The organism is Streptomyces sp. T028 (assembly GCF_048159505.1).
Lineage (GTDB): Bacteria > Actinomycetota > Actinomycetes > Streptomycetales > Streptomycetaceae > Streptomyces.
The window spans coordinates 1-97,614 of the sequence record NZ_JBLRVZ010000035.1; the positions used below are offsets into that span (position 1 = coordinate 1).

Genomic DNA, 97,614 nt, shown 5'->3' on the forward strand with positions numbered 1-97,614 from the left:
AGGCCGTGGAGGGTGAGGATCACCCGAAGGGTGCGACGCGAGACCGTGACCGCTCTGGGATCGGTGGGGATGTACAGGGAGTACTCCCAGGAGTCGGGAGCGGGGGCGGTTTCGGGCATGGGGCAGCTCCGTTCGGCTGAAGGGGTGAGGGGGCGGTGGCAGTGCCGCAGCCGTCATGGCAGGACGGGGCGGTGCGCTTCCGTTGCGTGATGCTCGCATCACCGACAGTAGGGCCATATTTTGGGACCACGCAAGTCGCTCCCGTAGTCTGCTACCCGAACGAGTTCAAGGAGGGAAGTCGTGGCCCGCAGAAAGCAGGTGACTGCACGTCAGCAACGCTTGGGCGCTGAGCTGCGAAAACTGCGTGAAGCCGCTGGGCTCAAAGGGCGCGAGGCCGCCGCGCTGCTTGGCACGGACTCGGCACAGATGAGCCAGATCGAGTTCGGCACGGCAGGCGTCAGCGAGACGCGCGTACGACAGCTCGCGGCCCATTACTCGTGCACGGACACCGAGTTGGTCGAGGCTCTGGTGGCCATGGCGACCGATCGCACCCGGGGCTGGTGGGAGGAGTACCAGGGCCTGTTGCCTGCGTCGTTCCTGGACCTTGCAGAGTTGGAACACCACGGCACATACCGGCTCGATGTCGAGTTCCTGCATGTCCCTGGGCTTTTCCAGACGGAGGACTACGCCCGGGCCGTCTTCTCGTACCGTGTGCCCAAACTGCCGCATGCCGACCTGGAGTTGCGGGTCCGGCACCGGATGGCACGCAAGGCGATCATCACGGGCTCGGCGCCCGCCCCCTACACAGCTGTGATCCACGAGGCCGCCCTGCGCATCCGGGTCGGCGACCGGGCCGCCATGCGGGCTCAGCTCGGCCGCATCCTCGAGTTCTCCGCGGAGGAGCACATCACCGTGCGCGTCGTCCCCTTCGACCTGGACGAATTCGGTGGCGCCACGAACGCGATGATGTACGTGGGTGGAGTGGTACCGAAGCTGGACACGGCTCTACGTGACGGACCTCAGGGAGCGGGGTTCATTGACTCCGAGGCACAACTCGGCGCCTTTCGAACGCTCTTCCATATGGTGGAGTCCGCATCACTCGACCCCGACCAATCGCGTGACTTCATCCACAGGTTGGCGAAGGAACTGTGAGAGGCGCCGCCATGACGACCCCCGGCAACTGGCAGAAGTCCTCCTTCTCCGGCAGCGGTGACGGCAACAATTGCCTCGAACTCGCCGGCACCCCCACCACCCTCCACCTCCGCGAAAGCGACACCCCCGCAACGATCCTCACCACCACCCCCGCCGCCCTCCACCACCTCCTGGCCGGTATACGCGCGAGCATCAACCGCCCCTGAAAGGCACCCATGGCCGACCACTTCTCTACGCCAGCCAGCAGTACAGACGGTGGCCCCGACGGCCGATGTCGTGAGCCAGCCGGGCCAGGTCCCTCAGGAGTTGCGCGACGATCTCGTTGTCCAATACCTCTCCGTCTGCGGCCCGCGTCTGGACCCACAGCCGGCAGACGTCGATGAGCCGGGATGGGCCGGCCACGGCAAGGGCGTTCTGAAGGGGGCGAGAAACGACCAGGACCACCGGCCCTCCCCCGCCAGGATCGGCGACGGCTTCGTGTTCGCCCGCGGCGACGAGCTCGTCGTGGCTTCGACCGGTGAAGATGGTCTCCCACTCGATCAGCGCCTCCTCGACGTCGAAGTTGCCGGACGACAGTGACGCGAAGACCCCGCAGGGGCCGCCGTTCACGACGGCAGCCGCGGCTTCATGACTTGGTGCCACGAAGAACTCGATGATGACGCTCATCGAGGCAGCCGCGGTCGCCTTCTCGGACTCCTTCAGACAGGCGATCGGCCGGTTCAGGAAGCGGCAGGCGCGGGCGGCACCCGGTCCTCGATGATGCGGATCTGCTGCTCCACGGCTTCCCGGCAGCGTTCGCTGTTCTCCTCGTCCCAGAGTGTCACCCGACCGGTGAGGTGCGACATCAGGACGGCCTCGTAACAGGAGGAAAGGATCTCGAGCGTGTCGTCGGCGGTCACAGCTTCGGGAAGAGCTTCGAACAACCGCACCAGCCCGGTGAGGAACGGACCGACCGCCGGCCTGACGGGCACCTGGGGGAGTGCGTCGTACTGCGCGCGAAACCCCTCCGCGAAGTCGCCGTCGCGCCACCAGTCCGCCGAAGAGCTCCGGCGGACGTCGATGGCGGACTGGATCAACGTGGCGTGTTCCTCCGGAAAGAACTCGCTGAACGGCGGATCGAACAACGGGAGGGTCGCCTCGACCACGTCCAGTGCGAGATCGCATAGTACGGCACCCTGTGCCGCCTCCAGACGATCGGCATACGGTTCGACCTTCTGATCCCACAGCTTCATGGCACTTCCCTCTCGGCCGACGCGATACCACGACTCCCTTTCCGTCTCCCACAGTTGGATGCCCGGGCAGTCGTTCGCCCTGGCCTCACAGTTGGAACAGGGCGTAGAACTCGCCGTGATCAAGGAACCCCTCGGCCACGCCCACGTCGGCGTCACTGTCCGTGCTGCAGTCCCGCCTTGACGTCCTTGATCGCCTTGACGGAGCCGTCAGCCATCAGAACCCTGGTGTCCGGCGTGAATCTGTTACAGCTGCCACCGCCGTCCGAGTGCAACCCGAGCCAGACGGAAGCGCGATGGGCCTCGCCCGGCATGTGCCGCGCGAGGCCCATCATTCACCTGGGCTAACGAACTTGCCATTCGCTTTGCGGGACGGGACCTTCCGAAACGTCTCCGCAGCGATCGGCCCATTCACTCGAAACGAAAACCGGGCGGCTCAGCACCACATCATCCACGCGCTGGGCCCGCACAATAACACCCACCGCAGCGGAGGAGAAATCGCCGTGCTGATTATAGGTCACCATCCGGTCGCGTGCTTCCAGATAGTCAATGAACTGGTCTTCCAGTTCGGACGGCACACGCCCAGCCAACCGAATCCCGTCCAGAATTACCTGCGGCCCATTGCGTGCATCGATCGCGACACAGGCCAACACATCGGATAGGTCGTAATACGTCGATACCACCGAGGACGGAACCATAGGTGCCGCATCCGGGACGTCAAACACGAGCCCACCGCTCGATCCAGTGGTACCGCCTGTCCCGAAAGCCCTCACTGCGACCCCTCGCAGAGCCTCTTCCACCTCGTCACGGGTCATCCCGAAGCGAAGAGGACCTATTGCCCCGAACGGACTCACAGACCATTGAGCCCGGTCAGCCTCGCTGAGCGCTCCACATCGAACCGCCACGGTGATCATTTTCCCTTCTCCGATGTGGGCGCCATCCTATCGCGCGGACAGTTCGGACCGAGCGGTCATTTATGGGCTTCTTCTGGGGGCCCTGCCGTGAATCAGCCCGGTATTCTGCAAGACTCCTTGCAGGTCTCGGTACCAGACGTTCACCGACCGTCCACTTTCGAGAATATGCGGAAGGACATTCACGCAGCCCTACCCTCCCGCACCACCGCACACGTAGGAGTTGTTGATGACGATATTCGCGAAGCTGACGTCATTGTCATTCATCCAGAGGGCGACCTTCGGCTCGGCGTGTGCCGCGGCGTCCCACTGGGCCCTACGGCCGGTGGCCCGCTGAAGCATGCCGTTGGCGCGACGCTGAGCCGCGTCATTGCCGCTCCTGAACTCCGGACCGATCACAGAGCCGTTGGCATCGGTCGGCACGGCGCTGGTGACGTGGTCGCTGAGGCCGTCCATGGCCTTCGAGATGTTGTCCTCGAGACAGTTGTGTACGAGGACGGGCGTAGCCCCCGCGAGCACGTAGTACGTGTGCAGCATGCTGACGCTGCGACACGAGTGGAGCGCGGCTCCCGTTCCTCGTGAACGGGAGCCGCGCTCCCGCGGTTTCAGTGCCGGGACCGCGACCGCGCGGCGGTGAGGGAGACGAGCAGGGCCAGGGCCGCCGCGCCGAGCGGGATCGTGAAGCCCGTCGCGGGGGAGGCGTGTTCGGCTGCCCAGCCGCCCGTCGCGCTGCCGCATGCGATCCCGCCCAGGAGGCCGGTCACAGCGAGGGTCATGCCCTCGTTGAGGCGGGCCACGGGGGTGCGTTCCTGGATCAGGGCCATGGTGGTGACCATCGTGGGGGCGGTCGCCGTTCCCGAGAGGAGCAGCGCCGCGGCCAGCAGCGGGAGCGAGCCGGGCCCGGTCGCCGCGAGCAGTGGGAAAGTGAGGAGCGCGGCCATCGCGGCCACGCACCAGGGGTGCCGCCGGGAGGCGGGACCGGACGGGCGTATCGCCCCGTACACCAGACCGGCCGCGCAGGAGCCGGCTGCCTGGAGAGCGAGGACGATCCCCGCCGCCGTACGGTGTCCGCGCTCGTCGGCGAACGCGATCGTCACCACCTCCGTCGCCCCGAACACCGATCCGAGGGCGAGGCAGACGGCGAGCAGTGGCAGGAGGCCTGGCGTGCGCAGGGGCGATCCGGCCTTCGGGCGAGGGTGCGGGGGCGGTTCCGTCGCGCGCTGGGCGGCGAACGTCAGGATGCCCGTCACCAGCAGCACCACGCCGACCAGGGTGCCCGCCTCCGGGAAGAAGGTGCCGCACAGGAAGGTCGCGGCCACCGGGCCCAGCAGGAAGCACAGCTCGTCGACGGCCTGTTCGAAGGAGTTCGCGGTGTGCAGGGCGGCCGGGTCGCCGTCGAGGAGGTGGTTCCAGCGGGCGCGGGACATCCCGCCGGTGTTGGGGGTCGTCGCGGTGGCGGCGTACGCGGCGAACAGGGTCCAGTCCGGGGCGTCGTAGCGGACGCAGAGCAGCAGCGCGAGGCTCCCGAGTGCCGCGAACAGCGTCGCCGGGACCGCGACCCGGGCCTGTCCGTGCCGGTCGACCAGCCGGGCGATCCAGGGTGCGAGGAGCGCGGTGGCCGCGAGGCCGGTCGCGGTGACGGCCCCGGCGAGGGCGTACGAGCCGTGCGCCCCGGCGATCATCACGACCGCGCTCACACTGAACATGCCCATGGGCAGCCGGGCGAGGAGGTTCCCGGCGGTGAAGGCGCGGGCGCCGGGGAGGGAGAGGAGACGGCGGTAGGGGTGGTCGTGCTTGTGGTCGCGGGGCTCGGCGCGGCGAGGGGCGAGGTCGGCGATCACGACGCGGGGCTCGGCGCGGCGAGGGGCGAGGTCGGCGATCACGACGGTGTCGGCGGTGACCGTGAAGAGGCGTTGCGGGCTGTCCGGCATGGAGGAAACCGTCTCCCGTCGGCGATCAGGGGGTCCAACACCTTCTCGGTGCCGATTCACGCACTCCCGTTGTAGGTTCGCCGGATGCCCGCACCTGGCCAGACCCACATCGAGCCCCGTCTCCTGCGCGCCTTCCTCGCCGTCGCGGAGGAGTTGCACTTCACCCGCGCCGCCGCCCGGCTGTACGTCGCCCAGCAGGCGCTCAGCCGGGACGTACGGCGGCTGGAGCGCGAGCTCGGGGCCGAGCTGTTCGTCCGGACCACCCGGCAGGTGACGTTGACGGCGGACGGGGAGCGGCTGGTGCCGTTCGCGCGCCGGGTGCTGCAGGCGCAGGACGACCTGGTCGCCGCGTTCGGGCGGGCCCGTCCGCTGCTGGTCGACCTGAACTCGCCGAACCTGGACACCGGGCGGCGCGTGCTGCACAGGGCCCGTGAACTCGCCCCCGAGCTGGAGCTGATGGCCCGTTACGAGAGCGGGCTCACGGGCGCGGCGGCCGAGATCGTCGCGGGGCGGCTCGACGCGTCGTTCGGGCGGTACGCCGGGCTGGACCCGGTGCTGCGGGGCCAGTTGGAGCAGCGGCTCGTGCGGTACGAGCCGATGGCGGTCGTGCTGCCGGAGGGGCACCGGCTGGCGGGGCTGGCCGAGGTGCCGCTGGACGCGCTCGCCGGGGAGACGGTGTACGCCGGGGCCGGCAATCCCCGTACGCCCGAGTGGACCGATCTCGCGGAGCGGCTGTTCGAGGGGCGCGGGATTCGTCTCGCGCCGCCCGCGCCGCTCGCCGTGGGGGAGGAGGAGTTCCGGCGGATCACCACAAAGGTGGGTAATCCCGTCCTTGCTGTGGTGGGTTTTCAGGCCATGACGGGCACCGTCTCGCGGCCCTTGATCGACCCGGTCCCTTTGTCGCCCGTGTCACTGGTGTGGCGAAAGGGGCTGGTCCATCCCGGGCTCGACGCGCTTCGACGGTCCGCGACCGAGATCGCCGGGGTGGAAGGGTGGCTTCAGCGGCCCTCCGGTGGATGGATTCCAGCCATCGACATGAACATGGCGTCTGTGCACAAATCGCACATCGCGAACACGGGTCCCGCACCTGCGCTAGATTCTTCGACCTGAGCGCAGTGGGGTAAAAGGGGCGCGAATTCCGGGTGGGGGCCCGGTCTCGTCGACGTGCGCTCGGGATCGTCGGCGCACCCTGAACAGGTCCATTGGGGGAAGTGCGCACGTGAAGAAATGGCGAGAAGGCGCCCAACCGGAGTCTTCGGAGTGGCCGGAAGCAGCCCCTCCGGCTCGGGATGTGCCGACTGCCGCCGGTAATCGGTCGTTATCGGGTGTTCTGGAGGAAAGCGGGCGGGAGTCGTCCTCGAACGCCCTTTCCGAAAACGAACGGTCGAGCGATCCCCCCGGTGACTCCGGTGACTCCGGTGACTCCGGTGAGGGCAACGACCCCGACGAGGTGACCGTCCAGCTCGACACCCCGCACGCGGCCAAGGGGGCCCGGTCATCGGCCTCCGACGCCCCCGTGTTCGTCGACGAGTCGGGCCGCCGCAGCCGTACCTTCCGCCGGATCGGCATCCTCGTGGCCCTCGCCTGCGGGGCCTACGCCGTCGTCATCGTCGCCACCCTGCTGTCCGGCAACGCCGGCGCGCCCTGGCTGCCCGTGCCGGGCCCGGACGACGATCCGCCGGCGAGCCGGGTCGAGTCCACCCGCGCGCCGAGCGCCTCCGCCGACGCGACCTCCGGCGTCCCGGGCTTCGCGGCGCCCCGCGGCCCCGGCGTCTCCGCCTCGGCCGGCGCACCGTCCCGAACGGGCGCGAGCGGCGGCCCCAGCGCCTCGGGCAGCGCCGCCGCACCGACCGGCTCGGCGGCGGCCCGCCCCTCGGCGAGCGGCAGCCCCCGCACCAGTACGTCACCCAGCGGCTCCCCCTCCGACCCGGGCCCCAGCAGCCCGGTCGTGGGCGGTGGCTCCTCCGGCCCCCAGCCCTCGGAGTCCTCCCCGGCCGCAAGCCCCTCACCCGAGTCCTCCCCGTCCCCGGCGGCCCCGGGGGCGTGAGCGAGGGCCCCTGGACACGGCAGATTCCAGGTGCCTGCCGCCGTCACCGCGGGACCGGGAGTGTGACCGGCCGCGGGCCGACCCGTTGGTTTCCCGCGCTCGGCGTTCCTCTGTCCGCCTCCCGTCGCCCCTCCGCCTCTTGTCCTCCCTTCGCCTCCGTCCTCCCTCCGCCTCCCTCCCGTCGTCCCTTTCCCGTCCCCGGAGAACGACCTCTCATGTCCTTACGCACCCACCATCGTTTCCCCCGACGCGTCGTCGGGCTGTCCCGTGGCCGGGTGGCCCGCGGAGCGCCCGACGGACCACCCGGCCACGGGACAGCCCCTTCCGCCCCCGCCCCCGCCGCCGCGCGTCGGCGGCTGATGCCTCCGCTGCGGATGCGCCGACTGCTCCCGCTCGCCATCCTGCTGGCGATGATGGCGATGCTGATGCTGCGCGGCTATGTGCACAGCGAGATCCTCGCCGACCACCGGATCCGCCCCGAGGCCCCCGCCGACCAGGTGCCGCAGAAGATCCTCGACGGCGGGCCGGTCGTGGACACCCGGGGCGACCGGGGCGGCCCGGCCGACCGGGTGAAGAGCCTGGACGTGCCGGACCACCGGATCGTCCTCACCTTCGACGACGGCCCCGACCCGAAGTGGACCCCCGAGGTCCTCGACGTCCTGAAGAAGCACCGGGCGCACGCCGTCTTCTTCATCACCGGCACCATGGCCTCCCGCTACCCGGACCTCGTGAAGCGGATGGTGGACGAGGGCCACGAGATCGGCCTGCACACCTTCAACCACCCCGACCTCTCCTACCAGTCGAAGAAACGCATCGACTGGGAACTCACCCAGAACCAGCTCGCCCTGGAGGGCGCGGCCGGTATCCGCACCTCGCTGTTCCGGCCGCCGTACTCCTCCTCCGCTGACGCCCTCGACAACGCGTCCTGGCCGGTCACCCGGTACGTCGGCTCGCGCGGCTACCTCACCGTCCTCACGACCGCCGACAGCGAGGACTGGCGCAGGCCGGGCGTGGGCCGGATCATCCGCAACGCCACCCCGAAGGCCGGCGAGGGCGCGATCGTCCTGATGCACGACTCCGGCGGCGACCGCGGCCAGACCGTCCGGGCCCTCGACACCTACCTCCCCGACCTGCAGAAGAAGGGGTACCGCTTCCAGAACCTCACCGAGGCCCTCCAGGCGCCCAGCGCGCACACCCCCGTCACCGGCCTGGACCTGTGGAAGGGCAGGGCCTGGGTGTTCCTGGTGACGGCGGCCGACGACCTCACCGGCGTCCTCGTCGTCGGCCTCGCCGTCATCGGCTTCCTCGTCCTCGCCCGCTTCGGCCTGATGCTGCTGCTGTCCGCGATCCACACCCGCCGTACCCGCCGTCAGGGGTTTCGCTGGGGTCCGGACGCGCCGGTCACCGAACCGGTGTCGGTGCTGGTGCCCGCGTACAACGAGGCCAAGTGCATCGAGAACACGGTCCGTTCGCTGATGAGGAGCGAGCACCCGATCGAGGTCGTCGTCGTCGACGACGGCTCGAGCGACGGCACCGCCCGCATCGTCGAGAACCTCGCCCTGCCCGGCGTACGCGTCGTACGGCAGCTCAACGCGGGCAAGCCCGCCGCCCTCAACCGGGGTATCGCCAACGCCAGGCACGACCTGATCGTGATGATGGACGGCGACACCGTCTTCGAGCCGGCCACCGTCCGCGAACTCGTCCAGCCCTTCGCCGACCCGACCGTCGGCGCCGTCGCCGGCAACGCCAAGGTCGGCAACAAGGACACCCTCATCGGCGCCTGGCAGCACATCGAGTACGTGATGGGCTTCAACCTCGACCGCCGGATGTACGACGTCCTGCGCTGCATGCCCACCATCCCGGGCGCCGTCGGGGCGTTCCGCCGCAGCGCCCTCAACCGGGTCGGCGGCATGAGCGACGACACCCTCGCCGAGGACACCGACATCACCATGGCCATCCACCGCGACGGCTGGAAGGTCGTCTACGCCGAGAAGGCCCGCGCCTGGACCGAGGCCCCCGAGTCCGTGCAGCAGCTGTGGTCCCAGCGCTACCGCTGGTGCTACGGCACCATGCAGGCCATCTGGAAACACCGCCGGGCCGTCGTCGAGCGGGGGCCCTCCGGGCGGTTCGGCCGCGTCGGACTTCCGCTCGTCTCCCTCTTCATGGTGCTCGCCCCGCTCCTCGCCCCCCTCATCGACCTGTTCCTCGTCTACGGGCTGCTGTTCGGGCCGACGGCCGGGACCATCGCGGCCTGGTTCGGGGTCCTCGCCGTGCAGGCGGGCTGTGCGGCGTACGCCTTCGTCCTCGACCGCGAGAAACTCACCCCGCTCATCTCCCTCCCGCTCCAGCAGATCCTCTACCGCCAGCTGATGTACGTCGTCCTGCTGCAGTCCTGGATCACCGCCCTCACCGGCGGCCGGCTGCGCTGGCAGAAGCTGCGCCGCAAGGGACAGGTGGCGGCGCCTCCCGGCGAGACCGCGGTGGGGGAGAGGAGCGCGGCATGACCACCACCCAGGCGGCCGACGTCACCGCCCCGGCGCCCGCGCCCAGCGGCGGCCGCGACCGCTACTTCGACCTGCTGCGTGCGATCGCCCTCTTCCGGGTCGTCCTCTACCACCTGATGGGCTGGGCCTGGCTGCCCGTCGTCTTCCCCTCCATGGGCGTGATGTTCGCCCTCGCCGGCGACCTCATGGCCCGCTCCCTCGCCAAACGGCCCGCCCTGGAGGTCGTCCGGGGCCGGATGCGCCGGCTGCTGCCCCCGCTGTGGCTGCTCGGCGCGGTCGGCGTGAGCGGCATGCTGCTGGCCGGCTGGGGCCCGGACGACGAGGGGCACCCCGGCTGGTGGTGGACCCACCTCACGTTCTGGATCCTCCCGCTCAGCGACCCGCCGTACGGCGAGAACCTCCCCGGCGTCCACGGGCTGATCACCGACGGCTGGGCCGTCGACCTGGCCGTGCCCCTCTGGTACATCCGCGCCTACCTCTGGTTCGTCCTCCTCTCCCCGCTGCTGCTGCGCGTCCTGCGGGCCGCGCCCTGGCCGACGGTCCTCTCGCCGCTCGTACTGTCCGCCGCCCTGGAGTTCGGCGCGCTGTCGGTGCCCAGCTGGCGGCTGGACTCCAACCTCAGCGACTTCGGTGCCTTCGGTGCGTGCTGGCTGCTGGGCATGGCCCACCAGGAGGGCGTCCTGCGCCGCCTGCCCCGCTATGTCGTGCCGTCACTGGCGCCCGCGGTGGCCGGATTCGGCCTCTGGTACGCCCTCGGCCACGGCTTCGAGACGGGCCACGACCTGGACGACATGCCGTTCGCCCAGTCCCTGTGGTCCTTCGCGGCGGTCCTCCTGCTGCTGCACCTGAGCCCCTCCTGGACCGAGTGGCCGCGCCCGCTGCGCCACTGGGACCGGCTGGTCACCCTCCTCAACTCCCGCGCCGTGACGATCTATCTCTGGCACAACGTGTGCATCGACGTGGTCGAGGGCCTGTGGGACCGGCTGTGGGGCCTCGGACCGCTGGAGAAGCACGCGTCCTGGCTGCTGGAGAGCCCCTGGCCGCAGCTCCCCGCCGTCTGGCTGCTGACCGCGCTGTGCGTGGTCTGCTTCGGCTGGGCCGAGGACCTGGCGGCCGGCCGCAGGCCCCGGCTGTGGCCCGACGGTTCCCGAAGCCCTGCCCAGAACCTCTCACCCGCCCGTCGGCGGAGGTGAGAGCAACGTTCCCTTCCGGTCACCGACAGCCACAGGACCGGAAACGCGCCCTTCCTACCTTCGGGACTCATCACCGCTCATCCCCCGCACCACCCGAGCCCGGAGCCCGTGGAGGCGTCATGACAGCCGCTGGTACAGCCCCCGCACCCCCGTCCCCCCCGTCGTCCCCCACGAAGAAGGGGAGCCGCTGGATCGAGGAGTGGGACCCCGAGAACGAGACGTTCTGGAACGAGAAGGGCGAGAAGATCGCCCGCCGGAACCTCCTGTTCTCCGTCCTCTCCGAGCACATCGGCTTCTCGATCTGGACGATGTGGTCGGTACTCGTGCTGTTCATGGGCCCCGAGTACGGCCTCACCCCGGCCGACAAGTTCTTCCTGGTGTCGATGGCGACGCTGGTCGGCTCCGTCGTACGCGTGCCGTACACCTTCGCGGTCGCTCTCTTCGGCGGCCGGAACTGGACGATCGTCTCGGCCAGCCTGTTGCTCGTCCCGACCGTCGCCGCGTTCCTCGTGATGGAGCCGGGCACCTCGTACACCACCTTCCTGGTGTGCGCCATGCTGGCCGGCGTCGGCGGCGGCAACTTCGCCTCCTCCATGACCAACATCAACGCCTTCTTCCCGCTCAGGAAGAAGGGCTGGGCCCTCGGCCTCAACGCGGGCGGCGGCAACATCGGCGTGCCCGTCGCGCAGCTGGTCGGCCTCGCGGTCATCGGGGCGAGCGGCGGTCCGCGCGTGCTGCTCGGGATCTACATCCCGTTCATCGTCGTCGCCGCCGTCCTCGGCGCGCTGTACATGGACAACCTCGCGACCATGAAGAACGACACGGGTGCCGCCAAGGACGCCGTCCGGGAGGGCCACACCTGGATCATGTCCTTCCTCTACATCGGCACCTTCGGCTCCTTCATCGGCTACAGCTTCGCCTTCGGCCTCGTCCTGCAGACCCAGTTCGGCCGTACGCCGCTGCAGGCCGCGTACGTCACCTTCATCGGCCCGCTGCTCGGCTCGCTGATCCGTCCCGTGGGCGGCTGGCTCGCCGACCGCTACGGCGGCGCGAAGATCACGCTGTGGAACTACGTCGCCATGTCCGCGGCCACCGCCGTCATCATCGCCGCCAGCATGAACGAGTCGCTGCCGCTGTTCACCGTCGCCTTCATCGCCCTGTTCGTCCTCACCGGGCTCGGCAACGGCTCGACGTACAAGATGATCCCCGGCATCTTCCAGGCCAAGGCCCTCGCCAAGGGCCTCACCGGTGAGGAGGCCGCCGCGTACGGCCGTCGTCTCTCGGGTGCCTCCATGGGACTCATCGGTGCCGTGGGCGCGCTCGGCGGACTCGGCATCAACCTCGCCTTCCGCCAGTCCTTCCTCACCGCGGGCTCCGGAACCGGCGCGTTCGTCGCCTTCCTCGCCTTCTACGCGGTCTGCTTCGTGGTCACCTGGGCCGTATACCTTCGTCGCCCGGCGGGGAGGATCACCGCCGCGAGCTCCGCCTCCGAGGCGAAGCCGCAGCTCAGTTACGCCGAGGTGTGACGTAACACTGGCGACATGAGGCCGAACCGAGCCTGTCACGCACCGTTGACAGGCTCGTCGGCATGTAGGTGCAGGGCGACTCGAGTGCGGGACGAGAGTGATGTACGTGGAACAGCAGCGACCGGACGCCCCGACCCCGGGATCCGTGGAACACGGCCCCCTCGCGGGTTTCACCGTGGGCGTGACGGCCGCGCGCCGGGCCGAGGAACTCGGCGCGCTGCTCCAGCGGCGCGGCGCGTCGGTGCTGCACGCGCCCGCCCTGCGGATCGTGCCGCTCGCCGACGACGGTGAACTGCTCGCCGCCACCAAGGACCTCATCGACCAGGCCCCGGACGTGGTCGTCGCGACGACCGCGATCGGCTTCCGGGGCTGGGTCGAGGCCGCCGAGGGGTGGGGGCTCGGCGAGCCGCTGCTCACCCGGCTCGGCCAGGTCGAACTGCTCGCCCGCGGCCCCAAGGTGAAGGGCGCGATCCGCGCCGCCGGGCTCACCGAGGAGTGGTCGCCGTCGTCGGAGTCCATGGCCGAGGTGCTCGACCGGCTCCTGGAGGAGGGCGTCGACGGCCGCCGGATCGCCGTCCAGCTGCACGGCGAGCCGCTGCCCGGGTTCGTGGAGGCGCTGCGGGCCGGGGGAGCGGAGGTCGTGGGCGTCCCGGTGTACCGGTGGATGCCGCCCGAGGACATCGCCCCCCTCGACCGGCTCCTCGACGCGGCCGTCTCGCGCGGCCTCGACGCGATCACCTTCACCAGCGCGCCGGCTGCCGCGTCCCTGTTCTCCCGCGCCGAGGAGCGGGGCCTGATGCCCGAGCTGCTCGCCGCGCTCCACCACGACGTGCTGCCGGCCTGCGTCGGACCGGTCACCGCGCTGCCGCTGCAGGCACGCGGCCTGGACACCGTCCAGCCGGAACGCTTCCGGCTCGGCCCGTTGGTGCAGTTGCTCTGCAAGGAGCTGCCGGGGCGGGCACGGGCGCTGCCGATCGCCGGGCACCGGGTGGAGATCCGCGGACACGCGGTGCTGGTGGACGACTGTCTCAAGCCGGTGCCCCCGGCCGGGATGTCGCTGCTGCGGGCGCTGTCGCGGCGGCCCGGCTGGGTCGTCCCCCGTGCCGATCTCCTGCGCGCGCTGCCCGGCGCCGGCCGCGACGAGCACGCCGTCGAGACGGCGATGGCCCGCCTGCGCACCGCCCTGGGCACCCCCAAGCTGATCCAGACGGTGGTCAAACGCGGCTACCGCCTGGCCCTGGACCCCGCCGCAGACGCGAAGTACGCGGACGCGTAGCCGCGGGCCGTCGTGCGGCTGCGGCCCGGTGGGGGCTGATCGCGCAGTTCCCCGCGCCCCTGGGGGGTTGCAGCTGCGTTGCCCGAAAACGTGCCGCCGCTGCCGCCCCTGGGGTGCCGCCACTGCGGGCAGCGCCACAGCCAAGCACCGAGCCGGCTGAGGCACAGGGGGTTTCGGCCGCGCCGCAAGACCGGGCACTGTGAGAGGAGCGGTTTCCTCAGCAACGCTCCGACGCAGGCGGTGGCGCATGACACTGGGCACGGCCACGGACCCCTACGAGCTGCGGTTCGACGCCGGACGCAGTTGTCTCGACCTCCTCGCGACCAGCCATCCCCGCGAACACCTCGACGACGTAGGCCCGTTGTGCGCCTGGATCCGCGGCGCCGGACTCGTCCCGCCGGGCACCCCGCTCAGCCACGCCGACGCCACCTGGCCGCCGGCGTTCCGTGAACTGCGCTCCGGCGTCGACCGGTTGGTGCGGTACTGGCTGGCCCGCGCCCACCCCGGTCCGTACGACGTCGACCTCGGCCGCCTCAACGAAGCCGCCCGTCCCGCACCGCCCGTCCCCCGCGCCGTACGCGACGAGGACGGCACCCTCGTACGGGAGTTGGACGGGCCGCCGGAGTGCGCCGCGCTGCTCGCCGCCGTCGCACGGGACGCCGTCGAACTGCTCACGGATCCCGTGGCGCGGGCCGGTCTGCGCGAGTGCGAGGGCGACAACTGTCCGATCGTCTACGTCGACACCTCCCGTGGCAGGCGCAGGCGTTGGTGTTCGAGCGAGGTCTGCGGCAACCGGGAACGGGTCGCACGGCATCGACGGCGCGCCGCCTTGGCCCGCGCCCAACTGCCCGGTATACGCCTTCTCTGACGAGCTGACAGCCTTTGCGCAGCGTCCCGCGCCAGCCTGACCGCAGAATTGTCGAAGTGATTTCGACAACATCATGTTTGCCCACGCCTGGGTAAGGGCAGCTCGCGCAATCGCGCTCATGTGGCGAAAATGTGAAGAAGAAGCGGTGGGAATGTGCCGCCATGTCCCCCTCGTCATGACAGCCCGAAGAAAACTGTCGCCGGGGTTTGAACACTCCACACGTGTCATCCGTACCTGTCACCGAGCGACCGACTGGGGGAACCCCCGGACACCGGAGGTGGGCGTGCGCAAGGATGCGGCCGTGGCCAATGAACATGGATCGAGGGCCCGACATCGCATGTCCCAGCCCTCGGAACCCGACGAGGAGCTGATGCGTGCTCTGTATCGGGAGCACGCCGGACCCCTGCTTGCGTATGTCCTGCGCCTGGTTGCCGGAGACCGCCAGCGTGCCGAGGACGTGGTGCAGGAAACACTCATCCGTGCCTGGAAGAACGCCGGCCAGCTCAATCGAGCGACCGGATCGGTACGCCCCTGGCTGGTGACGGTCGCTCGCCGCATCGTCATCGACGGCCACCGAAGCCGGCAGGCCCGGCCGCAGGAGGTCGACCCGTCGCCGCTGGAGGTCATCCCCGCGGAGGACGAGATCGACAAGGCGCTGTGGCTGATGACTCTGTCGGACGCGCTCGACGACCTGACCCCGGCCCACCGGGAGGTGCTCGTCGAGACGTACTTCAAGGGGCGTACCGTCAATGAGGCGGCCGAGACGCTGGGCATTCCCAGTGGCACCGTCCGCTCTCGGGTGTTCTACGCCCTGCGGTCGATGAAGCTGGCTCTGGAGGAGCGGGGGGTGACGGCGTGATGAGCATTTACGGGGGATTCGGATCAGGTGGTGCGGGTATGTCTGGCCCCATGCAGGGATCAGTGGGATCTCCGAGCCCGAGCGAACACGAGACCGTGGGCGCCTACGCACTCGGCATCCTCGACGACGCCGAGGCGACCGCCTTCGAAGCGCATCTCGCCGGGTGCGAGTGGTGCGCGCAGCAGCTCGACGAGCTCGCCGGGATGGAACCGATGCTGGCCGCGCTCGCGGACCTGCCCGGCTCCGGCACACCGGCGATCGGTGACTCTCTGTCCGCCCGGCCCAGCCCACGCCTCGTGGAGAAGCTGGTCGACGAGGTGTCCGAACGGCGCGCCCAGAAGCGCCGCCGCTCCTTCTACCTCGTGGCGGCCGCGGCGGCGCTGATCATCGGCGGCCCGGTCGGCGTCATGGCCACGACCGGCGGTGACGACGGCGGCGGCGGCAAGGCGACGGTGGCGACCAGTACCACCAACCCCGCCAAGTCGACCTTCGAGACGCTCTCCGACAAGGTCTCCGCGACCGACTCCTCCACCAAGGTGACGGCCACCGTCGCCATGGGCGAGAAGGCCTGGGGCACCGAGGTCGGCGTCGAGCTGACGAACGTCTCGGGCCCGGAGAAGTGCTCGCTCATCGCCGTGGGCAAGGACGGCAAGCGCGAGACCGTCTCCTCCTGGTCCGTCCCGGAATGGGGCTACGGCCTCCCGAACGCCACCACCGAGCAGGCCAAGAACCCGCTCTACGTCGTGGGCGGCGCGGCCTTCAAGCCCAACGAGATCGACCACTTCGAGGTCATGACCTTCGACGGCAAGAAGCTCGTCCAGGTCGACGCCTAGCGGCATTCGGCAGTACTCAGCGGTATTCGGCAGTATTCGGCGGGCCCGCCTTCGGGCGGGCTCTCGCCTCCACCGGTCCCCTTCGCGTACGGTTGACGGCTGCCCAGCACGTCAGAAGGGGGCCCGGTGGCCGCACAGGCTCAGCAGGAAACCGCGGTCAGCGCCGCACCGGACACGGTCCGGGACCGCGAGATCGGCGTCGAACAGGAACACCTCGACCGGGTGTACCGGCGCCTCGAGGAGAAGATCCACGAGGCGGAGTTCCTCATGAACGACGCGGCCAAGCGCGGCCAGGTCGGAACCCCAGGCGCCCTCGCCGAGCGCGACGCCCAGGTCTTCCGGGCCGGTATCCATCTCAACCGGCTCAACAACGAGTTCGAGGACTTCCTCTTCGGCCGGATCGACCTCCTCCTCGGCAAGGACGGCAAGAAGGGCCCCGACGGCGCCTACACCGCCGTGGAACCCGCCGAAGGCGCCGTCCGCGACGACAACACCGCGGACATCGCCGAGACCCTCCACATCGGCCGCATCGGAGTCCTGGACTCCGAGTACGCGCCTCTCGTCATCGACTGGCGCGCACCCGCCGCCGCCCCCTTCTACCGCTCCACCCCCGTGGACCCCGGCCGGGTCGTCCGCCGCCGGGTCATCCGCTCCAAGGGGCGGCGCGTTCTCGGCGTCGAGGACGACCTGATGCGCCCCGAGCTGACGGCCTTCCTCGACGGCGGCGAACTGCCCGTCATCGGCGACGGCGCCCTGATGGCGGCGCTCGGCCAGGCCCGCAGCCACACCATGCGGGACATCGTCGCCTCCATCCAGGCCGAGCAGGACCTGGTCATCCGCGCCCCCGCCGCCTCCGTGACCTACGTCGAGGGCGGCCCCGGCACCGGCAAGACCGCCGTCGCCCTGCACCGCGCCGCCTACCTCCTCTACCAGGACCGCCGCAGATACTCCGGCGGCATCCTCATCGTCTCGCCCACACCGCTGCTGGTGGCCTACACCGAGGGCGTCCTGCCCTCCCTCGGCGAGGAGGGCCAGGTCGCCATCCGCGCCATCGGCTCCCTCGTCGACGGCGCCGAGGCCACCCTGTACGACGCCCCGTCCGTGGCCCGCGCCAAGGGCTCGTCCCGCATGCTGCGCGTGCTGCGGAAGGCGGCCCGGGGGGCACTGGAACTGGGCCCGGACGGCACGGGCCCGGACGGGGCCCGGGAGCACGGCGGTTCGGGTGCGGGCGGTGGCCGGGAGTACGGCGGTTCGGGTGCGGGCGGTGGCCGGGAGCACGGCGGTTCGGGTTCGGGCGGTGGCCGGGAGTACCGCGGTCGGGACGCGGGCGGGGCCTGGGAGAACGGCGGTCCGGGCACGGGCGGTGGTCGGCAGAGCGACGGTGGGGGCGAGGGCGGGGGCCGGGAGCGCAGCGGGCCAGGCACGGGCGCTGCCCGGCGTGCCGGCGGCATGCGCCGCGGCGCGCCGGAGGGGCAGCTCGCCTTCGGCGACAGCTCCTCGGAGACGCCGGGTGCGCCGGGTGTCGCGGGTGTGCCGGGTGCACCGGGTACGCCGGGCATCTCGGGTACGGCGGGTGCCGCGGGTACACCGGATGCCGCGGGTACGCCAGATGCCGCGGGCATGCCGGGCGTGCCAGGTGCGCCGGGTACGCCGGGTATCTCGCGTACGCCGGGTGCACCCGACGCCGTGGGTGCGACCCCCACCCGCCTCCGGGTCGTCGTCTTCGGGCGGCGGCTGGAGTTGGAGGGCGCCGAGCTGGAGCGGATCCGGCAGAGCGCGCTCGGCGGCACCGCGCCCGTCAACCTTCTGCGCCCCCGTGCCCGCAAGCTGCTGCTGGACGCCCTGTGGGAGCGTTCCGGTGCCGCCGGCCGGCACACCGACCCCGAGCTGGCCGCCGAACTGCGCTCCTCCTTCGACGAGGACGTGACCACCGAGGACTCGTTCCTCGCGTTCCTCGACGCCTGGTGGCCCGAGCTGACCCCCGCCGCCGTCCTCGCGGCGATGGCCGACGAACGCCGGCTCGGCCGCTGGGCCCGCCGGATCCTCAACCCCGGCGAGGTCCGCAGGGTCGCCCGCTCGCTGAAGCGGGACGGCCACTCGGTGCACGACATCGCCATGCTCGACGAGCTCCAGGCGATCCTCGGCACCCCGGTCCGCCCCCGCAAGAAGCGCGAGCTCGACCCGCTGGACCAGCTCACCGGCCTGGAGGAGCTGATGCCGGTGCGCGAGGAGTCGCAGCGCGAGCGCGCCGAGCGGCTCGCCGCCGAACGCGTCGAGTACGCGCACGTCATCGTCGACGAGGCCCAGGACCTCACCCCGATGCAGTGGCGCATGGTCGGCCGCCGCGGCCGGCACGCCACCTGGACGGTCGTCGGCGACCCCGCCCAGTCCTCCTGGTCCGACCCCGACGAGGCCGCCGAGGCCCGCGACGAGGCCCTCGGCACCCGGCCCCGCCGCCGCTTCCAGCTCACCGTCAACTACCGCAACCCGGCCGAGATCGCCGAACTCGCGGCGAAGGTGCTGGCCCTCGCCATGCCCGGCGCCGAGTCCCCCTCGGCGGTCCGCTCCACCGGGGTCGTCCCCCGTTTCGTGGGAACGAACAAACGACGCAGCACCGCCGTACAGGACACCCTCGCCGCCACCGTCCGCGCCGAGGCCGAGCGGCTCCTGGCACAGGTCGACGGCACCGTCGGCGTCGTCGTCGCGATGCAGCGCCGCGAGGAGGCCCGCCGCTGGCTCGCCGGGCTCGGCGACCGGGTCGTCGCCCTCGGCAGCCTGGAGGCCAAGGGCCTGGAGTACGACGCGACGATCGTCGTGTCCCCCGCCGAGATCGCCGACGAGTCCCCGGCCGGCCTGCGCGTGCTGTACGTCGCCCTCACCCGGGCCACCCAGCAGCTCACGGTGGTGTCGGGGGACCGGGACGAACCGGACGCGCGGGGGGTGCCCGACCTGCTCAGGGACTGACCCTCCCCGGGCCCGGACGAGCGTTTCCTGTGAACCGCCCCGTACGGGAATGGTGTTCGGGGATCCGTTTGTTAGCCTGGGTGTGACACCGGCTCGATCCAAGCCCCCGGGCCCAACCTTCGTCGCTACGAGCGACCACTTGCCGCGAGGCGAGCATGGCGGGTCGGTGTCATGAACGGACGAAGAGGCCCACATCCGATGTGATGTGGGTCTCTTCGCATGGAGCCCCCACGCGAACAAAACGACCGCAACCTGAGGCGACTTTCCCGTACTCATCAGTAGGTGCGACGATCGGACCGCAATCCCGCGACCCACCCAGCAGTGCAGAGGAAGTCGGCCATGGCAACGGCGCCCAGCGTCTCCTACTCGATGACGGTCAGGCTGGAGGTGCCCGCGAGCGGAACCGCGGTCTCCCAGCTCACCACGGCCGTCGAGTCCCACGGAGGCTCGGTCACCGGCCTCGACGTCACCGCCTCCGGGCACGAGAAGCTCCGTATCGACGTCACCATCGCGGCCACCTCGACCGCGCACGCCGACGAAATCGTCGAGCAGCTCCGCCACATCGACGGCGTCACGCTCGGCAAGGTCTCCGACCGTACGTTCCTGATGCACCTCGGCGGCAAGATCGAGATGGCGTCCAAGCACCCCATCCGCAACCGTGACGACCTCTCCATGGTCTACACGCCCGGTGTGGCCCGCGTGTGCATGGCGATCGCCGAGAACCCCGAGGACGCCCGCCGCCTCACCATCAAGCGCAACTCCGTTGCGGTCGTGACGGACGGCTCCGCCGTGCTGGGCCTCGGCAACATCGGCCCCAAGGCCGCGCTTCCCGTCATGGAGGGCAAGGCCGCCCTGTTCAAGCGGTTCGCCGGCATCGACGCCTGGCCGCTCTGCCTGGACACCCAGGACACCGACGCGATCGTCGAGATCGTCAAGGCCATCGCCCCCGGGTTCGCCGGCATCAACCTCGAGGACATCTCCGCCCCGCGCTGCTTCGAGATCGAGGCCCGCCTGCGCGAGGCCCTCGACATCCCCGTCTTCCACGACGACCAGCACGGCACCGCGATCGTCGTCCTCGCCGCGCTGACGAACGCCCTGCGTGTGGCGGCCAAGAGCATCGAGTCCATCCGCGTCGTGATGTCCGGAGCCGGCGCCGCCGGCACCGCCATCCTCAAGCTGCTGATCGCGGCCGGCGTGAAGAACGCGGTCGTCGCCGACATCCACGGCGTGGTGCACGCCGGCCGCGCGGACCTCGTCGACGCCGCCCCCGGCTCGGCGCTGCGCTGGATCGCCGACAACACCAACCCCGAGGGCCTCACCGGCACCCTCAAGGAGGCCGTGCGCGGCGCCGACGTGTTCATCGGCGTCTCCGCCCCGAACGTCCTCGACGGCGACGACGTGGCCGCCATGGCCGAGGGCGCGATCGTGTTCGCGCTCGCGAACCCGGACCCCGAGGTCGACCCGGCGGTCGCCCGCCAGACGGCCGCCGTCGTGGCCACCGGCCGCTCCGACTTCCCGAACCAGATCAACAACGTGCTGGTCTTCCCGGGTGTCTTCCGCGGCCTGCTGGACGCCCAGTCCCGCACCGTCAACACCGAGATGATGCTCGCGGCCGCGAAGGCCCTCGCGGACGTCGTCAGCGACGACGAGCTGAACGCGAACTACATCATCCCGAGCGTCTTCAACGACAAGGTCGCGGGAGCGGTCGCGGGCGCCGTCAGGGACGCCGCGAAGGCGGCCGGCGCGTCGGCCTCGTAGCCCTGCCCGTCTGGCGGGGACTGTGAGGATCACCACGGTCCCCGCGCCCGGCGCGTCGCGAAACGCCTTCCGATGGGGTGTGTCTATCGTGGCCAGAGCCACAGGCGCGCTTCGGGTGACTCCCAAGGGTGTTCTCCCGACTCCTGCGGGTGCCGGATTGGCTTTCCCGCCGCAGGTAGGGGCAGGATGCGTCCCTGGGCGCGAGCACATCGCACTTCGCTGTGCCCACTATGCGGCTCCGCCGCGTGGCACGCCGCAACGGCAAGAAGAACACGGGAGTAACAACATGAACCGCAGTGAGCTGGTGGCCGCGCTGGCCGACCGCGCCGAGGTGACCCGCAAGGACGCCGACGCCGTGCTGGCCGCGTTCGCCGAGGTCGTCGGCGACATCGTCTCCAAGGGCGACGAGAAGGTCACCATCCCCGGCTTCCTGACCTTCGAGCGCACCCACCGTGCCGCTCGCACCGCGCGCAACCCGCAGACCGGCGACCCGATCCAGATCCCGGCCGGCTACAGCGTGAAGGTCTCCGCGGGCTCGAAGCTCAAGGAAGCGGCCAAGGGCAAGTAAGCGCTCCGCTTTGAGCGCAGGGAACTGAGCGCCGTGGGTGTCTGAGCGTCATTGGTGTCCGCGGGACCGTTGTGGCTGGTCGCGCAGTTCCCCGCGCCCCGTTGGGGCGCGCCGCAGCTAACGTCGATGGGGCGGTCACCCGAACTCGGGTGACCGCCCCATCGACGTGTACAGGCTCGTGTCAGCCGAGAGCCTTGCCCGGCAGCTCGACCTTCGCGCCGAGCTCCACGAGCTTCTCCATGAAGTTCTCGTAGCCGCGGTTGATCAGGTCGATGCCGTGGACTCGGGAGGTGCCCTGGGCCGCGAGGGCGGCGATCAGGTAGGAGAAGCCGCCGCGCAGGTCGGGGATGACCAGGTCGGCGCCCTGCAGCTTGGTGGGGCCGGAGACGACCGCGGAGTGCAGGAAGTTGCGCTGGCCGAAGCGGCAGTCGGAGCCGCCCAGGCACTCGCGGTAGAGCTGGATGTGGGCGCCCATCTGGTTCAGCGCCGAGGTGAAGCCCAGCCGGGACTCGTAGACCGTCTCGTGGACGATCGACAGCCCCGTGGCCTGGGTCAGGGCGACCACCAGGGGCTGCTGCCAGTCGGTCTGGAAGCCGGGGTGCACGTCCGTCTCCAGCGCGATGGACTTCAGCTGCCCGCCGGGGTGCCAGAAGCGGATGCCCTCGTCGTCGATCCGGAAGGCGCCGCCCACCTTCCGGTAGGTGTTCAGGAACGTCATCATCGAGCGCTGCTGGGCGCCGCGGACGTAGATGTCGCCCTCGGTCGCCAGCGCCGCGGACGCCCACGAGGCGGCCTCCAGCCGGTCCGCCAGGGCCCGGTGGTCGTAGCCGCCGAGCTTGTCCACACCGGTGATGCGGATCGTGCGGTCGGTGTCGATCGCGATGATCGCGCCCATCTTCTGCAGAACGCAGATCAGGTCCTCGATCTCCGGCTCCACCGCCGCGTTGGACAGCTCGGTGACGCCCTCCGCGAGGACGGCCGTCAGCAGCACCTGCTCGGTCGCGCCCACCGACGGGTACGGCAGCCGGATCTTCGTGCCGCGCAGCCGCTGCGGCGCCTCCAGGTACTGGCCGTCCGCCCGCTTCTCGATCTTCGCGCCGAACTGCCGCAGCACGTCGAAGTGGAAGTCGATCGGCCGGCCGCCGATGTCACAGCCGCCCAGACCGGGGATGAACGCGTGCCCGAGACGGTGCAGCAGCGGACCGCAGAACAGGATCGGGATACGGCTCGACCCCGCGTGGGCATCGATGTCGGCGACGTTCGCGCTCTCCACGTACGTCGGGTCGAGCACCAGCTCGCCCGGCTCCTCACCCGGACGGACCGTCACCCCGTGCAGTTGCAGCAGACCGCGTACGACCCGCACGTCACGGATGTCCGGAACGTTGCGCAGTCGACTCGGCTCACTGCCCAGCAGGGCGGCGACCATGGCCTTCGGTACGAGGTTCTTCGCACCGCGGACACGGATCTCGCCCTCGAGCGGGGTTCCGCCGTGGACAAGCAGTACGTCGTCAGAGCCGTTGACGGTCATGTATCTCGCGTTCCATGGGTGGTGGACTGGGGCAGGGGGCCGATGGATCGGGGCAAGGGCCAGAGGAGACAGGGTAATCGCCACGGGGGCCCCTCAAGTAAGCCCGAGGACGGCCCAGGAAGGTCATAGCTGTGTCACAACACGGGCCGTTCCACAGCGGACACATGGGGTCACGATGAAGGCCTGCGGTTGTTCGTGCACCCGCACCGCATCCGTGCGCCCGACCTGCCCCTCGCCCGTGTGCCCGCGTTGCCTCCCCACTTCTCGCGAAGATGCGGGATCATGTCTGGCATGACCGAGGTGTCCTCGCTCACAGGGCGGCTGCTCGTGGCCACGCCCGCCCTGGCGGACCCGAACTTCGACCGTGCGGTGGTGCTCCTTCTCGACCACGACGAGGAGGGCTCCCTCGGTGTCGTCCTCAACCGTCCGACGCCGGTCGGCGTGGGCGACATCCTGGAGGGCTGGGCCGACCTCACCGGGGAGCCGGGCGTGGTCTTCCAGGGCGGCCCGGTGTCCCTCGACTCCGCGCTGGGCGTCGCCGTGATCCCCGGCGACTCCTCGGGCGACCGCGGCCCGCTCGGCTGGCGCCGGGTGCACGGCGCGATCGGCCTCGTCGACCTGGAGGCCCCGCCGGAACTCCTCGCCTCGGCCCTCGGCTCCCTGCGGATCTTCGCCGGCTACGCCGGCTGGGGCCCCGGCCAGCTCGAGGACGAACTGGTCGAGGGCGCCTGGTACGTCGTCGAGTCCGAACCCGGCGACGTCTCCTCCCCGTCCCCGGAAAGACTCTGGCGCGAGGTCCTGCGCCGCCAGCGCAACGAACTCGCGATGGTGGCGACGTACCCGGACGACCCTTCGCTCAACTGATCGCCGCGACCTTCAGTACCCTGGGCGCATGAGCACTCTTGAGCCCGAGCGCGGTACTGGTACGGGGACCCTCGTAGAGCCGACGCCGCAGGTGTCGCACGGTGACGGCGACCACGAGCGCTTCGCGCACTACGTCCAGAAGGACAAGATCATGGCGAGCGCCCTCGACGGGACGCCCGTCGTGGCGCTGTGCGGCAAGGTGTGGGTGCCCGGCCGCGACCCGAAGAAGTACCCCGTGTGCCCGATGTGCAAGGAGATCTTCGAGTCGATGGGCGCGGGCGGCGGCGACGACAAGGGTGGCAAGGGCGGCAAGTAGCCCACAGGACTTCCAGGGCCCCCGAGGCGCGGTTTGGCGCGCCTTGGGGGCCTTTGGCGTGTTCTGGCGTTGCACGGAGTGCGTCCGCCGGTCACAGGGTGGTTTGAGACCTCTTGTGGTCGTGTTCATGAAGTTCCTAGCCTCCCGAGTGTTGTGCACGTGGTGGGGAGCCGACCGTTTTTCTGGGGTTCGGGAACTACGCCGATCTCTTCTCGGACCCGCGGTTCTGGTCGGTGCTGCTGGCCACCGTCGTCTTCGCCGCCGCCTGTGTCGTGGCCACCCTCTCCGTCGGCTGTGCGCTCGCCGTGCTGCTCACACGGGTGCGGGCCGTGCCGCGGCTGGCGTTGACGCTGGCCGCGCTGGGGGCGTGGGCGACGCCGGCGGTCACCGGGTCGACGGTGTGGCTGTTCCTGTTCGATCCCGACTTCAGGCCCGGGAACCGGGTGCTGGGGATCGGCGACCACTCGTGGACGTACGGCCGCTACAGCGCCTTCCCCCTCGTGCTGCTGGAAGTGGTGTGGTGCTCGTTCCCGTTCGTGACGGTCACCGTCTACGCCGGGATCCGCGCCGTACCCGCCGAGGTGCTGGGGGCGGCAGCGCTGGACAGAACCTCGTGCTCAACGTGTACGCGTATCAGGAGGCGTTCGCGTCCTCCCAGTACGGGCTCGGCTCGGCGATCGGCGTCGTGATGCTGCTGATCCTGCTGGCCATAACCCTCGTCCAGCTGAGGCTGCGGCGGCGGGGGGAGGAGGAGTGGTGAGGTTCTTCCGGCGGTGGCCGGCCGACGCGGTGGCGCTGCTCGTCGCCGCGGTGGTCGCCTTCCCGCTCTACTGGATGGTGCTCGGGGCGTTCAGACCGGCCGGTGAAGTCGAGTCGGCCGAGCCCCGTCCGTGGACGCTGTCCCCTTCCGTGGATTCCTTCCGGCGGGTGTTCGGGCAGCAGGAATTCGGCCGTTACTTCCTCAACAGCCTTGTCGTCGCGGGCACGGTGGTGATCGTCTCCGGACTGATCGCGTTTCTCGCCGCGACCGCCGTGACCCGATTCCGGTTCCGCTTCCGGACCACCTTGCTGATCATGTTCCTGGTGGCTCAGATGGTGCCCGTGGAGGCGCTGACGATCCCCTTGTTCTTCCTCATGCGGGACTTCGGACAGCTGAACACCCTGGGGGCCCTGATCCTGCCCCACATCGCCTTCTCGCTGCCCTTCGCGATCTGGATGCTGAGGGGGTTCGTGAAAGGGGTCCCCGAGGCCCTGGAGGAGGCCGCCTACCTCGACGGGGCGAGCCGTACGCGCTTTCTGTGGCAGATTCTTTTCCCGCTCGTCCTGCCGGGTCTCGTGGCCACCAGCGTGTTTTCCTTCATCTCGGCCTGGAACGACTTTCTCTTCGCCAAGTCGTTCATCATCAGTGACACCTCGCGGTCGACCCTGCCGATGGCCCTGCTGGTCTTCTTCAAGCCGGACGATCCGGACTGGGGCGCGGTCATGGCGGGCTCCACGGTGATGACGATTCCGGTGCTGGTGTTCTTCGTACTCGTACAACGACGACTTGTCTCCGGCCTCGGCGGAGCGGTGAAGGACTGACGTGACCGAACTTGTTCCGATGCCCCGCCAGGTCCTCGCCGACTCCGGCGAGGTACGGCTGACGGCGCGCTCCCAGCTCTACGCCTGCACTGGGGCGGAGGGTGTCGGCCGCTGGCTGCAAGCCGTCCTCCGGCAGGCCACCGGCCTGCCGCTGTGCGACGGACGGGAGCTCGACGACACCGAGAGGGACGGGATCGGGCTCCGGCTCGACCCCGCGCTCGGCCCCGAGGAGTACCGCCTCGTCAGCGACTGGGGCGGCGTCATGATCGACGGCGGCAGCGCGGCCGGTGTCTTCTGGGGCGCCCAGACCCTGCGTCAGCTCCTCGGCGCCGACGCCTACCGCAGGGCACCGCTCGGCCGCGACCGGGCCTGGGTCGTGCCGTACGTCACGATCGAGGACAGCCCCCGCTTTCGCTGGCGCGGTCTCATGCTCGACGTCGCCCGGCACTTCATGCCCAAGGAAGGCGTCCTGCGCTACCTGGACCTGATGGCCGCGCACAAACTGAACGTCTTCCACTTCCATCTGACGGACGACCAGGGCTGGCGGATCGAGATCAAGAGGCACCCCCGGCTGACCGAGGTCGGCTCCTGGCGGGCCCGCACGAAATTCGGCCATCGTGCCTCACCCCTGTGGGAAGAGAAGCCGCACGGTGGCTTCTACACCCAGGACGACATCAGGGAGATCGTGGCGTACGCCGCCGAGCGGCATATCGCCGTCGTCCCCGAAATCGACGTACCGGGCCACTCGCAGGCCGCGATCGCCGCGTATCCGGAACTCGGCAACACCGACGTCATCACTGCATCCATCGAGGGGGGCACCCGCCTCTCCGTCTGGGACACCTGGGGCATCAACCCGAACGTACTCGCCCCCACTGACAACACCCTGCGCTTCTACGAAGGGGTGTTCGAGGAAGTACTGGAGCTGTTCCCGGCCGACGCCACGCGGTTCTCGGCGTTCATTCACGTCGGCGGTGACGAATGTCCCAAGGACCAGTGGCGGCAGTCCCCCGCCGCGCAGGCCCGCATGAAGGAACTCGGGCTCGTCGACGAGGACGCCCTGCAGTCCTGGTTCGTACGGCACTTCGACAGCTGGCTGTCCGCGCGCGGGCGCCGGCTGATCGGCTGGGACGAGATCCTGGAGGGCGGCCTGGCCCCCGGCGCGGCCGTGTCGTCCTGGCGCGGCTACGCGGGCGGGACCGCCGCCGCGCGCGCGGGGCACGACGTCGTCATGTGCCCCGAACAGCAGGTCTACCTCGACCACCGGCAGGACGCCGGCCCGGACGAGCCAGTGCCCATCGGGTACGTCCGCACCCTGGAGGACGTCTACCGGTTCGAACCCGTTCCCGAGGAGTTCACACCCGAGGAGACGGCACGTGTGCTCGGCACGCAGGCCAACCTGTGGACCGAGGTGATGGAGGACCACACGCGCGTGGACTACCAGGCGTTCCCCCGGCTCGCCGCGTTCGCCGAGGTCGCCTGGAGCGCCCTGCCCGCCCCCGGGGAACGGGACTTCGCCGACTTCGAGCGGCGGATGGAGGCCCACTACGGCCGGCTGGACGCCCTCGGGGTCGGCTACCGCCCGCCTGAGGGGCCGCGGCCGTGGCAGCGGCGTCCTGGCGTCCTCGGCCGCCCGATCGACGGCCCGCCGCCGAACCGGTAGCCGGGAGGGTCCCCTGCCGTGTCCCGGCCCCGTGTTCGAGCGTCACGGAAGAACCCCGGCAGGGTCACCGAAGAGTGGCAATTCACGCGTACCGGTGATGCCGTACGAAAACGGGCGATCTCCCAGGTGAGGTGGGCGAATGCCTCCTAGCGGACCCCCGTCTTCGGGTGTTGCGAACATGTGCCAGAGTTGCCACGTCCGCCCTGTCAGCACGTACCGTACGGCGCACAGGTGGGACCACGTGGGGCAGCGGGAAGGGGCAGCCGGTTTTGAGCACGCACGCACCGCAGGCGGCGCAGGCCGTCACGCTGCCGACGACGCTGGACGAGGCGGTGGCGGCCCTCGCGGCCATGCCCGCCGCCGTGCCCGTGGCCGGCGGCACCGACCTGATGGCCGCCGTCAACTCGGGACAGCTCCGGCCCACCGGGCTGGTCGGTCTCGGCCGGATCAGCGAGATCCGCGGCTGGCAGTACCAGGACGGCCACGCGCTGCTCGGCGCCGGGCTCACGCACGCGCGCATGGGCCGACCCGACTTCGCCGCCCTGATCCCGGCGCTCGCCGCCGCCGCGCGCGCCGCGGGCCCGCCGCAGATCCGCAACGCGGGCACGCTGGGCGGCAACATCGCCACCGCGGCCCCCACCGGCGACGCGCTGCCCGTGCTCGCCGCGCTGGAGGCGACCCTGATCATCGCGGGCCAGAGCGGAGCCCGCCGGGAGATCCCGGTGTCGCACCTGCTGGCCGGCGTGGACATGCTGCGCGGCGGCGAACTGATCGGGTACGTGCGCGTGCCGCTGCTGCACGCCCCGCAGGTCTTCCTGAAGGCGACCGGCCGCACCGGCCCCGGCCGCGCGGTCGCCTCGGTCGCCGTGGTCCTCGACCCCGCCCGGCGCGGAGTCCGGTGCGCCGTCGGCGCCATAGCGCCGATGCCGCTGCGGCCCCTCGACGCCGAGCAGTGGGTCGCCCGGCTCATCGACTGGGACAACAACCGTACGATCGTCCCCGAGGCGCTGAACGCGTTCGGCGAGTACGTGGCCGCCGCCTGCATCCCGGACCCGACGCCGGGCGTGGACGGCTCCGTACCGGAGCTTCCGCCCGCCGTACTGCACCTGCGGCGCACCGTCGCCGCGCTGGCCCGACGAGCACTGGGGAGGGCGCTGTCGTGACCGACGACCAGCAAGGAGAGGGCAGGCAGCCCCAGAGCGGCGGCCGCTGGGACCCGCTGCCCCAGGGCGACTACGACGACGGCGCCACCGCCTTCGTCAAGCTCCCCGAGGGCGGCATCGACGCGCTCCTGGCCGCCGACAGTCCGCTCGCCGCGCCCGGCCACGGGTACGTGCCGCCGCAGATACAGGCCGCGCCCCCCGCGACGGACGCCGCCTGGGCGGCCCCGGCCGGCGGCACCGAGTGGCCCGCTCCGCAGCTGCCGCCGGAGACCTCCGGCGGCGACCGGTTCACGTACAACCCGGGCTCGACCGGCGAGTGGAGCTTCACCGACAACGCGGCCGACACCGCAGGCCCGGCCGCGCCCGCCCCGGGCCACGACGTGACCGGCCAGTGGTCGATCCCGGTGGCCGGCGGCGACCTGCCCGACGAGTCCGGCGAGTTCACCACGTCCGCCCTGGTCGAGCAGTGGGGCGGCACCCCGCCGGCCACCCTGCCGGGCGGCGCGCCCGCGCCCTGGGCGACCGGCTCCACGAACGGCGCGGGCGAGAACTGGGCCCAGCAGGCGCAGCAGCCCGGTGTGGCCGAGGCGACGCACACCGGCCTCCAGGAGACCGGCCGTCCGGCACCGGAATCCCCTGCGTACGGGCACACGGCGGAGCGGGACGCGGTGTACGACACCGCTCACGGGACAGCGCACGAGACCGCGTACGGGCTGCCGGCGGAGACGCCGCACGACAGCGGCCACACGCCCGCCTACGGCACCGTCCACACGCCCGACCACGGCGCCCACCACACGCCCCCGCACGGCGTCGGGCACACGCCCCCGCACGGCGTGGACCACGCCTCGGCGCACAACCCCGGCCACGCGCCCGCCGACTCGGCACCCCCGGCCGCCGCCCCCCGTCCCGGAGCCCTGCCCGGCCCGCCCGCGCCCTCCGAGCACCGGCCGGGAGCACCGGCCGCCGGGGCCGACGAGAAGGCCGTAGCGGCCCTGGAGGACGCCTCCGAGGCCGACGGGGCCGCCGGGGCCCCCGGGGACACCCGGGAGGCTCACGAGCCCGCAGAGGCCGCTCAGCGCCCCGCCGAGCCTGCCACCGAGCCCCCCGCCGGACACGACCCGGAAGCCGGGCCACCCGGTTCCGCCGACCCGGCCGGGCACACGCGCGTGGAGGCCGCGGAGGCCGCCGACGACAGCGCCGAGGCGCCCGAGGACATCCCCCCGCCCCCGGCGGAGGAACACCCCCTCGCCTCCTACGTCCTGCGCGTCAACGGCTCCGACCGGCCCGTCACCGACGCCTGGATCGGTGAGTCGCTGCTCTACGTGCTCCGCGAGCGCCTCGGCCTCGCGGGCGCCAAGGACGGCTGCTCGCAGGGCGAGTGCGGGGCCTGCAACGTCCAGGTCGACGGACGGCTCGTCGCCTCCTGCCTGGTCCCGGCCGTCACCACCGCGGGCAGCGAGGTCCGTACCGTCGAGGGCCTCGCCGTCGACGGACAGCCCTCGGACGTGCAGCGGGCGCTCGCCCGGTGCGGGGCCGTGCAGTGCGGATTCTGCGTACCCGGCATGGCGATGACCGTGCACGACCTGCTGGAGGGCAACCCCGCCCCCACCGAGCTGGAGGCCCGCCAGGCCCTGTGCGGCAACCTGTGCCGCTGCTCCGGCTACAAGGGCGTCCTGCGGGCCGTGAAGGACGTCGTCGCCGAACGTGAGGCACAGGCCGAGGCCGAGGTCGAGGCGGACGGCGACGGGGCACGTATCCCGCACCAGGCGGGCCCGGGCGCCGGCGGTGTCCACCCGTCGGCGTTCGAGAACCCGGCACAGCCCCACCCGCACGACCCGGTGTACGGACAGGGCCAGGACGGAGGCCAGGCGTGACCAACGAAGCAGCCACCGCGACGACCACCGCGGAGGCCGCCCCGGCCCCCGAACCGATCCCGCACGGCCTCGGCGCGTCCCTGCAGCCCGCGGACGCGCGCGCCAAGACGGAGGGCACCTTCCCGTACGCGGCCGACCTGTGGGCCGAGGGCCTGCTGTGGGCGGCCGTGCTGCGCTCCCCGCACCCGCGCGCGCGGATCGTGTCGATCGACACCTCCCACGCGCGCGAGATGCCCGGCGTCCGCGCCGTCGTCACCCACGAGGACGTCCCCGGCAGCCCGGTGCACGGCCGCGGCAAGGCCGACCGCCCGGTGTTCGCCTCCGAGGCCGTACGCCACCACGGCGAGCCCATCGCGGCCGTCGCCGCCGACCACCCGGACACCGCGCGGATGGCCGCCGCGGCCGTCATCGTCGAGTACGAGGTGCTCGACCCGGTGACCGACCCCGAGCTGGCCTTCGAGGCCGACGCCCTGCACCCCGACGGCAACCTGATCCGGCACATCCCGCTGCACCACGGCGACCAGAGCGCGGCCGGCGAGATCGTCGTCGAGGGCCAGTACCGCATCGGCCGTGCCGACCCCGCCCCCATCGGCGCCGAGGCCGGGCTCGCCGTGCCCCGTCCCGACGGCGGCGTGGAGCTCTACCTGGCCTCCACCGACCCGCACGCCGACCGCGACACGGCCGCCGCGGTCTACGGCCTGTCCCCCGATCAGGTGAAGATCGTCGTCACCGGGGTGCCGGGCGCGACGGCCGACCGCGAGGACCAGGGCTTCCAGCTGCCGCTCGGTCTGCTCGCCCTGAAGACCGGCTGCCCGGTGAAGCTCACCGCCACGCGCGAGGAGTCCTTCCTCGGCCACGCCCACCGCCACCCGACCCTCCTGCGCTACCGCCACCACGCCGACGCCGAGGGCCGGCTGGTCAAGGTCGAGGCCCAGATCCTGCTGGACGCCGGCCCCTACGCCGACACCTCCGCCGAGGCCCTGGCCGCCGCCGTCTCCTTCGCGTGCGGCCCCTACGTCGTCCCGAACGCCTTCATCGAGGGCTGGGCCGTACGCACCAACAACCCCCCGTCGGGCCATGTGCGCGGCGAGGGCGCGATGCAGGTGTGCGCCGCCTACGAGGCGCAGATGGACAAGCTCGCGAAGAAGCTCGGCCTCGACCCGGCCGAGCTGCGGATGCGCAACGTCATGGCGACCGGCGACATCCTGCCGACCGGCCAGACCGTGACCTGCCCTGCGCCGGTCGCCGAACTGCTCGAGGCGGTCCAGGAGTACCCGCTGCCGCCGCTCCCCAAGGACACCCCCGAGGAGGAGTGGCTGCTGCCCGGCGGCCCCGAGGGCGCGGGCGAACCGGGCGCGGTGCGCCGCGGCGTCGGCTACGGCCTGGGCATGGTGCACATGCTGGGCGCGGAGGGCGCCGACGAGGTCTCCACGGCGACCGTGAAGGTCCAGGACGGCATCGCGACGGTCCTGTGCGCGGCGGTGGAGACCGGCCAGGGCTTCACCACGCTGGCCCGCCAGATCGTCCAGGAGACCCTCGGCGTCGAAGAGGTGCACGTCGCCCCCGTGGACACCGACCAGCCCCCGGCCGGCGCGGGCTGCCGGGGCCGGCACACCTGGGTCTCCGGCGGCGCGGTGGAACGCGCGGCCAAAATGGTCCGCACCCAGCTCCTGCAACCCCTCGCGCACAAGTTCGGCATGTCCACCGAGCTGCTCCAGATCACCGACGGCAAGATCACCTCGTACGACGGCGTCCTGTCGACGACGGTCGCCGAGGAACTGCACGGCAAGGAGCTGTGGGCGACGGCCCAGTGCCGCCCGCACCCGACCGAGCCGCTGGACGGCGCGGGCCAGGGCGACGCGTTCGTGGGCATGGCCTTCTGCGCGGTCCGCGCGGTCGTCGACGTCGACATCGAGATCGGTTCGGTGCGGGTCGTGGAACTGGCGGTCGCCCAGGACGTCGGCCGGATCCTCAACCCGGCGCAACTGGCGGCCCGGATCGAGGCGGGCGTGACCCAGGGCGTGGGCATCGCGCTCACCGAGAACCTGCGCACCCCGCGCGGGCTGATCCGCCACCCCGACCTGACCGGCTACTCCCTCCCCACGGCCCTGGACGCCCCGGACATCCGGATCGTCAGACTCGTCGAGGAACGGGACGTGGTCGCCCCCTTCGGGGCGAAGGCGGCCAGCGCGGTCCCGGTGGTGACGTCCCCGGCGGCCATCGCCTCGGCCGTACGCGCCGCGACGGGCCGCCCCGTCAACCGCCTCCCGATCCGCCCCCAGGCCGCGGTGGTGACGGGCCAGTGAGCGATCCGCAGCGCTACGAACCCCCGCCGAGCGCGGGCAAGCTGCTGCTGTGGGTCGTGGTGTTCGCGGTGGCGGCGTTCGCCGTGGTGCTGGGCGGCGTCTACTTCACGTGAAGGTCCCCTGACGTGCTGGGTGTCGTGCTCGTCACCGGGGTGATGGCCTCGGGGAAGTCGACGGTCGCCCAGGAGCTGGCGGCACGGCTGCCGAGGGCGGCCCATGTGCGCGGGGACGTCTTCCGCCGGATGATCGTCTCCGGCCGCGAGGAGTACGTCCCCGGCGCCGACGGCGAGGCCGAGGCACAGCTCCGGCTGCGGTACGGGCTCTCGGCGGCGACGGCGGACACGTACGCGGAGGCGGGCTTCACGGCCGTCGTGCAGGACGTGGTCCTCGGCCCCGCCCTGCGGACGTACGTCGGGCTGGTCCGCACCCGCCCGCTGTACGTCGTCGTCCTGGCACCGGACCCGACGGCGGTGGCCGCCCGGGAGGCCGGCCGGGACAAGACCGGGTACGGGGCCGACTGGACGGTCGCGGGACTCGACGAGGAACTGCGCACCCGCACCCCGCGCATCGGACTGTGGCTGGACACGACCGAGTGGACGGTGGGGGAGACGGTCGAGGCGATTCTGGCGGGAAGGGAACGCGCCAGGGTGGTTTGACGTCTACTCAGTGTGGGCGGTTGTCGCCGCCGGGGCGTCGTCGCAGGTCGGGGCCGTTGTCAGTGGGCCCGCGTAGGCTGCGGAGCAGTGGGACGGCGCACGCACTTTTCACGCACGGGGGACCGATGAGCACGACCAGGAGCACCACCACGATCGTTTTCACCGATGACGAACTGAACCCCTACGTCACGCACGCCGCGACGCGCCGCTGGCTGACCGGCCCCGGACTGCCGGGCGAGGGCGGCCTGCTGACGTTCGAGGCGCTGCGCACGGACGGCCTGCGCACGGTCGCCGACTCCACCGGCGACCCCGAGGGCCGCCTCGCGGCCGAGCTGCGCGACCGCCTGGTGATCGGCGGCATCCTGGGCACGGACGGCCGCGAGCGGGAGTCCGTGCTGCTGGACGGCGCCACGGGCGAGATCTCCACGGTGTACTTCCTGCACGACCGCCCCGACCTGATGGACACGCGCCCGCTCGCGTCCTCCCTGGAGAAGCTGCTGCGTTTCGCGACGGCGGTCGACGAACTCGCCGCCCTGCGCGGCCAGTTCGCCTCCTATGCGGGCCGACTGGGCCCGCAGGCGGTCGCCGAGGCGAGCCGACAGCTCCTCGCCGTGTTCGAGGACGGGGCGGCGGGGGACGACTCCGGCCTCTTCTGGAAGCTGGCCGCCGTGATCCGCCCGCTCGCCCTGGTGGCCGGCCCCGGCACCGTGTCAGGACTGGCCCTGGACCTGCCGCATCGTCTCCTGGAGGACGAGTTCGGCAGCGGCGAGGTCGCCCGTTTCGAGGACGTCGACTGCCCGAAGGCCCTCACCCACGCCCCGACCCGCCGCTTCCTGCGCGAGGTGGGCCTGCCGGAGGAGGTCGTCTGGTTCACGCTGGAGACGGACATGCCGCTGCAGACCCTCGCCGAGTACTGCGCCGACGCCTACGAGGGCGGCCTCACCGACGGCGGGCTCCCGGCGGACGCGGACCGGCTGATCCGCCTCGGCCATCTGCTGGAGGACACCAGCCTGGTCGTCGACGGCGACACGGGCGCGGTGCTCAGCTGGAGCGAGCCGGACCTCGCCCTGCGCCCGCTCAACGCCGACGTCTCCACCCTGGCGTTCACCCTGTGGCTGATACGCCGCGAGAAGGCCCTGGACGCGGTGTACGAACTCACCGAGGCCTACGACCAGCTCGCCGAGACGATGTGCCGCACCCTGGCCGCCGTCGACCCGGTCGCCTGCGACCCGACCCCGAACACCCCCACCGACGACGGCTGGCGCTACTGGCCGGGGATGTTCGAGGACGAGCCGGGCGGCGGGCTGTATGCCTAACGGCACCGGTTGACGTCGATCCGCACGATCTGCGGGTCGTGGTCGCTGGCCTGGTCGGCGAACTCGGCGTTGAGGTGCACCACGTCGTAGTCGAGGCGGGTGACGGCCGGGCTCGTCAGGATGTGGTCCAGGGTCTGCGAGTTGCCGTCGTACACATAGGTGTAGCGCTCGGCGGCCGGCAGGGTGCTGATCAGCGGGGTGAGGACGTTGCCCTCGGTGAGCGTGGTGACGGTCTGGGAGAACTCGTAGTCGTTGAGGTCCCCGAGGACGACCGCCTTGGCGTTCTTGTCGGCCGCGAGCAGCGACTTGACGAAGGTGTTCACCTCGGCGGCCTGCGCCTGACGCTGGGTCTCGGAGCTGCGGGCAGGCGGCTGGTAGCGGCCGTGCAGGGCCTGGTCGCCGCCCTTGGAGGTGAAGTGGTTGGCGATCACGAACACGGACTCGCCGCGGAAGACGAACTCGCCGACCAACGGCTTGCGGCTGCTGTCCCAGGCGTCACTCGTCGGATCGATCCGGCCCGGGGAGTAGGTGAGACGGGCACCCCTGCGCGTCTTCACCACGCTCGTGCCGGTGGTGGCGTCCCCGCCGGCCCGGTCGGTGAACGAGACCCGCTTGGGGTTGAACAGGAAGACCTGACGGATGTTGCCGCCGGGCTCGCCGCCGTCCTCGTCGTTGGTGGGGGAGATGTAGCGCCACTGGTAGCGGGGGCCACCCGAGGCGCGGATGGCGTCGGTGAAGCGGGTGAGGGTGGCCTCGGAGGTGACGGTGCCGTCGTCCGTGGCGCCGTTGTCGTCCTGGATCTCCTCCAGGGCGACGATGTCGGGAGAGCTGAGGTTGACCGCGACACCCTGGGCGAGCCGGTCGAACTTCTCCTGGTCGTCCAGCGCGTCCAGGTTCTCCACGTTGTAGGTGGCGACGGCCAGCTCGTCGCCCCTCTGCCGGCGGGTCACCTCCTGCTGCAGCCCGTTGTCGACGCGGGTGCCGATCTGGGTGGCCTGGAGGTTGTAGCCGCCGTAGGTGGAGTAGTCGAGCGGGCCGGTGGTGGTGCCGGACAGTTCGTCACCGACGTTGGCGGCGGGGAAGGAGGCGGACGAGTCGAGCGACAGGACCTTGATACGGCCGGTGTTGGGCTGGTCGTAGGACGAGTACAGCGTGCCGCCGCGCGCGGTCGGGTTCTCGTCCGGCTTGAGGGTCACCCACATCTCGCCGTACGAGTTGGCGGCGCCGACGACCCGCGCGTCGGAGAACGCGACCCGCATGCCCTCGTTCGCCTCGTAGAAGTCCTGGGCGTACACGGTTGGTTCGAGGGCGAGCGAGTCGATGCTGCCGCCGCCGGCCGTGGGGATGTAGGCGGACGGCACGCTCGTGGCGTCCAGGGTGACGGCGGCGGGCAGGGCGTTGCCACTGGACAGCACGGTCGCCGTCGGACCGGTGATCTCGGTGAGGGACTGGCTGGAGCTGCTCGGGTAGTACTCGGTGACCTTTCCGCTGACCAGCACCGAGTCGCCGACCGCGACGGTGGGCGTGACGGACCCGGTGTAGACGAACACACCCTCACTCGTACGAGGGTCGGAGTCGGCGGTCGGATCCTGGATCCAGTACCCCTTCGACCCGGACGTCCGTACGCCGGTGACGATGCCCGGGACACGCGTGACGGTCTGCCCGGCCAGCGGGGAGAGACGCGTGGTGCCCTGGAGGTCGTGGATGCGGACGGTACCCGGCTGAGTGGGGTCGTCGCCCCCGCCGCCCCCGTCACCGTCGCCCGAACCGGGGGTCTCCCCGGCCGAGTTGACGGGGGACGGCGCCCCCGAGGTGAGGTCGACGGCGTTGTCGTCGGTGTCGGCGAGGGTGGTGCCGCGGGCGACGGAGGCGGTGTTGGAAGCCCCGGTCACCGGCCCGCTCCCCTCCCGGACGACCGCGCTGCCGTACCCCACGAGGTCCACGATCCGGCTGTCGGCGGCGCAGTCGGCCGCGGTCTTGCAGGTCAGCGCGGTCGTGCCGGAGACGAGGGCGATCGTGCCGCTGGTGGCGCTCATGGCGATGGAGCCGGTGGCGTCGGCGGTCGGCAGCGCGGTCGTCCCGCCGGACCCCGCGGCCTCGGCGACCAGATACCGCGCGCCGGGGGCGACGGACCCGCTGAGCGCGGTCACCTGCCACTGCGAGGAGGAGGACGGCGAACCGGGCAGGTACTGCACGCTGTACCCGCTCAGGTCATAGGCCGCCGACCCCGCGTTGCCGAGCTCGACGAAGTCCCGGGTCAGGGTCGCCCCCGAGTTGCCGCCACCGCCGTACACCTCGGAGATCACCGCCGTGGCGGACGGCGTCGCGTACGCGGCGGGGAGGGAGATGATGGCGAACGCGCTGGCCACACCCACGGATATGAGGGCGTTGATGCTGCGGCGGGGTCTGCTCCCTGCGGTTCTGGACACGCTGGCGGTCTCCTCGTACGTCGTCGGTACGGCCGGTTTTGTGGACGCTGTGGGGGTCGGCTCAAGTTACGCGCGTAGAGAGGGAGTCGCCAAGGGGGCGGAGGTTAAATCCGGGGAACAGGACGGGGTTTGCCCAAGTCCGAGGGGAACAGCGCCCGGTAGTAGTCCAGCGTGGAGGCCATGGCGGGAATCGAACCCGCGTAACTCGCTTTGCAGGCGAGTCCCTGAACCACTCGGGCACACGGCCGTTCACCGAGAAGGAACTCCTCGCCTTCGGCCGTGGCGGGAATCGGACCCGCGTAACTCCCCGCGAGCGGAGCTCGCTGATGGATGCGGCGCAGGCGAGTCCCTGAACCACTCGGGCACACGGCCGGGTCGGGAACCGGGGGTTGAGGCCCGTTCCGTCTCGGTGGGATGACCGTATGGGTGGGGTGGTGGTCGGCTCAAGGGAACCGGGGGCGCTGCAATGAGGCTGCCATACCGCGTTCATGAAACCGGGGAGGCGTACGACCAAGGGTGGAGGTGGGGGTCCGTCTTCTGACAGGGGTCAATGTCGGTGGTGGACCTTACGCTTGCGGGCATGGCAGCCCTGGAACCGCGTGACTCAGGTGTCGTGGACGAGAGTGTTCGGTCCGGTTCGGGTGAGGGGGAGGGGAAGGGGAAGGGGGAGCGGGTTCTCGGGAGGGCTTATCGGGCCCTCACCGTCGGGATCGTGTCGGTCGTGCTGCTCATCGCGTTCGAGGCGACCGCGGTGGGAACGGCCATGCCGGTCGCCGCCCGGGAGTTGGGTGGGGTGGCGTTGTACGCCTTCGCGTTCTCCGGGTACTTCACCACCAGTCTGTTCGGGATGGTGCTCGCCGGGCAGTGGTCGGACCGGCGCGGGCCGCTCGGGGCGTTGGGGAGCGGGATCGCCGCCTTCGGGGCCGGGCTGGTGGTGGCCGGGACCGCCGGGAGCATGTGGGTGTTCATTCTCGGGCGGGCCGTGCAGGGGCTGGGGGGTGGGCTGGTCATCGTCGCTCTGTACGTGGTGGTCGGGCGGGCCTATCCCGAGCGGCTGCGGCCGGCCATCATGGCCGCCTTCGCCGCCTGTTGGGTCGTGCCGTCCATCGTCGGGCCGCTCGCGGCGGGCACCGTGACCGAGCAGCTGGGGTGGCGGTGGGTCTTCCTCGGGATACCCGTACTGGTCCTGCCTCCGCTGGCGCTCGCGCTGCCCCAGATACGGCGGCGGGCCGGTGGACCCGTGGGCGAGGGGGCCGCGGCCTCCTTCGACCGGCGGCGGATCCGGCTCGCTCTGATGATCTCCCTCGGGGCCGGACTGCTCCAGTACGGCGCCCAGGATCTGCGGCCCCTCTCCGTCCTTCCCGTCGCGGCCGGGCTCGCGCTGCTCGGGCCCGCCGTGCTCGGGCTGCTGCCGCGCGGGACCTGGCGGGCGGCCCGGGGCATGCCGTCCGTGGTGCTGTTGCGCGGGCTCGCCGCCGGAGCCTTCATCTCCGCCGAGTCCTTCGTGCCGCTGATGCTCGTCACCGAACGGGGGCTGAGCCCGACCCTCGCCGGGTTCTCGCTCGCGGCCGCCGGCGGGACCTGGGCGCTGGGATCGTGGGTGCAGACCCGGGCCTGGGCGGAGCCGTACCGGGAGCGGCTGATGACGGCCGGCATGGTGCTGGTCGCCGGGGCCATCGCCACCGCGCCCAGTGTGCTCGTGCACTCCGTGCCCGCCTGGACCGTGGCCGTCGCGTGGGGGATCGGGTGCTTCGGGATGGGGCTCGTGGTCTCCTCCACCAGCGTGCTGCTGCTGAAACTGTCCCCGCCCGAGGAGGCCGGCGCCAACTCCGCCGCGCTGCAGATCTCGGACGGCCTGTCCAACGCGTTGCTCCTCGCGGCCGGCGGTGCCGCCTTCGCCGCGCTGGGGGGCGGGAGCGTGGCGCACACGGCGACGGCGGCCGGGGGTTCCTCCCATCCGGGCGCCTTCGCCGCCGTGTTCCTGCCGATGGCCGGCGTGGCGCTGATCGGGGCGTGGGTGACCACCCGGCTGCATGAACGGCGGGCGACACAGCCGACCGCGTGAGCGGCGCCCGTTCACCATCCGCCGGATGGAGCCCGACGGTGCGGCGCTCGAAAACCAGTGGAGCGGCGCCGCCGTACGCCGTTACCGTGCTGCCGACCCAAGTCGTCCAGGCAAGGACGTGCCGTTGTACACCCTGTGAGACCTCCCGAGAGCTGATCTGTCGCGCGTCGCGCACATGCGTGCGCCGTGCTCCTTTTTGCTGCGGATTTCTCACTGAAACCGGTGTACTTCTGTGCTCAATAGCTGGGTGGTCATGCCCACCTGCCTGCCCACCGTCCTCCGCCGTTGCCACGCATGCGCGTCCGAGCGCTTCCGGGCAAACGGCAAGTTCCGCGTCAACGCGAACCACAAGCTCCTCGACGCCTGGCTCCTCGTGCTCTGCACCGAATGCGGGGACACGGCGAAGCTCACGATCCTGGAGCGGATGAACGTACGCTCCGTACGACCCGAGCTGCTGGACCGGATGCACGACAACGACCCCGGCCTGGCAGCCGAGTTGCTCCAGGATCCGGTCGTGCGGCGCCGTAACCGCATCGCCCTCGACTGGGACGGCGCCTGGCGCCTCGACACCGGCGGATCGGATCATCCGGACCGCGAGGTGATCGACGTCTCGGTCCGCTTCGCGGCGCGGATCCCTGTCCGGCCGGTGCGGCTGATCGCCGAAGGGTGCGGTCTCTCGCGGGCCGAGGTCGAGAGACTGATCGCGGAGGGGAAGCTCGTCTCGGCGGTCCGGCTGAGCGGCAGGCTCTCCGGCGACTTCACCTTCACGCTCAAGCGCTGAGCGCTCCCGGGGGCGCCGCCTGGTGCGGGCGGAAGTGCGCCGGCACCAGGCGGTACCATGCGGTACCATCGCGGCATGGCTGCACTGAACCTGCGTTTCACGGACGAAGAACTCGATGCCCTGCGCGAGCGCGCGACAGCGGAGGGGCGCAGCATGCAGGCTTTCGCGCACGATGCGGTGATCGCGGCTGTAAACGAGCACTCACGTCTGTTCAACGAGGCCGCCGAGCACGTGCTGAAGGCCAGCGCCGAGCTGAACCGGAGGCTCGCCTGATGCACTACCTCACACTGCCGGAGCTGCTGAACCTGGCGAAGCGACTCGGGGCGGACGAGGTGCGCGACTACGGGCTGCTGGACTCGGCTCTGGCTCGTCCCCAATCGAGCGTGTTCGGGCAGGACGCGTACCCGGACGTATGGCAGAAGGCCGCGGCACTGATGGAGTCCCTGGCCCGCAACCACGCGCTTGTGGACGGGAACAAGCGCATCGCCTGGTACGCGACCTGGGTCTTCCTCCACATGAACGGCCACCCCCTGGACGCCGACTTCGACGTGGATGAAGCGGAGCGGTTCGTCCTGGACGTCTGCCAAGGCGCCCTGGACGTACCCAAGATCGCAGCCCAGCTGCCGGGCTTCGCACGCTGAGCCGGTCCTGCTCCCCGTGACTGTGACGTGAATCCCACCCGGCGGCGACCCGGCCCCGTTCGCGCGATGACGGTCCCGGCCCGCCGGTAGGGTGGCCCGGTTGTCATACGTAGCCGAGCCGCCCAACCCCGTACGGAGACCGTGACTACCACCGCCGCCACCTCCCACTCCCACCACCTCTCTCCCGCCTTCCCGGGCCGCGCCCCCTGGGGTACCGCCAGCAAGCTGCGGGCCTGGCAGCAGGGGGCGATGGAGAAGTACATCCAGGAGCAGCCGCGCGACTTCCTCGCCGTCGCCACACCAGGCGCCGGCAAGACGACCTTCGCGCTGACCCTCGCCTCCTGGCTGCTGCACCACCATGTAGTGCAGCAGGTGACGGTGGTCGCGCCGACCGAGCATCTGAAGAAGCAGTGGGCGGAGGCGGCCGCGAGGATAGGGATCCGGCTCGACCCCGAGTACAGCGCCGGACCGCTCAGCAAGGACTACCACGGCGTCGCGGTGACCTACGCGGGTGTCGGCGTACGGCCGATGCTGCACCGCAACCGCAGCGAGCAGCGCAAGACCCTCGTGATCCTCGACGAGATCCACCACGCCGGTGACTCCAAGTCGTGGGGCGAGGCGTGCCTGGAGGCCTTCGAGCCGGCGACGCGGCGGCTGGCGCTGACCGGTACGCCCTTCCGGTCCGACACCAACCCCATCCCCTTCGTCGCGTACGAGGAGGGCGCCGACGGGATCCGGCGGTCCTCCGCCGACTACACGTACGGCTACGGCTCCGCGCTCGCCGACCACGTCGTGCGGCCCGTCATCTTCCTCTCCTACAGCGGCAACATGCGCTGGCGCACCAAGGCCGGTGACGAGATCGCCGCGCGGCTCGGCGAGCCGATGACCAAGGACGCGATCAGCCAGGCGTGGCGTACGGCCCTGGATCCGCGCGGTGAGTGGATGCCGAGCGTGCTGCGCGCCGCCGACCAGCGGCTCACCGAGGTCAGGAAGTCGATCCCGGACGCGGGCGCCCTCGTCATCGCCTCCGACCAGGACTCGGCGCGCGCGTACGCCAAGCTCATCCGGGAGATCACCGGGGACAGGGCGACCGTGGTGCTCTCCGACGACGCCGGTGCCTCGAACCGGATCGACGAGTTCAGCGGCAGCACCGACCGGTGGATGGTCGCGGTGCGGATGGTGTCCGAGGGCGTCGACGTGCCCCGGCTCGCGGTCGGGGTGTACGCGACGACCATCTCCACGCCGCTGTTCTTCGCACAGGCCGTCGGTCGTTTCGTACGGTCGCGGCGGCGCGGCGAGACCGCGTCCGTGTTCCTGCCGACCGTGCCGGACCTGCTCGGCTTCGCCAACGAGATGGAGCGCGAGCGCGACCACGTCCTCGACAAGCCCAAGAAGGAGGGCGAGGAGGACCCGTACGCCGAGGAGGACAAGCTCCTCCAGGAGGCGGAGAAGCAGCAGGACGAGGACACCGGCGACCAGGACATGCTGCCCTTCGAGGCGCTGGAGTCCGACGCCGTCTTCGACCGGGTCATGTACAACGGCGCCGAGTTCGGCATGCAGGCCCACCCGGGGAGCGAGGAGGAACAGGACTACCTCGGCATCCCGGGGCTCCTGGAACCCGAGCAGGTGCAACTGTTGCTGCAGAAGCGGCAGGCCAAGCAGATCGCGCACAGCAAGAAGAAGCCGGACGCGGAGGCGGATCTGCTGGAGCTGCCGGCCGAGCGGCGGCCCGTCGTCTCGCACAAGGAGATGATGGAGCTGCGGCGTCAGCTCAACACGATGGTCGGCGCGTACGTCCACCAGAGCGGCAAGCCGCACGGGGTCATCCACACCGAGCTGCGGCGGACGTGCGGGGGACCGGCGGCCGCGGAGGCGACGGCGGGGCAGTTGCGGCAGCGCATCGCCAAGGTCCAGGAGTGGGCGACCCGGATGAAGTGAGCGGTCACCGGTCACAGCCCCGGTGACTTCCCTGGTGGGGCGACATTTCGCGGCAAAAGCGCGGCAAATACTAGTGGTCCGTACCGGCTGATGACCGGATTCTGGACGTTCTCTTCCGCTCAGCGAACCTGCTTCGCTACTGTCCCGCTACGCACACGCCCCGTGGCAGCGCCGCCGCGGAGCGCAGCCGTGAAGCGACCGGGCCCGGACATGCCGGGCCCCTCTGCCGATCGGCGGCCTCTGAAGCGCGTCACTGACGGGACTCGGTGACGCATCCGCCGCGACGGGGGCTGCCGACCTCACCACCAAAGGAGTGGGCGTCGTGACCGCGGAGACTTCCCAGACGCTCGACCGGGGCCTGAAGGTCCTCAAGCTGCTGGCCGACACCGACCACGGGCTGACCGTCACCGAGCTCTCCCAGAAACTGGGCGTGAACCGGACCGTCGTGTACCGGTTGCTCGCCACGCTGGAGCAGCATGCCCTCGTACGGCGTGATCTGGGCGGGCGAGCCCGGGTCGGCCTCGGGGTGCTGAGGCTGGGCCGCCAGGTGCATCCGCTGGTCCGTGAGGCGGCGCTGCCCGCGCTGCGGTCGCTGGCCGAGGACATAGGGGCGACCGCGCATCTGACGCTGGTGGACGGGGCGGACGCGCTGGCCGTGGCCGTCGTCGAGCCGTCGTGGACGGACTATCACGTGGCGTACCGGGCCGGGTTCCGGCATCCGCTGGACCGTGGGGCCGCGGGGCGGGCGATTCTCGCGGCGCGGCAGAAGCTCGCGGAGGAGCCGGGGTACACGCTCATGCACGGGGAGTTGGAGGCGGGGGCGAGTGGGGCTGCGGCGCCGTTGCTCGGGGTGACCGGGGTTGAGGGGAGTGTGGGGGTGGTGATGCTGGCGGATGCGGTGCCGGAGCGGGTGGGGCCGCGGGTGGTGGACGCGGCTCGGGAGGTGGCGGAGGCGTTGCGCTGACCGCGCTGGTGTGGGCCGGGGGTGGGTTTCACTTGCCCGCGCTTGCGGGGTGCCGCTGCGCCCACCCGTGCCGCCTGGGGGCACCTCCCAGGCCTTTAAGGCACTGGGGGAGGCACGACTGCCCGCAGCTGCGGCGTGTGCCCCGGCAGTACGACTGCCCGCAGCTGTGACGTGTGCCCCGGCGGCGCGACTGCCCGTAGCTACGTCGTACATTGACACCGTGCTCTCTCGTCTCACACGTTTCCAGGCTGTCGGTGTCTGCGCTGTGCCCTTTGCGGGGCTGCTCGCGACTGCCGTGTTCGCGCCGCTGCCGTTCTCGGTGGCGCAGCCCGGGATGACGGCGAACGTACTGGGCGAGAACCAGGGCACCCCGGTGATCACGATCTCCGGTGCGCCCACCCGCGACACCTCCGGCCAGTTGCGGATGACGACGATCGAGGCGACCGGTCCCGACGCCGACGTCCGGCTCGGCGATGTGATCGACGGCTGGTTCCGCAGCGACCAGGCGATCATGCCGCGCGACTCGGTCTACCCCAGCGGGCAGTCCACCAAGGAGATCGAGCAGCACAACACCGAGCAGATGGAGGAGTCCCAGGACGCGGCGACCGAGGCCGCCCTGCGCTACCTCGACCGCACGGACGACGGCATCAAGGTCACGCTGAAGCTGTCCGACGTCGGCGGCCCGAGCGCCGGGCTGCTGTTCTCGCTGGGCATCGTCGACAAGCTCGACGGCAACGGCGACGGCGGCGATCTCACCGGCGGCCGCACCATCGCCGGGACCGGCACCATCGACGCGGCCGGTTCGGTCGGCGCGGTCGGGGGCGTCGCCCTGAAGACGCAGGCCGCCCGCCGGGACGGGGCCACGGTCTTCCTCGTGCCGAAGGACGAGTGCGGCGAAGCCAAGTCCGAGCTGCCCAAGGGCCTCCGGCTGATTCCGGTGACCACCCTCAAGGGCGCGGTGAACGCGCTCACCGCCCTGGAGAGCGGCAAGGGCTCCGTCCCCAGCTGCTAGGGCTGGGGGACCAGCGCGGCCGGCTTCGGTGTCGCCAGTCGCAGTCCCACTTCTACGAGGGTCCAGCCGAGGCGGGTGCGCAGGGCGCGGGGGCGTCGGGCTTCCGAGGTGAGACGGTGGGCCGCGGCTAAGGCGTGCAACTCGGCGGCGCGGGCGTGGTGCAGGGCGAGGTGGGTCTCGGGGGTGATCACTGGGGCCTCTCTCCATCTGGCGTGAGCGGGAAGGTGTGCGTGTGCAGGCGGACCTGGGCGGTGTCGGCGTCGTCCGCGTCGGCGGCCCGGTCGCGGTACGTCTCGATCAGGGCGTGCATCTTCTGCGCGAGTTCGCGGGTGAGCTCGGGGGTGAGTCGTAGCGTGTAGCTGCTCATGTCCCAGGCGCGGTTCCACTCATCGGGCCAGGAGGACCGGTTGCCCAGCCAGGTCGACAGGTCCTGGGTCTGGGTGGTCGCGACCTCGTGCAGATACATGTCCGCCGCCCCGCGCACGGCCGGGTCGGCGTCCGTGAGCAGTGAGTCGTCGAAGCTCAGGCCCCGGTGGGCGGCCTTCCACCACCGCTCCCGGCCCTTGCCCCGCTCGGGATCGTCCTCGACGAAGCCGTGGGCGGCGAGCTGGCGCAGGTGGTAGCTGGTGGCTCCGCTGGACTCACCAAGTTTCTCGGCGAGTTGCGAAGCGGTGGCGGGACCGCCGAAGCGCAGGGCGTCGAGCAGTTGCATGCGCAGGGGATGCGCCAGCCCGCGCAGGGAGCGCGCGTCGAGTTGGCGTACCTGTGGATCCCGAGGCTCGGTCATGCATGCCAAGGTATCGTTGCAAAGACTCCTTTGCAACACCTTCTTTGTAACTCGCCCGCGCGCCCCGCCCTCACCCCTTCTCCCCGGCCGCCTGCTCCACCAGCGGGATGATCCGCAACGGCACCGCGTTCTCCATCACGATCGCCGTCGACGCCCGCACGATCCCGTCGAAACCGACGACCCGGTCGATGACCCGCTGGAGGTCGGCGTTGGAGCGGGCCACCAGCCGGCACAGCATGTCCCCGGTGCCGGTGGTGGTGTGCAGCTCCAGGACCTCCGGGACGGTGGCGAGGTGGGCCCGTACGTCCGGCCCCTGCCCCTGCCGGATCTGCAGGGTGGCGAAGGCCGTCACCGGGTAGCCGATAGCCGCCGGGTCGACCTCTGGTCCGAAGCCCCTGATGACCCCGCTCGACTGAAGCCGGTCCAGGCGCGCCTGCACGGTCCCCCGCGCCACCCCGAGCCGCCGGGACATCTCCAGCACCCCGATCCTCGGCTCCCTCGCCAGCAGCACGATGATCCGCCCGTCCAGATGATCGATCGCCACGCCCGCCTCCGAGATGGTCACCCTGTGCAGAAAGTCCGCTGTCACCGTCGTACCACTGACCGGATTGACCAGCCAGAAAGCGAACTGTTGCGCACCTTGCGCTGCGGAGTGAGGCTTTCACTATGACGCAGACCACACACCACGTTCCCGACACCGCCCGGCAGGCCGACCCCTTCCCGGTCAGGGGAATGGACGCGGTCGTCTTCGCCGTGGGCAACGCCAAGCAGGCGGCGCACTACTACTCCACCGCCTTCGGCATGAAACTGGTCGCGTACGCGGGCCCGGAGACCGGCAGCCGTGAGACCGCGTCGTACGTGCTCACCAACGGCTCGGCCCGGTTCGTCCTCACCTCCGTCGTCAAAACGGCCACCACCTGGGGCCACTTCCTCGCCCGGCATGTGGCCGAGCACGGCGACGGCGTCGTCGACCTCGCCATCGAGGTCCCGGACGCGCGCGCCGCGTACGCCTACGCCGTCGAGCACGGCGCCCGCTCCGTCGCCGAGCCGTACGAGCTGAAGGACGAGTACGGCACCGTCGTGCTCGCCGCGATCGCCACCTACGGCGAGACCCGCCACACCCTCGTCGACCGCTCCGGCTACGACGGCCCCTACCTCCCGGGCTTCGTCGCCGCCGACCCGATCGTCGAACCGCCCGCGTGGGGGCACCTCCCGGCCGAAGGCTGGGGGAGCACCTTCCAGGCGATCGACCACTGCGTCGGCAACGTCGAACTCGGCCGCATGAACGACTGGGTCGGCTTCTACAACAAGGTCATGGGCTTCACGAACATGAAGGAGTTCGTCGGCGACGACATCGCCACCGAGTACTCCGCCCTGATGTCGAAGGTCGTCGCGGACGGCACCCTCAAGGTCAAGTTCCCGATCAACGAGCCCGCGATCGCCAAGAAGAAGTCCCAGATCGACGAGTACCTGGAGTTCTACGGCGGAGCCGGCGTCCAGCACATCGCGCTCAACACCAACGACATCGTCCAGACCGTCCGCACCATGCGCGCGGCCGGGGTCCGGTTCCTCGACACCCCCGACTCGTACTACGACACTCTCGGCGAATGGGTCGGCGACACCCGGGTGCCCGTGGAGACCCTGCGCGAGCTGAAGATCCTCGCCGACCGCGACGAGGACGGATATCTTCTCCAGATCTTCACCAAGCCGGTGCAGGACCGCCCTACGGTGTTCTTCGAGATCATCGAGCGCCACGGATCGATGGGCTTCGGCAAGGGCAACTTCAAGGCCCTGTTCGAGGCGATCGAGCGTGAGCAGGCGAAGCGGGGCAACCTGTAGTCACCGCGACGGGGCCCCCGCCGAAAGTGAGGGTGGACCGTGGCAGACCGTTTCGACCTGGCCGTACCGGCCGTGAGCTGGCTGGCCGGCAGGGCCCTGCGGGAGGGCACGGTCCTGCAGTCCTTCGCCTTCGACGAGACGCACAAGCACCTCTACGTCCTCCAGGTGCGGAAGAACGGCGAGGAGGCGGGCAACCTGTGCCTCAACCGCCTCGACTACAAGGGCAATTCGACCGGCCACATGTATCTCCAGGGCTTCGGGCACGGCGTCAGCATGGGCGTGCAGAACGCCGCCGACGGCACCGTCTGGATCTGGACCGAGGCCGCCTCCAAGAACGGTTACGGCCAGGGCGTCACGCGTTTCCGCTTCGTCGCCGGCGCCGTCCGCACCGCCGAGGACGTCAAGATCCGCAAGCCGATACCCGGGTCCACCAACAACCAGCCCTCGGTCTGCATGACCTCCAAGCGGATCTCGGTCCGCTACCGCATGGACGGCAAGCCCCGCTACCGCGTCTGGAACCTCGAGTCCTTCGTCGACCGCGACTACGACGACCCGGTCGCCGACTTCGCCCAGACCGGCGCCCACCCCGACCCGGAGATCCCCTTCCAGGGGTACGCCCTGCACGGCGACCACGTCTACCAGCTCGCCGGCACCGCCTACGACGCCGTCACCAACCCGCCCGCCAAACGCGGCAACGCCTACCTCTCCTGCATCGACGTCCGCACCGGAAAGCTCCTCCAGCGCACCCGCACCGGAGCCGGCCAGACCCTCGCCTACCGCGAACCCGAGGGCCTCGCCGTACGCGGCTCCCGCCTCTACATGGGCTTCGCCTCCGGCACGGCCGGATCCCGCCGCTTCTCCCTCTACTACAAGGCGGCGAAGGACAAGTCGTAGCAGCTGCGCGCATGGTGACGCGCCGTCATGACTCTGGTCCGGCACCGTCACGACTCCGGCAGCGGCGCGTCCGGCACCTCGCCCAGCCTCGCCAGCGCGATCCGGGCCGCCCGGGCGTGCAGCGGGGAGAAGTACGGGTTCAGCCGCAGCGCCTCCTGGAGATGGCGGCGGGCGTTCGCCGTCCGCGCCAACCCCAGTTCGATCACGCCCCGGTGGTAGGAGTACGGCGCGCTGAGCACCGTTCCTCCGTGCACCCGGTCGGTGGCGATCACGGCGTACTTCAGCGCCTCCTTGTCGTCACCGGCCCGGTGCAGTGCCCAGCCGAGCGCGTCCGCGACCGCGATGCCCGGCTGGCGCTCCCACTCTGCCCGCAACCGCCGTACCGCAGACGCCGGTTCGCCGTGGTCCGCCTCGAACAGCCCGAGCACCAGCTCCCCGTCCACCCCGCCCGCCGCGTCCCGGCGCACCCGCTCCCGCAGCAGCGCGTACTGCTCCCGCGCCTGACGCGACCGCCCCAACGACTCGTACAGCTCGCCCAGTTCGAGCGCGTACTGGGGCAGTGGCTGCCCGGCGAGCGCCTTCCGGTACGCGGTCAGCGCCTGCGCGGTCCGGCCCAGCGCCGCCAGCGCCCGCCCCTGGCCCGCCTGGGCGGCCCGCTGGTCCGGGTCCTGCCGCAGGGCCGCCCGGAAGTGGGCGAGCGCGCTCTCCCGCTCACCGCGCTCGAAGGCCAGCTGCCCGGCCCGCTCCAGCCACGCGGCCTCCTCGGCGGGGGAGGAGGCCCCGGCCGCCGCGTCGGCCAGCGCGGCCTGCGCGTCCTCCCGGTGGCCCTGCGCCCAGTACACGCCCGCCGCCCGCGCCCGCACGGCCGGACCCGACCGCAGCTTCAGCAGCCCCTCCAGCGCCGTGCGGGCCTTCTTGTAGTCGCCGAGGCCCGTGTACGCGTCGATGAGCTGCCCGTACGTCGTCCAGCGCGCCGGCGCCGCCTTGTGCGCGGCCTCCGCCCACGCCCGCGCCTCCCGGAAGTCCCGGCGCGCGTTGGCCAGCGCGGCCAGCCCGTCCAGCGCCTCGGGGTTGCCCTGCGGCCGCACCTTCAGCGAGGTCCGCAGCGCCCGCTCGGCCTTCGGGTAGAGGACGGCCGCCCGGGCGGTGCGCCGGCCCTGCTCGACGTACGCCGCACCGAGCACGGCCCACGCCGCCGCGTCCCGGGGATGCTCCCGCACCCGGCTCTCCCGCTCGTCGATCAGCTCCGCCAGCCCCGGCAGCGCCGCCGGCACCCCCGCCCCCACCGCCGCGCCCGCCTGCGCCCCCGCGGCCGGCGCCGCCGCACCGCGCTCCGCCCGCTCCCCGGGCCCCCACAGCAGCACCGCCCCACCGGCCAGCACGAGAGCCCCGACGAGAGCCCCCACGAGAGGAGCCCCCACGAGCGGGCCGACCGGCGCCCGCCGCCGGTACCAGGGCGCTTCGAGGGAGGAGGCCTCGCCCGCGGTGTTCTCTTCGTTCCGTACGACGCTGTCCATGGCGCTCACTGTGCGACAGCGCGCGGGCCGCGCCCGGGCAGGTGACGGCCGCCGGGGACGGGGTTCACACCGATGGCCCCGGGTGCGAACCTGTGATCATGAGCCGTATCGAAGCGCCACGCGACGAGGTCACGGGCAACCTCGTCGACCGTCTGCTCGCCGGCCTGCCCGCCGACGCCGTCCTCGCCGACCCCGACGTCACCGCCTCGTACGCCAACGACATGGCGAGCTTCTGCCCGGCCGGCACCCCGGCCGTCGTCGTGCTGCCCCGCACCGTCGAACAGGTCCAGCACGTCATGCGCACCGCCACCGAGCTGCGCCTGCCCGTCGTCCCGCAGGGCGCCCGCACCGGCCTGTCCGGCGGCGCCAACGCCACCGACGGCTGCGTCGTGCTGTCGCTGACGAGGATGGACCGCATCCTGGAGATCAGCCCGGTCGACCGCATCGCCGTCGTCGAACCGGGCGTCGTCAACGCCACGCTCTCCCGCGCGGTCGGCGAACACGGCCTCTCCTACCCGCCCGACCCCTCCAGCTGGGAGATGTGCACGATCGGCGGGAACATCGGCACGGCCTCCGGCGGGCTGTGCTGTGTGAAGTACGGGGTGACGGCCGAGTACGTCCTCGGCCTCGACGTCGTCCTGGCCGACGGGCGGCTGATGTCCACCGGCCGCCGCACCGCGAAGGGCGTCGCCGGGTACGACCTGACCCGGCTGTTCGTGGGCTCCGAGGGCTCGCTCGGCATCGTCGTACGCGCCGTCCTGGCCCTCAGGCCGCAGCCGCCGCGGCAGCTCGTGCTGGCGGCGGAGTTCGCGTCGGCGGCCGCCGCCTGCGACGCGGTCTGCCGGATCATGGCGGGAGGGCATGTGCCGTCCCTGCTGGAGCTGATGGACCGTACGACCGTCAAGGCGGTCAACGACCTCACCCGCATGGGCCTGCCCGAGTCCACCGAGGCCCTCCTCCTGGCCGCCTTCGACACCACCGACCCGGCCGCCGACCTCGCCGCCGTGGGTGCGCTGTGCACGGAGGCGGGCGCCACCCAGGTGGTCCCGGCCGAGGACGCGGCGGAGTCCGAACTCCTCCTGAAGGCCCGGCGTTCGTCCCTCGTCGCCCTGGAGGCCGTCAAGGGAACCACGATGATCGACGACGTGTGCGTGCCCCGCTCCCGGCTCGGCGACCTGATCGAGGGCGTGGAACGCATCGCCGACAAGCACCGCCTGACCATCGGCGTCGTCGCCCACGCCGGCGACGGCAACACCCACCCCACCGTCTGCTTCGACGCCCAGGACCCCGACGAGTGCCGGCGCGCCCGCGAGTCCTTCGACGAGATCATGGCCCTCGGTCTGGAACTCGGCGGCACGATCACCGGCGAGCACGGCGTGGGCGTCCTGAAGAAGGAGTGGCTGGCGCGCGAGATCGGACCGGTGGGGCTGGAGATGCAGCGGGCCGTCAAGCAGGTGTTCGACCCGCTGGGGATCCTCAACCCGGGCAAGTTGTTCTGATCCTCTCCCGCGGGCCCGCTCACCGGGCGAGCAGCTCGGCCAGACCCTCGTCCAGGCCGAGCTGCCCGCCCTCGGTGCCCGGCGGCACCGCCCGCAGCGTCCGTTCCAGCCAGGCCGACACCTGCGCGGCCGGCGCCTCGAGGAGGGCGTCGCCGTCGGGGGAGCTGAGCGCCATCAGCACCACACTGCGCCCCTCCGACTTCGTCGGCCACACCCGCACGTCCCCGTGCCCGCAGGGCCGGAACACCCCCTCCACCAGCAACTCCCGGGCGAACGTCCAGTGGACGGGGTGCTCGGAGTTGATGTGGAAGATGACATGCACGGCGAACGGGTCGTCGCTGCGGTAGCCCAGCCGGGCCGGGACCGGGATGCTGCGCTCCGGCGACAGGATGAGCTGGAGCTCCAGTTCACGCTCCACCACGGTGTGATGCATGGTCGTTCTCCTCTCCGTACGGATGTGTACGGAGGGAGAGAGCGGCAGGGACGCGGAGCATTACGCGGGTTCGCAGAACTTTTTTCCACACTTCTTTCCACGCCCCATTCCACGACCCCGGTCGGGGAGTGTCCGGGGGTGTCGGGGAGCCGTGGCGGACGGTTCCGAACGTGTGAAGCGTGTGCACGGGGTTGCCCGGAAAGGGGCGGGTACGGCGGGACTGGCGGTGGGGGTTGCGTCCGTCTGGTAGATGTGGATGCCCCCAACCCACCTCCGAGCAGATACGGGACGACGGACATGAGCGCCCCAACCCCGGCCCCCGGCGACGACAGGCCCCGCGAGGGGTATTACCCGGACCCGTCCATCCCCGGATACGTCCGGTACTGGAACGGCTCCGCCTGGGTACCGGGCACCAGCCGCCCGGCCCCGTCGGACGGTACGCCGCTCACGCCCCCGGCGTCGCCCGTGGAGGAGACCGGCCCGCACTTCTTCGACGAGGACCCGAACCCGGCCGACCAGGTCGGCGGCGGTCGTCCCGAGCCCGCCTCGGCGTGGGGCGCCGACCGCTCCCACCAGTCCGGCTTCGGCGGCGACCAGGACCGCAGGGTGTCCTGGGGCGCACCGGCACAGGGACCGGACCCGAGGGCGCAGGGGCAGGGGCAGGGGCAGGGTGTGGTGCCGGGGCAGCCCGACGGATGGTCGGCGAGTACGGACGGTACGGCGTCGATCCCGCCGGCGGAGCCGGAGGCCGGGGCGGGGGCCGGTGACGTGGTGTCGGGTGGCACGTTCGTCTTCCGCCGTCCCACGGCGAGGGACGCGGCCGGAGGCGCCGACGCGGCGGGAGCCGCCGCTGCCGCCCTCGCCAAGCCCGGCTTCGGAGCGGGCAAGGCCGCCGCCGAGCGGGCGGCCGCCCAGGCGGCTCAGACGGCCCAGGCGGGCCAGGCGGCCCAGGCACAGGGCACCCCCGGCCTCCAGGGCACCCCCGGCCTCCAGGGCACCCCCGGCCTCCAGGGCCCGGCCGGGCAGCTGCCCGCCCAGCAGGGTCCCTCTCAGCAGCCCCCCGCCCCGCAGGGTCCCGGTGCCTTTCCGCCTGCCGCCGGGCAGGTGGGCGGGCTCACCACGGCGCCGCAGCCCGCGCCGGGCGTCCCACAGCAGTCGGTCCCCGCCCAGGCCGCCCCCCAGGCACCGGCCGCCGCCCAGGCACCCGCCGCCACCCCGATGGCCGCCTCCGCCCCGATGGCCGCCGGCCCCGGCGGGGGACAGTCCTCCTGGGCGCAGCAGGTGCACCGGCTGGCGGGGGCCGACGAGCAGCCCGGGCCCTGGAAGCCGCCCGTCGAGGACATCTTCCAGGCGGCCGCCCGCCGGCAGGCGGCGGCCCGGCCCGCGGGACTGGGGAAGCGGTTCGCGGCACGCCTGGTCGACACGCTCGTCCTCGCCGCCGTCACCTCGGCCGCCGCCGTACCGCTCGGGGTGAAGGCCCTCGACCACGTCAACGACAAGATCGACGAGGCCAAGCTCACCGGACGGACCGTCACGGTGTGGCTGCTGGACGGCACCACGTCCGTCTACCTCGGTGTCGTCCTCGCCGTCCTGCTCGTCTTCGGGATCGTGTACGAGGCTCTGCCGACCGCCAAATGGGGGCGCACGCTGGGCAAGAAACTGCTCGGTCTGCAGGTCCGGGACATCGAGGGCCACGAGCCCCCGGCCTTCGGCGCGGCCGTGCTCCGCTGGCTCGTCTACAGCGTGCCCGGACTGTTGGTGATCGGTGTCGTGGGTGTCGTATGGGGAGTGTTCGACCGGCCGTGGCGCCAGTGCTGGCACGACAAGGCCGCACACACGTTCGTCGCAGGGTGACACCCGTGCTCCTACACCCGTACGGACTCTGACACCCGTACGGACTCCGGCACCCGTACGGACGCTCGCCGGATGCGGTGGTCCGGGCCGCGGGTTCCACTCGGGCCATGACCACCGAACCGCCCCCCGGCTCCGGCGGCCCGCCGGAGGACGACCCGCTTCGGAAACACCCCCCACGGGAGCCGCCGGAGGAGCCGCCACAGGAACCCTCACGGGAGCCGCCGCGGGGCTCGCCGTACGACACGCCGTACGACGGGGAACCGCCCCCGCCGTACTCGGGCGGCGGCGGTCCCTACGGCGGCCAGGGCGGTGACGCGTACGGCGGTTACCCGGCCGATCCGCTCGCCGGGATGCCCCCGCTCGCCGACAGCGGCAAACGCACCCTCGCCCGGATCATCGACATGGTGCTGGTCTACATCGTGGTGGCGCTGCTGGTGTGGGTCTTCCGTGTCGACCAGTACACGGTCGACGCCGACAAGATCGAGTTCGGCAAGACGCTCGGGCGCGAGATCATCACGGCCGTCTGCTACGTCGCGTACGACACGATCCTGATCGCCCGGAACGGCCAGACCCTCGGCAAGAAGTGGTTCGGCATGCGGGTCGCCGTCCTGGACGACGGCTCCACGCCCTCGTGGCAGACCTCGCTGGTGCGCGCCCTGGTGCTGTGGATCCCGTTCGCGTTCTGCTGCGCCTGTGTGTGGACCGCGATCGCGGGCGGCTGGAGCTACTTCGACAAGCCGTACAAGCAGGGTCTGCACGACAAGGCGGCCAAGACGGTGGTGGTCAGCCTCAGTTGACGTGCCGCAGCACGAAGGAGGGCCCGAGTCACAGGGCTCGGGCCCTTTCCTTCACGCTGTTCCACGCGGTTCGCGGTTCGCTGTTCGGTCAGGGTGCCGTCGGTTCCCGGACGGGCTCGGGCGCGGCGGCCACGGAGGCGGGTACGGGCACCGGCTCGGGCACCGCCTGCTGCTCTGGCCGCTGTTGCGGCACGGGGTCGGGTGACGACCGCGTCACCGGCACCGTCAGGGCGACGAGCACGCCGAGCGCGAGCGCGGCGACGGCGACGACGGCGATCCCGGGTCCCGAACTCGTCTGTGACAGCAGCAGCATGGCGAGCGTCGAGAAGATGACGGTGCAGGAACCGTACGTGAGCTGTGCGACAGTCGGACGAGGCATGGCAATCGTGTCCTCGGAAGCGGGGGCGATCTCGACTCTATTGGCCTGCATGCCCGAGGGGAACCAACGGTAAGCGTGACCTAACCCACGGTGCCGGTGCACAGGGGGCGCACGGAGTCATGGCGTCCAGCAAGTGGACGGTCTCGCGCGCCCGTTCGAAGCGGCGGGCGGTGGCCGGAGCGCCGTCGGGAGCGTTCGTCACGTTACGGTCATGTGTCCGCAATGCGAACACCGGCTCTCAATAATGCACTTGATCTGTCCAAGTCAAGGTCTGTTTTTTCTCGTAAACCAGTAGTCAAATGGCGTCACTTGACTACACGCGTATAACCGCGCGCGGACTCTCCTTGACAACACTCCTGACAAGGACCCCCCTTCCGCGCGGACGGTCGCGTTAGGGGAGGACATCAAGTTGACCAGTAGATCCTGGACGTTCAGAACGGCCGCGACGGTCGTCGCCCTCGCGGCGGCCACGACGACGTTCACGACGTTCGCCGTGGCGCAGGCCGCCGAGGGAAGTGCGGCCGGCGCGGCGGCGGTGGACCGGCAGGACCCGCAGCCGGCCAAGGCCAAGGAGCACGACTTCGACGGCCCGCTCAGCAAGACGCAGGAGGCCCAGCGCGAGGAGGCCCTCAAGCAGGTCATATCCGGCGAGGCCACCGTCAAGGACCGCGACGGCTCCAAGGTGGTCAAGCTCGACAGCCGCAAGGGCGACAGCAAGTACGTCGAACTCGGCCGCGAGAAGACCGACAAGATCTTCACGATCCTGGTCGAGTTCGGCGACCAGATCGACTCCCGCTACGGCGGCACGGTCGGCCCGCTGCACAACGAGATAGCCGCGCCGGACCGCGCGACGAACAACTCCACGGCCTGGCAGGCGGACTACGACCAGGCGCACTTCGAGGAGCTGTACTTCGGCACCGGCAAGAACACCGAGTCGCTGAAGAAGTACTACGAGAAGCAGTCCTCGGGCCGCTACTCGGTCGAGGGCGAGGTCACCGACTGGGTCAAGGTCCCCTACAACGAGGCCCGCTACGGCTCCAACGACGCCCCGACCGGCGCCTGGTACGCGGTCCAGGACGGTGTCAACGCCTGGGTCGCCGAGCGTGAGGCCGCCGGTGACACGGCCGCCGAGATCCAGGCGGAGCTGGCCGAGTTCGACCAGTGGGACCGCTACGACTTCGACGGCGACGGCGACTTCAACGAGTCCGACGGCTACATCGACCACTTCCAGATCGTGCACGCCGGCGAGGACGAGTCCGCGGGCGGCGGCGCCCAGGGCGCGGACGCCATCTGGGCGCACCGCTGGTACGCCTTCGCCACCGACGCCGGCGCGACCGGCCCGGACACCAACAAGCTCGGCGGCACCCAGATCGGCGACACCGGCATCTGGGTCGGCGACTACACCATCCAGCCGGAGAACGGCGGCCTGGGCGTCTTCGCCCACGAGTACGGCCACGACCTCGGCCTGCCGGACGAGTACGACACCTCCGGCGGCGGCGAGAACTCCACCGGCTTCTGGACCCTGATGTCCTCCGGTTCCTGGCTCGGCACCGGCAAGGACTCCATCGGCGACCTGCCCGGCGACATGAACGCCTGGGACAAGCTCCAGCTCGGCTGGCTGGACTACGACGTCGCCTTCGCCGGCAAGAAGTCCACCCACAAGCTGGGCGTCGCGGAGTACAACACCAAGAACGCCCAGGCGCTCGTGGTGCAGTTGCCCGAGAAGACGGTCACCACCGAGGTCGTCACCCCGGCGCAGGGCTCCACCCAGTGGTGGAGCGGCAGCGGCGACGACCTGCGCAACACGCTGACCCGCACGGTCGACCTGACCGGCAAGACCTCCGCGTCCCTGACGCTGGACGGCTGGTGGGACATCGAGCAGGACTACGACTACCTGTACACCGAGGTCTCCACCGACGGCGGCGCCAACTACACCCCGATCGACGGCACGCTGGCCGACGGCACCGCCATCCCGCGTGACGGCAGCGGCAAGCCCGCCCTCACCGGCACGGTGGACGCCTACCAGAAGCTGACGTTCCCGCTGGACGCCTACGCCGGCCAGCAGATCAGCCTGCGCTTCCGCTACGCCACCGACGGCGGCGTGGCCCAGAAGGGCTTCGCGGCCGACGAGATCACGGTGACCGCCGACGGCGCGACCCTGTTCTCCGACAACGCGGAGGCGGCGGACGCCGCTTGGACCGCGAACGGCTTCTCCCGTATCGGCGCGGCCATCACGGACGACTACGCGCAGTACTACATCGCCGAGAACCGCCAGTACGTGTCGTACGACAAGACCCTCAAGGTCGGCCCGTACAACTTCGGCTTCTCGACGACCCGTCCGGACTGGGTGGAGCACTACGCCTACCAGAACGGTCTGCTGATCTGGAAGTGGGACACCTCCCAGGCGGACGACAACACCAGCGCCCACCCGGGTGAGGGCCAGATCCTCCCGATCGACGCGCACCCGACCCCGCTGAAGTGGGCCGACGGCACGCTGATGCGCAACCGCATCCAGTCCTACGACTCCACCTTCAGCTGGTACCGGACGGACGCGATCACGCTGCACAAGGCGGACGTCGCGACCAAGATCAAGTCGCTTCCGGGCGTCCCGGTCTTCGACGACGGCAAGTCGGCGTACTACGACGCCACGAACCCGCTCGCGGGCGTCAAGGTCACTGACACCAACACCTCGATCAAGATCGTCAGTGAGCCCCTGAGCGGCTCGACGATCACGGTGAAGGTCGGCCCCTCGGCTAAGTGATCTAAAAACCCGCAGGTCAAAAGCGTATCGGCGGCAACCCCTTGGCGGGTTGCCGCCGGTCGTGTTTAGGTGCCTCCTGTGACTCCGTTATTGACGCCGACCTCGATACCGACTCGCACGGGGGTGTGACCGCATGGCCGCAGGAGGCTTCTGCAAGCTGCCGAACGGCAGGGTCGTGGTGGCCCTGAACCTGCCCAGCCCGACCGCCGCGGACCCGGACGCCGCCGTCCGTTTCCTCGTCCACGCCCAGAACCGGGCCCGGGCCCTGACCAGGCTCCGCAACCTCGGCCTGCGCGCCGTCTACCTCCGCGGCAACGCGGCACCGCCGACCCCGGACGAGATCACGGCCGTACTCCACCACCCGGACGGCCTGATCTGGCGCACGACCCCCGACAACGCTGTCCCGGCCACGGTCCCGGAACCCTGGAGACCGATCAGAGCCCTGCTCCGGGGAGCGGCGGCCTAGGACCTGCCTAGGCCACGACGGGCTTCCCCGTCAGCTCCACCCCGGCCGTCCGCAGCTCCTCGAGCGCGCGGTCGGTGGTGTCCTGGGCCACTCCGGCGGTCAGGTCGAGCAGGACGGTCGTACGGAACCCCTCGCGGGCCGCGTCCAGCGCGGTGGCCCGTACGCAGTGGTCCGTGGCGATGCCGACGACGTCGACCTCGTCGATCTGCCGGGCCCGCAGCCAGTCGCCCAGCTTGACGCCGTTCTCGTCGGCGCCCTCGAAGCCGCTGTACGCGGCCGCGTAGGCGCCCTTGTCGAAGACGGCGTCGATGCCGCCGGAGGCGACCGCCGGGGCGAAGTTCGGGTGGAAGCCGACGCCCTCGGTGCCGGCGACGCAGTGCGCGGGCCAGGAGTGGACGTAGTCGGGGTTGTCGGCGAAGTGGCCGCCGGGCGCGATGTGATGGTCACGGGTGGCCACGACGTGCCGGTACCCGGCGGGGGCCTGCCCGATCAGCTCGGTGATCGCGGCGGCGACATCGGCCCCCCCGGCCACCGCGAGACTGCCCCCCTCGCAGAAGTCGTTCTGCACATCTACGACGATCAAGGCGCGGCGCATGGTCGGTGTCCTTCGACTGAGTGAGTCGACTATGGGGTGAAGTAAGCAAGCCTAGAGATTTTCCGCCCCCGGCAACAGTGCCCCGCCCGGGCCCAGCGGCCCGGGAGCGCAGGGGGGCGGGGCCCCGTGGGGGTGCGGGGGACGCAGTCCCCGCCGGGGTCCGGGGCGGAGCCCCGGGGCTGGGGCACCTTTCACCCAACCGAGTCGGGCGGGTGGGTGGGCAAGCCCGGGGTCCGGGGCGGAGCCCCGGGGCCGGTGCACCTTTCACCCGAGCGAGTCGGGCGGGTGGGTGGGCCGGGCGCGGCGCCGGGCTATCGCTCCTGCAGATACTCGGTCGCCAGCACCGGCTCCCCCCGCGAGAGCTGCGTCGCGGACAGGGGCAGGCCGGCGAGGGCCGCCGTATGACGGTCGCGTACGGCGTCCAGCGGCTCGCGCCCGACCACGGCGCCGCCCTTGACCAGCTCCACCAACAGCTGCCGGTCGGCCAGCTCGCCGGGCACCGGCCCGGTGCCGATCACCTCGGCCTCGGCGACCCCGTCTTCGTCCAGCCGCCGCGCCGCCCACTTGCGGCCGCCGATGGAGGTCTTGCCGCCGGTCGACCGCTTGGCGACCGGTATCAGCGGCGCCTTCGGATCGGCGGACTCGGCACGCGCGACCAGCTTGTACACCATCGAGCAGGTCGGATGCCCGGACCCGGTCACCAGCTGCGTACCGACGCCGTACGCGTCCACGGGCGCCGCCGCCAGCGAGGCGATGGCGTACTCGTCGAGGTCGGAGGTGACGATGATCCGCGTGTTCGCGGCGCCCAGGGCGTCCAGCTGGTGGCGCACCCGGTGGGCGACGAGGAGCAGGTCGCCGGAGTCGATGCGGACCGCGCCCAGCTCGGGCCCGGCCACCTCCACCGCCGTACGGACGGCCTCGGCGACATCGAAGGTGTCCACGAGCAGGGTGGTGCCCCCGCCGAGGGAGTCCACCTGGGCCCGGAAGGCGTCCCGCTCGCTGTCGTGCAGGAGAGTGAAGGCGTGGGCGCTGGTGCCCACGGTCGGGATGCCGTAGCGGAAACCGGCGGCCAGGTCGGAGGTGGACGCGAAGCCCCCGACGTACGCGGCGCGGCTCGCGGCGACCGCGGCGAGCTCGTGGGTGCGGCGGGCGCCCATCTCGATCAGCGGCCGGTCCCCGGCGGCCGAGGACATCCGGGATGCGGCGGCCGCGATCGCGGAGTCGTGGTTGAGGATGGACAGGATCACGGTCTCCAGCAGCACGCACTCGGCGAAGGAGCCCTCGACCCGCATGATCGGCGAGCCCGGGAAGTAGACCTCGCCCTCCGGATAGCCCCAGACGTCACCCGAGAAGCGGTAGGCGGCCAGCCAGTCCAGCGTCTCGTCGTCGACGATGCCCCGCTGGCGCAGGAACCGCAGGACGCCGTTGTCGAAGCGGAAGTTCTCGACGGCGTCCAGGACCCGCCCGGTGCCCGCGACGACGCCGTAGCGCCGCCCCTCCGGCAGCCGCCGGGTGAAGACCTCGAACACGCTGCGCCGCTCGGCCGTGCCGGCCTTCAGGGCGGCCTGCAGCATGGTCAGCTCGTACTGGTCCGTGAAGAGCGCCGTAGAGGGAACGTCCACCGGCAGCCCAAGGTCCGCTGTGTTCATGGCGACAGATGCTACACCCCTTTGCGTCAGTGTGACGATTTGTGGGGCCCGTGGCAGCATGGGCCATGTGACGTCACCCGCTCCCCTTGAGATCGAACGCACCGAATCGGCGGAGGAGGTTTTCGCCGTCCCCGAGCCGGACGTCCCCTGGGTCACGATCGTCCACAACGACCCGGTCAACCTCATGAGCTATGTGACGTACGTCTTCCAGACGTACTTCGGCTACTCCAAGGACAAGGCCACCAAGCTCATGCTCGACGTCCACCACAAGGGCCGGGCGGTCGTCTCCAGCGGCTCTCGCGAGGAGATGGAACGCGACGTGCAGGCCATGCACGGCTACGGACTGTGGGCCACCCTCCAGCAGGACCGGAAGTAGCCTCCTCACTGATGCCTGGACACTTCGAACCGCTCCCCGGCGGCGGCGCGGCCGTCGCGCTCGACGACGTCGAGATCTCGATCATCCGCTCGCTGGCCGTGCAGCTCCTGGAGCTGATCGGCCCCGGCCCCGCCGAGGACGCCCCCGACGACCCGCTCGCCGAGCTCTTCGCCGAGGGCCCGAGCGAACCCCCCGCCGACCCGGTGCTCCGCCGGCTGTTCCCGGACGCCTACACCGACCCGGAGGGCACCCCGGAGCCGCGACAGGCGGACGAGCAGAAGGAGCACTCCGCCGAGTTCCGCCGCTACACCGAGAACGACCTCAGGGCCGGCAAGCGCGCGAACGCCCTCGCGGTGGTCCGCACCCTGGACGAGCTGGCCTCCGAGGCGGCCGGCGAGGGTGGCGCGGTGCTCGAACTGGTGCCGGAGGAGTCCCGGCAGTGGCTCGGCGCGCTCAACGACCTGCGGCTGGCGATCGGGGCGCGTCTGGAGATCTCCGACGAGGACGACACCGACGTCCTCTACCGGCTGCCGGACGAGGACCCGCGCAAGCCGATGGTGATGGCGTACCTGTGGCTGGGCGGGCTCCAGGAGACCCTCGTGACCACCCTTATGCCCTGACATGTGACGATTCTGTGTTCGCTCAGAGGACACTCAAATCCGGATAACGATCGCGTCACCGCGACGGCCGGGAGTGCCCTCTTTGTGTCCGATTCATCCTCTTCTCCCTGTGTCGTGCCCCACATCAGCCCCGGGCGATCAATATTTCAGGCGTGATAAATCTTCACGACCGCCCGGCGAACACCACCCGAATGTTCGGCCGGGTGCGCCACCGAGCCGACCATCGTCGGCCAGGCACAGCGGACCCGGGAAGGTCCGCTCGCTCCATCATCCGGGGGGATCGAAAGCCGATCCGAGGCCGACGAGAGGCCCGGGTCGGCGTGGAGAAAGGCGCACCACACACATGACCTCCGCTCAGGTCGACAAAGGCACGGAGCAGACCTCGGAAGAGGGCTACGAACGCGGGCTCGGCAGCCGCCAGGTCCAGATGATCGCGATCGGCGGCGCCATCGGCGTCGGCCTCTTCCTGGGCGCCGGCGCGAACATCGCCAAGGCCGGTCCCAGCCTCATCCTCATGTACGCCCTCGCGGGCGCGATCGTCTTCTTCATCATGCGGGCGCTCGGCGAGCTGCTGCTGTACCGCCCGGTCTCGGGCTCCTTCGCGGAGTACTCCCGCGAGTTCCTCGGCCCGTTCTTCGGCTACTTCACCGGCTGGACGTACTGGCTGATGTGGGTCGTCACCGGCATGGCCGAACTGACGGCCGCCGCGATCTATGTCAACTACTGGTTCCCGGCCGTCCCGCAATGGGTGACCGCCCTGGTCTTCCTGGTGATCCTCTTCGGGGTCAACCTGATCTCCGTGAAGCTCTTCGGCGAGCTGGAGTTCTGGTTCTCGATGGTCAAGGTCACCGCCCTGATCGGCATGATCGTCATCGGCCTCGGCGTGCTCACCTTCGGCTTCAGCAGCGCCGGCGACACCGCGTCCGTCGCGAACCTCTACCAGTTCGACGGCTTCTTCCCCAAGGGCATCGGCTCCTCCCTGATGACCCTTCAGGGCGTGATGTTCGCCTACCTCGCGGTCGAGCTGGTCGGTGTCACCGCGGGCGAGTCCGAGAACCCGGAGAAGACGCTCCCGAAGGCCATCAACACCCTCCCCTGGCGCATCGCCCTGTTCTACGTCGGCGCGCTCACCGTCATCCTGTGCGTCGTGAAGTGGACCGAGTTCGCCCCGGGCGTCTCGCCGTTCGTCGAGGCCTTCGCGAAGATCGGCATCCCGGCCGGCGCCGGCATCGTCAACTTCGTCGTCCTCACCGCGGCCCTGTCCTCCTGCAACTCGGGCATGTACTCCACCGGCCGCATGCTGCGCAACCTCGCCGACAGCGGCGAGGCCCCGGCCGCCTTCAAGAAGCTGTCCGCCACCAAGACCCCGGCCTTCGGCATCACGGTCTCGGTCCTCTTCATGGGCATCGGCGTGGTCCTGAACTACGTCGTCCCCGAGAAGGCCTTCGCCTACGTCACCTCCGTCGCCACCGCCGCCGGCATCTGGACCTGGCTGATGATCCTGGTCAGCCACGTCCTCTACCGCCGCGCGGTCGACGCGGGCCGGCTGCCCGCCTCCGCCTTCCCGGCCCCCGGCGGCGCGGTGTTCAGCTGGGTGGCCATCGCCTTCCTGCTGTTCGTCACCTGCCTGATCGCCTACGACGCCGACTCCCGTATCTGTCTGTACGTGATGGCCGGCTGGGCCGCCGCGCTCGGCATCGGCTGGACGGTCCTCAAGGGCCGCAACCCGGAGGTCACGAACCGCCGCGAGCCGGAGCTGGAAAAGATCGGCTGACCTCGGTCACGGACGTCCGGCCGCAGGGAGCACTCGTGGCGCCCCGCTGCGGCCACCGCCGCTCAGGACGTCCGCCATGTGGGCCGTTCCGTACCGCACCTCGGTACGGAACCGCCCCTCTGCTTATCCTGGCCACCATGCTGACCATCACCCAGGCCCTCGTCGACCAGATCGTCGCCCACGCGCGCAAGGACCACCCCGACGAGGCGTGCGGCGTCGTCGCGGGCCCGGCCGGCTCCGACCGCCCCGAGCGCTTCGTCCCCATGCTGAACGCGGCCATGTCGCCCACGTTCTACGAGTTCGACTCCGGGGACCTGTTCAAGCTCTACCGCGAGATGGACGACCGCGACGAGGAGCCGGTGGTCATCTACCACTCCCACACCGCCACCGAGGCCCACCCCTCCCGCACGGACATCTCCTACGCCAACGAGCCGGGCGCCCACTACGTCCTCGTCTCCACCCGCGACACCGACGGCCTCGGCGACTTCCAGTTCCGGTCCTTCCGGATCGTCGAGGGCGAGGTCGCGGAGGAGGAGGTCCGGATCGTCGAGGCCTACTGATCCCGGCCGGGCTCAGGGCGCCTCGACGCTGAAGTCCTGGTTGCTGACGTTGGCGGCGCCGGGGCTGTCGATGTTGTTGTTCGTGGTGATGTTGTTGTACATCGGGATCACGCCGTTGAGGTTGACCGGGAGGATGGAGCCACCGCCCCCGTTGCCCCCGTTGCCTCCGTTGCAGTCGGGGCCGGGGATGGTGGTGGGGTCACTCGCCGAGTCGCGGAGGACGCCGTCATCATCGATCACGGTGGCGGTGTTGGTGACCGCGCAAGGAGCGTTTTGGGCCACGTCGACGGTCACCACCATCGTGTAGCCCTCGCCGGGATCCAGCGTGGAGGTGTCGCAGTCGAGCTGGGTCCTCGAGGGATTTACGTTGCAGCTGAAGGAGAAGTCGCCGGTGGAGAAGGCGCTGTGCCCCCTCCAGGTGAGTCCTGGCGGGAAGATGTCGGTCATATGCGTCACGCCGGCGGTCGGTTGATCACCGGAGTTGGTGACGGCGATCTGGTAGAACCCCTGCCCGCCCCGGGTGAAGGCCCCCGCATGGGTCTTCGTGATGTCCAGCTGGGCCTGCGCGTAGGCAGGGGTGGCCCCTACGGCGAACGGCAGTGCGATGCCGAGCCCCAGGACGGTTCCGAGGGCGGAGATACGCCGCTTCAACGTGTGGACGGTCATGGTGGGTTTCTCCTGTCGGGTGAAGGTCCGTCGTGACGGACGCCTGCACACAGGAACAACCGGGGGACGACCGGATCACGGGCGCGTTCGCCACACCACCCGTTCGCCACCCGCACCTCACACGTATGCCGCAGTCCCCGGCTACCGTTGCCGTAAGCGCTTCCATGACAACTCACGCCAACGGAGACGGTGTTGACCCAACGCACGAACGCAAGGCGCCCCACGCTCGAAGATGTCGCCCGGCAGGCGGGGGTGTCGCGGTCCACCGTGTCGCGGGTCGTCAACGGCGAGGCACGGGTGAGCGCGGAGGTCGTCGAGGAGGTCCGCCGGGTGATCGCCGAGCTGGGATACGTGCCCAACCAGGCCGCCCGCCAACTCGTCACCCACCGCACCAACGCCGTCGCGGTCGTCGCCACCCCGCCCGAGGGCCGCCTCTTCCTCGACCCCTTCTTCGACCTCCTCCTACGCGGCGTCCGCCGTGAACTCGCCGACCACGGCGCCCAGGCCGTCCTCCTCTTCCTGGAGGAACCGGACGACCACGCGCGCGTGGCCGACTATCTCGGCGGCGGCCATGTCGACGGCGCGGTGCTGTTCTCGCTGCGCCCCGGAGACCTGCTCCACACGATGATCGACCGCCTCGACATCCCCGCCGTCTTCGGCGGCCGCCCGCTGCTGCGCGAGGGCGTCACCGTCCCCGGGCACGCGTACGTCGACGGCGACAACCGCGGGGGAGCCCGCCAGGCCGTCCGCCACCTCGTCGGCCTCGGCCGCCGCCGTATCGCCACCGTCGCCGGCCCCTACGACCAGGAGAACTCCGCCGCCGACCGGCTCGCCGGGTACCGGGACGTGCTGCCCGACGCCCCGCCGGACCTCGTCCAGAAGGCCGACTACAGCAGGCAGGGCGGGGCCGAGGCGATGGCCGCCCTGCTGGACCGCCGCCCCGACCTGGACGCCGTGTTCGCCGCCTCCGACTTCATGGCCTCGGGGGCCCTGCAGACGCTGCGCGAGCGCGGCCGGCGGGTGCCCGAGGACGTGGCCGTGGTCGGCTTCGACGACCTGACGTCCATCGCCGAGACCACCGACCCGCCGCTGACCACCGTCCACCAGGACGTGCCGGAGATGGGCCGCCTCATGGCCCGGCTGCTGTTCGAGCACACCGGCCCGGAGGCGTCCGTGGTGGTGCCGACCCGTCTGGTCCGCCGCCGCTCCGCCTGACCGGAGCCCCGAAGACCCGACCGGTCTCACTCACCGGCCCGAATCCGTCCACCATGTGGGATCACATTCCGGAAGCCGGGACGGGAATCGATACGATGAGCCCATGGTTTTCAACGACGTGAGCGAGAAGACGCCGGGCGCACTGCTCGTGGCGCGGCTGCACGTCGACCTGTGCAGGCTGGCCAGCGCCATCTGTTGACGCCGTCCCCTGCCGCCGTACGGCCGTGAGCCGCGGCCCCCGTCTCATCACGCACGTACCCCGCGCTGCCCGCACCTTCCTTCCGACAGGAGCCCTGAGCCATGGCCATCGAGGTCCGCATCCCCACCATCCTCCGCCAGTACACCGACGGTCAGAAGGCGGTGGAGGGCAGCGGTGACACCCTCGCCGACCTCTTCAACGACCTCGAGACCCGGCACACCGGCATCCACGCCCGGATCGTGGACGAGGGCAAGCTGCGCCGCTTCGTCAACGTCTACCTGAACGACGAGGACGTCCGCTTCGTGGACGGCATCAACACCAAGCTGTCCGACGGCGACACCGTGACGATCCTGCCGGCCGTGGCCGGCGGCATGGCCTAGGCCGGCAGATCCGGCATGCGTTACGACTCCCCGCTGGCCGCGGTGGGCAACACCCCTCTGGTGCGCCTGCCGCGGCTGTCGCCGTCCGCCGACGTCCGCATCTGGGCGAAGCTGGAGGACCGCAACCCCACCGGCTCGGTCAAGGACCGCCCCGCCCTGTACATGGTCGAGCAGGCGGAGAAGGACGGCCGCCTCACCCCAGGCTGCACCATCCTGGAGCCGACGAGCGGCAACACCGGCATCTCCCTCGCCATGGCGGCCAAGCTCAAGGGCTACCGCATCGTCTGCGTGATGCCCGAGAACACCTCGCAGGAGCGCCGGGACCTGCTCGCGATGTGGGGCGCCGAGATCATCTCCTCCCCGGCCGCGGGCGGCTCCAACACCGCCGTGCGCGTCGCCAAGGAGCTCGCCGCCGAGCACCCCGACTGGGTGATGCTCTACCAGTACGGCAACCCGGACAACGCCGGCGCGCACTACGCCACCACCGGCCCGGAGATCCTCGCCGACCTGCCCTCGATCACCCATTTCGTGGCGGGCCTCGGCACCACCGGCACCCTGATGGGCGTCGGCCGCTACCTGCGCGAGCACAAGCCGGACGTCAGGATCGTCGCCGCCGAGCCGCGCTACGACGACCTGGTGTACGGCCTGCGCAACCTCGACGAGGGCTTCGTACCGGAGCTGTACGACGCCTCCGTCCTCACCACCCGCTTCTCGGTCGGCTCGGCGGACGCCGTGACCCGTACCCGCGAACTCCTCCAGCAGGAGGGCATCTTCGCCGGCGTCTCCACGGGTGCCGCGCTGCACGCGGCGATCGGCGTCGGGAAGAAGGCCGTCAAGGCGGGGGAGAGCGCGGACATCGTGTTCGTCGTCGCGGACGGCGGCTGGAAGTACCTCTCCACCGGCGTCTACACGGCGGCCACCACCGAGGAGGCCATCGAGACACTCCAGGGCCAGCTCTGGGCGTAGGGCCTGTCCGGCGGATCATGCCGGTGCCGCTGGGCGGGGGTGGGTGTGCTCACCGGCGCTTGCCGGGTGCCGCTGCGCCCACCCGTGCCGCCCCAGCGGCACGACTGCCCGCAGTTCTGTAGGCGCCGGCACGGATCCGGACGTGCGGGTGGTACGTCGAAGGGGGAGAGGAGGCCCCCATGCGCCGTACGACCCGTACGACCCGTACCACCCCCACTGCCATCGCCATCGCCCTCGCGGTGCTGACGCTCGCCTTCGCCGGCTGCGGCACCGAGAGCGACGGCGCCGCGGCACCCCCGTCCTCCTCGGCGGCGGCCACCGGCGAGGACTGCACGGCCACCCCGCCGGCCGAACTCACCACCGCCGACGACGGCCGCACCTTCTGCCTGACCGTCGGCGGACAGCTCCGCCTCACCCTCGACGGCACCCGGGAACGCCCCTGGTCGACCGTCGCCACCACCGGCGACGTCCTGAAGCCCGTCAACGCGGGCATCGTCGTCCTGCCCGGCGACGCCCTCGCCGCCTACGAGGCGGTCGCCGCCGGCACGACCCGCCTCACCGCCTCCCGCCCGCTGTGCGCCGTCCCCACCGGACCGAGCGAGGTCTCCTGCAAGGGCATCCAGGAGTGGTCGGTCACCGTCCGCGTCACCCCATGACAGGGCTCAGGATGACAGGGCTCAGGTCGCTCAGGTCGCCAGATGCCGGACCTGGTCCCACAGCACCGGGTCCACCACACCCACCCGCCGCCGGAAGTCTCCAACCGGGACCTGACGCAGCTCGTCCGTCTCCAGGAAGCTCGGCCGCCCCCGCGCGTCACCGACCGCGCCCGGCGGCAGCGGGATCACCCCCGCCCGCTCGTCGCGGTACCTGCTGGTGATCTTCGCGACCGTCACCCGTTCGCCCCGCACCCCCAGCACCAGACACGGCCGGTCCTTGTCCCCGGGCCCGTCCTCGAACGGCACGTTCGCCCACCAGATCTCCGCCGGCTGCGGCCGCCCCCGGTCCCCGCGCACCCGCGCGGGCCGCCCCGGCGGCCGGGTCCTGCGCCCCTCGGGACGCCGCCCGCGCCCCCAGCCGTCCACGAGCGTGGCGACCAGCGCCAGCAGTACCACCGCCGCGAGCGCCAGCCACCAGGACGTGTCCATGGGACGACGTTACCGGCGCGCGCACGACAACGCGCGCCCTCGTTCGCGCCTCACACACCCCTCGTCCAGCCGATCCGGTGACAGCACAGGTGAGTTCGCCCACAACAGCCCCTGGTGGAGGAGCGACCCGACGTTTTGCGCCTTACGCTCGACAAACCGCACGACCCCCGTCGCCCCGTATCCCCGTATCCCTCGCATCTCCTCATTTCCCGCCAGCGGAGGTTTCTGCTTTATGAAGCTCACCGTCGTCGGCTGCTCGGGGTCGTTCCCGTCCGCGGAATCGGCCTGCTCGAGCTACCTCGTCGAGGCCGACGGCTACAGGCTGCTTCTCGACATGGGCAACGGCGCCCTCGGCGAGCTGCAGCGCCACTGCGGTCTCTACGACCTCGACGCGATCTTCCTGAGCCATCTGCACGCCGACCACTGCATCGACATGTGCGCCTATTTCGTCGCGCGCTACTACCGCCACGACGGCGGGCGCTGCGACCCCATCCCGGTCTACGGCCCCGAAGGCACCGAACACCGCCTGACCACGGCCTACGCCGACACCCCGTCCGCCTCCTCGATGAGCGAGGTCTTCGACTTCCACACGGTCAAGCCGTCCACCTTCGACATCGGCCCGTTCACCGTGCACACCGAGCGCGTGGCCCATCCCGTCGAGGCGTACGGCATCCGCGTCGAGCACGGCGGCCGGTCGCTCACCTACTCCGGCGACACCGGCCTCAGCCCGGCCCTGGAGGAACTCGCCCGTGACACCGACCTCTTCCTGTGCGAGGCGGCCTTCACGCACGGCAAGGAGAACATCCCCGACCTCCACCTCAACGGCCGCGAGGCCGGCGAGACGGCGGCGCGGGCCGGCGCGAAGAAGCTCGTGCTGACCCACATCCCGCCGTGGACCGACCCCCGGGTCAACCTCGCCGACGCCCGAGCGGTCTACGACGGCCCGGTCGAACTGGCGGCGCCGAGGGTGTCGTACGAGATCTAGACCCCCGCATCCAGACCCCCGCACATGCGGAAGGCCCCCGGAGAAGTTCAGGGCTCCGGGGGCCTTCGTGCGCCTGGCGGCGGGCTACGCCTTCGTGAGGTCCTCGACCTCCTCCTCCGGCTCCCGGCCGGGGGTGGGGAGGTTGAACTTCGTGATGGCGAAGCGGAAGACGAAGTAGTAGATCGCTCCGAAGACCAGACCGATCGGGATGATCAGCCATGGCTTGGTGGCCAGGTTCCAGTTCAGGGCGTAGTCGATGAAGCCCGCGGAGAACGTGAAGCCGGTGTGCACGCCGAGCGCCCAGGTGACCGCCATGGACAGGGCGGTGAGCACCGCGTGGATGGCGTACAGCAGCGGGGCGATGAACATGAACGAGAACTCGATCGGCTCGGTCACACCGGTCACGAACGAGGTCAGCGCGACCGAGATCATCATGCCCAGCACGGCCTTGCGGCGCTCCGGGCGGGCGGTGTGGGCGATGGCGAGCGCGGCGGCCGGCAGACCGAACATCATGATCGGGAAGAAGCCCGTCATGAACTGACCGGCGGTCGGGTCCCCGGCGAAGAAGCGGGTGAGGTCGCCGTGGACGATCTCACCGGAGGCCTCCTTGAAGTCACCGAGCTGGAACCAGGCGACCGAGTTCACGAACTGGTGCATGCCGACCGGGATCAGCGCGCGGTTGATCAGACCGAACAGCGCGGCGCCGAAGGCCCCGAGACCGGTGATCCACTCGCCGACGTCCGAGATGCCCTCGCCGATCGGCTTCCAGACCAGGCCGAAGAACACACCCATGAGCGTGCCGACGAACGCCATGATGATCGGCACCAGCCGGCGGCCGTTGAAGAAGCCGAGCCAGTCGACCAGCTTCTTGCGGTGGTACCGCTGCCACAGTACGGCCGACAGCAGACCCATCAGGATGCCGCCGAGGACGCCGGGGTTGTTGTAGGTCGCGGCCACGTCGGCGCCGGCCTGGACCTTCGCCTCGGTGACCGGGAACGCCTTCAGCACGTTGCTGTAGACCAGGAAGCCGACCAGCGCGGCGAGGGCGGTCGAGCCGTCCGCCTTCTTGGCGAAACCGATCGCGACGCCGATGCAGAACAGCATCGGGAGGTTGTCGAAGATGGCGCCGCCGGCCGTGCCGAACACCGCCGTGACCTTGTCGGGCAGGTGGAGCTTCTCTTGTACGTCCGCCTGGCCGAGGCGGAGCAGGATGCCCGCCGCCGGAAGCACGGCGATGGGGAGCTGAAGGCTCCGGCCGACCTTCTGCAGGCCCTGGAGCAGTCCGGATCCCCGCTTCTTCGCGGGGGCCGCCGATGTCGCGGTGGCGGTGGTCATGGTTCCTCCATCTGGGTGATGGTCTACACCACTCAGTGGTGTAGACCATGTTGTAGCAGATGAAGAACACATAAGGAACCCGCCGGATCCCATGAGATCCGGCCCGTGGGTTGGCGGCCACCGGGCGGGTGGTGTAGACCAGTCACGGACGATTGGGTTGGCTGGGCCAACTGCGCGTGAGGAGACCGACATGGCCACCAAGGCAGAGAAGATCGTCGCCGGGCTCGGCGGCATCGACAACATCGAGGAGATCGAGGGCTGCATCACCCGCCTGCGGACCGAGGTCTCCGACCCCTCCCTCGTCGACGACGCCGCCCTCAAGGCCGCCGGCGCCCACGGCGTCGTCAAGATGGGCACCGCCATCCAGGTCGTCATCGGCACCGACGCCGACCCGATCGCCGCGGAGATCGAAGACATGATGTGACCGGCCCAGGTCACCTGTAAGGGGCTTCTCCCACCAGGGGAGGAGCCCCTTCCCCGCTGTACGGGACAGCCCCTTCCCCGGGTACGACTAGGCTCGTCGCCATGTCACGCATCGACGGCCGCACCCCCGAACAGCTCCGCCCCGTCACCATCGAACGCGGCTGGAGCAAGCACGCAGAAGGCTCCGTCCTCATCTCCTTCGGCGACACCAGGGTCTTCTGCACCGCCTCCGTCACCGAAGGCGTCCCCCGCTGGCGCAAGGGCAGCGGCGAGGGCTGGGTCACCGCCGAGTACTCCATGCTCCCCCGCGCCACCAACACCCGCGGCGACCGCGAGTCCGTCCGCGGCAAGATCGGCGGCCGCACCCACGAGATCTCCCGTCTCATCGGCCGCTCCCTGCGCGCCGTCATCGACTACAAGGCGCTCGGCGAGAACACCATCGTCCTCGACTGCGACGTCCTCCAGGCCGACGGCGGCACGCGTACGGCGGCCATCACCGGCGCGTACGTCGCCCTCGCCGACGCCGTCGCCTGGGCCCAGGGCAAGAAGCTGATCCGGGCCGGACGCCGGCCTCTGACCGGCACGGTCTCCGCCGTCTCCGTCGGCATCGTCGGCGGCGTCCCCCTCCTCGATCTCCGTTACGAGGAGGACGTCAAGGCCGAGACCGACATGAACGTCGTCTGCACCGGCGACGGCCGCTTCGTCGAGGTCCAGGGCACCGCCGAGGCCGAACCCTTCGACCGCCAGGAGCTCAACTCCCTGCTGGACCTCGCGGTCTCCGGCTGCAAGGAATTGACCGCACTCCAGCGCGCGGCACTTGATACCGTCCTCGAAAAGTAAAGGGCGAACCAAGCGGAACGGCGCGCGGCGGCAACCTCACCGCGCGCCGCGGCGTCTTGGCCAGTACGCAGTATCAGTGCGCCCTAGCGGTGCGCCCTAGCAGTACGCCGTAGCAGTACGCAGCTCAGTGAAGTGCAGCAGTGCACGAACGGGGAGGAACCCAGCAATGGCCATGTCCGCGAGCCGCCGACACCGGGGCCGAGGCCGCCGTACCGCCATCGCCGCGAGCGCCGCGGCCGTCGCGCTCACCCTGGGCTTCACGGTGACCGGCTGCGACGCCGTCAACAAGGCCCTGGACTGCGTCCAGACCGCCGACGCCATCGCCGACAGCGTCACCGACCTCCAGCAGGCCGTGGAGAACGCGTCGAACGACCCGACGCAGCTCGAGGAGTCCCTCACCTCCATCGAGAGCAACCTCGACGAGATAGGCGACAAGACGGACAACGCCGACGTCAACAAGGCGGTCGACGACCTGAACACGGCCGTCACCAACGTCCGTACGGCGGTGGAGAACGGGGACAACACCCCCGACCTCAGCCCGGTCACGGACGCGGCGGGCGAACTGACGAAGGTCTGCACACCGTGACGGACGGCTTCGGCGAGTCGGGATACTGGGGGGCATGACCCGCCTGATCCTCGCCACCCGCAACGCCGGAAAGATCACCGAACTGAGGTCGATCCTCGCCGACGCAGGTCTCTCGCACGACCTCGTCGGCGCGGACGCCTACCCGGAGATCCCCGACGTCAAGGAAACCGGAGTGACGTTCGCCGAGAACGCCCTCCTCAAGGCCCACGCCCTCGCCCAGGCCACCGGCCTCCCCGCCGTGGCCGACGACTCCGGCCTCTGCGTGGACGTCCTGGGCGGCGCCCCCGGCATCTTCTCGGCCCGCTGGTCCGGCGCCCACGGCGACGACCGGGCCAACCTGGACCTCCTCCTGGCCCAGCTCTCCGACATCACCGACGACCACCGGGGCGCCCACTTCGCCTGCGCCGCCGCCCTGGCCCTCCCGGACGGTACGGAACGAGTGGTCGAGGGCCGTCTGACGGGCACCCTCCGCCACACGCCCACGGGCACGAACGGCTTCGGCTACGACCCGATCCTCCAGCCGGACGGCGAGACGCGCACCTGCGCCGAGCTGACCCCGGCGGAGAAGAACGCGATCAGCCACCGGGGCAAGGCGTTCCGGGCGCTCGTCCCCGTCGTACGCGACCTGCTCGGATAGGGAGACGGGCAGGGGCACGAGCGGGGACACAAGGAGATGCTGGTGCGGCCGGAGGGACTCGAACCCTCACGGGAGTTACCCCACTGGGACCTAAACCCAGCGTGACTGCCAGTTCCACCACGGCCGCCTGACACTGCCCGGCCATGCTACTTGCCGGGCAGTCCGCTCAGTTCCCCAAATCCCTTCAGATCCCCAAATCCTTGATGATCTTGGCCACGTGACCGGTCGCGCGGACGTTGTAGAAGGCGTGTTCGACCTTGCCGTTCTCGTCGACCACGATCGTGGAGCGGATGACGCCCATGTACGTCTTGCCGTAGTTCTTCTTCTCGCCGAAGGCGCCGTACGCGTCGAGGGCGGTCTTTTCGGGGTCGGCCAGGAGGGTGACCTTCAGGGACTCCTTCTCGCGGAACTTCCCGAGCTTCTCGGGGCTGTCCGGGGAGATGCCGAGGACGTCGTAGCCCGCGGCGGCCAGGACGTCGAGGTTGTCCGTGAAGTCGCAGGCCTGCTTGGTGCAACCGGGGGTCAGGGCCGCCGGGTAGAAGTACACGATGACCTTGCGGCCCTTGTGGTCCGACAGGGACACCTCGTTGCCGTCGGCGTCGGGGAGGGTGAAGGCGGGGGCCACGTCCCCGGGCTGCAGTCGCTCGCTCATCGCTCCAGCGTAACCGGGGGTCCTGACAGTGCGGTCGCGGGCAGAGCTGACAGACTGTCCAGAACAGGTATCGGCAACAACGCATCGGCTGACTTCGGAGGCCTCACCGTGGCGGACACGTCGGACACCAGAACCCCGGCGCAGATCGAGGCGGACATCAAGGCCCGCCGCGTGAAGCTGGCCGAGACGCTCGACGAGATCGGGGTGCGGGTGCACCCGAAGACCATCGTCGGAGATGCCAAGGCCAAGGTCGTCGCCAACGTCGACCACACCCTCGGCAGGGCCTACGTCCAGGTCAACCGGGTCGTGACGGACGTCAGGGCGCAGTTCGTGGACGAGGACGGCGCACCCCGCCTCGAGCGGGTCGTGCCGGTCGCGCTGCTCGTGGTCGGTGTGGTCGGGCTGCTCGCCCTGGGCAGCCGGCGCCGGAAGTCGTGACGGGCCACCCGGCGGCACACCCTGCGGCCCTTCCGTTCGGCGAAGGCAGGTAGGTTCGAGGCGTGAGCGGTAACAGAAGCGACCACAGCGGTCCTCAGCACGACAAGCTTCCCATCCGGATGCTCCACGACCGTGTCCTCGTACGGCAGGACACCAGCGAGGGCGAGCGGCGTTCCGGCGGGGGCATCCTGATCCCCGCGACGGCGGCCGTGGGCCGGCGTCTGGCCTGGGCGGAGGTCGTCGCGGTGGGCCAGAACGTACGGACCGTGGAGCCGGGCGACCGGGTCCTGTACGACCCGGAGGACCGGGCCGAGGTGGAGGTGCGGGGCGTGGCCTATGTGCTGATGCGTGAGCGCGACCTGCACGCGGTGGCCGCGGACCGGTTCGAGGGCTCGGAGGACACGACAGGCCTGTACCTGTAGAGCGCGCACTCGTAGGGCGGCGCACTCGTAGAGCGACGGCAGAAGGGGCTGGTGACCATCGTCACCAGCCCCTTCTGCCGTGGCTACCCCAGCTGTCTGCGCGTCGTGAGCTGCGTCCCCGTCCCCGTCGTCGTGCCCTGCGAGCCGCTGCCCGGGGTGCCCGCGTCGCCCGTGCCGGTGGTGGTGCCCGCGTCACCGGTCCCGGTGGTGGTGCCCGCGTCCCCGGTGCCGGTCGTGGTGCCCGCGTCGCCGGTGCCGCCGTCGGCGGTCCCGGTGGACGTGTTCCCGTCGGTGGTGCCGCCGTCGGAGTCCGTGCCGGAGGTGGTCGAGCCGCCGTCCGTGGTGCCGCCGTCGGTCTGCCCCTGGGTCTGGCCCTGCGTCTGGCCCTGGTCGTCCTGGCCGCCGGGGGTGGCCTCGTCGTCGCCGGTGGTGGCGCTCGGGGAGGACGGGGTGACGGGGAGACCGGTGTCCGCGGAGCCGGCCTGGACGTCGAGGTCGAAGTCGTGGGCGGTGGTGCCCTTCAGGGCCTCCTTGGTGAACTGCGCCCAGATCTCGGTGGGCGCCCCGCCGCCGTTGATGCGGGCAAGGCCCATCGCGCCCTTGAGGGACTTGTGGGCGGCGGTCTCGGGGTCCTGGCCCATCACGGCGACGACGGTGGCGAGGTCGGGCGTGTAGCCGGCGAACCAGGCGGCCTGGTCCTCCTCGGCGGTGCCGGTCTTGCCGGCGGCGGGGCGGCCGGCGGCGAGGGCGGCGGTCGCGGTGCCGTTGTTGACGACGCTCTGCAGGACGGCGGTGGTGGTGTCGGCGGCCTCGCGGCTGACGGCCTGGGCGGTCTTCCGCTTGGGCAGCTCGACCGTCCCGCCGTCCTTGGTGACCTTCTCGATGATCGTGTACGTGCCGTGCTTGCCGTGGTTGGCGAGCGTGGCGTACGCCTCGGCCATGTCGAGGACGCTCGCGGTGGCGGTGCCGAGCGCGATCGACGGGTACGGCTGCAGGTCGGGGGTGTCGGTGGGCAGGCCCAGGTCGATCGCGGTCTGCTTGACCTTGGCGGGGCCGACGTCGACGGCCATCTGCGCGTACACGGAGTTCACGGACTTGTCCGTGGCCTGGCGCACGGTGATGTTGCCGTAGTTGACGTAGTCCTCGTTCTCGGGGGCGTAGGTCCCGCCGCTCCAGCCCCGCACGGGGCGCCTGTTGGTGCCGTCGTAGACCGTGTTGGGGGTGATGGTGCGGCCGTCCTGGGTGGTGGAGTCGTTCTCGACGGCCGAGGTGAGGACGAACGGCTTGAAGGTGGAGCCGACCTGGAAGTCCTGGCGGGTGGCGTTGTTCGTGTACTGCTTGACGTAGTCGATGCCGCCGTACATCGCGAGGACCTTGCCGGTCTTGGGGTCGACGGCGGCGCCGCCCGCGCGGACGTAGGTGTCGACCTTGCGGTTCTTCTTGTCGAGCTTGTCCATCAGCTGGTCGTTGACGGCGTCGACGAACGCGTTCTGCTTCTTCTTCTGGATGGTGGTGGTGATCTGGTAGCCGCCGGCGTCGAGCTGCTCCGAGGTGACGATCTTGTTGTCGCGGAGGTAGTCCTTGATGGCGGTGACGAGGTAGCCGCGCTGTCCGGACATGCCGGTGTCGGCGCCCGAGGTCTCCTTCGGCGTGGGGAACTCCATGCCCGTGCGCTCGGACTCGTCCAGCCAGCCCTTGGTGACCATGCCGTCGAGGACGTAGTTCCAGCGGGCCTCGGCGGCCTTCTTGTTCTCGGGGTGGGCGATCACGTCGTACTCGCTGGGGGCGTTGACGAGTGCGGCGAGGTACGCGCCCTGGGCGGCGGTGAGTTCGGCGGCGTGGATGCCGTAGTAGGCCTTGGCGGCGGCCTCGATGCCGTACGCGTTGCTGCCGAAGTAGCTGGTGTTGAGGTAGCCCTCGAGGATCTCGTTCTTGGACTTCTCGCGGTCCAGCTTGATCGAGATGAAGAACTCCTTCACCTTGCGGGTGAGGGTCTGTTCCTGCGCGAGGTAGTAGTTCTTGACGTACTGCTGGGTGATGGTGGAGCCGGACTGCTTGCCCTTGCCGGTCGCGGTGTTCCAGCCGGCCCGCAGCATGGCCTTGGGGTCGATGGCGGACTCGCTGTAGAAGTCGCGGTCCTCGGCGGCGAGGATGGCGTGCTGGGCGTCCTTGGAGATCTGCGAGAGGTCGACGTTCTCCCGGTTGATCTCTCCGTCGCGGGCGATCTCGGTGCCGTCGGCGTACAGGTAGACGTTGGACTGCTTGGTGGCGAGCGCGTTGGCCGGGGGGATCTTGACCGTGGAGTAGCCGAGGTAGAACAGGCCGATCAGGAGGAGCACGCCGAGGACGAACGTGGCGAGCACCATCCGCCAGGTGGGGATCAGCCGCCGCCAGCCGGTGCGCTTGGGGCGCTTCGGCTTCTCGGCCTCTCCCGGTGGTTCACCCGGTGCCCAGCCCTCGGTCGGCTGCTGCGGCTGCGGCTCGTCGCTCATGTGCTGCTCGGACTCCTGTTTCGCGTCGTACGTTCCCGTACGCCTCAAACGCCATTTGTGCCCCCTGTCAGAGACTCTCGCACCAAGCGTTCCGTTCCCGGCAAACGGCACGAGTTGTGCCGGAAAAACGCGTGGCACGTCCCTGTGCCCGCGGACTAGGCTCCTGCGCTTCGGTGTCGTAGAGGTGGACGAGCGAGCGAGGAGGAAGGTTGCCGTGGGTTCGGCGCGGTTGTACACGGCCGTCGCAGCGGGGGGTTTCAGAAGGTACGCGACGTATCGGGCGGCCACGGCCGCAGGGGTGTTCACCAACACGGTTTTCGGCCTGATCCTCGTCTACACATATCTGGCGTTGTGGGACGAGCGGCCGCACCTCGGGGGCTACGACCAGGCGCAGGCCGTGACGTTCGTGTGGCTGGGGCAGGCGTTGTACGCGACGCTGGCGATCCAGGGCGGCGGCTTCGAGAACGACCTCATGGAACGTATCCGTACGGGTGAGATCGCGATCGACCTCTACCGCCCGGCGGATCTGCAGGCGTGGTGGCTGGCGAACGACCTGGGGCGGGCGGTGTTCCAGTTGCTGGGGCGCGGTGTGATCCCTTTCGTGTTCGGGGTGTTGTGCTTCCCGACCGCGCTTCCGGGCGATCCGGGAACCTGGCTGGCGTTCCTGGTCACGCTGGTGCTCGCGATGGTGGTCAGTTTCGGGATCCGGTTCCTGGTGGCGCTGAGCGGTTTCTGGCTGATGGACGGCACGGGCGCGTTGCAGGTGCTCATGGTCACGGGGATCTTCTGCTCGGGGATGACACTGCCGCTGAACGCGTTCCCGGGCGCGCTGGGTGAGGTCGTACGGGTGCTGCCGTGGGCGGCGCAGCTGCAGCTGCCGGCCGATGTGCTGATGGGGGAGGCCGATCCGCTGCCGGTGTTCGCGTTCCAGGCGGCGTGGGCGGTGGTGCTGCTGGGGGCGGGCCGGCTGGTGCAGTCGGCGGCGACGCGGCGGGTGGTGGTGCAGGGTGGCTGAGGATCTTCGGTTCGCCGAGCCCGGCCGGGGCCTGCTCGTCGAGCGCCATCGCAATCGGGTCCTGGAGGGGCTGCGGACCTATCGGATGATCGCCGGGATGTGGATCCGTTCCACGATGGCGTACCGGGTGTCGTTCGTGATGACGGCGCTCGGCGGGGCGGTGGTGACCGGGCTGGACTTTGTCGCGATCTTGCTGATGTTCTCCCGGGTGGACAGCCTGGGCGGCTACTCGCTGCCCGAGGTCGCCCTGATGTACGGGCTGTCGGCGACGTCCTTCGGGATCGCGGACCTGGTGATGGGTTCGGCGGGCCGGCTGGGCACGCGCGTGCGTGACGGCACGCTCGACACGCTGCTGGTGCGGCCGGCGCCGGTGCTGGCGCAGGTCGCTGCGGACCGCTTCGCGCTGCGCCGGCTGGGCCGGATCACCCAGGGGGCCGTGGTCCTCGTGTACGCCCTGGTCGCCCTCGACGTCCACTGGACGGCGGCGAAGGTGCTGCTGCTGCCGGTGATGGTGGTGTGCGGCGGGGTGATCTTCTCCGCGGTGTTCGTGGCGGGCGCGTCGTTCCAGTTCCTGGCGCAGGACGCCGCCGAGGTGCAGAGCGCGTTCACGTACGGCGGTCAGACGCTGTTGCAGTATCCGCCGACGGTGTTCGGCAAGGAGCTGGTGCGCGGGGTGACGTTCCTGTTCCCGCTGGCCTTCGTCAACTGGGTGCCCGCGTCCTACGTGTTGGACCGGCCGTATCCGCTGGGGCTGCCGCAGTGGGCGGCGTTCGCCCCGCCGCTGGTGGCGGTGGCGTGCTGGGTCCTGGCCGGGCTGGCGTGGCGGGCGGGCCTCAGGTCGTATCGGAGCACGGGAAGTTGACGGAGCGCAGGGAGTTGACGGTGGACGCTTTCATCGAACTGGACCGAGTCGAGAAGGTCTTCGACGTGCGCAGGAAGACCGGCTTCCTGAAGCGGGAGGTGCGGCAGGTGCGGGCGGTCGACGCGATCTCCTTCACCGTGGCGCGTGGCGAGATGGTCGGCTACATCGGGCCGAACGGCGCCGGGAAGTCGACGACCATCAAGATGCTGACCGGCATCCTGGTGCCGAGCGGCGGCCGGCTGCGGGTGGCGGGCATCGACCCGTCCCGTGAGCGGACCCGCCTGGCGCACCGCATCGGCGTGGTGTTCGGGCAGCACTACCACGAAACATGTGGTGGACGAAGCCCAGTCTACCCCTGCCGATGGGCGTCCGGCAGGGTGCTGGATGGGCCTGAAAGTGCAGGTCAGACCCGCTGCGGTGTGGCCGTCGGCATTCCCACCCGAAGTCAGTGGCAACGCGCCAGCGAGCCACAGGAAGGTCCTCCGATCTACGCCGATGATCTTGCGCGGAATGATGCCGATCTACTGGGAAAGGGGCTGCCGAAAATTCTGTGACGCAGGGGCGCGGTGTACCTCGTGATGGGTCGTGGGAATCCTGTTTGCCCCGGGGTGCTCGTCGGTGTGATCCTTCTAAGTGAACTTGAAGGGCGCACGACATGGCATACCCCCGATGGCACCACATCCTCATGGAGTCGCAGCGGCACGCCCTAAAAGCAGTTGACGAGTGGAATTGTTCAAGCGGCAACTACTGCGACTTCCTGACGCACATGCACAAGGCGTGGCACTACCTGCTTCACGCGGAGTTCCACAAAGACAAGATCGACTACCACTTCAGGGACCCCAAGACCGGTCAGTACATCCTGATCGACAACGAGCCGAAGGCGTGGGATCTGGAGTGGTGCTTGAAACAGCGCTACCCCGACAGCGGTGACATCGTCAGGCTGAACGCCGAGCTCTTCGTAGCGCTCCGCAACAAGGTGGAGCACCGGTACGAGCATAACCTGAAGATCGCCACCGGCGGCAAGGCGCAGGCGCTCGTCATGAACTACGAGCACGAGATGGTGGCCTTCTTCGGGTCCAAGTACAGCCTCGCGGATCGGCTCCGCTTCCCGATTTCTCTTCAGGCGCTCACCGCCGAGGGGCGCGCGCAGCTCCAGAAGGCGGCGAAGAAGCTCCCGAAGAAGACCCGCGACGTGGTGGCGAAGTTCGAGGCGGCCATCGACCCGGCTGTCCTGGATGACCTCAAGTACGACTACCGCGTCCGTCTCGTGCCCATCGTCGGCTCGAAGACGGACGCCGACCTTGCGATCAACTTCGTCAAGCTCGACGAGCTGACCGAGGAGGAGCGCAAAACCATGGTCGAGGCGGGGCGTCAGGGGACCGTCATCATCAAGGACCGACACGTCGAGGTCGCGGACAAGGCGAAACTCCGCGCCAAGCAGGTCGCCGCGCTCGTCGAGGAGCAGGTGCCCTTCGAGTTCAGCGCGTACAGCGAGCACCTGGAGATGTGGCAGCGACTCAAGGTGCGTCCCGCCAAGGACTCCGCCGATCCGTACGCCACCGACGCGCGGTACTGCATATACAGCGAGGCGTTCAACTCCTACCTCTACACGCCGGCCTGGGTGAAGAAGGTCGTCAAGGAGATCGGCACCGTCGAGAAGTACCGTGCCTTCTTCGACAAGGAGCCGCGCATGAAGAAGAACATCACTCAGTTCCCGAAGCAGGCGGGTGCACCCGCAGCAGAAGGCGACGCTCACCCCCAGAGCAAGAGCGCCTAAATGACAGGAGCGCCCGACCCACGGCGGGGGATCGGGCGCTCCTGAGACTTGAGTCTAATCACCTCTGATTCCGCGCAGCCAGCACCGGAATCGCCGCGATCTTCTCCGCCGTAAGGTCGTTCCACACCAACCCCGAGGGCCGGCGTCGGTTGGTGCAGGGGATCACCTCGTTGGGCGTGACGATGTAGTCCACGGAGAAATCGTGCTCGGTCTCGGGGATGTCGTCCTCGACCACCTGGAGCGTGTGCACCGGGGCCACGATCACGGTCCGGTCCGTCACCAATCCGGCCTCGATCAACAGCGCAACCTCAAGGTCGGAGTATCCAGCGCCCTTACCGATACGTGCGCCTGAGCGGTTCACAGCCACGCTGCCGCACACCACCAGGTCGATAGGTTCCATGGACTCAACACCGAGCCGGCGGGCAACCTGAGCCGCGCCCTTCTTCTCGGCGGCCTCCTCGGGCGGGAGTCCGAGGTTCTCGGGATCGAGCAGGTAGAACGGTTCGAGCGATGCCATGCGCGGTACGGCCATGTAGACGCGCTTGCCGTCCTTGAGGGCGCGGACGCGTACCGGAAGCTGCGCCCAGTCGGGGTTCGCCTTCACCGTGGTGGCCTGCCGCCAGAAGTCTTGACCAGCCAGTTGTTCCGCCGTGTCCTCGGCACCGTAGAAGCCAGGGATCTTGCCGTACGAGTCGGCGGGTGCGCCGCTACCGTCGATGAGGCGGCGCCACACCTTCTCGCGGAGTTCCTGCTTGGCCTGGTCGATGTCGTTCACGTACTCCCGCCCTGTACTTAGCTCGCCGCCATCAACGCCAGCAGCCGATCGTTAATCTCCTGCGCCCATGGCTCACTGCGCCACGGCCGAAGCTCCCGACCAGCGGCAAACGCCAGATTAAGCCCGCCGCCACCACGCGTCAGTTCGACCGCATCAATGGTGCGGTGCATCGCCGCTGCGGCCTCATCGAGCTTCCGTTGTCGGATGAGTGCCAAGGTCAGGTTGCCCAGCGCGATGGCCTGAGACTTCTTCTTGCTGGCCAGTGCTCTCGTGGTCATACGGAGGATGGGTTCCGCGCGTTCGGGGAGATCGAGGAACAGGTAGCACGAGCCAGCGAGCCGGTTGTACTCGTTGACCGTGTAGTACGGCGCGGCCACGTCGTCGGGGTGGACGCGGTCGAACTGGGCTTCTGCTTTCTTCAGCGCGTCTTCGCAGTCGTTGAAGCTGTCCGTCATGGCGTATCCCTCGGCGACATGAAGCAGAGACAATCCTGTCAGCGATGGACTGGCCAGCTTCGCCACCTCGGCCGCCTGTTGTGCCAGCGTGACGCCGCGCGTCGGGTTCTTCTCGCCGTAGAGGGCGACGTAGCTCATCCGCAGCGTCGCGTATGCCTCGATCGACGGATCACGGACGTGCCGAGCTGCTTCGACCGCTTCTTGGAAGTAGGCGAGCGGTGCTTGGTGGTCGCGCCGTTGGCTGACGTCCCACACCAGTTGTCCCATGAGCGTTGCCGAGTCGGCTTCGACTTCGTACAGCGCCCGACGTACGCGTGGGTTGGTGGCGTTCTCTCGGAGGAACTTCACCTGGCCGTGCACTTGTCCCGCCGGGCCGAGCAGTCCGGTAGACGATGCCTTGTCGTAGGACTCATCCAGTTGCCGCAGGCGCTCGTGCAGGTAGGCGACGACCATCAGGTCGGCCGACGCCGGGTTCTGGAGCGCGTAGGTCATCCGCTCGCTCTGGGGCGTCTGGAGCACGGTTACTTCGGCGAGCGCGGCTTGGAGTTCCTCTCTGGAAATCTTGAGTGCACGGGCAAGCTTTGGCCGGAGCCAGGCTTGCGGTTCCGTTTCGCCGTTCTCCCAACGGCCGACGGTGGAACGCTCGACGCCCAGATACTCGGCGAGTCCTTCTTGGGTAAATCCAGCCGCTTTGTGGCGTTGTGCGAGCTGGATGCGCTTTGTCGCCATCCGCCCATCCCTCCGAGTGGCACGCGGGCAGTAACACCCTAACTCCGCAACGGGAGTTCATGCAGGTGACACCGATGAATGCCACATGGATGCGGCATCCGTGCGGCACGTTTGCTGTGGTGTCTTTGCAGGTCAAGCCGCTCTTCTAGCAGGCAGGTTGGCGAGTGACGAGAGCTGATGCCGTCACTCGCCAGCCGTTCCAGTCCCCCAGGAGGAACGGATGCAACCTGCCATGTACGGCTACATGCGGCTCGCCGCAAGTGGTGACGACGAAGACGAATCGGCATCGATCCGGCGCGAACTCGCCACGCACGCCGGACGCGAGGGCTTCACGTTGGAGCGGGTGTTCGTCGAACGGCTTGGCGCGGACGAGGAGTCAGCGTTCTTCACGCTCGTCGACGCCCTGAAGACCACCGAGATCAAGCACGTCATTGTGCCGTCGCTCTGGCACTTTGCTCGGCTTCCGGGACTCCAGGCCGCCATGCGTGATCACATCGAGCGAGAAATCGGCGCTCGGCTGTGGGTCGTGCAGGGGGTGAAGACGCCGTGACCACCCCCGCCTCGCTCTGCGTCGGCTACCTGAGACTTCGCCTGTCGGACGACGATCGCTCTGAACAACACCACGTAGTCACCATGGCGACCTTCGCTGAACGTGAGGGCTTCACGCTGTCGCTGTTGTTCGTTGAGACGCGGTGGCAACGAGCGCTCGCCCTGAACGCCTTGACGGCCTACTGCCAGTCGCACGGCATCAGGAACGTGATCGTGCCGACCGCCGAGCACCTGAACCAACTGCCGACGCTCGCGGACTTTTCCAAAGGGACGCTCGAACAGGACATCGGCGGTCGGGTGTGGTTTGCCGCTTCCGCTGATCCGGTGCTGCCCGCACCTCCTGGTGCAGTGAAGGACGGCGAGAGGTGATGACCACCGCATCCCACGGCGTCCGCACCCTCCACGTGTCCCGCGTGCATCTCGTCGCCGTCGGCTCCGCCGTGTCGGTGTCCCGGGCGTTCGTCCGGCAGACGCTCGCGCACTGGAAGCTGAGCGACTACGCGCCCGACTGCGCTCTCATGATGTCCGAGCTGGTGAGTAACGCCGTCAAGGAGACGGGGTTTGCGGACCGGCAGCCGAAGTCGTGGGAGATCACGGCAGCGCACGTCGTCGCGGTACAGCTCCGGGCCATCGGGGAGGTGCTGTACGTCGAGGTCTGGGACCGAAGCCCGTTGGTTCCGGTCAAACAAGAGGTCACCGCGGAAGCGGAAGGTGGGCGCGGTCTTCACCTCGTCGAGGCGCTGGCGAAGGACTGGGGGATCTACCGGCCGCCGGCCGGAGGCAAGATTGTGTGGGCGATGGTTCCGCTGGCCTCACTGCCAAGTCCGTCACTGGATGGACCAACGCTTCAACTGCGTATGCCGGACGGCGTCACACCGCCACCCGGCCCCGTCAAGCAGCAGGCGTCTACCGCCCTGATGCAACGCGTCCTTGACGGCCTCCGTCAACTCCTTTGATCCGACAGCGCCGGACGGGCACGCTTCGAGGGCAGGACCCATGACCGAGAAACCGATCGCCTGGGGCTACATGCGCCTGCGCGATGACACCGACGACCAAGAGCTGCTGCTCATTGAAGACCGGCTTCATGACTACGCCGAGGCGCACGGCCTGCGGCTGGTGCACACCCACTACGAGGACGGGCCGGGCATCTCGCCGAGTCGGTTGGTGCGCCGCCTCATCCGTGACGACGTGCGCCATGTGATCGTGCCGTCCCTCGTGCAGATCTCGGAGCACCCGCTGTTGCAGCTCCTCGTCTCCGAGGCGATCTCGTTGGACGCCGGAGCGCTGCTGTACGAGACGAGCGAAATCCACGGACGGGCCGACGTGCGGTGAAGGGCTTCCAGGAAGGTGCAGATCAGGTGTTCCGAGCAGCAAGTGAAGGTGGGCAGACGATTAGCGGTGGCCTCGCACTGTTTGTGATCGTGTGTGTCATCTGGATAAGTCACCGGCGTGAGCGCCAGAAGGCAGCGCGAGCGACGCGCGCCAAACGCAAGGCGGAGATAGAGGCCATTGTGAAGAGTCGCCCTGAAGACGCCGACCTCTTCCATGAGGTGCTGGACGAGCTTGGTTCGGATGACGACAAAGATAACCCCTCAAAAAAATGAAGAACACCCCGCGACCGACCAGCGGACGCGGTAGCTTCCTTGCTCATGGGTGCAGGCAGGCTAGTGTCCAGTGGGTGTAGCACCTGCCTGCGCCCAATCGTTGAACCCTGTGCGAAGTGCGTGCTTATCACAGGGTGTCTGGACGAGTGGCAATACGAACACAAGGAGCGCTCCATGACCCATACCAGCGTGGCTGCTGCCATCCGATCGCTCTACTCTGAGCTGCATGAGGCTATGACGACGATTGATATCAAAGATGGTCTAAATTTCCGCTACGACAGCGTTGAAGTCGAGCTGGCTATGGAAATGGGGCAGACCACTGAGGCAGGTGCCGGGGTGAAATTCTGGGTAGTGGAGGGAAGCGGGAAGAAAGGTGCCGAGCGACGCGCCACCCACACTTTGAGGATCAACATCACCCCGGTTGTTAGCGAGGAAAGTCAACTCCATTCTCCGTGGCATAGCTTTGCTGTTACGTGCGCCTCACCCGCTTCTCCTTCGATTTCAGGTGGAGGTGTTGTGGCGCGTGCCCGGATGGCGCGGGGGCTTACTGACGATTCTAGTTAATTTCTGTCTGATCAGGCTTCAAATTCTTCAGGGCTTGATCTAGAATGAGCTGCCGCGCCCGGAGATCGAGCCTCCTTCCTGATCCTTGCGGTCGTCAGAAAAGAGAACGCCCCGCACCCGACAACGGGAACGCGGGGCGTTTTCCGTTTCAGGGTTGCGGGGTAGTTGGGGTGGTGTCAGAGGAGCTGACGCAGCACGAGTTGTGCGGCGTCCTCGCCGGTACGGTCCGGGTGCTTGAGCACCCAGGACAGCAGGCCGGATAGGTAGAGTTCGGCGACGTCCGTGTGGTCATCGTTGCGACCCCGGTAGTTCGCCAGCAGTCGACCGAGGAGTTCGGCGAGCTGGTCGAAGTCCACCAGGGTGACCTCCTCGGAAGTCAAGTGAACCTCGTCACTCGCCCTGGGGGTATCGCGAGTTGCAGGAAGCAGTGCGATGGCCAGCACAGGGTGAGCTGTTGTGGTGTCGGCCAGCTCCGTTACGAAGCCGATCAACGCTTCACGGTCATCTTCCGATTCGACCAGCTCCAACATGGACAGTAGCTCTGAGGCGTACGCCCCGAGGGCGACACTTCGCTTGGTCGGGAAGTAGACGCTGATCGTGGCGGCGCTGACGCCCGCCTCCTTGGCGATATCTCCCAGGGTCACGCCATGCCAGCCGTGTGTGTCGAATAGAAGCGCGGCGGCTTCGACGGTCTTGGCGATAGTCCGCTTGCGCTTGGTCGCGGCGGCACGCTGCTGGGGCGTTGTTTCTTCTGACACGCGTCTCTCCTCGTAGTTCGGATGTGGCGTGTCAGCAACCAAGGCTTGCTTGGTGAAACGCCACATCCGATGAGGAGAGAGGTCTATTACCGCTATTGGTAATCTGTATCTATTTATATCACATTTAGTTGCAAATTGCAACCATTGTATTGCGCGCGACAAGACGCCGCCTGGATCCTTGATCTGGGCGGCGTCTTGTCGCGCGGTGAGTGGATTCGATCCAGGGGCTTTGGCCGGCTATAGGCTGGCCGAGAGATCTACTGGGATCAGTGGCCGTCGGAGTGCTGTGCATCAACGTCTTCTTTGATGCGGGTAAGTCGATCCATCAAGTCGCTCAACTCGTATCCGTTGGCGTACGTGTTCAACATGCGCTTGCACACGTCGCGGGTTACGTGGAAAGGTGCTTCCTCGTCCATGAAGTGATACAGCCTCAGTAGCAGGACACGAGCGTCGTCGATCAGGTTTGCATCATCGGCACGCGGCTTCATGCCCAAGAAGCCTCTGTCGACGGCGAAAGGCTCGAACCACATTGGTCCAGCAAGGCCGTGGGCGATGTAGCCCCCAAGTACCTGATCTTGGTATGCCCATGTGTTTCCGTACCTGATGGAATGCTGGAAGCCGAGGTCAAAGGAAACGGGCGTCTCGAAGTACGTCTGGATCATGCTTACTGTGAGAGCCCTGTTCTGCTGACACACCTTGCTCACGGTGTAGACGTAGCGGATCAGCGCATCCACAGGGTCGTCGGGTTGGTAGCTCTTTGCCTTCATCCCCTCCACGATCGGCATGACGACTGGCTGAAGCAGTCGTTCGTGCGCGGCCTTCAATACCTCGTACTTGGTCCGAAAGTGATACGGGATCGTCGCCGTGCCCACACCGGCAGCCTCTGCGATGTCACTCAGCGTGTAATCGCCTTGCTGCTGCTTCTCGTATAGATCAAGCGCTCCGTTCACGATCGCCTCTCTCGTGCGCCTGCGTTTGGTCTCGGCACCCCGCTGCTGCGGAGTCAATCCATCTCCACCCATGGAGTCATGTTAGCTCAGTTAATGTCAAGCATGAGTCAGCGCTTGACCTGAATCAGGTCGGGACCTAGTTTAAAGGGTATCGACCTACCCGCCGCAGTCGGCCAGCGTCAACGCTGCGCTCAACAGGGCTGCCCTGACACGGAAGAAGGGCTCAACCACATGGGAAGCGAACTGACACTGGGCGGCTTCGGCCAGCAGCCGGAGCGCCGAGGACGACTCAGCAAAGATCAACGGGCACTGGTGCGCCGCGCTGAACACGACCGCGACGCCTTGCTCTACGAAGCCAAGAAGCAGGAGTTCACCGCAGCGCTGAGGCTGCGGATGACCGAGAGCGCCATGCACGATGTGACCGACGTGGTGAACCTGGCTCGTCAGCTTGCTGGCAACGACCCGTACCTTGCCCAGGAGTTGACCAAGCTCGTCGGTGAATTCTCCAGGCAGACGGCGCATGACGTCCGCAGCTTCGGCAACGGGCTCGGTCTCTGATGATCACGCTCTTGGTCATCCTCGGCGGGCTCGTCATCGGCGTCATCGGCTTCTCTATAGACGACTACCTGTATGACCGGCGGTTCCTCAAGGAGTTCCAGCGGTCAAGGACGAGGCCGCGCACCCCGGAAGACATCTTCATCGACATGCGCGAGCGCAAGCACGACACCATGCGCCGGATGCGCGAGGTCGCCAAGGACTACCACCGCCGCGAGGGGAGGTGAAAGGCCATGCTTCACGCCCTCAGCGAGAGCGGCCAGGTCGCTGCTGGTAGCAGTGGCGGTGTCGTCTTCGTTGTCCTGGTCGCGCTGCTCATCTGGGCCAACAGCGGCAAGAAGACGGGGCAGGCGGCGCTTACCAAGCGCAGCGGCGAGATAGAAGCGATCCTCCGAAGCTGGACGCCCGAAGACCGCGCCCTTTGTCACGGAGTGCTCGACAAGCTCGACGCGGAAGACGCCGCCAAGAACAAGCGCCTGTAACCACCCGTGGCCCGTCGCCGGAACGTCTGTACCGGGGCGGTGCGACCTCCAGGGGAAGACAGCCGAGTCCTACGGCTTGGCCAGCGTCACCCCTGCCCGGCAGACCATGCCGGAGGCGGGCCGGGTGCCAGATCCCTTCCTTCTCCCTCGCCGCCGGCCACGTCCTGTGGTCGGCGGCTCCTTAGGAGAGAGGCCCTGTCATGAAGAAGGCTCGGAGCTTCCTGTTCACGCTGCTGCTGGCCGCCCTCACGATCCGCGTGCTGTGGTTGGCCATTGAGCCGCTCATCCCGTACGTGGTGAGTGCCCTCGCCATAGTGATGGTGCTGGGGTTCGTCTACTACCGCATGACTCGGTGGTGACGGGCATGTCCCTGACGCGCCAGACCTACCGGCTAACGTTCCCCTCGGACCTCACCGCCGACCACGTGACCACCTGGCTGCGTGCGGTCAGCGGCACTCTTCGGACGGGGCCACGGCGCCTTTTGGGCGTGCCGTCCATCGTGCTGGAGGTATGCGCCGAGGAGGCGGGCATCTCGTACCGCTGCCATGTCCCCCAGGAACATGCCGACTACCTCATCCCACAACTGCGCTCCCTCATTCCCGGCTCTACGACCGAGCCGGCGGGCGGGGAAGAACCGCCCCGCGCATGGACGGCCGCGGTCGAGCTAGGGACTGTCTTCAGTTGTGATCAAGCTCGGTGGTGCCTGCCGATCCGGTAGGACTGTGGTGTGACGCGTACGCAACTCACCGACGAAGAGTGGGAGTTCATCGGGCCGTTCCTGCCGGTCGGCAGATTCGGCCCGTACCCCGAGCGGCTGCGGGATCAGTTCGAGGGGGTGATCTGGCGGTTCCGCACCGGCAGCCAGTGGCGGGAGATGCCGGAGCGGTTCGGCGCCTGGCAGACCGTCTACAACCGCTTCATGCGATGGCGGGACGCGGGCGTCTTCCAGACCCTGATGGACGAGGCGATCGCCGAGGCCGCCCGCAGGGACGAGATCGACATGTCGCTGGTCAGCGTGGATTCCACCACCGCGCGGGCTCATCACGACGCGGCCGGCATGCGGGTCAGCGAAGAGACCCTGGCCGCGCTCGAAGAGGCGGCCTCGCAAAAGGGGGAGCTTGCGAGGAACAAGGCGGACAGGACGGCGAAATCGATCCGGTCCGTGCCGAACGCCGACGCATCCGCTTACGACGGCGGGCCCGGCTGAAGGCCGCTCTGCTCGGACGGTCGCGCGGTGGGCTGACCAGCAAAATCCATCTGGCTGCCGACCGGCGTTGCCGGCCGATGGCGCTCCTTCTGACCGCCGGGCAGGCCGCCGACAGCCCCCAGTTCATCCCGGTCCTGAGCAAGGTACGGGTCCGCCTGCCCATCGGCCGTCCCCGTACCCGGCCCGCCGCCGTGGCCGGCGATAAGGCCTATTCCTCCCGCGCCAACCGTGCCCACCTGCGCAAACGCCGTATCAAGGCGGTCATCCCGGAGAAGAAGGACCAGGCAGCCAATCGCAGGAAGAAAGGTAGTCAGGGCGGCAGGCCGGTCACCTGCAACGCCGATCTCTACCGCGATCGCAACACGGTTGAGCGGGCCATCAACCGGCTGAAGGACTGGCGAGGCATCGCGACCCGCTACGACAAGACGCCCGAAAGCTACCTCGCCGGACTCCATCTCCGCGCAGCGACCATCTGGATCAGCAGCCTCCTGAAAGTCGATTGATCACAACTGCAGACAGCCCCTAGGACAGGCCGACTCACGCCGCAGCGCCGGTGTCGTGAACGCCGAGGCGCTGTCGGCGAGCATGCTCACCACCATGCAGGGCCTCGGTCGGGGTGAAGCCCTGCTTCTCCAGTGGGTCGTCTCTCCGGCCATGCGGGAACGTCCCCCCGTCCTGCGCGAAGCCACCGAGGACGGAGGAGTCTTCGGGAGGTTGCTCGGTGGGGAAGTCGACCGCGACCACCTCAAGGAGCGCCGGGCCAAGCTCGCTGAACCCAACTTCCTTGCCGTCCTCCGCGTGGCCGTGAAGGCAGGCAGTACGGAGCGCAGTCGTCAGCTCGTCTCGCGCGTACGGTCAAGCCTCGCCAGCGTGGGCGGGGCGAGTAACGCGTTCAGGAAACGGCTCGCCACCACGAACCGCGTGGTGCGGCGTGTCCAGGAGGCGGCGGCACCGACGGTATTCCCAGCGGTCTTGGCCGCCTCGGAACTGGCCGGACTCATGGCCTGGCCGATCGGGTCGCCGCATGTTGCCGGACTTCCTCGTTCCCGCACGCGCCAGCTGGCAGCGACCGGCGCCATTTGTCGTACCGGCCGCGTGCTTGCCCGTTCCAACTTCCCTGGAAACGAACGACTCTTGGCCCTGTCGCCGAGTGAGTCGACCTGGCACCTCCAAGTCGTCGGACCGACCGGCAGCGGTAAGACGGCACTACTCACAAATCTCATATACCAGGACATGCAGGCCGGGCGCGGCGTGGTGCTCATCGAGAGTAAAGGAGACCTCTATAACGCGGTCCTCGACCGAGTGCCAGAACACCGACTGCATGACGTCGTCCTCCTGGACGTGAGCGATACGGCGTACCCGGTGGGATGGAATCTCCTCCAGGGCTCGCCCTACGTGGTGGCCGCCGATATCCAGCGGCTCTTCGACCACCTATATCCGCAGGATGCCCGAGGGGTGCGGGTGCGAGCTGGTTTCTACCACCTGATCCTGACGCTCATGCTTAGCCGCGAGGCGCAGGGGCAGATGACATTCGCGGAAATCCAGCCCCTCGCCGTCCCGAGGCCGGACCAAGAGGAGTTCTCACGTCGGTTGGTACGGGGCGTCTCACACATCGACGAGTTGGCTGGGTGGTGGTCGGAGATTACGAGCCTCGGCCGGCCACAGAGGAACGCGTACTTCAAGCCGCTGCTTGATCGGGTGTGGCAGCTCTCGTCCAGGCCGTCACTGCGGAACATCATCGGGCAGTCGACCAGCACGATAGATCTCGGCGACCTCATCCGGCAGGGGAAGGTACTGCTCGTCAACCTCGGCCGAGCCACAGAAGGGAAGGACACGGCGGGACTCCTCGGTTCACTGTTGCTCAACTCGGTGTGGAGCGCTGTACAGGCCGGAGCGGCGAACCCGGCTCGACCTACCATGCTCTACCTCGATGAGTTCCAGGACCTGATCAACTTGCCCATTCCGGCCGGGGACATGTTCGCCCAGGCCCGTTCGCTCGGTCTCGCTATGACCGTGGCACACCAGTTCCTCGGACAGCTCACCCGAGAACTCCAGGATGCGACCCAAGCCAACGCGAGGAGCACCGTGGTGTTCCAGACTTCGACGGATGAAGCACGCAGCTTTGCCCGGCAGTTCGGGCGCAGCGTGACGGAAGACGACTTCATGAGTCTCGCGCGCTTCGAGGTCTTGATGCGCATTGCCACGCCGGGCGGAGTGAGTACACCGGTGACGGGCGTCACCCTCCCGCCCGTTGAACCGACCGACCTCGCGGATGAGGTGCGGCGGTTGTCGCGCCAGAACTACGGGCGGCCGGTCGCTGCGGTGGAGGCGGAGATTAAGCAGCGCCGCGGACAGCGGCCGGCCCCGGCAGCTTCTACGAGGCGACCGCGCTTTGGTGGACCGAGGAGTTCAAGCGATGCGTAGCGTACAGAACCTGCTGTCGGAACTGGCCTACGTCACCCGGAGCATTGAATACCTCGGGGATGTCCTCAGCGACATCGAGGCGGTTGCGGAGCGGCTTGGTCGGCGTCACGGAGACGACCCGCTCCTTGAAGGAATGGTCGAGCACGAAACCAATGTGTGGGCTGCCGCGATGAAGCACCAGCTCGACGCGTCAGCGCGTACCGCCGAAGCCTGGCGCGAACGGATGGAAGGGCTAGAGACGTAGGCCACCCCAGGAGTTGCCACCCAGCCACGATCTACAGCCGAACGACCATTCGACAGATGACTTCCTGTCAGGCGGTTGTGTCACTAGACAGCAACGGATCAAAGCTCCAGGAGTGATCACATGAAGCTCCGGCGAACATGATGGCAACCATCACCCCGCCGACCGGGCGGGAGCTTAGTTCTGGGGGGAACCGTGGGTAGCGAAGTGAAAGCGGCTTGGACGAGCGCCATATCCGCTGGAGTCGCCGTGGTCGTCTCTATCGCCAGTCTGGTTGTGTCGTGCCAGGCGAAGGATGACACCGACGAACTGCGAGCCAAGGACACTCGTGAAGCTCAGATCAAGCAGATCACCTATTCGGTTGAGAACAGCGGGAAAGGAATTTTCGTAACCAACCCGAGCGATGCACCTATCCGGGATGTTGTCGTTCGCCTCTCCTACTCGCAGAACCAATATCGCTACGTTGTCCTCAAGACACTGGAAGCGTGCATGCGCTGGGAAATCACGGACGCCAACCTCAAAGCTGCTGAGCCTAAGCTCCCGCCGCTTCCTGGCGGCGGGATTGGGTTCATCAGTAGCAGCAACGATGCGGCATTGCAAATTTCACTCTATGACGCCAAGAGAATGGTGTGGACCATCTCGGAGCGCGGATATCGCCGCAATGGCTACTGGAAGACGAATTACAACACCGATCACCAGTCGGGTTCGTTCGTGCAGAACAGAACGACACTCCCTTCCACTAGCTGGAAAACTCTCGAAGGCTGCACGGTCTAAGATCGGTGACTTTCCGCTCCGGCAGGCAGTCAACTCATGTACTGACGGAGCGTAAGTGCTCCTCATAAAAGATCTGGCGTAGGCGAACCCTGTAGGCCAGGGGTAGGTCAACCATAGGTCTCCCCCTGCACCGAAAGCGGCTCTGACCAGCGAGGACACCGGAGTCTATCCGGACGGAGGACGGACGTGGAACTCACAGGACGCGACTACGACGTACTCACGCTCACCCACACCTTCTCCCAGCTCGCCTCAACCCACCTGACCGAGCTGCTATTTGCCGACCGATCTCATTCGGTGCCGGATAAGGTGCTCGGGCGGCTGGTGCGGCTCGGGTATCTCTCTCGGGTTGGCCGTCGCGCGAGTGGAGACAAGGGCGGGGCGGGGGCGTACGTGTACCAGCTCGGCCGCGCCGGGCGTCTCCTCCTGGACGTCGACGGTCGCTTGATGTCGAACGTCAACAACCACGCCCTCATGATTGCCGATACGTACCTTGAGCTACGGCACGCTGAGAAAGCAGGCGTTCTGTCCTTCAAAGAGTGGGCGGTGGAACTCCCCGTTCCTCCGGCCGTACGAGCGGACCTGTTCGCGGCGGTCGACTTCCCGCACCAGGGCCGGAGTAGCAGTTACTACCTTGAAATTGACCTAGGGACGGAACAGCCCGCCCGCATACGCGAAAAGGTCGAGGGATATTGGCAGGCGGTCGAGAGCAGTACCGCCGACTACTTCCCGTACGTGGTCTTCGTGGTACGGCAACAGGTACGGAAGAATGAGCTCACTCGGATCTTCCGGCGGCTCCCTGAGGAACAACAGGAGATGATGCGAGTCTTCCTCTTCGCCGAGCTGATTCCCGAGCTGATGCGTCTATGAGGTGTTGTCGATAGTACGGCGCTAACAGGGGTGGAGAGTATTGATCAACAGAGGTCAATGGAGGATAATGGAAGAAGAGATAAACGAGGATTACGTCATGGCGCGACGAGCGCGAAAACCACTGCTTCCACAACTTCTTTGGGGTTCCGAAAAGCGAGCAAACCGAGGCAGCACGAATGTTACGGTGAGGCGAGTGCGGTCTACTCCGATCACTCCTCGACTGATCGAAGATCTGGTTTTAGCGTCAGGCATTTCCTTGGGGCTTGCCCTCGTTATCGTCGCTTCTTAGCAACCAGCCAGTAAGTGCGAAGTCATTGACGCAAGTTATGAAACATGAGATAAATTATATAGGCGAATGCTATTCGCGTCACACCGTTCGCCTGCAACAGGTTGAACCCGCCGCACCACGGCTTTGGTGTTCCTTGTTGAAGGGGAACGTTGTGAAGGGTCAAGTAATTCTGAGCCTCATTGCAGGGCTGTGTGGAGGCGTAGGAGTCGCCTTTACGGCGACAAGCGTCGAGCCGTCGCCAGTGGCTGCCGTGTTGGCACTCCTAGGTGTAGGAGTGATGGCGCTCGCAGTCGCTGTCGCGATCGGCACCGACCAGAAGTAACAGCACAGTCACACTCTTTCCTAGCCCCGGAGCAACAAGCTCCGGGGCTGTGTACTATCTGACCGTCTGGACTGAGTTGGACACCCTCGTTTGTAGGCGACTCTGGATGGGTAATGAACGGCTTCAAGGATGACGAGCTTGAGCTCTTGAGCGAGTGCTATGACGACGTTGTGGATGCAGCGCGTCTTCTAAAGAGAGCTAATTTTCCCGCTGTTCGTATCCCCGTCGCGAGGGATGCTCACTCTTTCTGGTTCGACGTCAACTCGAAACTGATCAACGGAATCATGGAAAACGGCAGAGAGGAGATCTTGGCGGTCGCCCGGAAGGAATATCCTGCTCGATTCAAAAAGATGAAGAAGAGGGCCTCTGGTAAACCTGCCGGGATGAAAGACCGGCGGTCGGGGTCACATAGCAAGGAGCAACCTGATCAGGTTGCGAAAGCGACTGTTCGTAATGGACAGCTTGTAGGCGGAGGTGCCATTCTGGCGGCCTTAATTGGCCTTTCGGCTGGTCTTCTGAAAGCCTGCGACAACTCCCAGGAGCCGCCTGAGCCAAATCCGACACCATCGACCAGCGCTAGTCCGTTCTCTAATGACCTCCTCGTCGAGCTTGAGGGAAAGAAGCTTGTAGGCACAGTCGTGCAAGATGGAATCAAGGACTATAACGTCTCGGTGAGCATTGCCGAGGATGTGGATGGAAAGAACCTACAAGGAAAAGTAGGTGTATCGAACTACGCCGGGACGCTTCCAAGCGGGACTCCATTCGAATGCGCGAATGACCTGCTCCTAGAAAAGTCGCCTGGCGATGAGCTACGACTACTCGAAGTGCGGCGTGGTACGACTGCGTGCTTTACAGAAGACGAACTGCGCATCTTCAAGAAAAGCGATGGCGGCCTTCGCTTTGAATTGTGGATGACTAAGCCGCAGCAAGGGGTCACGCTTCCTGACGACCGTCCATTTGGTACAGGACAATTCCGCGCTGAAGGTAGCGGCTCAGAGGGTCAGACGGTGAAGATCAAGCCTGATTCGGGGCCGGTGGGGGATACCACCATCGACGTGGCTGCGACAGGATTTACTCCGAACGAGAGAGTAAAGGTCGAGCTACGCGACGGGGGATATCTCAAGAAATTCGATGGACCATACGGGTCTGAGAAGGTCTGGAAAGCAGACAGCAAGGGTGATGTGAGCGCATTTATTCAGGTTCCCGGAGAAGTCTGTTGCGCAAACGGAAAACTGTCGGTCGTAGTAACCAGCATCAAAGACCATTCGGCAGTTAGCGCTACGGCGTTCTTTACAATCACCAAGTGAACGAGAATGGGCTGTCATGTGACTACCCGTACATCGGAAAGTCATCACCCAAAATGATCCGCCACAGACGGATAGCTTCACGATGGTCGCCTCGTTCCTCGGCCTCGTTGGCTGCCGTGGCGCGTGAGAGGGCGGCATTGAAAGCGAAGTTGAGCGCCACATGTGCGCCGAGCGTGAGGTACCGCGATAGGTCTCCGCTGTGTCCGGCCGGGTCCTGAACCGACAGGTTGTTCCTGTTGTGGTGGAAGAAATATTGCAACGCTTCACGGGAGTCGTTGCCGAGCACCGTGAACGTACGCGCAACAAGCATCTCAAGGTGGAACGAGCTGAGGTTCGAGCTGTGTGCCTTGTTCCACTTCTTAGCGAACCGAATAATCTTCTTCAGGTCGCCTTCTACGGCGCCATTGCGCTCGTTGAGGTGCGCCTCGTGCTTGCCTGGGTTGGTCCGTAGCCACTTACCTGCACCATCAGGGATGGCGTAGTCCCCACCCTCGTACTTCTCGACTGGTGCCACGTCGACGCTCAGGCCATCTGCGTAGAAGAAGCGCACGGCTTGGCCACGAGAACCAATCTTGCGTACGGGTGACTTCTCGTTGAGGACCTTCCGCACCCTGTACAGGAACTCGGAGGAGTCATCCCGGTATCTGCGATTCCACAAATCTTCGTCGATGAACAGGTGCACCAGAAGGTCGATGTCGTCCACCGGATTGGCAGCCGTGTTGCGCCCGAGTGATCCAATGATCTTGTGCGACTGGTAGCTGATGTCATGTCCTGGGGGAAACGCCGCTTTGATGACCTTCACGACGGCATCTCGGCGCTCGTAGACCTTTTTTCGAGTAGTAGCGGAGGGCTTCACCTTGCAGGGCTCCGGCGTAGTTGCTTGACGTCCGGTTCGTGATGATCTGCTGGCTCGGTGGGGTTCCGGGAACGTGACAGGCACGGCTTCCAAGATCATGGAGTTCTCGACGCCCCGTGATCCAAGTGGAAGACCGTGCCTGCCGACGCATCATCCCCGATCCCGCCTGCCTTTGACCAACTCCGCCGTCATCCCGGGGCCGTGCCCGAGGAGATCCCGGGCCTGCTGGAGCGGCTGAGCGAGGTGCCCGATCCGCGAGATCCGCGCGGCGTGCGGCACGCTCTGGTCGTCGTGCTCGCGCTGACCGCGTGCGCGGTGCTGGCCGGAGCGACCTCCCTGCTCGCGGTCGGCGAGTGGATCGCTGATGCCCCGCCGTATCTCCTGGAACACCTTGGCGTACGACCCGATCCGCTATGCCCGAAGCGGTGTCTGCCTGCGGAAACAACGGTGCGGCGGCTGCTGGGCCGCATCGACGGCGACGCGCTGGACCAGTCGGTGGGCCGCTGGCTGGCCGACCGGCGCGGCAGTACCGAGGGCCGGCTGCGCGGACTGGCGGTCGACGGCAAGAGCCTGCGCGGCGCCGCCAGGGCGACCGGACGCAAGATCCACCTGCTCGCCGCCTGTGAGCACACCACCGGCCTGGTCCTGGCACAGCTCGACGTGGGTGAGAAGACCAACGAAATCACCTGCTTCCAGCCGCTGCTGACGGCCGTCGCCGACCTGGCGGGCGTCGTCGTGACCAGCGATGCGATGCACACCCAGCGCGAGCACGCCGAATACCTACTCGGCCGGGGCGCGCACTACATCGTGATCGTCAAGGGGAACCAGAAGAAGCTCCGCGCCCAGCTGAAGTCCCTTCCCTGGAAGCGGATCCCGTTGCAGGGCCGCACCCGCGGCACCGGCCACGGCCGCCATGAGATCCGCCTGATCAAGGTATGCACCGTGAACAACCTGCTCTTCCCCGGGGCGCGTCAGGCCGTGCAGCTCAAGCGTCGCCGGGTCGACCGGAAGACCGGCAAGGTCAGCATCAAGACCGTCTACGCCGTCACCGACCTGACTGCGGAGCAGGTCACCCCGGCCCAGCTCGCGGCGCTCATCCGCGATCACTGGAAGATCGAGTCACTCCACCACATCCGCGATGTGACCTTCGCCGAAGACGCCTCCCAGCTGCGGACAGGCACCGCACCCCGCGCCATGGCGACCTGGCGCAACCTCGCCATCGGCGCCCTCCGCGTGGCCGGCAAAACCAACATCGCTTCCGCTCTGCGGCACAACGCCCGCGACGCCCGCCGACCGCTCGCCCTCCTCGGACTCACATGATCACGAACCGGACATCGAGCAACTTTGCCGATGCCCTG

At 69.2% G+C, this 97,614-nt stretch carries 97 protein-coding genes, 3 tRNA genes and 4 pseudogenes; 75 read left to right on the forward strand and 29 right to left on the reverse strand.

What is annotated here, in order from left to right; all coding sequences use genetic code 11:
• Nucleotides 1-119 (reverse strand): annotated as a pseudogene (locus ACLZN2_RS31880) (ATP-binding protein); the annotation flags it as partial.
• A gap of 181 nt (nucleotides 120-300) precedes the next feature.
• On the opposite strand from ACLZN2_RS31880, the gene ACLZN2_RS31885 reads away from it, so the two are divergent.
• Together ACLZN2_RS31885 and ACLZN2_RS31890 are read left to right on the forward strand one after the other, a co-directional pair.
• A complete protein-coding gene (locus ACLZN2_RS31885) occupies nucleotides 301-1,152 on the forward strand; it encodes a helix-turn-helix domain-containing protein (protein WP_416982871.1) in 852 nt (283 codons plus the stop codon).
• Between the two features lie 11 nt (nucleotides 1,153-1,163).
• A complete protein-coding gene (locus tag ACLZN2_RS31890; protein WP_416982872.1) occupies nucleotides 1,164-1,358 on the forward strand; it encodes a DUF397 domain-containing protein in 195 nt (64 codons plus the stop codon).
• Between the two features lie 25 nt (nucleotides 1,359-1,383).
• Here ACLZN2_RS31890 and ACLZN2_RS31895 read toward each other — a convergent pair whose 3' ends face one another.
• From ACLZN2_RS31895 to ACLZN2_RS31915, 5 genes are all read right to left on the reverse strand, one after another.
• Nucleotides 1,384-1,818: a hypothetical protein gene (locus tag ACLZN2_RS31895; RefSeq protein WP_416982873.1), complete on the reverse strand. Its 435-nt coding sequence runs from the start codon at nucleotides 1,816-1,818 to the stop codon at nucleotides 1,384-1,386.
• A gap of 53 nt (nucleotides 1,819-1,871) precedes the next feature.
• Nucleotides 1,872-2,507 (reverse strand): hypothetical protein, encoded by a 636-nt coding sequence (locus ACLZN2_RS31900; RefSeq protein ID WP_416982874.1) that lies wholly within the window; start codon nucleotides 2,505-2,507, stop codon nucleotides 1,872-1,874.
• Nucleotides 2,508-2,725: 218 nt separating this feature from the next.
• Nucleotides 2,726-3,106, reverse strand: a complete 381-nt coding sequence (locus tag ACLZN2_RS31905) for a hypothetical protein (protein ID WP_416982875.1) — start codon at nucleotides 3,104-3,106, stop codon at nucleotides 2,726-2,728.
• A 378-nt stretch (nucleotides 3,107-3,484) separates the two neighbouring features.
• Nucleotides 3,485-3,829, reverse strand: a complete 345-nt coding sequence (locus ACLZN2_RS31910) for a DddA-like double-stranded DNA deaminase toxin (protein ID WP_416982876.1) — start codon at nucleotides 3,827-3,829, stop codon at nucleotides 3,485-3,487.
• Between the two features lie 68 nt (nucleotides 3,830-3,897).
• Nucleotides 3,898-5,223, reverse strand: a complete 1,326-nt coding sequence (locus ACLZN2_RS31915) for an MFS transporter (RefSeq protein ID WP_416982877.1) — start codon at nucleotides 5,221-5,223, stop codon at nucleotides 3,898-3,900.
• Between the two features lie 84 nt (nucleotides 5,224-5,307).
• On the opposite strand from ACLZN2_RS31915, the gene ACLZN2_RS31920 reads away from it, so the two are divergent.
• From ACLZN2_RS31920 to ACLZN2_RS31975, 12 genes are all read left to right on the forward strand, one after another.
• A complete protein-coding gene (locus ACLZN2_RS31920; protein ID WP_416982878.1) occupies nucleotides 5,308-6,333 on the forward strand; it encodes a LysR family transcriptional regulator in 1,026 nt (341 codons plus the stop codon).
• Nucleotides 6,334-6,673: 340 nt separating this feature from the next.
• Nucleotides 6,674-7,270 (forward strand): hypothetical protein, encoded by a 597-nt coding sequence (locus tag ACLZN2_RS31925; RefSeq protein WP_416982879.1) that lies wholly within the window; start codon nucleotides 6,674-6,676, stop codon nucleotides 7,268-7,270.
• Between the two features lie 359 nt (nucleotides 7,271-7,629).
• Nucleotides 7,630-9,774: a bifunctional polysaccharide deacetylase/glycosyltransferase family 2 protein gene (locus ACLZN2_RS31930; RefSeq protein ID WP_416982954.1), complete on the forward strand. Its 2,145-nt coding sequence runs from the start codon at nucleotides 7,630-7,632 to the stop codon at nucleotides 9,772-9,774.
• Entirely contained in the window at nucleotides 9,771-10,967 is a 1,197-nt protein-coding gene (locus tag ACLZN2_RS31935) for an acyltransferase family protein (protein WP_416982880.1), read from the forward strand. Before ACLZN2_RS31930 ends, ACLZN2_RS31935 begins: the two co-directional genes overlap by 4 nt.
• Nucleotides 10,968-11,086: 119 nt before the next feature.
• On the forward strand, nucleotides 11,087-12,493 hold the full coding sequence (locus ACLZN2_RS31940) for a nitrate/nitrite transporter (RefSeq protein WP_416982881.1): 1,407 nt from the start codon (nucleotides 11,087-11,089) through the stop codon (nucleotides 12,491-12,493).
• Between the two features lie 100 nt (nucleotides 12,494-12,593).
• Nucleotides 12,594-13,769 carry a uroporphyrinogen-III synthase gene (locus tag ACLZN2_RS31945; protein WP_416982882.1) on the forward strand — a complete coding sequence of 392 codons (1,176 nt, stop codon included), beginning with the start codon at nucleotides 12,594-12,596 and terminating at the stop codon, nucleotides 13,767-13,769.
• A 247-nt stretch (nucleotides 13,770-14,016) separates the two neighbouring features.
• Nucleotides 14,017-14,637 (forward strand): CGNR zinc finger domain-containing protein, encoded by a 621-nt coding sequence (locus ACLZN2_RS31950; protein ID WP_416982883.1) that lies wholly within the window; start codon nucleotides 14,017-14,019, stop codon nucleotides 14,635-14,637.
• A 337-nt stretch (nucleotides 14,638-14,974) separates the two neighbouring features.
• Nucleotides 14,975-15,496 (forward strand): sigma-70 family RNA polymerase sigma factor, encoded by a 522-nt coding sequence (locus ACLZN2_RS31955; RefSeq protein WP_010039908.1) that lies wholly within the window; start codon nucleotides 14,975-14,977, stop codon nucleotides 15,494-15,496.
• A gap of 50 nt (nucleotides 15,497-15,546) precedes the next feature.
• Nucleotides 15,547-16,329 carry an anti-sigma factor family protein gene (locus ACLZN2_RS31960; protein WP_416982884.1) on the forward strand — a complete coding sequence of 261 codons (783 nt, stop codon included), beginning with the start codon at nucleotides 15,547-15,549 and terminating at the stop codon, nucleotides 16,327-16,329.
• Between the two features lie 126 nt (nucleotides 16,330-16,455).
• The gene (locus ACLZN2_RS31965) at nucleotides 16,456-19,293 is read left to right on the forward strand and encodes a UvrD-helicase domain-containing protein (RefSeq protein WP_416982885.1); all 2,838 of its coding nucleotides are present in this window, start codon (nucleotides 16,456-16,458) and stop codon (nucleotides 19,291-19,293) included.
• A 339-nt stretch (nucleotides 19,294-19,632) separates the two neighbouring features.
• Nucleotides 19,633-21,051 carry an NAD-dependent malic enzyme gene (locus ACLZN2_RS31970; protein WP_416982886.1) on the forward strand — a complete coding sequence of 473 codons (1,419 nt, stop codon included), beginning with the start codon at nucleotides 19,633-19,635 and terminating at the stop codon, nucleotides 21,049-21,051.
• A 286-nt stretch (nucleotides 21,052-21,337) separates the two neighbouring features.
• The gene (locus ACLZN2_RS31975) at nucleotides 21,338-21,619 is read left to right on the forward strand and encodes an HU family DNA-binding protein (protein ID WP_004000874.1); all 282 of its coding nucleotides are present in this window, start codon (nucleotides 21,338-21,340) and stop codon (nucleotides 21,617-21,619) included.
• Nucleotides 21,620-21,800: 181 nt separating this feature from the next.
• Here the strand turns inward: ACLZN2_RS31975 and murA are convergent, their stop codons facing one another.
• Entirely contained in the window at nucleotides 21,801-23,147 is a 1,347-nt protein-coding gene (murA, locus tag ACLZN2_RS31980) for a UDP-N-acetylglucosamine 1-carboxyvinyltransferase (RefSeq protein ID WP_416982887.1), read from the reverse strand.
• Between the two features lie 291 nt (nucleotides 23,148-23,438).
• Here murA and ACLZN2_RS31985 point away from each other — a divergent pair, with 291 nt between their 5' ends.
• The 10 genes and pseudogenes from ACLZN2_RS31985 to ACLZN2_RS32030 all read left to right on the forward strand — a co-directional run bounded on the left by ACLZN2_RS31985 (nucleotide 23,439) and on the right by ACLZN2_RS32030 (nucleotide 34,883).
• The gene (locus ACLZN2_RS31985) at nucleotides 23,439-24,011 is read left to right on the forward strand and encodes a YqgE/AlgH family protein (RefSeq protein WP_133914983.1); all 573 of its coding nucleotides are present in this window, start codon (nucleotides 23,439-23,441) and stop codon (nucleotides 24,009-24,011) included.
• Between the two features lie 28 nt (nucleotides 24,012-24,039).
• Complete coding sequence (locus ACLZN2_RS31990) at nucleotides 24,040-24,327, forward strand: DUF3039 domain-containing protein (RefSeq protein WP_133914984.1); 288 nt, start codon at nucleotides 24,040-24,042, stop codon at nucleotides 24,325-24,327.
• Nucleotides 24,328-24,488: 161 nt separating this feature from the next.
• Nucleotides 24,489-25,087, forward strand: a pseudogene (locus tag ACLZN2_RS31995) (carbohydrate ABC transporter permease); the annotation flags it as partial.
• Entirely contained in the window at nucleotides 25,081-25,908 is an 828-nt protein-coding gene (locus ACLZN2_RS32000; protein ID WP_416982888.1) for a carbohydrate ABC transporter permease, read from the forward strand. The pseudogene ACLZN2_RS31995 and the gene ACLZN2_RS32000, both read left to right, overlap by 7 nt.
• Before the next feature lies 1 nt (nucleotide 25,909).
• Nucleotides 25,910-27,568 carry a beta-N-acetylhexosaminidase gene (locus ACLZN2_RS32005; RefSeq protein WP_416982889.1) on the forward strand — a complete coding sequence of 553 codons (1,659 nt, stop codon included), beginning with the start codon at nucleotides 25,910-25,912 and terminating at the stop codon, nucleotides 27,566-27,568.
• Nucleotides 27,569-27,837: 269 nt separating this feature from the next.
• Nucleotides 27,838-28,731, forward strand: coding sequence for an FAD binding domain-containing protein (locus ACLZN2_RS32010; protein WP_416982890.1), 894 nt, complete (start codon nucleotides 27,838-27,840; stop codon nucleotides 28,729-28,731).
• Complete coding sequence (locus tag ACLZN2_RS32015; protein WP_416982891.1) at nucleotides 28,728-30,605, forward strand: 2Fe-2S iron-sulfur cluster-binding protein; 1,878 nt, start codon at nucleotides 28,728-28,730, stop codon at nucleotides 30,603-30,605. Before ACLZN2_RS32010 ends, ACLZN2_RS32015 begins: the two co-directional genes overlap by 4 nt.
• Nucleotides 30,602-32,911, forward strand: a complete 2,310-nt coding sequence (locus ACLZN2_RS32020) for a xanthine dehydrogenase family protein molybdopterin-binding subunit (RefSeq protein WP_416982892.1) — start codon at nucleotides 30,602-30,604, stop codon at nucleotides 32,909-32,911. The genes ACLZN2_RS32015 and ACLZN2_RS32020 overlap by 4 nt, the downstream gene beginning before the upstream one ends.
• Nucleotides 32,912-33,036: 125 nt before the next feature.
• Nucleotides 33,037-33,567: an AAA family ATPase gene (locus ACLZN2_RS32025; protein ID WP_416982893.1), complete on the forward strand. Its 531-nt coding sequence runs from the start codon at nucleotides 33,037-33,039 to the stop codon at nucleotides 33,565-33,567.
• Between the two features lie 125 nt (nucleotides 33,568-33,692).
• A complete protein-coding gene (locus tag ACLZN2_RS32030) occupies nucleotides 33,693-34,883 on the forward strand; it encodes an SUKH-4 family immunity protein (protein WP_416982894.1) in 1,191 nt (396 codons plus the stop codon).
• Here the strand turns inward: ACLZN2_RS32030 and ACLZN2_RS32035 are convergent.
• The 3 genes from ACLZN2_RS32035 to ACLZN2_RS32045 all read right to left on the reverse strand — a co-directional run bounded on the left by ACLZN2_RS32035 (nucleotide 34,880) and on the right by ACLZN2_RS32045 (nucleotide 37,684).
• The gene (locus tag ACLZN2_RS32035) at nucleotides 34,880-37,276 is read right to left on the reverse strand and encodes an endonuclease/exonuclease/phosphatase family protein (RefSeq protein WP_416982955.1); all 2,397 of its coding nucleotides are present in this window, start codon (nucleotides 37,274-37,276) and stop codon (nucleotides 34,880-34,882) included. The genes ACLZN2_RS32030 and ACLZN2_RS32035 overlap by 4 nt on opposite strands.
• Nucleotides 37,277-37,484: 208 nt before the next feature.
• A tRNA-Cys gene (locus ACLZN2_RS32040) sits at nucleotides 37,485-37,559 on the reverse strand.
• A 27-nt stretch (nucleotides 37,560-37,586) separates the two neighbouring features.
• Nucleotides 37,587-37,684, reverse strand: a tRNA-OTHER gene (locus tag ACLZN2_RS32045).
• Nucleotides 37,685-37,892: 208 nt separating this feature from the next.
• On the opposite strand from ACLZN2_RS32045, the gene ACLZN2_RS32050 reads away from it, so the two are divergent.
• The 7 genes from ACLZN2_RS32050 to ACLZN2_RS32080 all read left to right on the forward strand — a co-directional run bounded on the left by ACLZN2_RS32050 (nucleotide 37,893) and on the right by ACLZN2_RS32080 (nucleotide 44,713).
• Nucleotides 37,893-39,377: an MFS transporter gene (locus tag ACLZN2_RS32050; protein ID WP_416982895.1), complete on the forward strand. Its 1,485-nt coding sequence runs from the start codon at nucleotides 37,893-37,895 to the stop codon at nucleotides 39,375-39,377.
• A 253-nt stretch (nucleotides 39,378-39,630) separates the two neighbouring features.
• Entirely contained in the window at nucleotides 39,631-40,158 is a 528-nt protein-coding gene (locus ACLZN2_RS32055) for a DUF1062 domain-containing protein (protein WP_416982956.1), read from the forward strand.
• A gap of 75 nt (nucleotides 40,159-40,233) precedes the next feature.
• On the forward strand, nucleotides 40,234-40,431 hold the full coding sequence (locus ACLZN2_RS32060) for a hypothetical protein (protein WP_416982896.1): 198 nt from the start codon (nucleotides 40,234-40,236) through the stop codon (nucleotides 40,429-40,431).
• Complete coding sequence (locus ACLZN2_RS32065; protein ID WP_416982897.1) at nucleotides 40,431-40,799, forward strand: type II toxin-antitoxin system death-on-curing family toxin; 369 nt, start codon at nucleotides 40,431-40,433, stop codon at nucleotides 40,797-40,799. The genes ACLZN2_RS32060 and ACLZN2_RS32065 overlap by 1 nt, the downstream gene beginning before the upstream one ends.
• A gap of 141 nt (nucleotides 40,800-40,940) precedes the next feature.
• Nucleotides 40,941-42,737 carry a DEAD/DEAH box helicase gene (locus ACLZN2_RS32070; RefSeq protein ID WP_416982898.1) on the forward strand — a complete coding sequence of 599 codons (1,797 nt, stop codon included), beginning with the start codon at nucleotides 40,941-40,943 and terminating at the stop codon, nucleotides 42,735-42,737.
• A gap of 322 nt (nucleotides 42,738-43,059) precedes the next feature.
• A complete protein-coding gene (locus tag ACLZN2_RS32075) occupies nucleotides 43,060-43,701 on the forward strand; it encodes an IclR family transcriptional regulator (RefSeq protein WP_416982899.1) in 642 nt (213 codons plus the stop codon).
• Between the two features lie 220 nt (nucleotides 43,702-43,921).
• Nucleotides 43,922-44,713, forward strand: a complete 792-nt coding sequence (locus ACLZN2_RS32080) for a PDZ domain-containing protein (RefSeq protein ID WP_416982900.1) — start codon at nucleotides 43,922-43,924, stop codon at nucleotides 44,711-44,713.
• Here the strand turns inward: ACLZN2_RS32080 and ACLZN2_RS32085 are convergent.
• The 3 genes from ACLZN2_RS32085 to ACLZN2_RS32095 form a co-directional block, all read right to left on the reverse strand.
• Nucleotides 44,710-44,901, reverse strand: a complete 192-nt coding sequence (locus ACLZN2_RS32085; protein ID WP_416982957.1) for a hypothetical protein — start codon at nucleotides 44,899-44,901, stop codon at nucleotides 44,710-44,712. The genes ACLZN2_RS32080 and ACLZN2_RS32085 overlap by 4 nt on opposite strands.
• Nucleotides 44,901-45,500: an ArsR/SmtB family transcription factor gene (locus tag ACLZN2_RS32090; protein WP_416982901.1), complete on the reverse strand. Its 600-nt coding sequence runs from the start codon at nucleotides 45,498-45,500 to the stop codon at nucleotides 44,901-44,903. Before ACLZN2_RS32090 ends, ACLZN2_RS32085 begins: the two co-directional genes overlap by 1 nt.
• 70 nt (nucleotides 45,501-45,570) lie before the next feature.
• Nucleotides 45,571-46,044, reverse strand: a complete 474-nt coding sequence (locus tag ACLZN2_RS32095) for an Lrp/AsnC family transcriptional regulator (RefSeq protein ID WP_416982958.1) — start codon at nucleotides 46,042-46,044, stop codon at nucleotides 45,571-45,573.
• Between the two features lie 122 nt (nucleotides 46,045-46,166).
• Here ACLZN2_RS32095 and hppD point away from each other — a divergent pair, with 122 nt between their 5' ends.
• Both hppD and ACLZN2_RS32105 read left to right on the forward strand, forming a co-directional pair.
• Nucleotides 46,167-47,339: a 4-hydroxyphenylpyruvate dioxygenase gene (gene hppD, locus ACLZN2_RS32100; RefSeq protein WP_416982902.1), complete on the forward strand. Its 1,173-nt coding sequence runs from the start codon at nucleotides 46,167-46,169 to the stop codon at nucleotides 47,337-47,339.
• Between the two features lie 39 nt (nucleotides 47,340-47,378).
• Entirely contained in the window at nucleotides 47,379-48,233 is an 855-nt protein-coding gene (locus ACLZN2_RS32105; protein WP_416982903.1) for a Teichoic acid biosynthesis protein C (Precursor), read from the forward strand.
• A 47-nt stretch (nucleotides 48,234-48,280) separates the two neighbouring features.
• Here ACLZN2_RS32105 and ACLZN2_RS32110 read toward each other — a convergent pair whose 3' ends face one another.
• Complete coding sequence (locus tag ACLZN2_RS32110) at nucleotides 48,281-49,750, reverse strand: tetratricopeptide repeat protein (RefSeq protein ID WP_416982904.1); 1,470 nt, start codon at nucleotides 49,748-49,750, stop codon at nucleotides 48,281-48,283.
• Nucleotides 49,751-49,842: 92 nt separating this feature from the next.
• Here ACLZN2_RS32110 and ACLZN2_RS32115 point away from each other — a divergent pair, with 92 nt between their 5' ends.
• A complete protein-coding gene (locus tag ACLZN2_RS32115; protein WP_416982905.1) occupies nucleotides 49,843-51,249 on the forward strand; it encodes an FAD-binding oxidoreductase in 1,407 nt (468 codons plus the stop codon).
• Nucleotides 51,250-51,268: 19 nt separating this feature from the next.
• On the opposite strand, the gene ACLZN2_RS32120 is transcribed toward ACLZN2_RS32115, so the two are convergent.
• Complete coding sequence (locus ACLZN2_RS32120) at nucleotides 51,269-51,682, reverse strand: SsgA family sporulation/cell division regulator (RefSeq protein ID WP_416982906.1); 414 nt, start codon at nucleotides 51,680-51,682, stop codon at nucleotides 51,269-51,271.
• Between the two features lie 297 nt (nucleotides 51,683-51,979).
• Here ACLZN2_RS32120 and ACLZN2_RS32125 point away from each other — a divergent pair, with 297 nt between their 5' ends.
• Nucleotides 51,980-53,536 (forward strand): RDD family protein, encoded by a 1,557-nt coding sequence (locus ACLZN2_RS32125; RefSeq protein ID WP_416982907.1) that lies wholly within the window; start codon nucleotides 51,980-51,982, stop codon nucleotides 53,534-53,536.
• Between the two features lie 107 nt (nucleotides 53,537-53,643).
• The gene (locus ACLZN2_RS32130; protein WP_416982908.1) at nucleotides 53,644-54,333 is read left to right on the forward strand and encodes an RDD family protein; all 690 of its coding nucleotides are present in this window, start codon (nucleotides 53,644-53,646) and stop codon (nucleotides 54,331-54,333) included.
• 88 nt (nucleotides 54,334-54,421) lie between these two features.
• Here the strand turns inward: ACLZN2_RS32130 and ACLZN2_RS32135 are convergent, their stop codons facing one another.
• Complete coding sequence (locus tag ACLZN2_RS32135) at nucleotides 54,422-54,712, reverse strand: hypothetical protein (protein WP_416982909.1); 291 nt, start codon at nucleotides 54,710-54,712, stop codon at nucleotides 54,422-54,424.
• 409 nt (nucleotides 54,713-55,121) lie between these two features.
• On the opposite strand from ACLZN2_RS32135, the gene ACLZN2_RS32140 reads away from it, so the two are divergent.
• Both ACLZN2_RS32140 and ACLZN2_RS32145 read left to right on the forward strand, forming a co-directional pair.
• The gene (locus tag ACLZN2_RS32140; RefSeq protein WP_416982910.1) at nucleotides 55,122-57,473 is read left to right on the forward strand and encodes an immune inhibitor A domain-containing protein; all 2,352 of its coding nucleotides are present in this window, start codon (nucleotides 55,122-55,124) and stop codon (nucleotides 57,471-57,473) included.
• Nucleotides 57,474-57,606: 133 nt separating this feature from the next.
• On the forward strand, nucleotides 57,607-57,939 hold the full coding sequence (locus ACLZN2_RS32145; protein WP_416982911.1) for a hypothetical protein: 333 nt from the start codon (nucleotides 57,607-57,609) through the stop codon (nucleotides 57,937-57,939).
• 7 nt (nucleotides 57,940-57,946) lie between these two features.
• Here ACLZN2_RS32145 and ACLZN2_RS32150 read toward each other — a convergent pair whose 3' ends face one another.
• Complete coding sequence (locus ACLZN2_RS32150) at nucleotides 57,947-58,534, reverse strand: isochorismatase family protein (RefSeq protein WP_416982912.1); 588 nt, start codon at nucleotides 58,532-58,534, stop codon at nucleotides 57,947-57,949.
• 311 nt (nucleotides 58,535-58,845) lie between these two features.
• On the reverse strand, nucleotides 58,846-60,183 hold the full coding sequence (locus ACLZN2_RS32155) for a nicotinate phosphoribosyltransferase (protein WP_416982913.1): 1,338 nt from the start codon (nucleotides 60,181-60,183) through the stop codon (nucleotides 58,846-58,848).
• Between the two features lie 58 nt (nucleotides 60,184-60,241).
• Between ACLZN2_RS32155 and clpS the strand changes: the two genes are divergently transcribed.
• The 4 genes from clpS to ACLZN2_RS32175 all read left to right on the forward strand — a co-directional run bounded on the left by clpS (nucleotide 60,242) and on the right by ACLZN2_RS32175 (nucleotide 63,513).
• On the forward strand, nucleotides 60,242-60,559 hold the full coding sequence (clpS, locus tag ACLZN2_RS32160) for an ATP-dependent Clp protease adapter ClpS (protein WP_399104939.1): 318 nt from the start codon (nucleotides 60,242-60,244) through the stop codon (nucleotides 60,557-60,559).
• An 11-nt stretch (nucleotides 60,560-60,570) separates the two neighbouring features.
• Nucleotides 60,571-61,179, forward strand: coding sequence for a DUF2017 domain-containing protein (locus ACLZN2_RS32165; protein ID WP_416982914.1), 609 nt, complete (start codon nucleotides 60,571-60,573; stop codon nucleotides 61,177-61,179).
• Between the two features lie 343 nt (nucleotides 61,180-61,522).
• Complete coding sequence (locus ACLZN2_RS32170) at nucleotides 61,523-62,953, forward strand: amino acid permease (RefSeq protein ID WP_416982915.1); 1,431 nt, start codon at nucleotides 61,523-61,525, stop codon at nucleotides 62,951-62,953.
• Between the two features lie 137 nt (nucleotides 62,954-63,090).
• Nucleotides 63,091-63,513 carry a Mov34/MPN/PAD-1 family protein gene (locus tag ACLZN2_RS32175; RefSeq protein WP_416982916.1) on the forward strand — a complete coding sequence of 141 codons (423 nt, stop codon included), beginning with the start codon at nucleotides 63,091-63,093 and terminating at the stop codon, nucleotides 63,511-63,513.
• Nucleotides 63,514-63,525: 12 nt separating this feature from the next.
• On the opposite strand, the gene ACLZN2_RS32180 is transcribed toward ACLZN2_RS32175, so the two are convergent.
• Nucleotides 63,526-64,179 (reverse strand): hypothetical protein, encoded by a 654-nt coding sequence (locus ACLZN2_RS32180; RefSeq protein ID WP_416982917.1) that lies wholly within the window; start codon nucleotides 64,177-64,179, stop codon nucleotides 63,526-63,528.
• 192 nt (nucleotides 64,180-64,371) lie between these two features.
• On the opposite strand from ACLZN2_RS32180, the gene ACLZN2_RS32185 reads away from it, so the two are divergent.
• The 5 genes from ACLZN2_RS32185 to ACLZN2_RS32205 all read left to right on the forward strand — a co-directional run bounded on the left by ACLZN2_RS32185 (nucleotide 64,372) and on the right by ACLZN2_RS32205 (nucleotide 67,595).
• Nucleotides 64,372-65,394 (forward strand): LacI family DNA-binding transcriptional regulator, encoded by a 1,023-nt coding sequence (locus tag ACLZN2_RS32185; protein WP_416982918.1) that lies wholly within the window; start codon nucleotides 64,372-64,374, stop codon nucleotides 65,392-65,394.
• A 103-nt stretch (nucleotides 65,395-65,497) separates the two neighbouring features.
• Nucleotides 65,498-65,593 carry a putative leader peptide gene (locus ACLZN2_RS32190; protein ID WP_416982919.1) on the forward strand — a complete coding sequence of 32 codons (96 nt, stop codon included), beginning with the start codon at nucleotides 65,498-65,500 and terminating at the stop codon, nucleotides 65,591-65,593.
• A gap of 101 nt (nucleotides 65,594-65,694) precedes the next feature.
• The gene (locus tag ACLZN2_RS32195; protein WP_359284780.1) at nucleotides 65,695-65,973 is read left to right on the forward strand and encodes a MoaD/ThiS family protein; all 279 of its coding nucleotides are present in this window, start codon (nucleotides 65,695-65,697) and stop codon (nucleotides 65,971-65,973) included.
• 15 nt (nucleotides 65,974-65,988) lie between these two features.
• Nucleotides 65,989-66,939 carry a PLP-dependent cysteine synthase family protein gene (locus tag ACLZN2_RS32200; protein WP_416982920.1) on the forward strand — a complete coding sequence of 317 codons (951 nt, stop codon included), beginning with the start codon at nucleotides 65,989-65,991 and terminating at the stop codon, nucleotides 66,937-66,939.
• 179 nt (nucleotides 66,940-67,118) lie between these two features.
• On the forward strand, nucleotides 67,119-67,595 hold the full coding sequence (locus ACLZN2_RS32205) for a hypothetical protein (protein WP_416982921.1): 477 nt from the start codon (nucleotides 67,119-67,121) through the stop codon (nucleotides 67,593-67,595).
• Nucleotides 67,596-67,625: 30 nt separating this feature from the next.
• Here the strand turns inward: ACLZN2_RS32205 and ACLZN2_RS32210 are convergent, their stop codons facing one another.
• Nucleotides 67,626-68,084, reverse strand: a complete 459-nt coding sequence (locus ACLZN2_RS32210) for a type II toxin-antitoxin system PemK/MazF family toxin (RefSeq protein WP_416982922.1) — start codon at nucleotides 68,082-68,084, stop codon at nucleotides 67,626-67,628.
• 232 nt (nucleotides 68,085-68,316) lie between these two features.
• Here ACLZN2_RS32210 and ACLZN2_RS32215 point away from each other — a divergent pair, with 232 nt between their 5' ends.
• On the forward strand, nucleotides 68,317-69,069 hold the full coding sequence (locus tag ACLZN2_RS32215) for an MBL fold metallo-hydrolase (RefSeq protein ID WP_416982923.1): 753 nt from the start codon (nucleotides 68,317-68,319) through the stop codon (nucleotides 69,067-69,069).
• A gap of 84 nt (nucleotides 69,070-69,153) precedes the next feature.
• Here ACLZN2_RS32215 and ACLZN2_RS32220 read toward each other — a convergent pair whose 3' ends face one another.
• Nucleotides 69,154-70,404 (reverse strand): PTS transporter subunit EIIC, encoded by a 1,251-nt coding sequence (locus tag ACLZN2_RS32220; protein WP_416982924.1) that lies wholly within the window; start codon nucleotides 70,402-70,404, stop codon nucleotides 69,154-69,156.
• Nucleotides 70,405-70,495: 91 nt separating this feature from the next.
• On the opposite strand from ACLZN2_RS32220, the gene ACLZN2_RS32225 reads away from it, so the two are divergent.
• The 4 genes from ACLZN2_RS32225 (at nucleotide 70,496) to rdgB (ending at nucleotide 72,890) form a co-directional block, all read left to right on the forward strand.
• Nucleotides 70,496-70,828: a glucose PTS transporter subunit EIIB gene (locus tag ACLZN2_RS32225; RefSeq protein ID WP_416982925.1), complete on the forward strand. Its 333-nt coding sequence runs from the start codon at nucleotides 70,496-70,498 to the stop codon at nucleotides 70,826-70,828.
• Nucleotides 70,829-70,929: 101 nt separating this feature from the next.
• Nucleotides 70,930-71,667 (forward strand): ribonuclease PH, encoded by a 738-nt coding sequence (rph, locus tag ACLZN2_RS32230; protein WP_416982926.1) that lies wholly within the window; start codon nucleotides 70,930-70,932, stop codon nucleotides 71,665-71,667.
• Nucleotides 71,668-71,839: 172 nt separating this feature from the next.
• Nucleotides 71,840-72,253 (forward strand): hypothetical protein, encoded by a 414-nt coding sequence (locus tag ACLZN2_RS32235; RefSeq protein ID WP_416982959.1) that lies wholly within the window; start codon nucleotides 71,840-71,842, stop codon nucleotides 72,251-72,253.
• 34 nt (nucleotides 72,254-72,287) lie between these two features.
• The gene (rdgB, locus tag ACLZN2_RS32240; RefSeq protein WP_416982927.1) at nucleotides 72,288-72,890 is read left to right on the forward strand and encodes an RdgB/HAM1 family non-canonical purine NTP pyrophosphatase; all 603 of its coding nucleotides are present in this window, start codon (nucleotides 72,288-72,290) and stop codon (nucleotides 72,888-72,890) included.
• Nucleotides 72,891-72,930: 40 nt separating this feature from the next.
• On the opposite strand, the gene ACLZN2_RS32245 is transcribed toward rdgB, so the two are convergent.
• Nucleotides 72,931-73,017, reverse strand: a tRNA-Leu gene (locus ACLZN2_RS32245).
• A 57-nt stretch (nucleotides 73,018-73,074) separates the two neighbouring features.
• Nucleotides 73,075-73,542, reverse strand: coding sequence for a thioredoxin-dependent thiol peroxidase (bcp, locus tag ACLZN2_RS32250; protein ID WP_416982928.1), 468 nt, complete (start codon nucleotides 73,540-73,542; stop codon nucleotides 73,075-73,077).
• Nucleotides 73,543-73,650: 108 nt separating this feature from the next.
• On the opposite strand from bcp, the gene ACLZN2_RS32255 reads away from it, so the two are divergent.
• Both ACLZN2_RS32255 and ACLZN2_RS32260 read left to right on the forward strand, forming a co-directional pair.
• On the forward strand, nucleotides 73,651-73,980 hold the full coding sequence (locus tag ACLZN2_RS32255) for a DUF3618 domain-containing protein (protein ID WP_416982929.1): 330 nt from the start codon (nucleotides 73,651-73,653) through the stop codon (nucleotides 73,978-73,980).
• A 119-nt stretch (nucleotides 73,981-74,099) separates the two neighbouring features.
• A complete protein-coding gene (locus tag ACLZN2_RS32260) occupies nucleotides 74,100-74,402 on the forward strand; it encodes a GroES family chaperonin (protein WP_162252535.1) in 303 nt (100 codons plus the stop codon).
• Nucleotides 74,403-74,485: 83 nt separating this feature from the next.
• On the opposite strand, the gene ACLZN2_RS32265 is transcribed toward ACLZN2_RS32260, so the two are convergent.
• Nucleotides 74,486-76,894 (reverse strand): transglycosylase domain-containing protein, encoded by a 2,409-nt coding sequence (locus ACLZN2_RS32265; protein WP_416982930.1) that lies wholly within the window; start codon nucleotides 76,892-76,894, stop codon nucleotides 74,486-74,488.
• 214 nt (nucleotides 76,895-77,108) lie between these two features.
• Here ACLZN2_RS32265 and ACLZN2_RS32270 point away from each other — a divergent pair, with 214 nt between their 5' ends.
• The 4 genes and pseudogenes from ACLZN2_RS32270 (at nucleotide 77,109) to ACLZN2_RS32285 (ending at nucleotide 80,548) form a co-directional block, all read left to right on the forward strand.
• A complete protein-coding gene (locus ACLZN2_RS32270) occupies nucleotides 77,109-77,909 on the forward strand; it encodes an ABC transporter permease (RefSeq protein WP_416982931.1) in 801 nt (266 codons plus the stop codon).
• 85 nt (nucleotides 77,910-77,994) lie between these two features.
• Nucleotides 77,995-78,771, forward strand: a complete 777-nt coding sequence (locus ACLZN2_RS32275; RefSeq protein WP_416982960.1) for an ABC transporter permease — start codon at nucleotides 77,995-77,997, stop codon at nucleotides 78,769-78,771.
• Nucleotides 78,768-79,085, forward strand: a pseudogene (locus tag ACLZN2_RS32280) (ATP-binding cassette domain-containing protein); the annotation flags it as partial. The gene ACLZN2_RS32275 and the pseudogene ACLZN2_RS32280, both read left to right, overlap by 4 nt.
• Nucleotides 79,086-79,426: 341 nt before the next feature.
• The gene (locus ACLZN2_RS32285; RefSeq protein ID WP_416982932.1) at nucleotides 79,427-80,548 is read left to right on the forward strand and encodes a DUF3644 domain-containing protein; all 1,122 of its coding nucleotides are present in this window, start codon (nucleotides 79,427-79,429) and stop codon (nucleotides 80,546-80,548) included.
• Nucleotides 80,549-80,606: 58 nt separating this feature from the next.
• On the opposite strand, the gene ACLZN2_RS32290 is transcribed toward ACLZN2_RS32285, so the two are convergent.
• Complete coding sequence (locus tag ACLZN2_RS32290; RefSeq protein WP_416982933.1) at nucleotides 80,607-81,323, reverse strand: 5-formyltetrahydrofolate cyclo-ligase; 717 nt, start codon at nucleotides 81,321-81,323, stop codon at nucleotides 80,607-80,609.
• Between the two features lie 17 nt (nucleotides 81,324-81,340).
• Nucleotides 81,341-82,507: a helix-turn-helix transcriptional regulator gene (locus ACLZN2_RS32295; protein WP_416982934.1), complete on the reverse strand. Its 1,167-nt coding sequence runs from the start codon at nucleotides 82,505-82,507 to the stop codon at nucleotides 81,341-81,343.
• A gap of 220 nt (nucleotides 82,508-82,727) precedes the next feature.
• Here ACLZN2_RS32295 and ACLZN2_RS32300 point away from each other — a divergent pair, with 220 nt between their 5' ends.
• From ACLZN2_RS32300 to ACLZN2_RS32325, 6 genes are all read left to right on the forward strand, one after another.
• A complete protein-coding gene (locus tag ACLZN2_RS32300) occupies nucleotides 82,728-83,057 on the forward strand; it encodes a hypothetical protein (protein WP_416982935.1) in 330 nt (109 codons plus the stop codon).
• Nucleotides 83,054-83,425 carry a hypothetical protein gene (locus ACLZN2_RS32305; protein WP_416982936.1) on the forward strand — a complete coding sequence of 124 codons (372 nt, stop codon included), beginning with the start codon at nucleotides 83,054-83,056 and terminating at the stop codon, nucleotides 83,423-83,425. Before ACLZN2_RS32300 ends, ACLZN2_RS32305 begins: the two co-directional genes overlap by 4 nt.
• A complete protein-coding gene (locus tag ACLZN2_RS32310; protein WP_416982937.1) occupies nucleotides 83,425-84,012 on the forward strand; it encodes an ATP-binding protein in 588 nt (195 codons plus the stop codon). The genes ACLZN2_RS32305 and ACLZN2_RS32310 overlap by 1 nt, the downstream gene beginning before the upstream one ends.
• 40 nt (nucleotides 84,013-84,052) lie before the next feature.
• Nucleotides 84,053-84,388, forward strand: a complete 336-nt coding sequence (locus ACLZN2_RS32315; protein WP_416982938.1) for a hypothetical protein — start codon at nucleotides 84,053-84,055, stop codon at nucleotides 84,386-84,388.
• The gene (locus ACLZN2_RS32320; protein WP_416982939.1) at nucleotides 84,385-84,660 is read left to right on the forward strand and encodes a hypothetical protein; all 276 of its coding nucleotides are present in this window, start codon (nucleotides 84,385-84,387) and stop codon (nucleotides 84,658-84,660) included. The genes ACLZN2_RS32315 and ACLZN2_RS32320 overlap by 4 nt, the downstream gene beginning before the upstream one ends.
• A gap of 174 nt (nucleotides 84,661-84,834) precedes the next feature.
• Nucleotides 84,835-85,224, forward strand: coding sequence for a trypco2 family protein (locus ACLZN2_RS32325; protein ID WP_416982940.1), 390 nt, complete (start codon nucleotides 84,835-84,837; stop codon nucleotides 85,222-85,224).
• A gap of 176 nt (nucleotides 85,225-85,400) precedes the next feature.
• Here the strand turns inward: ACLZN2_RS32325 and ACLZN2_RS32330 are convergent, their stop codons facing one another.
• Both ACLZN2_RS32330 and ACLZN2_RS32335 read right to left on the reverse strand, forming a co-directional pair.
• Complete coding sequence (locus tag ACLZN2_RS32330) at nucleotides 85,401-86,048, reverse strand: TetR/AcrR family transcriptional regulator (RefSeq protein ID WP_416982941.1); 648 nt, start codon at nucleotides 86,046-86,048, stop codon at nucleotides 85,401-85,403.
• A 200-nt stretch (nucleotides 86,049-86,248) separates the two neighbouring features.
• Nucleotides 86,249-87,004: a TetR/AcrR family transcriptional regulator gene (locus ACLZN2_RS32335; RefSeq protein ID WP_416982942.1), complete on the reverse strand. Its 756-nt coding sequence runs from the start codon at nucleotides 87,002-87,004 to the stop codon at nucleotides 86,249-86,251.
• 159 nt (nucleotides 87,005-87,163) lie between these two features.
• On the opposite strand from ACLZN2_RS32335, the gene ACLZN2_RS32340 reads away from it, so the two are divergent.
• From ACLZN2_RS32340 to ACLZN2_RS32385, 10 genes and pseudogenes are all read left to right on the forward strand, one after another.
• Nucleotides 87,164-87,490, forward strand: a complete 327-nt coding sequence (locus tag ACLZN2_RS32340) for a hypothetical protein (RefSeq protein ID WP_416982943.1) — start codon at nucleotides 87,164-87,166, stop codon at nucleotides 87,488-87,490.
• Complete coding sequence (locus tag ACLZN2_RS32345) at nucleotides 87,490-87,714, forward strand: hypothetical protein (protein ID WP_416982944.1); 225 nt, start codon at nucleotides 87,490-87,492, stop codon at nucleotides 87,712-87,714. Before ACLZN2_RS32340 ends, ACLZN2_RS32345 begins: the two co-directional genes overlap by 1 nt.
• 6 nt (nucleotides 87,715-87,720) lie before the next feature.
• A complete protein-coding gene (locus ACLZN2_RS32350; protein WP_416982945.1) occupies nucleotides 87,721-87,969 on the forward strand; it encodes a hypothetical protein in 249 nt (82 codons plus the stop codon).
• 200 nt (nucleotides 87,970-88,169) lie between these two features.
• Complete coding sequence (locus tag ACLZN2_RS32355) at nucleotides 88,170-88,328, forward strand: hypothetical protein (RefSeq protein ID WP_416982946.1); 159 nt, start codon at nucleotides 88,170-88,172, stop codon at nucleotides 88,326-88,328.
• 368 nt (nucleotides 88,329-88,696) lie between these two features.
• Nucleotides 88,697-89,679: pseudogene (locus ACLZN2_RS32360) on the forward strand (IS5 family transposase).
• A gap of 55 nt (nucleotides 89,680-89,734) precedes the next feature.
• Nucleotides 89,735-91,600 (forward strand): type IV secretory system conjugative DNA transfer family protein, encoded by a 1,866-nt coding sequence (locus ACLZN2_RS32365; RefSeq protein WP_416982947.1) that lies wholly within the window; start codon nucleotides 89,735-89,737, stop codon nucleotides 91,598-91,600.
• Nucleotides 91,593-91,844, forward strand: a complete 252-nt coding sequence (locus tag ACLZN2_RS32370; RefSeq protein ID WP_416982948.1) for a hypothetical protein — start codon at nucleotides 91,593-91,595, stop codon at nucleotides 91,842-91,844. The genes ACLZN2_RS32365 and ACLZN2_RS32370 overlap by 8 nt, the downstream gene beginning before the upstream one ends.
• Nucleotides 91,845-92,036: 192 nt before the next feature.
• Nucleotides 92,037-92,615: a hypothetical protein gene (locus ACLZN2_RS32375; protein WP_416982949.1), complete on the forward strand. Its 579-nt coding sequence runs from the start codon at nucleotides 92,037-92,039 to the stop codon at nucleotides 92,613-92,615.
• 186 nt (nucleotides 92,616-92,801) lie between these two features.
• Nucleotides 92,802-93,482, forward strand: a complete 681-nt coding sequence (locus tag ACLZN2_RS32380) for a replication-relaxation family protein (protein ID WP_416982950.1) — start codon at nucleotides 92,802-92,804, stop codon at nucleotides 93,480-93,482.
• Between the two features lie 724 nt (nucleotides 93,483-94,206).
• Nucleotides 94,207-95,400 (forward strand): effector-associated domain EAD1-containing protein, encoded by a 1,194-nt coding sequence (locus tag ACLZN2_RS32385; protein ID WP_416982951.1) that lies wholly within the window; start codon nucleotides 94,207-94,209, stop codon nucleotides 95,398-95,400.
• Between the two features lie 22 nt (nucleotides 95,401-95,422).
• On the opposite strand, the gene ACLZN2_RS32390 is transcribed toward ACLZN2_RS32385, so the two are convergent.
• A complete protein-coding gene (locus tag ACLZN2_RS32390; RefSeq protein ID WP_416982952.1) occupies nucleotides 95,423-96,355 on the reverse strand; it encodes an SMODS domain-containing nucleotidyltransferase in 933 nt (310 codons plus the stop codon).
• 102 nt (nucleotides 96,356-96,457) lie between these two features.
• Between ACLZN2_RS32390 and ACLZN2_RS32395 the strand changes: the two genes are divergently transcribed.
• Nucleotides 96,458-97,576 carry an ISAs1 family transposase gene (locus tag ACLZN2_RS32395; protein WP_416982953.1) on the forward strand — a complete coding sequence of 373 codons (1,119 nt, stop codon included), beginning with the start codon at nucleotides 96,458-96,460 and terminating at the stop codon, nucleotides 97,574-97,576.
• Nucleotides 97,577-97,614: the final 38 nt, after the last annotated feature.

What these genes read in the sequence shown, in the direction of transcription:
- rdgB (WP_416982927.1), top strand. Translation starts at nt 72,288, where the DNA reads ATGACCCGCCTGATCCTCGCCACCCGCAACGCCGGAAAGATCACCGAA.
- ACLZN2_RS32175 (WP_416982916.1), top strand. Translation starts at nt 63,091, where the DNA reads ATGCTGACCATCACCCAGGCCCTCGTCGACCAGATCGTCGCCCACGCG.
- ACLZN2_RS31930 (WP_416982954.1), top strand. Translation starts at nt 7,630, where the DNA reads ATGCCTCCGCTGCGGATGCGCCGACTGCTCCCGCTCGCCATCCTGCTG.
- ACLZN2_RS31985 (WP_133914983.1), top strand. Translation starts at nt 23,439, where the DNA reads ATGACCGAGGTGTCCTCGCTCACAGGGCGGCTGCTCGTGGCCACGCCC.
- ACLZN2_RS32385 (WP_416982951.1), top strand. Translation starts at nt 94,207, where the DNA reads ATGAACGGCTTCAAGGATGACGAGCTTGAGCTCTTGAGCGAGTGCTAT.
- ACLZN2_RS31935 (WP_416982880.1), top strand. Translation starts at nt 9,771, where the DNA reads ATGACCACCACCCAGGCGGCCGACGTCACCGCCCCGGCGCCCGCGCCC.
- ACLZN2_RS32135 (WP_416982909.1), bottom strand. Translation starts at nt 54,712, where the DNA reads ATGCCTCGTCCGACTGTCGCACAGCTCACGTACGGTTCCTGCACCGTC.
- ACLZN2_RS32295 (WP_416982934.1), bottom strand. Translation starts at nt 82,507, where the DNA reads ATGGCGACAAAGCGCATCCAGCTCGCACAACGCCACAAAGCGGCTGGA.
- ACLZN2_RS32340 (WP_416982943.1), top strand. Translation starts at nt 87,164, where the DNA reads ATGGGAAGCGAACTGACACTGGGCGGCTTCGGCCAGCAGCCGGAGCGC.
- ACLZN2_RS31915 (WP_416982877.1), bottom strand. Translation starts at nt 5,223, where the DNA reads ATGCCGGACAGCCCGCAACGCCTCTTCACGGTCACCGCCGACACCGTC.
- ACLZN2_RS32205 (WP_416982921.1), top strand. Translation starts at nt 67,119, where the DNA reads ATGCGCCGTACGACCCGTACGACCCGTACCACCCCCACTGCCATCGCC.
- ACLZN2_RS32315 (WP_416982938.1), top strand. Translation starts at nt 84,053, where the DNA reads ATGACCGAGAAACCGATCGCCTGGGGCTACATGCGCCTGCGCGATGAC.
- ACLZN2_RS31910 (WP_416982876.1), bottom strand. Translation starts at nt 3,829, where the DNA reads ATGCTGCACACGTACTACGTGCTCGCGGGGGCTACGCCCGTCCTCGTA.
- ACLZN2_RS31955 (WP_010039908.1), top strand. Translation starts at nt 14,975, where the DNA reads ATGTCCCAGCCCTCGGAACCCGACGAGGAGCTGATGCGTGCTCTGTAT.
- ACLZN2_RS32165 (WP_416982914.1), top strand. Translation starts at nt 60,571, where the DNA reads ATGCCTGGACACTTCGAACCGCTCCCCGGCGGCGGCGCGGCCGTCGCG.
- ACLZN2_RS32155 (WP_416982913.1), bottom strand. Translation starts at nt 60,183, where the DNA reads ATGAACACAGCGGACCTTGGGCTGCCGGTGGACGTTCCCTCTACGGCG.
- ACLZN2_RS32065 (WP_416982897.1), top strand. Translation starts at nt 40,431, where the DNA reads ATGCACTACCTCACACTGCCGGAGCTGCTGAACCTGGCGAAGCGACTC.
- hppD (WP_416982902.1), top strand. Translation starts at nt 46,167, where the DNA reads ATGACGCAGACCACACACCACGTTCCCGACACCGCCCGGCAGGCCGAC.
- ACLZN2_RS31990 (WP_133914984.1), top strand. Translation starts at nt 24,040, where the DNA reads ATGAGCACTCTTGAGCCCGAGCGCGGTACTGGTACGGGGACCCTCGTA.
- ACLZN2_RS32390 (WP_416982952.1), bottom strand. Translation starts at nt 96,355, where the DNA reads ATGATCTTGGAAGCCGTGCCTGTCACGTTCCCGGAACCCCACCGAGCC.
- ACLZN2_RS32350 (WP_416982945.1), top strand. Translation starts at nt 87,721, where the DNA reads ATGCTTCACGCCCTCAGCGAGAGCGGCCAGGTCGCTGCTGGTAGCAGT.
- ACLZN2_RS31895 (WP_416982873.1), bottom strand. Translation starts at nt 1,818, where the DNA reads ATGAGCGTCATCATCGAGTTCTTCGTGGCACCAAGTCATGAAGCCGCG.
- ACLZN2_RS32300 (WP_416982935.1), top strand. Translation starts at nt 82,728, where the DNA reads ATGCAACCTGCCATGTACGGCTACATGCGGCTCGCCGCAAGTGGTGAC.
- ACLZN2_RS32310 (WP_416982937.1), top strand. Translation starts at nt 83,425, where the DNA reads ATGACCACCGCATCCCACGGCGTCCGCACCCTCCACGTGTCCCGCGTG.
- ACLZN2_RS31975 (WP_004000874.1), top strand. Translation starts at nt 21,338, where the DNA reads ATGAACCGCAGTGAGCTGGTGGCCGCGCTGGCCGACCGCGCCGAGGTG.
- ACLZN2_RS32170 (WP_416982915.1), top strand. Translation starts at nt 61,523, where the DNA reads ATGACCTCCGCTCAGGTCGACAAAGGCACGGAGCAGACCTCGGAAGAG.
- ACLZN2_RS32180 (WP_416982917.1), bottom strand. Translation starts at nt 64,179, where the DNA reads ATGACCGTCCACACGTTGAAGCGGCGTATCTCCGCCCTCGGAACCGTC.
- ACLZN2_RS32335 (WP_416982942.1), bottom strand. Translation starts at nt 87,004, where the DNA reads ATGGGTGGAGATGGATTGACTCCGCAGCAGCGGGGTGCCGAGACCAAA.
- ACLZN2_RS32220 (WP_416982924.1), bottom strand. Translation starts at nt 70,404, where the DNA reads ATGACCACCGCCACCGCGACATCGGCGGCCCCCGCGAAGAAGCGGGGA.
- ACLZN2_RS32120 (WP_416982906.1), bottom strand. Translation starts at nt 51,682, where the DNA reads ATGCATCACACCGTGGTGGAGCGTGAACTGGAGCTCCAGCTCATCCTG.
- ACLZN2_RS32125 (WP_416982907.1), top strand. Translation starts at nt 51,980, where the DNA reads ATGAGCGCCCCAACCCCGGCCCCCGGCGACGACAGGCCCCGCGAGGGG.
- ACLZN2_RS32355 (WP_416982946.1), top strand. Translation starts at nt 88,170, where the DNA reads ATGAAGAAGGCTCGGAGCTTCCTGTTCACGCTGCTGCTGGCCGCCCTC.
- ACLZN2_RS32225 (WP_416982925.1), top strand. Translation starts at nt 70,496, where the DNA reads ATGAGATCCGGCCCGTGGGTTGGCGGCCACCGGGCGGGTGGTGTAGAC.
- ACLZN2_RS32055 (WP_416982956.1), top strand. Translation starts at nt 39,631, where the DNA reads ATGCCCACCTGCCTGCCCACCGTCCTCCGCCGTTGCCACGCATGCGCG.
- ACLZN2_RS32210 (WP_416982922.1), bottom strand. Translation starts at nt 68,084, where the DNA reads ATGGACACGTCCTGGTGGCTGGCGCTCGCGGCGGTGGTACTGCTGGCG.
- ACLZN2_RS31920 (WP_416982878.1), top strand. Translation starts at nt 5,308, where the DNA reads ATGCCCGCACCTGGCCAGACCCACATCGAGCCCCGTCTCCTGCGCGCC.
- ACLZN2_RS32150 (WP_416982912.1), bottom strand. Translation starts at nt 58,534, where the DNA reads ATGCGCCGCGCCTTGATCGTCGTAGATGTGCAGAACGACTTCTGCGAG.
- ACLZN2_RS32130 (WP_416982908.1), top strand. Translation starts at nt 53,644, where the DNA reads ATGACCACCGAACCGCCCCCCGGCTCCGGCGGCCCGCCGGAGGACGAC.
- clpS (WP_399104939.1), top strand. Translation starts at nt 60,242, where the DNA reads ATGGGCCATGTGACGTCACCCGCTCCCCTTGAGATCGAACGCACCGAA.
- ACLZN2_RS32260 (WP_162252535.1), top strand. Translation starts at nt 74,100, where the DNA reads ATGCTCCACGACCGTGTCCTCGTACGGCAGGACACCAGCGAGGGCGAG.
- ACLZN2_RS32275 (WP_416982960.1), top strand. Translation starts at nt 77,995, where the DNA reads ATGATCGCCGGGATGTGGATCCGTTCCACGATGGCGTACCGGGTGTCG.
- ACLZN2_RS32200 (WP_416982920.1), top strand. Translation starts at nt 65,989, where the DNA reads ATGCGTTACGACTCCCCGCTGGCCGCGGTGGGCAACACCCCTCTGGTG.
- ACLZN2_RS32285 (WP_416982932.1), top strand. Translation starts at nt 79,427, where the DNA reads ATGGCATACCCCCGATGGCACCACATCCTCATGGAGTCGCAGCGGCAC.
- ACLZN2_RS32110 (WP_416982904.1), bottom strand. Translation starts at nt 49,750, where the DNA reads ATGGACAGCGTCGTACGGAACGAAGAGAACACCGCGGGCGAGGCCTCC.
- ACLZN2_RS32050 (WP_416982895.1), top strand. Translation starts at nt 37,893, where the DNA reads ATGGCAGCCCTGGAACCGCGTGACTCAGGTGTCGTGGACGAGAGTGTT.
- ACLZN2_RS32370 (WP_416982948.1), top strand. Translation starts at nt 91,593, where the DNA reads ATGCGTAGCGTACAGAACCTGCTGTCGGAACTGGCCTACGTCACCCGG.
- ACLZN2_RS31890 (WP_416982872.1), top strand. Translation starts at nt 1,164, where the DNA reads ATGACGACCCCCGGCAACTGGCAGAAGTCCTCCTTCTCCGGCAGCGGT.
- ACLZN2_RS31960 (WP_416982884.1), top strand. Translation starts at nt 15,547, where the DNA reads ATGCAGGGATCAGTGGGATCTCCGAGCCCGAGCGAACACGAGACCGTG.
- ACLZN2_RS32325 (WP_416982940.1), top strand. Translation starts at nt 84,835, where the DNA reads ATGACCCATACCAGCGTGGCTGCTGCCATCCGATCGCTCTACTCTGAG.
- ACLZN2_RS32090 (WP_416982901.1), bottom strand. Translation starts at nt 45,500, where the DNA reads ATGACCGAGCCTCGGGATCCACAGGTACGCCAACTCGACGCGCGCTCC.
- bcp (WP_416982928.1), bottom strand. Translation starts at nt 73,542, where the DNA reads ATGAGCGAGCGACTGCAGCCCGGGGACGTGGCCCCCGCCTTCACCCTC.
- murA (WP_416982887.1), bottom strand. Translation starts at nt 23,147, where the DNA reads ATGACCGTCAACGGCTCTGACGACGTACTGCTTGTCCACGGCGGAACC.
- ACLZN2_RS32060 (WP_416982896.1), top strand. Translation starts at nt 40,234, where the DNA reads ATGGCTGCACTGAACCTGCGTTTCACGGACGAAGAACTCGATGCCCTG.
- ACLZN2_RS32195 (WP_359284780.1), top strand. Translation starts at nt 65,695, where the DNA reads ATGGCCATCGAGGTCCGCATCCCCACCATCCTCCGCCAGTACACCGAC.
- ACLZN2_RS31940 (WP_416982881.1), top strand. Translation starts at nt 11,087, where the DNA reads ATGACAGCCGCTGGTACAGCCCCCGCACCCCCGTCCCCCCCGTCGTCC.
- ACLZN2_RS32145 (WP_416982911.1), top strand. Translation starts at nt 57,607, where the DNA reads ATGGCCGCAGGAGGCTTCTGCAAGCTGCCGAACGGCAGGGTCGTGGTG.
- ACLZN2_RS31970 (WP_416982886.1), top strand. Translation starts at nt 19,633, where the DNA reads ATGGCAACGGCGCCCAGCGTCTCCTACTCGATGACGGTCAGGCTGGAG.
- ACLZN2_RS32190 (WP_416982919.1), top strand. Translation starts at nt 65,498, where the DNA reads ATGGTTTTCAACGACGTGAGCGAGAAGACGCCGGGCGCACTGCTCGTG.
- ACLZN2_RS32030 (WP_416982894.1), top strand. Translation starts at nt 33,693, where the DNA reads ATGAGCACGACCAGGAGCACCACCACGATCGTTTTCACCGATGACGAA.
- ACLZN2_RS32330 (WP_416982941.1), bottom strand. Translation starts at nt 86,048, where the DNA reads ATGTGGCGTTTCACCAAGCAAGCCTTGGTTGCTGACACGCCACATCCG.
- ACLZN2_RS31945 (WP_416982882.1), top strand. Translation starts at nt 12,594, where the DNA reads ATGTACGTGGAACAGCAGCGACCGGACGCCCCGACCCCGGGATCCGTG.
- ACLZN2_RS31950 (WP_416982883.1), top strand. Translation starts at nt 14,017, where the DNA reads ATGACACTGGGCACGGCCACGGACCCCTACGAGCTGCGGTTCGACGCC.
- ACLZN2_RS32265 (WP_416982930.1), bottom strand. Translation starts at nt 76,894, where the DNA reads ATGAGCGACGAGCCGCAGCCGCAGCAGCCGACCGAGGGCTGGGCACCG.
- ACLZN2_RS32215 (WP_416982923.1), top strand. Translation starts at nt 68,317, where the DNA reads ATGAAGCTCACCGTCGTCGGCTGCTCGGGGTCGTTCCCGTCCGCGGAA.
- rph (WP_416982926.1), top strand. Translation starts at nt 70,930, where the DNA reads ATGTCACGCATCGACGGCCGCACCCCCGAACAGCTCCGCCCCGTCACC.
- ACLZN2_RS32345 (WP_416982944.1), top strand. Translation starts at nt 87,490, where the DNA reads ATGATCACGCTCTTGGTCATCCTCGGCGGGCTCGTCATCGGCGTCATC.
- ACLZN2_RS32235 (WP_416982959.1), top strand. Translation starts at nt 71,840, where the DNA reads ATGTCCGCGAGCCGCCGACACCGGGGCCGAGGCCGCCGTACCGCCATC.